Origin of the sequence: Arthrobacter sp. OAP107, assembly GCF_040546765.1 — a bacterium.
Classification (GTDB): domain Bacteria; phylum Actinomycetota; class Actinomycetes; order Actinomycetales; family Micrococcaceae; genus Arthrobacter.
This window is the reverse complement of the sequence record NZ_JBEPOK010000001.1, coordinates 2,959,837-3,075,179: the sequence shown is the minus strand read 5'-3', so window position 1 is coordinate 3,075,179 and position 115,343 is coordinate 2,959,837. Positions and strand designations below refer to the sequence as shown.

Here is a 115,343-nt window from a genome sequence, read left to right as displayed (position 1 = left end):
GCCTGGACCTCGGTCGTATTAGGCGGAGCTCGTACTCGTATCCTCAGCCGCTATGTCGCCTCTCAGCTCGGTCTCCGTCGCCACCGACATGTGGCGGCTAAGTCCGACTCGTATGCTTGACGCCTCAACTAAGCAAAATCCCCCACTAGATGGCCCTCCTTCGATCTGAATGTCTGGGACGCGATATTGGTCACTTAGTTATTGAGGGATGGTGGTGAACTCGCGACAGGTGCCCACGTTGACAAGTAGCCGTGATCCACGAGACCAGTAATCGGCGCGACATCCTGAAGATGACCGCAATTTGCTGCCGCGACCCTATCTGTGGTCGGTGTCCGCGAAGTTTTGCCGGAGCTGGCGTCCAGGACATGCACAAGGCCGGCGATGCCTTGGGACAATCAAGCAATGCGCGGATAGCACCAAGCAGAACAGTCAAAAGTATACGGCCAGGGCGTCTGCAAGGAGAGAGCCGCATAGCGTTGCCTCAGTCAAAGTTCGCAGTCTCCGTCGACGACGCGGTGCCGTTGAGTGAGGAACCATACAACTTTTGGTCTTCGCGCAGGGCCTAGATGTTACAAATCTTGGAGGTTTCCAACAGGAAACTGCGTTGAAATCGACTTCTGACTCGCATTCCTTTTACGCTCCGGGAGGCAGGTGATATGCAGTTTACTCTGGTGCGAGTTCTGGGACGGCAGTATGCTATTCCCCACGGTCGCCGCACCGGCCCCAAGGGCATTTGCGGGATTCCGATTGATGGTAATCGGGGAATTACGTTTGGCCGCCGCCATAGAGATTTTGTCGGGACATTCAAGGAATCCTTATGGAACTTCCACTTGTTCTTGCCGGGCCCATAGTGCGCCGCGTTGAGCCGACCAGAGCGACATTCTGGATAGCCTTGTCCGAACAGGCAGTGGTGGAAGCTTGGGTCTGGCCGGGAGTGCAGGTCAGCATCGGCGGCGGGCAAGTGCAGTCCAATGACGGATTCGCGGCCCACAGCACCGCCACGGGCACCAGAACTTTCGGCGCCCATTTGCATATTGCGACGGTGACTGCTGACGTCACACTCGGAGGCGCTTTGGCCCCGGGGTCATTGTTTTCTTACGACATCACCGTCGCAGGACACGGCGGGCTAAAGGAGCTGGGTCTGCTATCCGATTCAACGGGGCCCGGGGGTTCAATCGATGCAGCTGCGCCGCCGCGGCTGGCTTTGGGCTATTTGAAAGACTTCTTGCCTAGCTTCGTCACGGCGTCTCCGACGCTGGCGGACCTAAAGTTGGTTCACTCTTCCTGCCGGAAGCCGCACGGGGGCGGGCCCGACGCGTTGGCGTGGCTTGACGACGTGATTGAGGCGGAGAGGCTCAACGTGGCCACTCGGCCGCAACAGCTCTTTCTCACCGGGGACCAAATCTACGCTGACGATGTCGCGGGGCCCCTACTGCCTATGCTCACCGCTTTGAGCAAGGACTTACTTGGGTATGACGAAACGGTCCCGATGGCCGGAGGATCCGCGGGGGCAGGCGACATGCGTGTCCCGGTGAAGGACCTGCCTGCTCTACGCCGGGCGCGTCTGGTTATAGAAGTGGCCAAACTTTCCACCACCGATGGCGCGAGCCATTTGCTGGGCTTCGGTGAATATGCAGCCATGTATTTGGCCGTTTGGAGCCCGCGTGTCTGGCGGGAGCTCCCGATGCCTGAAAGTCTAATGACCGAAATCAGCAAAGCGACCCGGGATGCAAATCACCTGACGGACTATGAGGCGACGCCACTCGGGATCGACGGTTGGAAGGAGCATGAGGCTGCCGCTAAGGCCCGTGGCGCTTCCACGATTGAGTCGGACCGTGCGGCGGTGCTCGCCTTCGCGCAATCGGTGGGGAAGGTGGCACGAGCGTTGGCCAACTGTTCCACCTACATGATCTTTGATGATCATGAGATCACCGATGACTGGTACATTTCCGCACCGTGGCGGACCAGGGTGCTTACATCGCCATTGGGCCGGGCCATTGTCCGCAACGGCTTGCTTGCGTATGCCATCATGCAGGCACAGGGAAACACCCCGGAGAAATGGGCTGACCCACCGGTGGTGGCTGTGCAGCCCCCTCCCACGCCCGAATTCACGCTCCACGGAAAGCTGGAGGCTCTGGTTGGCGATGGCTCCGCTCCCACGACACCGCACGAGAACGAGGTCGACGGATTGCTGGGACTGACGTCGCCAACGGCGGTTCCAGCAGTGAATTTTCACTACACAGTTGATGGTCCGCGCCACAGGGTTAATGTGCTGGACAGCCGCACGCGCCGCACTTATGACTCCACCACACGCCACAGCCCACCGAAACTGGTTGGCACGGCCCTGGATGCGATGTTGCCCGCTGGTCCCATGACAGACGGCAGGGAATTGCTGGTTGTCGTCTCGCCCGTGCCCGTACTCTTTCCTCGGCTATTCGAGGCATTAGCCCAACCCGCATCGGCTGCGGTGTTTGACCTGAAAACCCACATGGTCAGGACAGAGGCCTTCGACCCCGCCAATCCTTCACCGGCGCTGACGGGAACCGAAGCTTACGACATTGAAGGCTGGGGTGCTCATGAAGGCACCTTCAACACGTTCCTGAGGCGGTTGGCCACCTACCCGCGCGTGGTAGTCCTCAGTGGCGATGTCCACTTTGCCTCCAGTTTGGTTGCGGATGTATGGACCAAGGGCGACGACGCTTGCGACAGCCGCATACTTCAGTGCACGTCCAGCGCAGCCAAGAACGAATGGCCCGCGAAAATGCGGGCGGTCCTGCGCGGGACGCGGTCGGCCCAACGCCTGTTGCAGGGCGTCCCGTTTGAGCGTTTGGGCTGGGAGAAGAACCATGGGATTCTCTTGGCACCGGGGGCCAGCATGCGGCCCGGACGAAGGGCCAGGCTGCGGCGTGAGCCGATATACGTGCCCGCAGGCGGTTGGCCGGCGGGCACGACCCTGGACGGGGCAAAACCTCCGGATGTGCGGTACCGAATTTCAGTAATCCGCGACGAAAGACCTGCCGTGGAGAGAGGAGTGGGTGCGCCTGTACCGGCCACGCTTCCCGGTTGGGACCCCGCCGACCCGATCGGTGTGTATGCGCAGGTGGCGGCAGCGCACCAGCAGCTGCTTATCTCAAACACCGAAGCTGTCCGCCTCATGGTCTTTGGCAGCAATATCGGGATCGTCTCCTTTGCTGATTCGGGCAATGGGGAACACCGGGCCACACACGCAATATTCTCCCCGGTGGGTGATGGAACGACCGGCTCCCCGTTCACTAACCACAGTCTGGAATTTTCCCGTCCCGCTGCCGGTGCACCGCCGGTTTTAACTGCAGGGGAGTGACAGTCGTGGCCGAGGATAAAAAGCCGAATCTTTTCCAAAAAATCGCGAATCTCGTTAAAGAACTGATCGATTGGCTTGAGGAGACTTTCAGCGATCCGGCACTGTCGGCTCAAATTCTTGCCGATCTGGGACTTGATTCTTCTGCGCCGCCGACGCCAAAAAAGGTGGATCCTGCCACGACTGCAAAGATTCAGGAATTTGTCGCCAAACAGGATGTGGACAAGGCGGCTTTGGCCGCCACGATCGCCGAGGTAAAAGCTCTGGTGGACACGGGTCTTACCTTCGCGGACGCCGTCAAAACCGACGGCGTGACAGGCATAGATGTGTTATGGCTGATGTTCAAGACCTTTGCCATCGACTCGCTGCAAGCCCGCAATCCGGCGGGCTACGGGCTGGTCAGTCTGGTGGGCTTGGCCACGGAGGATGAGGAAGCCCTTAATCAACTGGATCTGGGACCCCTGGTGCGGTTGTTCGAAGGAAAGGTGCCCGCCGATTCCACGGATGTGATCGATCGGCTGTCCTTTCTGGCAGGCACCACGGTAGTGGGCTTGGACAGTGCCGTCACCACAGTCGGCGGGCGGATAGACGCCGCTTATGGCTGGGATCCTGAGCCGGGCGATTCACCGGACACAGTGTCTATTGCTGCCCGGTCCTTAAGCATCAAGTTCATCATCCCAGATCTGCCTGCCCAACCCGTGCTGACACTGATCGGCGTGCCTGCCGAGCATGGCGGCCCCGGTGTGGTGGTCTCACTGGGGGCGGCGTTGCAACTTGTATACGAGGGGAAAAAAACCGTCTATACCTTTGACGGCGGGGCCCGTGGCGCGTTTACCGTCTACGTCGGTGCCGGATCGCCGCGTGCGCTGGGCGGATTCTCCCCGTCACTATCCCTGCGGGCCGAACCGAAGCCAAACGACGGGGGACTGCCGGCCTTTGTGCTGGGCACCAGCAACGGAACGCGCCTTGAAGTTGGGTCCGTGGTGTGGGGGCTGGAGATTGGCCCGGACCACGCCGGATTTCGCATTGGGGCACGCAAGGGCAAACTTGTGGTGTCCCTCGGGGAGGGCGATGGATTCCTGCAGAATTTGCCTGGCGGTAACATCGAGGTGCCTTTCGACCTGGGTCTCATCATGGACACTAAGGGTGGCGTCCGTTTCGAGGGCGGTTCCGGACTGAAAGTCAATCTTCCCGTTGCAGCCACACTCTATGGTGTCTTCACTGTCCAGTATTTCCAGCTCGAGGTGGTCCTGTCTGACCGGGTTAGACTGGAGCTACGCGGCGGCTTCGGTGTCAAACTGGGCCCCTTTCAGGCCTCAGTTGACCAGTTGGGACTGGGGGCGGACATCACTTCATTCAAAGATGGGGCCGACTTCGGTGAGACAGTCCGTTTCCTTCCGCCCAAGGGGATTGGGCTGCGGCTCGACGCCGGCGCGGTCAAGGGCGGTGGATACCTATTTATTGATGCGCAACGCGGGGAATATGCCGGGGCGCTGGAGCTGACGATTGTCGGCGTCTTCAGCGTCAAAGCTATCTGCCTGATCAGCACAAGGCGCGCCGATGGCAGCGAGGGCTACTCCCTCCTGCTAATGATTTACGGCCAGTTTTCCGTGCACATTGCATTTGGCATCTTCCTCACGGGCATCGGCGGCCTCATTGGGCTGCACCACCGGGTGGATCTGGAAGCCCTCACGGCCGGCATGAAATCGGGTGTTCTGGACGATGTCCTCTTCCCGAATAATCCCGTTGCTGATGCGCCGCGAATCATAAACCGGTATAAGCAGCTGTTCCCGGTTGAACCGGACTCGCTGTTGATCGGCCCGATGCTTGAACTGTCGTTCAGCGAGCCGCCTATTGTCTACGTGCGGCTGGGACTGATCTTCGAGGTGCGGAATGCCCTAGCCGGAGACAAACCGTTGGCAGTGAGCAAGGTGGTTCTTGTCGGTCAGCTGCTGGCCCAACTGCCTCCCAAGGCCACCGGCGCGCCGGCGATTCTGAAGCTGTTGATCGACGTTGTCGGCTTCTACGACGTCGAAGAAAAGTTTCTTATGATCCGGGCCCGGCTGCGGGATTCCTTTGTCGGGATTGAGGGGTTCGCCACGTTGAACCTATCCGGAGAACTGCTCCTGGCCATGCATTTTGGCGACGATCCGTCGTTTGTTTTATCGGCCGGAGGATTCCACCCGGCTTTCAAAGAATTCCCCCCCGGCGTGCCTCACGAGCTGGAGAGGCTCGCTGTGTCCTTTGGCATCGGCCCTATCCATCTGCGCTGCGAAAACTACTTTGCCATCACCAGCAATTCCGTGCAGGCGGGATTCAAGATCAGCCTCAAGGCAGACTTCGACGTTGCAGCCATCGAGGGATGGCTGGCATTTGATGCGATGCTCTATCTGGCCCCCAGATTCCGCTTTATGGTGGGGGTTGACTTTAAAGTCAGCGTGGAGGCCTTTGGTGAGTCCCTCTGCTCCGTTACGGTGAAGATGCAGCTCGAGGGCCCCGGCGAGTGGCGGGCAAAGGGCGAGTTCGGCTTCTCCATCCTTTTCTGGGATGTTAGCGTCCCGTTCGATGAGAAATGGGGCAGCGCACCTGCGGTTGACTCAGGCAGCATCAGTGCCTCTGCGTTGATGCTCCAGGAGCTGCGTGATCCGCAACGGTTGTTGCCCGAAGCGCCAGTGGGCGGAGACGCCCTGGTTACCTTGGCCGCCGTGGAAGGGATCACACTACCACTCGCTCACCCGCTCGGGCGGCTAACCGTGCGCCAGCGGGTTGTTCCCTTTGAGGTGCCCATTGACAGGATAGGCACAAAGAAGCTGACTGAAGGAACGGTGGCCTTCGCCGTCGCCGCCGTTTTGGTGGGCGACGTACCGACGGCGGCCCGTGAACCTGTGCTGGATCATTTTGCACGCGGCCAATACATGGACCTGAGCGAGGACGAGCGCTTGGGCGGCCACTCCTTCGAGAGATTCCCGTGCGGTGTCAGCGTGGGCACCTCCGCTTATGCCGTCGCAGGAACTAGCAGGACAGTGGCAGCTACGTATGAGGAAAAGATCCTGGAGCCGGAAAGCACTATTTCTCGCTTTCCATGGACGCTGTATGCACTGGCCACCCCGGTGCTCACCTTGGACAGCAGACTCCTTCAGGTCCATGTCGCCTTGGGCGCTGCATCCCAATCCCCTAGAGCACATGAGGCGTCGCTCGCCGCCGGAGGGCCGGTCGGGGGCGCTACGGTGCTCCACGATGCTCCGTTGATGCTGGTCCATCCAAAGACTTTGGAGCACGTGGCGTCGCTGCTGCCGTCCGTGGCAGGATCGACAGCCGTAGCGGAGTTCCGCGCGGCCGCTGCGGGCGCCGTCGTCGTCGAGGCTTTTGAACTGGGAGGTCTCTGAGATGGCCGATACGGTTTACCGCTTCCTGCCATGGGCGCGCCGCGGGCTGTCTGCGGCAATCCCCGCGGAGCCGGACAATCCACAGGGTGCCCGCTCCCAGCGGGTAAAGGTGGCGGTCACGGTGTCAGTGGCCGGCGCCGGAGATGCCCGGACCAATGCCATGTTGCACGGCCCCGGAGATGTGATCGGTCTAGATCCCAACCAGATTGTGAGGGTTTCGCCCCGTGCGCACACCACCAATGCCGAGCCCAACTATTTGGCGGCCGTGGATCTGGATGCCCCGGAGCTTCCGTGGCTGTTCACGCCCTACGGGGTGCCCTCGACCAATCAATTGGCGCCATGGTTGGTTCTAGTGGTTGTGGAGGACCGGGCCGGCGTGGGCATCACCTTGCCTACGGGGGCGCCGCTGCCGCAGCTGCGAATTGAATCAGGAGCTAAGGCGGAACTACCAAATCTGGCAGATTCCTGGGCCTGGTCGCATGTTCAGTTGGTAGAACCGGACGGTGGATCGATCGATGTGGCGACGACTTTGGGCCAGCAGCCGGACCGCAACGTTGCGCGGTTAGTCTGCCCCCGCCGACTGGCCCCAAACCGCCGTTGGATTGCCGCTTTGGTGCCCGCATTTGATGCAGGTGTTGCCCGCGGCCTCGGCGGAAAGCCTGCCGCAGACGCTCCCTTGGGCCCTGCATGGACAGACCAGGACACAGTTACCTTGCCCGTGTATTTCCACTGGGAGTTTCAGACCGGCCTCGAGGGTGACTTCGAATCGCTCGCCCAACGGATCAAGCCATACAGGGTTGCCAATACGGTGGGGTATGTACCGATGCACGTTGGAGAGGCGTCCCCCGCAGTGCGGGTGCCGCCGGAGCAGCCGCGGCACATGGCTATGGACGGTGCCCTGCGGGCATTGGCTGGGGCGGATGGAACGCTGGCGCAGGTGCCCTCGGCATTGGCCGACGGATTGGCTCAGCTGAGTCGTACCCTGGTTGATGCTGCCGACGGGGTGATCGATGGCCAGCAGCTGGTAGATGCTTCACACCAACCCGTCGGGCCTCCAATTTATGGCTCCAGCCACATCCGCCGCTGGCAGGTCAAGCCGGAGGATCCTCCCTGGTTCCGGGAGCTTAACCTGGACCCGCGGCCGCGGGTTGCCGCCGGGCTCGCAGCCGAATGTGTGCGGGCAAACCAGGAGGAGATTGCCCATGCCGCTTGGCGCCAGGTAGGGGACGTATTGACGGCCGAGGCAGCCCTTCAGCGGGCCGCTCTGGCACAGATGGTGGCCCTCTCCTTCCACAAACGCCATCTGGAGCCCATGGGAGCAGACCGGTTGCTGGAGCTGGTGGCCCCAATGGCGCCGCGCACCCCTGTCGCTGGCAAGAGCCTGGCATTGCAAGTGGCGGAATCCTCGCTGCCTGATGCTGTGCTCGACGCCGGTCTCCGGCGCGCACTGGCACCGTCAGGCCGTGCCGCATCCAGGGCGGCACGGAGGCTCGGAACTCCTGTGTCGCAATTGCGCATGGGACTGGTGGCGTCGCTAGCGAAGGGGCGGACTGACGTCGATCCCACCCGTTTTGCCCGACCCGCGTTGACGGGGGTGCCGGCAGAGGCATTCGTCGGCGTGTCCGACCTTGCGCCGATTGGGTTGGCTGCCGTCGTCGGACAAGCGGCCACAACACAATTGGCGGCCTCTGCTTCGGCTTTAGCGACCACAGCGGTTCCACAGGGCGCGGAGCGGCTTGGTCCTCGGCCGGGGCTGGCCGAAACGGGACTGTTGGGCCAGTCCCATATAGATGCCCTGCGTGAGCTGTCCGCCGCAGGCCAGCGGGAGGTTCTAACTGCTATGTCCGCCGGCGCAACCGTGGACGTGACGACCGTCTCCGCAATCTCCACCGGCAGCATGATCGATGCGTTGTTTGTCGCGTCCGAGGCTCACGTGGGACAGCCGAACGGCGGTGCCGGCGTGGGGCTGGTGCTGGAGGGACCGCAGTTGGCGGCACACACGGCTGCGTTGGTGCGCCCCGGTTCGCCGGTCTCGGTGGGCGTGCTGGATCTCGACCACGGAGGGATATTGGTCGTCCGCACCCCAAGCGGGCAGCGGAACACCCCCGTTGCCAGAGTCGACTCGAACCTTGCAGGCGCTGACCTGGGCGCGGTGTTGGCGCGGCTGCCAGCCGGGGTGTTGCGGATGTCAGCCATGCCCGCGGCCCCCAACCTCGACAACTTGCCGCTGGTCTCCGGCCCGGGCAGCGTGGATCCGGCATCAGCGAATGTTCGCACCTCCGGGGCTGGCGTGCGTGTGGCACCGGGCCTAGCAGTTAATCCGGCAGGCTTGGTGCTGCCAACGGGCCGGGACAGTACCGACAGAGTGAGGGGCTCGGTCGGTGTGCCTGGGCCCATTCCGGGACCAGTGGCGACGCCAGCACCGATTGTCGCAACACCGGAAGGTGCGGCCGCAGGCGGGCAGGAGGGGCCACGGGTTGTTGTCGCTCCACCGCTGCTCACCAGTGTCGAAGTCATCAACCGTTTCAGCCTTGCCGCCGAAGCCGCGCTTCTGAATACGGTGCTGGGCCTGCCGTCACCGACCGCCACATTGGTTCCCTTCGATCTGACCGGAACCGCTGCTGCCGTGCGGCACCGGCTGGATCCGTCGATCTCACAGCCCCTACGCCGGGATGCCTTGGTGTCGCTGGGGGGCGTCGCCGTCGGGGACCTGACAGACTTGGACCTGGCTCGTACCGTTCTGAAGGAAAGACTCGGATGGTGGGTAACTCCGTCCGTTGACCGCATCATGGCCTATCCCACATTCCCCGTGCCGGCCTACCGGTACCTGACAAAATACGACAGGACAAGGTTCTGCCCCGGCATCGATGAAATCCCGCCGGACTCAGTCAGTCTGTTGGAAACTAACCCGCGTTTCATAAGCGCCTTTATGGCCGGGCTCAACCATGAAACCAACCGGGAACTACTCTGGCGCCGCTATCCCACTGACTGCCGCGGCACTCCCTTCCGCCAGTTCTGGGCGCGATTGGACGGAAAAGAGGATATTCCCCCGATCCATGGCTGGCGCGGCGGGTCTTTGGCGCAGCAAAGCGTCGATAAACGTGGAAATCTAGTGCTCATATTGCGCGGAGAACTGCTCCGCCGCTACCCCAACACGATTGTTGTCGCAGTGCGGGCAAAGGGACAGCGTGAACCAAGTCGTGATCCAGCGGACGTCCTCCATCCGGTGTTTGCTGGCGGAATTATGCCCGATGTTTCCTTCTTCGGATTCGAACTGGTGGACACCGATCTCGCCGCGGGTTCCGGTTGGTTCTTCGCCCTGATGGAGCCGGTAACAGAGCCGCGCTTTGGTCTGGACGAGACGAAAAGTCGTGGAACAGCTCCCGCAGCAAAGGCTTGGGCGGACACGGGTGTTGATCCGGGCGGATACCTCGGCCGGGACAAGTTCAGCACGCTTGCCCTCAACCCGTCCGCCATTGCGGCCGACCGCATGGCAGAGACCCTCTTCCAAAAACCCTTTGCCCTGTTCGTCCATGCAAAGCACCTCGTCAAGCCTCTGCCCGCCCAACGATAATTCGGGAGAACACCATGCCTGAGTTGGACCTCACAAGCATCACGGCCGCGCGGGCAATCGTAAGAGTGCAAGCGGAGCGTGTTCGCGCCACGGCCGTGGAACTGTCCGAGGCCCGTACAGATCTCGTCCTTGCCCAGAACCGTGGCGATCTGGGTGCCATCATGGCCGCAGAAGACCTCATCGCTCGTCTATCGAGCGAAAAGATGGCAGCACAGGAGGCCCGGCATCGGGCAATAGCAGAGGTCGGCAGGCTCTCGGAGGAATTGCTGGGGTTGGTGTCCCCGGAAACCGCGGTGGGCTCTCTTTCCGGGGAGCACCCGGTACTCATGCTGCCTGTGCGTCTCGAGACCCGGTTCTTTGATTCCAACAAGACGCTCAAAGTACGCATCTTTCCAGACCAGGCGCACATAACTGCCCATGACTTGGCGTTAACGGCGGACGAGGAGGCCGGGCTGCGCTGGTACTGGACCCACCGGTGGCCGGAACGTGCCACGTCGGCGGAGCCCGGCGGCAGTGAGGCTGGTGACCGGCTGGCCGATGAAGCCTGGTCGGAGCTATGCCGCCGTTTCCGTCCGGGCCGGGCCGCATTTCTTGTGCGGACCTACCCGCCCAAAAATCTCGGTGAACCAGCCGATGACAACAGCCCACTACCTCAGTGGGATGGACTGCCACGCAGGGCACAGGAATTTAGCGAGGCGGCCCGGGCCACGCTCCTGCCGGACCGCTGGTGCGTTCTGGGTTTCCGACGCAATCCCAAAGGTGTCCACAAGGAGATCTTCCGGGTCTGGGGATCCGCAGTTCCGGACAGCTTGGCCGCTGGCCCCTCTCCGGATCCGGGTAAGCCTGGCGAAACCGGAGGCATCCCGGATGAACCGGGCCTTCGGTGGCTCCACGATCCAACAAAGGCCGAAGAGGACGGCATGTTGGTAACGGTCACACAAAATAACGTTGTGGCGGGTGTCCGACTTGCCGATGGAGTAGACCGGTTAATTGCCCTTGGCGTGGACTGGACGTTGGATCCGGCACAGGCGGCGGAAGCCGTCCAAGACCATCTGGCTTCGCTAGCTGACGAAGGGCAACTGGCATTCATCCCCCAAGGCGTCCCAACGAACTCCAGCAGTACGGACCGCAGTGGATTTTCGACTTCGGTGGGGACCGCGGCACGGGCCTACGCACCGCACAAGGTACCGGCTCAGCTGCCGCCCGGTTCAGCGGCGGCAGTCACGGCAGCAGCCCTTGGTCTGCCGGAACAGGCCCTGTCCGCCATCCCGGGTGCGGCGCTACGGGAGCAGGCATGGCACAGCGCACTCGTGGATGCACTATGGCCGGCCACTGCGGGGTACTACCTCACGGAGATGCTGGACCCGGTGGCCAAGGACCCGGAGTTGAATGCCGCATTGCGTAACCACGCGCGTAGCTACCTCCGGGCCTCGGGACCCATTCCAACCCTTCGCATAGGAGCACAGCCCTACGGTGTGCTGCCGGTGGTAGCTCGCGCCAGATACAATCCTGGCCAAGGCCGACGGGCTGCCGCAGGCATCCATCGGGTCAGTGAGGCGTTCCGTACCCTCGCCGAACCGCTCGTGACACAGGTTCCCCGGCTGGCACACATTTCCAGTCGAGAGGACGTTGATAACACCTTCTTGGCTCTTCTGCAGCGAACACCGGTGCCCTGGTCGCTGACGTTTCGGCAGCTTATTGGGCCGGTCCACCGGCGGTACATGAGCGTCTATTGGGATCGCTTGGCTGCCTTTCAGCGGGATATCACAGCCACAATCCTTGCGCAGCTGCAGTGCTATGAGCTCACGCTCTTGTCTGAGCTGACCCATGATGACCGCGACCATCCGCTAGACGTCCCTATGGTCCTGCGCCCCGAACCCACGCCCGAAGATCCAAAAGCCGTCGGCACCGGCTACTTGGCGGAACTACTGGCGTTGATTTCGCGCGATGATGGCCGAACGCTGTTGGACGGCCGCACCAACTCCGTGGCGTTGTTGGAGGCGTTCCTGGCCTATGCTGCAGTCCGTGAACTAGATGCGGCGGGAGCATCAGTCATCAGGGACGGCTCGCAGGGGTTGGGCCTTTCAAAAGAGTTTTTGAACTATATCAATCGGACTTCCGACAAGATCCCCTACACGCTTCGGGTCGAATCCACAGCTGTTGCACCGGCCGCGCCAGGGTCAAGCGTTCCAGTCCCGACCACGCCTGCGGAATTCGCAGCCACGGTAATTCCGGCCCTGACGGGGCAGCAGAGCATTTCCGGTTTGGTGGCGGCAAGACTTCGCAGTCAACTAGGCAAACTGGACGTAGTAGGGGCGGCCCCTGCCGACCCCCTGCATACACTTGCACGCTTTGCCACCGACGTCACGAACCTGCAGGAGGCTCCCGCCGACCAGTTGGAGTGGGCCTTCCGAGGGACACTTGACCTGTACTCGACCCGGCTCGATGCCTGGATCACGTCGCTGGCCGCTGACCGGCTCGCAACCAACAGGGAGGGGAAGCCCGCTGGCCTGCACGTGGGTGGATGGGGCGTAGTGGAGGACCTGCACCCCGATGGCACCACGCCCGAAAGCATGGGCTTTGTCCATGCCCCCTCACTAGCGCAGGCGGCTTCCCTGGCGGTGATGCGCAGCGCCAGGCAGTCGCACCGCGGAGAGGACGGAAAGGTGTTCGATCTCGACTTGTCTTCGAAGCGGGTTCGTCAAGCCTTGGCTGTCATCGACGGCATCGCCGCGGGGCAGCGTCTGGCCGCCCTGCTAGGCTACCGTTTTGAGCGGTCATTGCAGGACCGAGATGTGCGGCTTGCACAGTGGATTCTGCCCTTGCGGTTGGCCTGCCCGCTCCGCAGCGATGCACCGGACGGCCCGGGGGAGCAGGAGCCCGTGGAAAAAATTGCTGCCCGGGACGTGGTCGACGGTGTAGCCTTGCTCGCGCGGTGGTCCACCGACGGTGCAGGCCTTTTGGCTGATGCCCAGGTAACAGCGGCGGACCGCACTGCCGTGGGCGCCGTCCTTGATGACCTTGCGGCGCTTGCAGATGCGATAAGCGATGTGTTGGTGGCCGAGTCTGTGCACCAGGCAACCGCCGGAAACCTGGATCGTTCGGCGGCGGCCTTGGCCGCCCATGACCGGCAGGGGCGCCCACCCCAACCCGAGTTCGTATCGACGGACCGGAGCGGTCCGCAGGTTCTCCACCGCACAGGTGTTTGGCTTCCCACCGATGGCACCACACCCGGGTCAGGTTGGCCCGAAGATCTGGTGTCGATCGCGGAGCCTCGCCTAGACCGCTGGCTGGGTAGGGTGCTGGGACGACCCTCCCAATGGCGGATCCAGGCCCAACTGATCCGTCCCCCGGCGGAAGCGGTCGGCTTACCCCTGTCCATCCCACTTCAGGCCGTAGGCTTGGACGAGCTGGGCTTGAGTGCCTTGGCGACGGTGTTGGCAGCCCGCCGCCCGGGAGTGGGCCAGCCGAGCGAGCTGGAACTCAGGTTTAGTGCAGCGTTCCGTGCCCAGGTGAAGGCAGGGCAGCTTGAGCCCTTGGCTACTGACCGGCTGGAGATCCTTGCCCCCAGCATGGCCCTTTTGCTTGATCTGGCAGGCTGGGCGGCCGACGTTGTTGACGCGGCACCCCTCAAACCCGCCGACCTGACCTCGGCCTCAGACGTTTCTGCCGGAGCACAGACCTCGGCGGCCGCCGTGGACGGCGACGAGGCGGCCGACCGGGCAGACCGGGTCAGGGAAGCCGCCAGCGGTTTGATCCACACGTTGGCCGATGCGCTGGCTGCGCTGCGGGCCGTTGTCCCCGCGGAGATTCCGGTGGGGGGCACACCGGATTCCACCGAATATCGCGCAGTAGCAGCCGCGCTGACGGATGTCATGGTCATGGCCGGCCCGGATGCACTCCCGCAGCCGGAGGACGGTCCTGATTCCGCTCAGTTGAACTTAGCGGCGCGTGCCCAAATTATCTTGGAGCGCATGACGGCGGCCCTAGCCGCCGCGGACGCGATCCTTGGGGCATCGGACGAAGAAATCCTGGCGAGCAGCGCGCAAAGCGGTGTGGCTGGAAGCACCCCCTCGGCCCCCTATGGCGCTGCGTCCCTGGGGGCGCCGCCGGCTGCGGGTTCCGCGTCACCTGCGTCCCCACAGCCAGAGACGGAACCGGCCCAGTTGCTGCGGGCTAGAGGCGTGGTCAGGATGCTACTGGGCAATGGACAGCCCTTCTTGCCGGTGCTCCGGTTTATTGACCCCTTGCCATTGGCGGCGTCCCTGTCCGATCGGTCGGCCCTCACCGGATCGGAACCAACAGCGCTCCTGACGTGGCTGCATCGCGCGGCCCTGGTCCGTCCAGCTCTGGACCCACTCGCCGCACTGTTGGTCCACGCAGAGGCCGGCGGCTCCAATGTGACAGCCCAATTGTCTCTAGTGCAGCTTCCCCACAGGCAGGGTTCACGATGGATCGGACTGCCATTCGACGCAGGCCCGGCGCCTGCGCATGGAGCGGTGGGAGTGGTGCTCCATGCACCAGACGGCATGGACGCTGCCGCTGGCGGTGCCGGCCTGATGGTTGATGCGTGGACAGAGTCCATCCCGGCGGAGAAGGAGATCACATCCGTGGCCTTCCATTACGATGCACCGGGGGCGAGGGCGCCACAAGCCATGCTGTTGGCGGTTCATCCAGAGCCCTTGCCCGGACCCTGGGATCTGGGAATGCTGGCCGATTCCATTCATGAGGCGATGGACCTGGCCCAGTTGAGGACCTTGGGGAGTAAGGAGCTGGCCTCTTTTGCCACCTTCCTTCCCGCACTCTTTCTCCCCGACAATTACACCCGCGATGTACCAGGCATCCGGCTGCGCGAACTGTTGGAGCAAGTTGCCAAGATGAAAGCCGGCGGCCTAGTGCGCGACCATATTCTTGGGAAGATGGTGAAATAGCATGCCAGTGAACATGCCGGACTGGAACGACGTACGGGCCACCGTTGATGCCAATCTCCTGAAGTGGCGGGCCGAGCCTGCGATTCCCAGCTGGTCCCGGCTGGAGCCCCTAACCCTCACCAGCGGAGACCTGCTGCCCGGGGCACAGGCGCACGTCGCCGATCCACTATGGATGCTCGGGCGCCAATGGCAGTTCGACGAGCTGCACGGTGAGGATGCGGGATCACCCGTCCGGGCCACTGTCGAAGCGGAATCCGCCCCGCTAAGCCAGTTCCGCTCCGGCACCGAGCGGGACTCGCCCGGCACTGTCACAGTCCGGCTACCGGCTCAAGGGGAGCCATCAATGCCTTTGGAGGTGTGCGCCGAGGCAGAAGTCCCGCCAGTGCTGGCCCTCCGGCTTAGAACCCAATGGGGATTGCACCTCACGCGGCTGCTGCGCGGCGCTGGTCTGCATGAGGCTGCTGACGCCTTCATCGAAGAATTTCCTCCACCTGCGACACCAGACGGCGCGCCCGAGGATCCGGCTGGAGATGCCCGCCTGCGCCTTGCCGCCGGACGGGTCCCCGATGGTGCCGCGGTGCTGTCCGCCTTGGATTCGTTCGACGACGGTTCGGGCGGCCTGTCCGGGCTGCCCCCAGCCGTCAATGCAACAGCAGCTGCCCTGCCCCTTGTAGCGGATTGGCGGAATTGGGCAATTTCGATGTTCGCTGCCGGGACGGGGTCGTCCTGGAATCCGCACCGCCTAGAGTACAGCTTCGGCGTCCAAGCTGATTTCAGCGACGGGCCAGTGGTGCTTGCCATGGATGAGTACACAGGCGGCGCCTTGGATTGGTTTCATGGTGACCTGCGTGAAGGAAACTTGTCAGATTCGGTACCCGGTCAGCCCGATCTGCCTGGAGCCCCTCCTGCACCCGTACAGATCCGGGACACGACCCTGCCAGCGCCCGTACAGTTTGCTGGCATGCCCAGCAACCGGCTCTTTGGGTTTGAGGACTCTGCGGTCTACTTAGGAGGTGTCCAAGCGGGCCGAACTGACCTGGTACGGCTTGCCGTCGCCGAATTTGCGCTGGCCTTCAGCGTCGACTGGTTCCAAGTGCCGCTCAAGCTGGCCTACGGCACTGTGACTCGGGTGGACCGTCTCTCCGTATACGACACCTTTGCCGTCCAAGTGGAAGTAGATCCGGCCGCCGAGTCGACCAACCCGGGGTGGGCAGCCTTCCGGTCGACCCCCCTCACAGACAACTCCCGCCTGTCCAGAATGTTTGTGCTGCAACCAACGGCCCCGAAGGTTCTGGAAGGACAGCCCTTAGAAGAAGTAGCACTGTTTCGGGACGAGATGGCAAATATCGTCTGGGCAGTGGAACGGATCGTACCGGGGTGGGGCTCTGGGGAACCGGTGTCGCGTTCTAGACAGGCAGCAAGAGTGTCGTTGCCCCAGCCGGAACCTGAAGATTTGGGCGACGCGAGGATCGTCTACCGCCTGATGACCCCTGTGCCCGAAAACTGGATCCCCTTGGTGCCAGTGCGCAGTGAACCGCAAAATCCAACCTCGAACCATGTGTTGGAGCGAAGGCCCATGCTGCAGTTCCCACCCGACGGATCTGTTCGGCTGGTCCATCCAATGGGAACGGTACTGTTATCTGATCCGGCGGTGAACCGTGCCACAGACCGTCTCCAGATTGCAGAGGCGGAGGTGCCGCGCGAGGGTGCGGTCGTAACCAAGACATTTCAGCTGGCCCGTACTGCGGGCGGCGGGACAGTATTGTGGATGGGCCGCCGTGTCCGAATTGGACAAGGGGAAGGATCTAGTGGATTGCGCTTCGACACCGCGTTGCCGCCCGGAGGCATATAGACCTACGCAGGTCGAAGGTTGGCAACCAGTGCTGACGCCCAGAATCAGTGCGTTTTCGGCCACTCGCCGCCCGTATCAAACGCCGACCTGCGGGTGCACAGGTAAAAGGGCTTGTATCTCGTGTTAATGCTGGCAAGTGGCGTAACAGAACACGGTGCTCAGCGGCTCAATAAGATTGCTAGGACAAGCTGCAAAGCCGGAGCGGAGCTATGAGATCTCGGCTTAATTTCAAGTTGTTTCCCTTTCCAGGGCGCACAGGGCTGCACCGGTCTCCCCGAGTAGCCCGACGAGCCTCCCGGTTGTACGACTCCTTCGTGGAGAGGCCGGTTCTTGGGGTCAGCGAAAAGCACAGGGGCCTCCACGAGGGCGATGCGCCGGCGGGGCGTCAGGGCGGCCGCCGACTCCTCGATTAAGCCGAGGGTTACTCGTCCCGGGGGCGTATCATCTGTCGGTGACGGTCGCGGGACGTGTTGATGTGGGACGAGTAGATTCCGCCTGCGGCCATGGTTTCAGGGAAGAATGGCATTATGCCGGCAATTGAAAAGGATGACGTGCTCGTGCGTCAAGATCCCTAGTCTCGAGCGACTGGGATTGGCCCGTGCACGGGCTTCGTCACCTACCCGCTGATGGCACAAGTGGTTGGTACGTCTGGACGGGCGAACTTTTGGCAGATGATGACTTTTTCCAGCCATGGCACGCGTCTCATCTCTTGGAGCAATGCCCGGAGATTGTCCACCTGATGCATCTACCACCGGGAACCCGATTCCTCGTGGCGCCCGGATACGAGGACATGTAGGAGGATCCTTCGCTACTCGATATCTAGTGGCCCACGGGTAAATTCTGAGCGGGGAGTGATTGTGTCAGAGCCGACACGTATCCAGGTAGTTTGCCGATGCCGCCAGTGCGTGGCGATCAATTGTGGCTGGGGAGTAGCCAAGGGCTTCGGCGATGATTGCCACGGGGGCGAATTTGGTGAGTTCGTGGAGGGTTCCGAGTCTCGCCGCCCTGCTGCTGAACGAAGCGCTGAGCTGCTCCGTGAGGGTTGACGCCTGGAGGTGCTGGCCTGGTAAGCCTCCTCGGAATACCCAGTTGCTGTTGGGGTGGGCTGCTGTCTGCTGATGGGTTGGCGTGGCTGCGAGTTCGCGCCAGGGCTCATCAAGCGGTGCCGTAAGTGCGATTTCGACGGTTCCGAGGGTGATGCTGACGAGGTCCTTTGTCACGGTGACGTTGCCCCAAGTTAGTTGGACGATGTCGGCGACTTGTTGGCCGAAGACCAGGATGAGGATGGCTGCGGCGCGGTGTCTAGGGTTCGTGTCGGCCGTGGCTGAGATTGGTGACGAGTTCGGTTTGGCTGGCGGCATCGAGCCGCGGGCTGGTGCCGCGGCGGTGGGGCTGCAGTTTCAGGGACGGGTCGATGAGGTTGGTCCTGATTGCCCAGTCCAGGAAGCCTGACGCGATGCCTCGTGTCGTGGGGCCTTCAGCCTGTCATCGGCCCAGGTGTGCTTGATTCACTCCGGCCAGTTCGATGCCTTGTTCGGTCAGCCAGTTTCGCGGTTAGATGGCGACAGTGACTGCTTGTTTGGTCCGCAGGAACGTTCCTCGGGTGACTTCGTCCATCTGGTTCATGCGGCGCTGGTGGTGCCAGCGGATGTATCCGCGGGTGGTGTCGCGGTGGCTCGGGCTGGTGATCCGGTCGAGGGCCTGCTCGGCCCAGGCGCTGAACTAGTGCTGAGTTCATCGCGTCGCGGCAGTGCATTGTGTTCGACCAGTAGGCCGCGGACGTATTCGGGGGTGCGCGATGCCGGCAGTTCGTCGGGGCCGGCATGGGTGATCACAGGCTCGATCGCGAGTTGTTGGAGGAACTCGGTGACGTGTGGCTGCTGGATGCAGGTGAGTCCGCTGTTGGCGCGTTTCATGGACTTCAGAGCGGTGCCAACTGTCTGGAGTCCGGGGAAGGCGGCTGGTTGTCCGGTGGGCTAAGAATCCGGTCGACGGTCATGGCAGGGATGCATGACCAGCGGCGGTTGCCGGAGTGGAGTTCGTCTTCTTTGCCGGATCCGATGCAGTCGACGTTGAGGCGGACCCTGGAGCATTTGCGGCAGGCTGGTAGGGTGTCGACGCGGCCACGGAGCACGCCTTCGTGGCCGCAGGCGCAGGTGCCGCGGGTTCTTTTTGCTTGCTGGTAGCAGTAGCCGCAGATTCCGCCGTCGGGCCAACGGACAGCGATCTTGTGGTGTTGGGCGCAGCGGGCGTAGGTTTCCGGCCACTGTGCGGTGTCGCCGGCTTTACGGGGCCTAGTCATCTTCGTCCGGTGGCAGAACGCGGAGCCGGCGGGGGAGCGGCGCGCCAGGTGTAACTCCCGGGTCTTCTGGCCGTTTTGAGGCGTTGGCGGTCTTGGCGGCGCGCATCTGTACGAAGGGTTCAAACAGGTCGTTGGGCGTGCATTCGAGGATCTCGCAGACTGCTGCGAAGGTCTGGGCGGGAATGCGCTCGGGTGTTCCGGTCACGAGGCGGTGGACTTGGGCGTGGAAAGGTTGATGCTCCGGGCTTTGAGCAGGGGGAGAAGTTCGGTGGTCTTCCAGAGGTTGCGTTGGGCCGTTAGCTGCCGGAGGTTCCAGCGGTGGCCGATCCGTCGTTGCTCAGCCACGACTGTTCCCCTCACCGTCGCCCGTGCCCGGCCGCTGGGCGATCATTTTCTGGATGGTCTTCTGCTTGAAGTCCGCCGACACGGAAGTGTAGAGGGCCGTGGTGGTATGACACAAGGCTCAGACGCCGTCTTCGCTGGCCTACCCCAGGCCGGTCTGCGGCTTGAAATTTTGCGTCTTGACCTTGTAGATAAGTGGCGGGCACAATGCAGGAACTGGGGGAGTGGAAGTTTCCTTCCCCATGGGAGCCGACATGATTCAAGTGTCGAGGAGTCAAGACCGTAGCGTCCAGATAGCTGCGAGGATGCTAGCAATTGGGCTGCTTATCGCGTTTCTTGCCTTTCATTCACTCTTCGTATTCAGCCTCGAATCCATAGCAGGATCATTGGATGGTACCGAGATCACGTCCGGCACTTCACCTTCGCAAGTCGCGCAAACGCCAACAGGCCGCCCCGACTTTCCTGCAACGAATACAGCTCCGACGAACGCCGGGGTAGTGGCTGCGAGTTTTGAGCCCTCCTGCACCTATTTGAGCTGCACTTTTAGGGTGAAAAACACTGATAGAGCAAATGAAGTATGCAGGTGGGATCCTGGCGATGGAAGCCCGTCCCAGGAGCTGCCATGTGGAAGTCCTTTCGCCTACGAGTTTAAGGACGCTGGTTGGCACTCTGTGAGGCTGACCCATGCCAATGGAGAGAGCGTCACGGTGCCTGTGTTGGTCGAGGACCTGCCAGGTTCCACCACGAGCGCCCTACCAGGGTCCAGTACAGCGAGCGTGACGAGTTCACCTGTCCCAACGGGGAGCGGTTCCGTGCTGCCAAGTACAAGGGAACCGTCACCATCCAGCGGCTCAGCTGTGCCCACGGCCAGTGGGTCGTCTGGATCAACAAATCCTGAGCCGACTTCGACAGGCAGCGTCGGGGATGAAACCAGTGCTTACCTAAAGAAATGCCTCAAAGGAACAATCGCCTATCAGCCGCCTTCACCAATGTGGCAAGGTGAGGAACGCGAATTTGTTCTTCGCGTCGCATTACAAGGCTCGCCAAAGAACCCTAGTTCAGGTCTCCCCTCGGGAGGGCCAGCGGTAACAGAACACCCTCAGCTCTGCAGTCAAATGCGGGCAGATCTGACAGGCTTAGGTTTTGATATCAGGCGGCGTGGTGATACCACAGGACTGATGTCCCTGCCAAGTGACGGAGTAGGGGAGTGGGGATGGTTCATCACGCCACGGGAATCAGGGCGACGGACCCTGACCCTGCATCTGATCGCACCTCTGCCTAGGGGCGGAGAGTACGAAGTGGAGACTTATAGGAAGGACATTGAGGTAAATGTCGGCGTTCTCTACGTTGTAGGCGTGGCAGTTCGCGAATGGGCAGTGCCGTTAGGAATAACGTTGCCCGTAGTCGTGGGCGCAGTGAGCGCTTTGTATCTGCGATCCAGAAGCAACAGATACCAAGCAAAACATGCGTCGAAGACGGGCTTTGAGTAAGCGCCGCCCAAGGCTGGCGGGTGTCTTGCATTCCAGACCGGAGGAGCGGGCACCTCAAGCGGCGATGTAATCGGTCTCGGCGCCGTTGCCTAGTGCTCCAAGGCTCAAAAAGAGGTGTGCACAACATGCACACCCTGGGCTTCGGATTCGGTTGTATCGCCGTCGGACTGGTTCGGATTGGGGATGTTTTCGGGGGAGCGGCGGATTTACGGGGGGAGCGGCTGGTTCGAGTCCCACCTTGGGCACGTGTTATCCCTGGTCAGGGGCTTTTTAGCCTCTGAGTGTGGACAAGTTGTGTTGTGAAGGGCCCCTTCGGGGGCCTTTTTCATTGCTGGCCGGGTGCCTCCTTGCCTGCCTGAATCGACGGTGCGTTCTTCGTTACCTGTTCATGGACGTTCAGCGCTTGGGCGGCACGACTTGAGAAAAATCTGGCCCGGTTTTCTGTTTCGGGTTTTTGGTACTTCACTGGGTTTGCTCCTGTCCGGTTCGTGCTGTCTTCCTGTTTCTTCATCGTTACCTCCGGCGTCTACTGCATGACTCTGTGCACCTTGGGCGGTGTCCGTGGTGAGGTGCCGGCTGCACTGTGTATTCTTCATGCCTGTTCATTGCCTCCGTGCTGGACAACAGCATGACGCTCGGGGTTTGGAGGCGCGCCATCCCGAGCGGTAGTGCCTGCTGCCTGGCTGGTTGCTCATGTCCCTTCATTGCCCATGCCGTGGACAGCAGCATGACCGAAGTCGATGAGAGCTCGTGTGTCTGCAGAGGGCTTCGCTGATGGCCGATGAGGTGCGGGCGTGCCGTGGTGGGCATGGCCGCGCTTTTCGCGGGCACGATAGCCGGGGTACCGCAAGTCGGTGAAGCCGGACAGTGCGCCCGTGCATTGATGGACGTCCTGGCGTACGAGTGAGGGCCGAGTAGGCTCGCCGGAGTAGCCCTAATGGCACACTTAGCGGGTTGTAAGTGGGGCAGGGCATATGGCTATCGAGAGGGCCGTATTCACGCGGATTTTTCCAGCAGGGGAGTTGCTGTGAGGTGTTGCACCAGGGGACCGGCTTACGCGACTGAAACTGCGCCAGTACCGAGCTCGGCGCGCCTACGTCTCCACAATGAGCTGTTATGGGTTTGGTTTGTCCGAACGTCCTCAGGTGCCGGCGGCCACGGTTTTCATTTGTGCGGCTGCCGGCACCGATTCGATGGTTACGAGGCGACCAGGGTGCCGTCCACGACGGCTTCGAGTTCGTGCAGACGGGGCAGCGCCCGCGTGGTTAGCAGCTGCTCACGGGTCTCGGATGAGACTGCGAGGCTGTCCTTCCACAGCGAGCGGCCGGCCATGGCGCCGCCTGCTCCGTTCGCGACTGCGATCTCTACCTGCTTGATGAACGTCTCGTGGTCGACTCCGGCTGATAGCACTGCCCAGGGAACCCCTGCGGCGGCTTCGGTGACTGCGGCGCTGGCTTCGGCGGATCCTGGGTACTGGAGCTTGAGGACTTTCGCGCCGCATTCAACGGAGAGCCGTGCTGCGTCTGCAACGAGGCGCATAGAAGCGCCGATAATGGAGATTTCGTCGATCTAGGGGAGTGGTCCGACACCAGCGGACTGTTGTAGGGTGTAGCGCGCTTGGAATGTGCCGTCGTCGGCGTTTGTCAGTCTTCAAGGACTGCACGAGCTGTTGCCGCGTCGTGCAGGTCTGACAGGTACTTTTCCTGTTTTTCGATTTTGCGGCGGTAGAAGTCATGGGCGGCTTGTTTCGTGATCCCGAGCGCTTCACCGATTTGGGCCCAGGTCGCGCCACCTTCGCGGCGGATTTTCATGACGTACCAGCGCCTTCCCGTGAGCTGCTCGACGGCTTTCGCGTTGGCACGCAGCCCTTCCAGCGCTGCGACTTCTGATACCTGCGCAAGGAACTGTGCCGCGGCCTCCCGCGCCTGGTCGCTGCCGGTCGCTGAGATTTCGCGCCAGGTCTCGCCGCGGTTGAAGTCTTCCCACACTTTGAGCAATTCGCGGACATCACCGCTGTTAAGAGCTTGCTCGACGGACACTGCATTATCATCCATTTCGTCAAATCAGCTTGACGTGTTCCGAGGGTCAAGAGCTAAAGGCTCGTGCCGGCGAGATCGTCTTTGAGGCCTGCCGAATGGACGAGGGGCATCGCTCGGGGTGAACCAAGCCGAGCAAGTAGATGCATGCCTCTCCCGTGTAATGACGGCTCGGGGAGAACGCCGATAACGGGGACTTCGCGGCTAGCGGGGCGCCGGCTTCTACCGTGCAAGTCTGACGATTTCGGCGGAAGCCGCTTGCCGTGCCCAATGCCGCGACCAGATCTCGTCTCTCATGCTCGTGACAGTAGGACGTAATCCTCACCCACTTCATTGACCCAGTAATCAATTGGCGAAAGGATAGACCTCCTATAGGCACTCTTGCCTCAATGCGAGCGAAAAGGGGATGACAATGACGTCAAAGGAGCATGAACCGGATGGTTTCGTGGGTTTGGCAGATGCCATTGAATCGCTACGTAATGAGCTATACACGGCGATGCTCACTAGCTCCCACCGTGACATGCGCTTCCGGGTGCCCGCCATTGAGCTGAACCTTGAGGTCGCAGTGACAAATAAGGCCGGTTTAGGCGGCGGCATTAAATGGTGGGTAGTGGAGGCGAATGCAGAATATTCGCGGGAAAGCATAACAACGCAATCGCTAAAATTGGAACTAGAACCAATATTTGTTGATGCTGACGGAAATGAAATAGATGCCCTGATTGAGGGTGAGAGAAATCCTGACGAAGGCGACCGTCGTTCTCAAGACATGGTTGAGGGTGGCCACAGATAGTGGCGCACGCCTCACCAATAGGTGCCGACAGAATCGCGTTAATTACATACTGGATGTCGGGGACGGAACATATTGGTTCTGGGCTATACGTAGGCACAGGTTCAGACGGCAGCGCTCGTATTCTGACCGCCAATCATGTCGCTCGGTCTTCGGCACTTTCTGTAGAGCTCCGGGGACAGAAACTCAGGGCATCCGTGCTGGTGACTAGCGGGACAGATCTCATAGATCTAGCCGTGCTTAGCGTTAGCGGGCTACCACCGCTGGGTATGTTGCCCGTTGCGCTCCTCGGTCAGGACCGAAATAGCGTCATTCGTTCCTGCACCGCGGTGGGTTTTCCCGAGTTTAAGGTGGGTGCCGGCCGGATGCGCCGCTCCGCACATGTTGAGGGCGAGATTCCAATGTTGGACGGCTTGCTAGAAACCGGTTCGGAGGGGCTTCAACCAGGACATGCGGCCTTCAAGATGGTGGTTTACCCTTCGGACGAATTGACCAAAAAGCCATGGAGCGGCATGTCGGGCGCCGTTATCGCTGACGAGCATGGACAAGTAATTGGCGTCATACGGCACCACAACGAACTCGAGGGGGCCGCGACACTGGGGTTCACTCCCTTGTCTGCCATTGACCAGCTTTCCACTGACCGGCAAGCTCGATTCTGGGACGCCCTTGGTGTCAGCGATCCGAAGGCACTTGCCGTCATACCGCAGACAGAACCCTATAAATCCTCGCAGGAGGTGATGCTAGAACACCGGCTTGCGACTTACAGGAACAGGAATCGGGGCCGAGAAGCGTTTATCAATTCTGAGGCATCTTCTATCAGTGAGGCTTACTTTGCAAACAATTGGCGCACGGACCAGCAATCGAAAATCGAGAAGCTGAGGCACTATTCCTCGTCGATTAATGAACTGGAAAGTTTCGTCCAGAAGGCCGGTGAGATCCCTTGGAACGGTACATATGAAACTATACGTGACGCCTTTACCCGGTTTGATTTTCAAAAGATGGCGTCTACATTCGGAAGGCTACTACAGGAGGCGTCCCGTAAGGACGGTACGGACCGCACGCGGATGGATTTGTACGCTAACGCCAGGCGTATTGCGAGATTACTCCACTCTGAGTGTTACGATCCAAAATACGGGGCGCTCTTGGCGATTATGGGGAGCTGGGGTGCGGGGAAGTCCCGGTTGATCCACGAGATCGAGGCGTCCTCTAGCCTGGACCAGGAAAGACTGATTCTCAACTTGACGCCGACTCACTCGACGGAACTTGAAGTCGATGTTCTGACTAAGGCCAATGCGATGCTGGACGTCGACTTTGGAAGAATCGCGGATTTGGCAGAGCACCTGGAGACGCGGCTCCATAAATACCTAGTCATCATCCTAGATGACTTTCATACTGCAGCCGAGGCCAACAGCAACTTGCTACAAGCCTTCGAGCAGGTAGTAGCCGAATGCACGCTTTTTCCCTCCATTCGATGGATTGTTACCGCCGATGTTTCTCACTTTGATAGCATCGTGCATCGTCATCAAGAGAAGTTCTGGCTGCAGTACGCCTACCAGCCATCAGAGAACGCAGGAGTCGGTTGGCTCGATTTGGATGCCAACAATCTCCGCCATCGGGTCGGATTTGGAGTACTGCATTCGGTTCACGACGACCACCTTGACGCGCAGCTACGGGAAGTCGAGCGAGACTCGTCGCTCTTCGATCAAGGCTTGCAGCTGCTGTGTAATCCGTTGCCGGCGTGGCTATGCCTTGAAAGGACTGGACCGAGGTCGCGAAGTCTGGACGTCGGGTTAAATCACCAGGACTTCGTTCGCGCATACTGGGATGCTTGCATGGCAAGCCTAACGCGACTCCCGACAGAACAAGATGCGATTCGACGCGTATTTGGCCTGCTCGTGCGGAGAACGGCTGAGCAGCCGTCACAATTGCGTGTGTCCGAGGAAGAAATATTCACCTATGTCCGTGAGCATGCACGCTTGCCGGAGCTGAGCCAGCCCTCTGATGTAAAGCACTTCCTTGGCCTTCTGGTGGATGCGGGGCTCTTATCCAGGCTGAGTAAGGGCGTGGATGAGGATGGCATCGAACAATTTGACATGCATCCATCCATTGCGCCTGTATGGGCAGACCATATTTCGCGCACACTTACAAAGAGAGAAAGCACAACTGCAGCCCCAGGCGCGCTGGGAACCATTCTGCTGCAATGGGGGCAATTGGCGAGTGATGGGGATTGGCTCGCAGAGGCAGTCTGTGAGTTTTATCTGGAGTTCCTGCCCTGGGATAATGACGCTGAAGCGAAAAGTAGGCGCATCTGGACAGAGTGGGCAGGAAGTCCAAATCTTGCCAAACCACCGCTCCTTCTGGCAGCGATTTGGGCGCCTGCTGCTGCACAAAGTGCTCTTGCAGCGTTGATGAGGTCCGGCCAACTTCGATTGGCTTCCAAGCGTGAGGTCTTTGCGCTCCTGAGGCTTGTTGGTTTGGCCTCATCTGAACAGTGGCGCTGTCATCAGCGACTCTACGCTCTCGCCCCCTACTACTCGGTCTTAGGTGAAGAGGGGTTGGGAGACTACTTTGCCTACATGGCGGCACAAGTAATATCCGCTCCGCAACTTGTCACCCGCCGAGAATACGCTTCGGTCTTGCTATCTCTCTTCGACGTTGACCATGTCGGGGACACAAGACCGATTGTCAGAAGTCTCGTAGAAACTGGTGACAGGCTCTTCAATGAATCTGTGATCATCTGGCTACTTGAGCTTCTAAAATTCTTCCGAAAGGAAGGAGAAGCTGGTACCCGACGTGTCCTCAAGCATTCTGATGAGGGCGACTTGGGAAATCAGACCCGCATCGGACGCGAGCACCGTCGAGTTGAGAGTTTTTCCAAGCAGCTGGGCCATGCTGTAGTAGCAAAAATTGTCACTGATCATGGGCTCTTGGCCGTCGATATGTTTCTTGACGCAGGTTGGTATGCGGCGGACAGGAAGTCAAACCTGAGGCCAGCCATCGCCTTGCGATTGCAGACCGATGCGAATGTTGAAGTTGGCAAGCTCTTTAAGCCCCATAGCACGGAGTTGGCGAAAGCCTACATTTCGGTCATCAAGGATTTGGTTGACGGTAAGAAGAAAGGACGTCGAGGAGAAGTTAGGTACAGCCGGGGTGAGCAGCGGCTAATAGCCTTTTTCTTGATTCGGCATTCCCGCCCCACGAACGGGGATCAAGCCGTATCGGTGGATGAGCGACTAAGGCCTATGCTCGCAACGGTCGCCGACGATCCAGACGTGCAGAAATACGCCAGCAAGTGGTTGCCTGGTATGTGCAGGGCAAATGGCATCCGTTTCGCTCCGCACGGAAACTGGAGACTCGAGTCGCCAGACCGCGGTGACGGGTCCAGTTCAAGGGGTGGCCGGCGACGTCGGAACTGAACCTTCTTGGAGAGCACACCGATGTCCGTCATGGTCTCGCGGCTACTTCTACTCCCGTTAGTTGAACGCCTGTGAGGATTGGGGTGGCTGGTCTGTGACTGGCTGGCAGAGTAAGTGCAGGCCGTTCCACCCGGTGGTCGTGACTCATCTGAACGCTTGGCCCCGTCCGGGGGTGTCCTGCTATCGACATGTCCGTGTGCTGGGTGGGCGGCCGGCACCTGCCCGGCCCACCTCGGTGACTTGATCAGAAGATTGTCCGCCTCCGTGCGGGGCGTGGCTCGTCACAGTGCTGTTCCGAAGTGACCTCTACCCGGACTGGTACCGGCCCGTAACGGCTCCGATCATTTCCGCTGAATGAGGAAGGTGCCAGAACCGTTATGACTATCGTTGCGTATACCCACCCGTTTGTCGTGGGTTTCGATACCCGCGCCCGGAAGCATGTCTTCGCCATCATCGCCGTGCCCAGCGGGGAACGGATCGATAGCCGGGATTTCCCGGCGACCGGTGCAGGCATCAGTCGCGCTATTGCTTGGGTCGCCCGTCGGACCGAAGCGGATCTGGCGACTCTGTGGGTGATCGAGGGCGCCGCTTCCTACGGTGCTGTGCTGGCCGGGGCTGTCGCTGCTGCCGGTTACCAGGTGGCCGAGGCTGCGCGTATGGATGCTTTGCCGCGTCGTGGGGTTGGTAAGTCGGATCCGCTGGACGCGCACCGGATCGCTTCTGCGGTCCTTTCGTTGGAAGAGGATATGTTGCGCCGGCCACGGTTGAACGAAGGGGTCCGCGCAGCGTTGCGTGTCCTGATCAGTGCGCGGCATTCGATGACAACCGACCGGACCAGGACCGTGAACGCGTTAACTGCGTTGCTGCGGACCAATGATTTGGGTTTCGATGCGCGCAGCTCGTCGACCAGAAGCCAGATCCTGGAGGTGTCCCGATGGCGGGCCCGTGAAGATCCTCTTGCGGTGTCGGTGGCCCGCTCTGAAGCCGTCAGGCTGGCCAAGCGCATCGGCGACCTTGACGCGGAGATCAAGGCAAACGGCTCCCGGATCACCGAACTGGTTGAGGTAAGCGAAGCCGCGCCGCTGCTGCAGGAAGCCGGCTTCGGACCTGTCACGGCAGCTATTTGTCTCACCGCCTGGTCGCATCAAGGCCGGGTACGCTCCGAGGCGGCTTTCGCTTCTCTGGCCGGGGTCAACCCCATTCCCGCTTCATCCGGCAATACCGTTCGTCATCGGCTCAACCGCGGAGGCGACAGGACTCTGAATAAAGCCCTTCACATGGTTGCTCTGACCAGGATGGCGTTCGATCCGGAAACCATCGCATATGCAGCAAAACGGCAGGCCGAAGGGCGGACCAAGAAAGAGATCAGACAGTGCGTGAAACGCTACCTCGCCCGGCGGATCTACCGCACACTCAATGCCAACAGCCTCCAGCCATTACTGCCTTGACAACCATAGAAGCGCCGATAATGAAGATTCCGTAAATCTTTGGGGAACTACCGCAGGGCTCTCTGCTTCCGATGCGCTTATCCAATGCCGCCTGATCGGTGCAGGCACGAACTAGCCGGTCGGCATGTGGCCGCAGCACTGCATGCGCTGGGCGGAACCGGGCTAGTGGGGCGGTTTGATGCTGTTGCCTTCTTCCCAGGCGATGCCGGTGCTGGCGCGAAGGTTGAATTCCCGCAGCGGATGTCGTTCAGGTGGGAGCGTCCGACTGGAACTGTGTGCCACGGCTAGGGATCCCGAGTGCCAATAACGGACCCGGAGTGCCCTGCTCTTGCCTACCGTGCGTATTGCCCGTTACCGGCGGTAACAGCCGTGTGGAGAAAGGGCCACAAACGTCTTTCGACGGCCCCGAAATGCGCCCCGGAATCACGGTCCCGTGATTGGACTCCCGGTCGCCTAACGGTTGCACCAAGAACCGGAAACATCCCTCGTCGCGGGCTGTTGGCGCTCCTACGCTGGAGTCATCCCGTCACTCACACCCACAAGGGGTACGCACATGAAAATACTAAGCGCCTGGCTCACCGCCATCATCATCGCACTCGGGCTGGGCCTCCTGGCTTCGGGGCCAGCCTCCGCGGCCACTTCCTACTGCGGACTGGTCTGGAGCTCACTGGCCAAGTCCAACCAGGCCATGAGCGCCGCATCAGTAACCAACATACGCTCAGGACAGCACACCTGCTTCGACCGGTTAGTGATCGACATCAAGGGAAAGGCAGCCGGCTACAACGTCCGCTACGTCTCAAGGGTCGTACAGGACGGGTCCGGACTGCCCATCAAGCTGAGGGGCGGCGCATTCCTGCAGGTCACGGCCCACTAACCCAGCTATGACAGCGCCACGGGCAAGGCCACCTTCGCACCGGCGAACCGCTCCGAGGTGAGCAACGTTTCGAAGTACAAGACGTTCAGGCAGGTGGCCTGGGCAGGCAGCTTTGAGGGCCACACCACCCTGGGCCTCGGCGTCCGCGCCCGGCTACCCTTCAAGGTCTACACCCTTGCAGGTCCCGGCAGCGGATCAAAGCTCGTGATCGACGTCGCCCACCAGTGGTGACGCCAGATGTGACGACCGACAAGATCGGGTAAACGAGACAGGTATAGCGAAGCCCCGCTCCCAGGGGGAGGCGGGGCACCGCTTTGCTGCACCATGCGGCAGAGCCCAGTCGGGGAATTCTTCCCATGTCCTGTACGTTGCGGGGCCGGTAAACCCCCAACAGAAAGAGATGCCTCCCGTGGCAACCGATTACGACGAACTGCGCACCGACTTCAAGGAGTCCCAGGAAAACTCACTCGAAGCCCTGAAGTCCGCCAAAGCACCGGACGCGCAGTCTGTGGTTCAAGAGCGGACGCCCTCGACGGCCCGACCTTTGGCGGCGAGTTATTGCCGAAGAACTCGTCGTGCAGGTCATCCCGCAGGCTGACGACAAGTTCACCTGCTAATCGTGCTTCCTGGTCCGCCACCGTTCGCAGAAGGCGCGCGAGAAGGACAACCATGCCTACTGTGTTGAATGTGAGGGCTGAGCCCCACTATTGACCGGCTGTCCCGGAGCACATCCGGGACAGCATCCGCGCAGACTTCACCCCGCTGTCCAGGACCTCGCGGGGCAACCGTTATTCGTCGCGCCGCGCCCACGTATAGGGGTTTGGCTCGTGGCTGCCACGCCTGCCTTGCTCAAACCCCTGCTGCCACGCCTTTCCGACCGCGGACACCAGGGCCGCGAGCAAGGGGTAGTAGGGATGGCTCGGACCGATATAGATCATTTCGTCGGTGGCCCGGTCCACGGCGGCCCGGACTTCATTCTCGGTAGCGGGACTGCTCATGGTGCCGCCCTTCCTCCCTGGAACTTCTGCGTCCGCCTCGACGGTAACGCCTGCCTGCGGAAGCGTCCATGGGTGCAACGGCCGGCACCTGGGGGAGAAAGCGGCCCTGATAGATGCCCGCAATCAGCCCTTTTTGCGGGCACTCCGCGCCTATTTTTCAAGCACCGATATCGAGACTCCGTCAGCCTGCCTCGGTTGGGAAAACCGTGGGTGCTGATCCCGCGGAGCAAGAAGAGCGGTGCGAAGGGCATGGGCGAGCTCCTCGACCGGGCTCTGGTCAGCGCGTTCTACCGAATAGCTGGGCGCGGAGTGCCCTTACAACGGTCCTCTGTGAAGGACACCCCGCGGGGTCCGCTACTGCTGGTTCAGCCATTCTTCGAAGCGGGTGTTATAAATGGTCGCGTCGATTCCTGGAAGTAGTTCGCCGTCCTGGAGTATGGCGTTGAAGTAGCGTGCGGTGGGGTCGGTGACGACCTCGCGGGGGTCCCCATGGAAGCTGAGGCCTTTGCGGATGAGGTCGTCGAGACCGAACTGCTCGGGGCCGGCGACCTCAACGGTAGCGTTTAGTGGACGTCCGAGTGCGGTGCGTGCAACAGCGCTGGCTACGTCTTCGGCGGCCATGGGCTGGATCAGGGCGGGTGACAGCCGAACGGTGTTTCCCTCGGTCGCTGCCTGGGCGATGCTCTTGACGAACTCGAAAAACTGCGTTGCATGAACGATCGAATACGGGACGCCCGCTTCCTTGATGAGCTTCTCCTGAGCGATTTTCGCCCGGAAGTAGCCGCTCTCGGCCAGGCGCTCGGTGCCCACGACCGACAGGGCGACGTGGTGCCCGACACCGGCCTGTTTCTCGGCGGCGAGCTGGTTGCGGGTGGAGGTGGTAAAGAAATCCAGCACGGCCGCATCTTCAAACGAGGGTGAGTTCGACACATCGACTACGGTGTCGGCTCCCTGCAGCACATCTGAGAGGCCCTCGCCGGTGAGCGTGTTCACCCCCGAGTCAGGGGAGGCGGCCACTGCTTCGTGTCCGTGTTCGCGGAGCCTGCCGACCAGTTTCGAGCCGATCAGGCCAGTACCGCCGATAACTACGATCTTCATGATCTTCCTTTCAATAACTTCTTGTAACGAGCTACAGGCCGGGCTGGGAGGTCGCATTCAGCCACTCCTTGAGGGTGATGTCCCCGATGCGGGATTCACCCACGGGAACGATGCTGGTCTCTTCGATTGGTATGCCGAAGTAGCCGGCCTGGGGATCAGTGACCACTGGGCGGGAGTCGTTGCGGGCAGCGAGAACACGACCCACGAATTCATTAAGTCCTGCGCGCCCAGGGCCCGCCATTTCAAGGACGCCGTCAATCGCGGGCGAGAGGGCCGTCTCCGCCACAATGCGGGCAACGTCGGCAGCAGCCATCGGCTGCATCAGGTGACTTGTCACGTAAACCGACCCGTCGCGGGTTCCTGCATCGGCGATCATCGGGAGGAACTCGAAGAATTGAGTGGCCCGCAGGATGGTGTATGGCACTCCGCCTTCCCTAATTGCCTTCTCCTGCGCGGTTTTTCCGGCGAAGTAGCCGACGCCGATGCGGTCGGTTCCCACGACTGACAGGGCCACGTGATGCCGTACGCCGGCCCTTTTCCCGGCAGCGAGGAGGTTGCGGGATGACGTGGAGAAGAAGGGAACGACCACCTTCTCATCGAAATCGGCGGTGTTCGTCAAGTCGACGACTACGTCCGCCCCCACCATCGCCTCATCCAATCCCTGGCCGGTCACGGAATTGACCCCGGTGGAAGGGGACGCCGCTTTAGCCTCATGGCCCTGACTGCTGAGGATCTCCACAACCTGCTTGCCGATCAGCCCAGTGCCGCCGATTACAACGATCTTCATGATGATCTTCCCTCCGATAAAGGCTTAGCGGAATGCAGTGGCATTCCGTCCACCAGCTATGACCGGAGATCACACCAATCTGTGACAGGCTTTGGAAAATTGCGTCAGCCGCCAACCCTTGTCACGCCGGAGAGTTTGTCTGGATTCATCGTCCACAACAGCCGGTCGATACCATCGGCAGACGCAGTGAGAGTCACCACCGCAAACACCACACTGTCCTGGGCCAGCCGCGCGGAAGGCCGGCCGTTGGCCATAAAGGGCTGGGTATCGACACCAAGCCAGAAACGCGACGCGAACGCCTGGTAGTACTTCGCGACCCGTTCCCGTCCGACAACAGGGAATTTGGAAGCCCGGACCTTACCGCCGCCGTCGGAGTAACTGACGACGTCGGCGGCGAACAGTGCCTCCAGCGCTGCCAGGTTTCCGGTCCGGGCAGCAGCAAGGAATGCCTCCAGCAGCTGCCGTTGCTCACTGACGCTCACCTCGGCGCGTTTCTCCTCAGCAAGGCGTTTGCGCGCCCGGCTGACCAATTGGCGGGCATTCCCTTCTGTCTGCTGGATGACCTCAGCGATCTGCTCATACGGGTAGTCGAACGCTTGCCGCAGCACGTAGGCCGCCCGTTCGGTCGGCGACAACTTTTCCAGTATCAGCAACACCGCAAACTCGAGCGCTTCACCGTGCAAGGCGCCCAGTTCGGGGTCGGCGCTTGTGTCCACAGGCTCGGGCAGCCAGGGACCGACGTACGTCTCACGACGGACACGTGCCGACTGCCCGGCGTTGATGGCAAGACGGGTGGCGGTGGTCGCCAGGAACGCCGGGGCGTGCCGAACCAGGCTGCGGTCGCATGTCTGCCATCGGACCCACGTCTCCTGGACGATGTCCTCCGCCTCGCTGACACTGCCGAGCATGCGGTAGGCGATCCCGAACAATCGAGGACGGACCTCAGCGAAAATTGTCGATGCCGTTTCCAGTTCGGCCGTTGACCCTGTGTCGGCATCCATGCGCCCAATGTTACTGCTCACGGGTTGGAGCCTGGGCCGGCTGTGAACGCTGGATTCGTTCTCCCAGGCAATTCAAGGGCCGATAGTTGATATTCCGTCGACCCTGCATGTTCCTGCCGAAGCTTCACACGAGTAGGGCCCGAACACGCCGACCTTTCCTGGCGGTCCAAGTAGCGAAACCTTGGCCAAGAGCTGCAGACCGGAGTTCCGTGTCTAAAAGCTACGTCCCGCCCCTTGAAGTTGGCTAGGGATGTCACCGACAACTGAAGCGAGCCAAGGAAACAGGGGGGGAGCAAGTGGCGTTGACGACCCCTTCCAGCAGGCCAAGTCAAAGAGCCGATAATTGCGATTCGTCATGCTGCAAACGCGCTGGGCCTCTTGGCTGTTCGGTACCCCTGTTGCGGCGAGGTCCGGATCATGCCGTCTTCCATTGTCGCGCCCATGAGCGACTGTTCGAAGGAGGCTGCGACGCTATGGCATTCATTGAATCCCATCCCCCGGCTTGCTGGGGACAGAAGCGCCGGGCCAGTCGTGCGTCGGATTCCGGCTCAGCCACGGAATGTGGGCGGTGTGGCGGCCGGCGGTGGAGAGGGATTCTCCACGTCCGGAGGGACCGTCGCACGCGGATGGGTCGTGGCTCAGAACGCTCACAAAAGAGGGTGTGGACAGTGATGCTCCTATTGTCGTCAAGGGGCTCGGCGCCCCGAGCGTCGTTGAGGTTACCGGGGCTGAAAGCTCCGGCGTCAAGGGTCTGTCGATCGCTGCGCGACGGCCTGCGGCCGCTCTTGACCCCAGAGCTTCCCCGGTCATGACGGCAGGGATGGCGGGGGCGCCGAGCCTGTCGCCTGTTCCCCGACGCCAGATTGTCTGCGGGTCAGATCCGCAAGGCAGAGGCCCGTCCCGGCGGTTTCTGCCGATGGAGAGCTGAGCCACTGCTTGTAGCGTTGGTAGAACTCGTCGTGGCGGGTTAGTCCGCGTTCGAGCCGGGATAGTGATGTGGGCCAGACATGGAGGCGATCTGCGGCGGCTTGGAGGGTGATGTTCTTGCTCTTTCGCAATATGCGGAGGGCTCCGGCGTCTGGTGCCGGTTGTGGGTGGATGAGCTGGTCGTAGATTTCGCGGGCGATGTAGCGTTTGAGGCAGCGGATTGCTTCCTTGGTGCTTTTGCCTTCGGCCCGGCGTCTGGCGACGTAGTTCCTGGTGCGGGTGTCGGTTTTCATCCGGACCAGGGCAACGTGGTGGATGGCTTTGTTGGCCTGCCTGTCGCCGCCGCGGCTGAGCCGGTGCCGTCTCGTTTTCCCCGATGATGCCGGTATCGGCGCGACCCCGACGAGGGCGGCGAATTTCGCTTCCGTGGTGACCCGTTCGGGGTTGTCGCCGACGGTGACCAGCAGTTGGCTGGCGACGTCCGTTCCTACGCCCCTGACGTCGCGGAGCATCGGGGCATGGATTGTGATGATCGCGTCGAGTTCGGCGTCGATCACGGCCACTTCCTGGTTCAAGGCGCGGTAACGGATGGCGAGGCGTTTGAGCACGGCCGCGGTGGCGTTCACCGGTTCTGTCAGGTCCCCTGCGGGGCGGGTTTTCTCCAGCGCGGTCATCATCGCGGCGCGGGTCAGGTGCCGGTATTTGGCCCGGAGCGCCTCGGGGGCTGCGGTGAGGATGCTTTTGATCTGGGTCATGACCGCTACCCGGGCGCGCATGGCCGTGGCCCGTTCGGCGCGCAGGACCCGCAGGGATTCCACGGCGCCGTTCCGGGATTTTGGTGTTGCGACGTTCCGGCCGGCCAGCGCGGCTTCTGCCGCCTGGTAGGCATCCAGAGGATCGGATTTGCCCCTGAGCCGGCGGCCCTGCCGGTTCGGGCGCATGACTTCCAGGACCCGGATGCCTTCCCCGGTCAGGACGCGGGCGAGTTCGGCGCCATAACTGCCGGTGCCTTCCACTCCGGCGGCAATGACCGGGCCGAATCCGGTGATGAAGGCCGCGATGTTCCGGTAGCCGGCACCCACGGCGAGAAACTCTTTGTCGGTGATGTGTCTGCCGGTCTCGTCGATGATTGCGACGTGGTGGGTGTCGGCGTGTGTGTCGATCCCGGCGATGACTTTCAGATGTTGGTTTGTCATGATGAAACTGGCCCTGCCTTCCGTTGCGTGCGGTGGGACATTAGGGGCACGCCGGCCGGGTGGGCAGACAAGACAGTAATGGGATTCTTCGAGCAGGCTCCTATGAGGTCATGTCCACCTGGCCGCCGCGTTTAGTGCAGCCTGCGCCGCGGCGGACAGATCATTGTCAAGACAAACCCTTCGCAGGGCGTCAGTCACACCCAGAGTCACACCGCAACACAAGCCAATTCCATCATTACTGTCCACACCCTGGGCTTCGTATTCGGTTGTATCAGCATCGGACTTGGCTGCCGGATGGGGGAGGTTTTCGAAAGAGGGGGTGATTTTCAGGGGGAGCGGCCGGTTCGAGTCCCACCCCGGGCACGTGTTTCCCTGCCCAGGGGCCTCTTAGTCTCTGAGTGCGCGCAAATTGTTAACTTTTGGGCCCCTTCGGGGCCTTGTTCTAATAGTTGACCTTTGTCCGTTGGTACCTGTTCATGGTCGCGGTTGGCCTGGGCAACATGAGCCGAGGGCAATCGGGGATAAATTTCTGTTCTGCTCGACGTTGGTTGCTCATCCCGCTCCTCCTCCTGAGCTTTTGATGACGTTCTTCTTCTTGTCTTCATGGTGAGTTCGGGTTGAAATTGCATGACCTTGGGAGTTGGGGAGCCATCCCGTGGGATTGCCTGTTTTGCTCCACACCTGTTAATATCAGGGCCCCCCGGGTATCTGCATGATTGTCAGGGTTCTTTGGGGGCTTCCTGACGGGCGTGCTCGGAGGCGGCCGGCTCTCCCACCCGGATAACGAGCCATGGGTAGGCTGCGGGGGAGTGGCGGCCCCACCTGCTCCCGCAGGTTTTTCAACAGGCGAGTTGAAAGACGTTCACCCGAGACAGGGGCGACCGAATCACTGGGGATTGGCAGTGGATGTCCCTCCGTAAACTCGTGGTTTTCCAAGGTCAAATTGTCGCCACACCACGGAGCTAACTAGCCTTGCGGGCGGCCGTGAGAGGATGGTAACGATCCCAATTTATGGAGAGCGTTGTTACGGCGGCCTCGTATGCAGCGCCGAAACATCGTGAGGAGAGGAACCACGTGAGCCGTCCACCGCTTCCTCCGGCCACCATCATTGATGTGGCCCTGCGGGCAGGTGTGTCGAAATCAACGGCTGCCCGGGCGCTGGCCCAGTATGGGTCCGTCAGTCCCAAGACGAGGGAACTGGTCCAGAAAGCGGCGGATGAACTGGGGTACCAGCCCAATGCTCTTGCCCGCAGCATGATTACCGGGCGAACGCGCACCATTGGCGTGGTGATACCTGATGTCGGAAACCACTTTTTCGCCGTTGCGATGCGGGGTATTTCCACCGCAGCACGCGAAGCAGGCTATGAGGTTCTGCTGAGCAGCACCGAGGGTGATCTGGCGTTGGAGCGCCGTGCCGTTGAACTTCTGGCCGGTAAGCGCGTCGACGGGATTGTTGTGGCACCGGTTTCGACAGAGGAAACGGACCATCTGGAAAGGCTCGAGGGCCAGGGCATAGCCGTGACGCTGCTGGACAGGCCAGCGCCGAACGTAAAGGCCGCTTCCTACATCTCCGTGGATCACGTGGAGGCTTCCAGCCTTGCCGTCAACCACCTCATCGATCTAGGACACCGGGACATCGGGATTGTCACGGAGGCACTGATGCCGGCCGGGTGGGAGCCCGGCAGCGGCCAGGATGGTAAGCACCTGCGGCCCAGCGGAGCCCGTCTGGTCGGTTATGTGAATGCGCTCCGCGGCGCCGGGATTCGCTACCGCGACGAGTACGTCGCACGTAGCGCCTATGCAAAGGCCGCGGCGTACGAGGCGACCAAGAGGCTGGTGAGGACTAACCCGGGGTTGACGGCGATTTACTGTACCGACAGCGAGCTGAGCGCCGGGGCGTTTGCCGCTTTGCAGGACATGGAGATCTCGTGCCCGAAAGATATGTCGCTGATCGGGTTTGATGATCAGGAGTGGGCGACTTTGGTCCGTCCCAGGCTGACAGTCGTGGACCAGCCCAGCTATCAGCTCGGGATGGCGGCCACCGAGGAGCTGCTGTTGACTATCGGTGCGGCGCAGGACCGCCGGGGAGACCGGACGCTGAGTGGCCGTTTGATCGTGCGGGATTCCACCGCCAGGCCACCCAAACACTCTTGACCGCTGAGTGATAACTGCTTACTGGGCTGGACAGGCTAAGGGCCGGGACGCGTGCGCGCCCCGGCCCGGTTACTGATCAGGCTGTGACTGTTACCGCCGTTTTGGCAGGCTGCGTCCGGCGGAGTGCCGCGGGCAGGGCGAAGACCGTGACGCAGATCGACACAATGCAGGCAGCGGTGGTGTACCAGCCGAAGGAGACGTTGGACCCGGTGATGGAGAAGAGCCAGACGGCGACGAGTCCTGCGGTGGCACCGATCACTGAGGTGCCGATGTTGAAGTTCAGGGCTGCTGCCGTCGCCCTGACTTCGGGCGGGAAGCTGAGCACGTAGGCGACGCTCAGGGGTGCCGCGATGAGGTTGTTGATGAGGGTGAAGACGATGACGGCGGCGGTGGCCAGCAGGATGGATTTGTTGCCGATGGCGTAGAACGCCGGAACGGTCAGGGCGACGAAGAGCCCGTATCCGGTCAGCAGTACACGCCGGGCGCCGTACTTGTCCGAGAGCTGGCCGCCCCAGATGCTGGTGATCGGGCCGACGAGGTAGGTCAGCATGGAGGCCAGGAGGGCCTGGGAAGCCGGGAATCCCGCGGTGATCAGAGCAGTGACGAAGTAGGCCTGGATGGTGTAGGAACCGATTCTCTGCCCAGCGCCCAGCCCGATGGCCTTGAGCATGTCTGACCAGTAGAGGCGGATCGCGGTGCGCAGCGGAGTTTGCTTGACCTTCTCGGCTGCAACTGTGCGGACGACTTCCTGGAATTCCGGGGTCTCGCTCAGGTGGTTGCGCATGTACACGCCGATGAGGGCGATGGGGATCGACAGCAGGAACGGGATGCGCCATCCCCAGGAGGTGAAGGCGTCTGCCGGCATGGCGATGCTGAGAACGTAGGCCAGCCCTGCTGCGAGGAAGGAACCCACTGAGGCCGTGGAGTTCAGCACTCCGGCGATGAAGTTGGGACGGCGGCCGCGTTCATGTTCGAAGAGGAAGTTTGCTGCCGTTGTGTATTCGACGCTGGCTCCGATGCCCTGAAGGAGTCGGGAGAGCAGCAGCAGTACGGGTGCGGCAGCGCCTATGGCCGCGTAGGTGGGCAGGAAGCCAATCCCTGCCGTGCCGATGCTCATCAGGGCGATGGTGAGAATCAGAACGAATTTCCGCCCCTTGATGTCAGCCAGGGGGCCCAGGATGATGCCTCCGATGGGGCGGATGGCGTAGGAGAGAACGACGCCGACGTACACGGCCAGGAGGGCGACGGTGGGGTCGTCGGAGGGGAAGAACTGGGTGGCGATGATTGCTGCCAGGGTTCCGTAGAGCGTGAAGTCGTAGTATTCGACCACGTTTCCGAGCATGGTGGAGGCAAAGATTCGCCGCCGTGCTGCCGGTGCCGCCAGGAGGTCGGTTTCCGGTGTCCTGCTATCAGACATGTCTTTTTTTCCTTTGGGATGAAGGCTGAGCCTCGCGGCGTCAGCGGAAGGATTCCTGCGCGCGGCGTCTTTGCCGGGCCGGCATCTGGCCATCACGGGAGGTGAAGAGTGGGTGCGCCTTGGTGCAATGTGATGCTGGGCGGGCCGGTGGGCAGCCCGTGGTGCTGCCCACCGGCCGGTCCCGGTCAGGAACCGTCGGGCTTCGTGAGGTCCCGCATCTGGTCGGGGTATGCCTGGCGGGCGTAGGCCTCGGAGATTTTCTGTTCGGCCAGGTCACGGGCGACTTGCTCCGCCTCCCGGAGCGCGGGTGAACCGTAACCGCCGGCACCGGCTGTCTCAATGGCGACGCGGTCCCCGGGTTGGAGCACGGTGTAGCCGTGGTCGATGGGCTGCGCTTCCGGGTTGAGCACGGCTTTCGCACTGGCTCCCGGGAGTCCTCCGTCCAGGCCCCAGGGCTGGGACTTCTGCCGGCTGGTGTCGAGCCAGAAGTGAATATTGGGGTCTTCGACCCGTACCGCCCGCCGGATGCCGAGCCCTCCGCGGTTGCGGCCCGCCCCGCCGGAGTCCTGGATCAGTTCGTAGGCCTCAATGACGAGTGGGTATTCGGCTTCGAGGCTCTCCACGGGAAGGTTGGAGGTGTTGGTCATGTGGACCTGGACGCCGTCGAGTCCGTCCTTGGTGGCCCGTGCTCCGCAGCCGCCGCCGATGGTTTCGAGGTAGACGAACTCCTTGCCTGTGCGGGAGCTTTTCCCGGAAAAGTGCACACCGGTGTTGGCTCCGTTACTGGCTGCGGTGACGCGTTCGGGGACGGCCTCGGCCAGGGCGCCGTGGACCAGGTCGACGATGCGCTGGCAGGTCTCGCTGCGTCCGTTGACGGCCGCGGGTTCCTGGCAGTTGATGATCGATCCCGCCGGTGCCTGGATGCGGACCGGGCGGTACAGTCCCGCGTTGGGTACGATGTCGGCGTCGATGAGGCTCTTGAGGGAGTAGTAGACGGACGCATACAGCGCGGTCCATACAACGTTGACGCTGGCCCTCACCTGTGGAGGATTGCCGTCGAAGTCGAACAGGATCTCATCCCCGGAAACGGTGATCCGGATCTGCAGTTCGAGTTCGTTGTCCAGCTCGGGGCAGTCGAACTTGTCGGTGAAGGAGTAGACGCCGTCCGGCATGTTGCTGATCGCCGCGCGGGTTCTGCGTTCGGTGTAGTCCAGCAGTTCGGCGGCGGCTGCGACCATGACTTCCCGGCCGTAACGGTCGCAGAGGTCCTTGTACCGCTGGCAGGCGAGCCGGTTGGCTGCCTGTTGGGCCCGGAGGTCGGCCTGGCGTTCGTGGGGGACCTGGCAGTTGAGCAGGATCAGGTTGAGCATTTCCTGCTGCAGTACCCCGGCGCGGATCAGGCGAACGGGCGGGATCCGCAGGCCCTCCTGGAAGATGTGGGCGTGGCCGCGGTCACCGAAGTCGGCATGGTGGGCGAGGTTGGCGGCCCAGGCGGTAAGCACACCGTCGATGAAGATGGGAGTGGCCAGGACGATATCGGGCAGGTGCGACCCGCCACCGCTGTAGGGGTCGTTGCCGATGAAGGTGTCCCCGTCGGTGATCTCTTCGAGGGGGTAGCGGGACAGGATCCCGTCCACGATGCCCATCAGTGAACCGAGGTGCAGGGGGGACCCGCCTTCATCTTGGGCGATCCCGTGTCCGGCGGCATCGAAGAGCCCGGCGGTGCAGTCCCTGCGTTCCTTGATGTTGGTGGAGTAGGCGGCGCGGACGAGTGTGCCGCCCATTTCCTCGACGATGGTTGACAGTGCGGAGCCGATGACCTCAACCAGAACGGTGTCCAGGCGGTCGGGATCGGCTGTGAGCGGCTTATTCACTGGTGCTCCTTCGGATTTCGATGACAAGGTTGCGCAGGTCGTCCACGACGCAGACGTCCGAAGGCAAGAGAAGGGTGGTGGTGTCCATCTGTTCGACGACGGCCGGTCCGGCGATGCGGTGGCCGACGTCCAGGAGGGAACGGTTATAGACGGGGCACGGGACGTAGTCGCCCTTTTCCGGCAGGAAGACGTCCCGGTACCCGATGACGGCGTCTTCGGGCTTCCGTCCTTCCACGGTTGAACGCCGCAGGTCGGCACGCGGAACGGTCGCAATGGCCTGGACGCGGAAGGTCACGGCTTCGACGATTTCGTTGCGGGCACTGTAGCCGTACATCCGGTCGTGGGCCCTCTGGAAGCCTTCGATCAGCGAGTTGATCGACTCCCCATCCAGAACACCGTCGGGGACATCGACGGGAAGTTCGTAGTTCTGTCCGGCGTAGCGCATTTCGATGCGGCACAACAGGCTTCGACGGTCCTCTTCGATGTTCTCCTCCGTGAACCAGGCCGTAGCCTGCTCCGTGAGTTCGGCGAAGACCTGGCTGAAGCCGGCGGCTGCTTCCGGCGTGACGGGGATGATCTTGGTCCGCATGAAATCGCTGCGGATGTCGGTCATCAGCAGTCCCAGGGCGGACTGGGCGCCGGGTGTCTCGGGAACGATAATTCTGTTGATTCCCAGTTCGGTGGCCAGGCGGGACGCGTGCAGTGGACCTGCGCCGCCGAACGGGACAAGGACATAGTCGCGGGGGTCGTATCCGCGCTGTACCGAGATGACGCGGATGGCCCGCGCCATGTTGGCGGTGACAACCCGGATGATGCCCTGTGCAGCCTCGGCCACCGTGAGGCCCAGCGGATCGGCAATGGCCTTGATGGCGCGGTGCGAGGCCTGGGCATCAATTTTCAGCTGGCCGTTGAGCAGGTAGTCAGGGTTCAGGACCTGCAGGACGACGTTGGCATCGGTCACCGTCGGTTCCTGGCCATTGCCGTAGCAGGCAGGTCCGGGGAAAGCCCCGGCACTGGCCGGGCCGACGCGCAGATGGTTTCCACTGTCGATCCAGGCGATTGAACCGCCACCTGCCCCGACCGTGTGGATATCGAGCATGGGAGAGCGGATGGGACGGCCGTCCAGTTCCATGCTGGATGTGACTTTCGGGGTGCCGTTCTGGACGAGGGAAACATCCGAGGACGTGCCGCCCATGTCGAAGGTGATGATGTCCGGGCTGCCGGCGGCCGTCATGATGGCCGCCGCTCCGACGACGCCGGTGCTCGGGCCGGACAGGACAAGCCGGACCGGGAGTTCTTCCGCCGTCGGGAACGGGATGATGCCGCCGTTGGACTGGGTTACATGCGGCAGGCACCGCAGACCGGCGTCCGCGAGGTTCCGCCGGAGCCGTGCCAGGTACTTCGCGACGACCGGTCCCACGTAGGCGTTGGTCACAACGGTTGAGAGCCGCTCGAACTCCCGGAACTCGGGCAGGACGTCACTGGAAAGCGAGACGTAGGCTTCCGGGAACTCCTCGGCGACGATCCGTCCGATTTCACGCTCGTGCTCCGGGCGCACGTAACTGTAGAGAAGGCAGACGGCAATCGATTCGACGCCCTGGGCCTTCAGCTCCCGAACTGCGGCCCGGACCTCATCGTGATCCAGGGGAATCTCCACCCGGCCGTCGTGCCGCACGCGTTCATTGACCTCCATGCGCAGATCGCGCGGGATGAACGGTTCGGGCTTGTCCGCCTGGAGATCGTACATGTGCGGCCGGCGTCCGCGGCCCAGCTCCAGCAGATCCCTGAAGCCCTTGGTTGTGATCAGGCCAGTGCGCACGCCGCGGCCGGTCAGGAGGGCGTTGGTACCCACGGTCGTCCCATGGGCGAAGTAGCTGATCTCCCCGATGTTCCGTCCGCCAATCTGTCCCAGCAATTCATGAACACCCTGGATGATGGCGCGCCCCGGGTCATCCGGCGTCGAGGAAACCTTACGGACATGTACCTGTCCCGTGGATTCGTCGAACGCGCAGAGATCGGTAAACGTACCTCCGGTGTCGACACCGATTCGTAAGCTCATTGGTTTGGTCCTGCCTGTCTGCATGCCAGTGATTGCGGCTGCTGATGTAGAGGTCTTTAGTCGCCCGGGTGCTCCGATTGGGAAGGTTCCCATCGGGCGATCTGCATTCGAGTGTGACATGAGCTGGATCACACGTCAAGAGTTTTTGGGATCGTTCTCAAACCTCCGCTCTAAAGATCGTCGATGCGGATTCTCACCTACTGCTCGGCCACCACAAAAGGTTATTGACGCCCGCGTCAGTCAAGCTGTACCTTCAAACAAGCAGCTATTGGGAACGTTCCCCATACGGGCGGCTCCAGTTACTATTCAGAAGGCTCTGATCCTTGAAAAGACGAAACCGATCCTCCGTCGCCACGCCTACGGACGACGTGCGCCCGGTCCAGGTAAGTGAACGGCACGGGTGCGGACACTTCGACCAGTCCGCGCCCTGTCCTGCTTGTGTACGTCCGGAGACGGACTGATGGGGGCGCCCGCCCCCTGCCCGGGAGACTGCCAGTGAATGAACCGCCGGACGGCCGCTTGCTGGTTCAGCCTCGGCACAAGGCGCCCACCCGGCTCATGGCCACGACCGGAAGTCATTGCCCGCTTTCGGGAACCTGGGCCGCCAAGGCGGGCGGACAGAACGTCACCGTCTGGCTGGGTGAAGGCCAGATTATCCCTCCTGCCGCCGGGTCAGTAGCCGTCTGGATCTACGAAGTCGGCGACGGCGGCAACGGCATGGCCGGAACAAAGACGGGGCGCGGCGCCGACACATAAGCATCTATTCGAACTCACGAAAGCGAAGGAAAGAATATGACTTCTCCACAGAGCGAAACCCATGTCGCAGTGCTGGGCGGAGGCATCCTGGGCGTTTCCACGGCCGTGCATCTCCTGCGCCGCGGGGCCTCCGTAGTCCTCATCACCGAAGGCGAGCTCGCCAGCGGCGCAACGGGACGCTCCCTGTCCTGGTTGAACTCGGCCGGAAAGCGGTCCGATGCATATCATCACCTCCGCATGGCCGGGATCGACCGCTACCGAACGCTGTTCGCAGCAGATCCCGCAAGGGAATGGCTGCAGTTCAACGGTGGTCTGTTCTGGGCACCGGCAGGGGAGGCAACCAAGGCAGAAGCCCGGCATGAGTACGAGCAATCCCACGGCTACGACTCTGTCCTGGTGAAACCCGAACAGGTATCCGCTCTCACACCGGCGATCGACGAGACCGCCGTTTCCGACGTCGCCGTCTTCAACCCGGGTGAAGGATGGGTCAGCCTGCCGCATCTGGTGGACTACCTCATGGACGAATTCGTGGCCCGCGGCGGCGAACTGATCACCAACGCCGGCACGTCACGGGTACTTGCAGCGGAAGGAAAGGCGGGGGGCATTCTCACGCAGGACGGGACCGCATACGCCGCCGACAAGATTGTTGTCGCCTGTGGTGCGGCCACACCCTCCGTTGTTGAAGAGCACGACGTCTACATCGCGGACGGATCGCCCGTCTCCGCCCTCGTCATCACCGAACCTGCCGACGCAGGCCCCAAAGCCGTCCTCAACACCCCCCGCGCCGCGGTCCGACCGAACCCCGGCGGCAGCCTCGCCATCGATCACGGGTGGTACGAGGAACAGATCGTGGAAGCAGCCGACGGCACCTTCTCGCTTGCGGAAGACATTATTCAGGAACTGACAGAGGAAGCTTCCCGGCTCCTCGTCGGAAACCCGCAGCTGACCCCCGCCAGCTGGAAAATCGGCCGAAAGCCGATCCCGGGAGACGGCGAACCGGTTTTCGGAGAGCTGGAAAAGCTGCCGGGCTGTTTCGTGGCCTTCTCCCATTCCGGCGCAACCGTCGGACTCATCGCCGGAGAACTGCTCTCATTCGAAATTCTCACGGGCCAAAAGCACCCGATGCTGGAGACTTTCCGGCCAGAACGCTTCAGTCGTTGCTGACTCCCGGCCACTGACGTCTGGTGCTGTCCGTCCCTGGTCCATCGGCCTCAGCTCTAGCCGAAGAGGACCGCGGCCTCGTCGTAGCGGTGCTGCGGGACCGTCTTGAGCTTGCCCAGCGCGGCTTCGAAGCCCACATGGTCGATGTCCGTGCCGCTCAGCGACACCATGGTGCCCCAGCGGCCCTCCACCACAGAGTCGACGGCGGCCATGCCCAACCGGGTGGCAAGCACGCGGTCGAAAGCGGAGGGGACGCCGCCGCGCTGGATGTGGCCCAGGATGGTGGCGCGGGTCTCGATGCCTGTCCGGGTTTCGATTTCCGGGGCCAGCTGGTCGGCGATGCCGCCCAGCCGGGGACGGCCGAAGGTGTCCAGCCCGCGCTCGGAGTGCGGTGATTCCATGTGCTCCGGCACGAACCCTTCGGCCACAACGATGAGCGGGGCACGGCCACGGTCATGGGCCTCGGTCACCCATTTGGTGATCTGTTCGATGCTGACCTTCTGCTCCGGGATGAGGATGGCGTGGGCGCCGGAGGCCATGCCCGCGTGCAGTGCGATCCAGCCGACGTGCCGGCCCATGACCTCGGCGATCATGCAGCGGTGGTGGGATTCGCCGGTGGTCCGCAGCCGGTCGATGGCCTCGGTGGCGATCTGCACCGCGGTGTCGAAACCGAAGGTGTAGTCGGTGGCGTCGAGATCGTTGTCCACGGTCTTGGGAACACCCACGATTTTCAGCCCTGCATCCGTCAGCCGCTGGGCGGCGGCGAGGGTTCCCTCGCCGCCGATGGCGATGATGGCGTCGATCCCCAGCCTGTCCATGTGGGCCTTGATGACGTCGGGCCCACCGCCGTTCTCGAACGGGTTGGTCCGGGAGGTGCCCAGGATGGTGCCGCCCTGCTTGGCGATCCCCCGGACCCTGGTCCGGGGGAGGTCGATGATGTCACCCTCCACCACGCCGCGCCAACCGTCGCGGAATCCGACGAATTCGTGGCTATGAATGGCGATGCCCTTGAGGACGGCGCCACGGATTACCGCGTTCAGCCCGGGGCAGTCGCCGCCGCTGGTGAGGATTCCAGTTCTCATCTGTTCGACCTGTTTCTGCGTGAAAGTGCGGGGCGCCGCAGGACGCGCCCGCGTAGTGCAGGGCGCCCCCTGGCGTCTGTTTATTCAGGGACGAAGGCCTGTGCGGCCGTTCCGGAGCCTTTGATGGTGAGGGGGCCGTCGGCGGCGGGGACGAAGATTGATTCGCCGCGGTTCAGCGTCAGTCCTTGGGGTTCCCCGTCGGTCATTACGTGTACAGTTCCATCCACGCAGATGAGGATTCGGGGTCCGTCACCGGGCAAGGTGTGCGGGACGTCCATATGCTCAGGCTGGCTGATGGAGAGCGCGTATTCGGGGACCGGCGGGGCGAACACGTGCGTGACGGCGCCCTTGGGAGCGGATTCCACGTCGTAGCCGGATGAAGTGAAGTCCAGCGCTTCGAGCATGGCATCGCCGTCTATGTGTTTGGAGGTCAGTCCGAGGCGAAGCACGTTGTCGGAGTTTGCCATGAGCTCCAGCCCGAATCCGCTGAGATAGGCGTGCGGGGTGCCGTCGCCGAGAAAGACCAGTTGTCCGGGCTCCAGGACGATTCGGTTCAGGAGCAGGGAAACGACCGCCCCCACGTCTCCAGGGTAAAAGCGGGCCAGCTCGTCAACTGTGCCATATGCCGTGCGTTCTTCGGGGTCGGAGCTCGTGGCGGCCAGTTCCCGGCACCCTGCAACCACGTGCTCAACGTCCGTGGTGTTCAGCTGCAGGAGTTGGCGGAGCGTGTTCTGGAGGCCAGGGGCCGAGTCGTCGTCGGAGGTCAGTGTGTCGAGAGCGGCCGTGGCGGGTCCGTTCAGGCGCGACAAGAGGTTCTGGACCTGGGTTTTGGTCCGGAAACCGACGAGTCCTTCGAAGCGGCTGAGGGCGTACACCATTTCGGGTTTGTGGTGTTCGTCCTTGAAGCTGCGCGCCGGGTCTGCCAGTGGCACACCGCGGGATTCCTCATCGTGGAAGCCTGCCTTCGCCATCTCGGGGGAGGGATGGACCTGCATTGACAGGGGGCGTACCGGGGCCAGCAGTTTGAGCAGGTAGGGGAGGCGCCCGAACTTGGCTTGGACTTCGTGGCCCAGGTGGGTGGTGGCGTCTGCCTCGATGATTTCGTCGAGTCGGGCGGTGCCGGTGGGTGTGTCAACGGTGGCGGGGCCGGTCGGGTGGGCACCGAGCCACAGTTCGGCGAAGGGTGTCCCGTCGGGTTCGCCTCCCAGAAATTCGGGCATGGAGGTTGTGGATCCCCAGTCGTAGGAACGTCTGGAGCCTGTCAGGCGGTACATGGTCAGTCCTTGTCTTCGGTGTGGAAGTAGATCGCCTCACCGGGTGGGCGCGCGGCTGCAGGGGCGCGGCGAGATTAGTGTTCGGTGGTTCCCTTGGGCATAAGCCGGACCACGGCTTCGGTGAGGATGCCGGGCTTCCTGTCCCGTATTTCTGCGGCGTTCTTCCGTATCAGGGCTGCCCGGACGATCGTGGCGCCGATGAATCTGATCGGTTCCGGGGGAAGGCTTTTCGCAGTGGCCTGGTTGATCAGCTTGCTGTGCGCCCATTGGTCATCCAAACCGAGAACCATGCTGGAGAGGACGCGGGAGCAGGCGGGGATTTGGGCCAGGCCGGTGCCGTTCCAGCCCACGGCGTAGAAGATGTTGTTGTGACCGGTGAGATTGCCGAACATCGGCACGTGGGCGGGGACGCAATCGATGGGTCCGAGCCAGTCGTAGTCGATTTTGACATCTTTGAGGCTGGGGTAGACACGGCCGAGTTCCCTGATGCTGTCCTTGACCCATCGCGGGTGGCGGTTCATCTTGGCCCCGAGGCGGTCACCGACGATGGTGCCGCCGCTTCCCCGGCCGAACACCACGCGCCCGTCAGGGGTTCGCTGGTAGTAGAGGACCTGGTTCTGGGCGTCGCAGATTGCTTCCCCGGCTTTCCAGCCCAGTGCGTCAAGCTGGTCGGGGATGGGTTCGGTCACGACGACCTGGCTGTCGACGACGTACATTTTCCGGCGGAGCTCGGGGATGGAGGATGCCCAGGCGTTGGTGGCGATCAGGACCCTGGGGGCGGAGAGTTCGCCCCCGGGGGTCTGGATGCGTGCGCGGCTGCCGGGGGTGATGCTCAGTGCCGGGGTGTGCTCATGGATGGTGATGCCTTTGCGGATCGCGTACTTCTTGAGATTGCGCATGAGTTTGCCGGGGTTCAGTGATCCGGCCATTTCTTCGACCACGCCGGTGTACGGGACGCTGGAGCCGGTCCTGCGGTTGAGTTCGGCGGCGTCCAGCCGACGGTACGGTGCGGCACCGTTCTCCTCGCACCGTGTGAGGGCGGGTTCCCAGGCCTGTTCCTGGGCCCGAGAGCTGGCACTCCAGATCCATCCGTCGAGCCTGAGGTCCATGTCGATTTCGCCAGCGTCCTGGAGTGCTTTCAGTTCCTGGATGGCCTCCCTGGTTGCGTGGGCCAGGCGCAGGGCTTCCTCCGGCCCGGTGACGGAGGTCAGCCGGTCCAGGCTTTCGAACCAGGAATGGATCTGGCCGCCGTTGCGTCCGGAGGCTCCGGAGCCGCAGATGTCGGCTTCGAGGACCGTCACTTTTTGATCTGGGTCGGCTTCGAGGATCCGGATCGCTGTCCAGAGTCCGGTGAGGCCGCCGCCGATGATCGCGACGTCGGCGTTGCTGGGCCCGTGCAGTGCAGGGGCCGGGCTGTCGTCCAGGTCCCGGGTGGACTGCAGCCAGTAGGACTGGTCAGCGTCCGCGGCGATGACGGGTGGGCGGAGTTGGAACTGCTTGTGGTTGGACATGGTGCCTCATTTCGGGTGCAAGCAAGTGTCGCCCGGGCGCGCGGGAGTGCGGCGGGACGGCAGAGACGGTTCGGCCATGTGGGCGCTGCATGGAGCTGGCCGACGGGGTGGAGCGGTGGGGGACCGTCAGCGGCGGAGGACGTTAAAGCTGAACGTATCCCCGCGGTGATAGTCCTGGGCGTACAGCACGGGTTCACCACTGGCGGTGACGGCTGTTTCGGTAATCAGGAACCACGGGTCGTGGCCTTCGAGTGAGTACCGCTGCTTCAGGTCTGCGGGCATGTTGACGGCCTGAAGCCGGGCCGCGGAGAACGAGAGCGGATATCCCTGGTCGCGGAGGAAGGTGGAGACGGAACCGCTCCAGTCCACGTATTTGATCGGGCCAGGGATCCTGGATCTGCTGATGGTGTCGATGCTGAAGATCAGCGGTTCCTCCCCTTCGGAACGGAGCCGGACCAACCGCACGACGGTCTCGCCTTCGGCGAGTTGCAGGGCTTCACGCTCGACGGCATCAGGCTGGTGTTCTTCAACGGAGAGCACCAGCGTCTGCGCGTCGTATCCGAGGCTTTTAAGCAGTTCGGTCACTGATTCGAACCGGGTGACAGGACGGTCGACGGTCGCGGTCGCCAACGACGTCAAGAACCGGCCAAGTCCCGGTCGGACCTCGACCAGTCCTTCATGTTCGAGCAGTTTTACCGCCTCGCGGGCAGTGCTCCGGCCGACCTTGAACAACTCCACTATCTCGGGTTCGCTCAGGATCTGGTCACCGGGTTTGGTGCCGTTCTCACGGAAGTGCGCGATGAGCCGGTCCCGGACCTGGACCGACATCAGGCCGCGGCCCCCGACCGGGACCGTCTGCGGGTCGGCCGCTGGTTGGTTCAGGGACGTCGTCATCGTGAAAACCTCAAGTCTGCTGTCGTTGTGTCTGGAATTGTTGGTCCGTGCATGGACTCGGGCCGGTCTTGCTTCAGCCGGGTCGGAGCTTTTCCATTATTGCCCTTTCTGGGGCCAGCCGCCCCAGTGCATGCAGGTCCGGGCTGCCTGGGCTGCTCCGGCCTTCATGCATGACTGGAGGTCCTGGCCGCTGGCGAGGGCGGCGATGAATCCGGCGATGAAGCTGTCGCCGGCTCCCGTGGTGTCCACCGGGTCGATCGGGGCAGCGTGCTGTCGGGTCCACGTCGTCCCGTCGTAAGCGATGCTTCCCGCCGGCCCGCAGGTGACAACGGCCAGGCGTGCGCCGCCGTCGATCGCGGACTCGGCCATCGACCTGGCGCCGTCCAGGTTATCGCCGGCTGAGCAGAAGGCAACGTCCAGGAGGTCGTACCCGGTGCTGACGGCGCAGTCCTGGCTGATCCGCACGCCCCTGCGGCTGAGTTCTTTGCGGATTTCGTCGGCGAAAGGGCTCATTCCGATGTGGACGAAGGCGCATTCGGCGAGGGCGTCCAGTTCCTGGCTGTCGGGTTTGTAGTCGGCGCAGACCGCGAAGTCCTCGAATTCTATGAGCCGTTCACCGTCCGGCATGACCCGGATTTTGGAGATTGAGGTGACGCCGTCAAGGACGACGAGACCGTCGGTGATGACATTGTTTTCTTCCAGGGCTTGGCGGATCCGGTGCCCGTCCTGGTCGGGACCGATGGCTCCGGCGTAGCGGGTGGTGTGCCCGAGCTGGCTGAACTGCATGGCGACGTTGAGCGCGTTGCCGCCAACGAAGCTTTGGTTTCGGGATCCGAAGTACTGGTCGATGGTGTTGTCGCCGATCGCCCCGAGCATGGGGAGTGCTGGTGTCATTTCGGGTTCCTTTCTCTGGTCATGGTGTGTGCCTGCTGGCCGACGGGGCCGCTATCGGCCGACGCCTTCGGCGAGTCCCCGGACAAAGTAGCGCTGTCCGAGGATGAAGAGCACAATCATCGGCACGGCTGCGATGGTCATTCCGGCGAAGACGGAGGGGAAGTCCGTCACGGCGCGCGAGGAGAGCGTGGCGAGGCCTACGGGGAGCGTCTTGACTGTGTCGGATCCGATGAAGATCAGTGCGAACAGGAACTCGTTCCAGGCGAAGAGAACCTGGAGGATGACGGCGGAGACGATGATGGGGGTGCACATGGGCATGGTCACGCGCCAGAAGGTCTGGCGCCGGGTGGCGCCGTCCAGGACTGCTGCCTCGTCGACGTCGATCGGAAGGTCGATCATGTAGGAGCGGATGAGGAAGGTGGTGAACGGGACGCGGAAGGCCGTGTAGAGGATGATCAAGGCCCAGTAGGTGTCATACAGCCCCCATGACTGCATGAGTTTCACCAAGGGGACAAGGGCGACCGTCGGGGCCAGCATGAGCCCGCCGACAATGATCATCAGGATGGGTTTGCTGAAGGGGATGTTGATCCTGGTCAGCCCGAAGGCCGCCCAGGCACTGAGCAGCGTCGTGGAGACCACGCTGAGGGCTGTCACCAGGACGCTGTTGAACAGATACGTACCGACGCCCTTGTCTATGGCGCGGCCGTAGCTGCTGAGGTCAAGGCTGGTCGGCCAGGCGAACGGGTTCCCGAGTATCTCTGAGTTGGATTTCATCGAGCTGATGACCATCCACAGCAGGGGGTAGAGGACAACGATGACCAGTCCGAGCAGGAAACCTGTCAGGACGAGCCGGCCGATGATGGGCCACAAGCGTGTTGGGCTGGTCATCAGACTCTCCTCTTGTTCGTGTAACGGACCTGGATGAGGGCCAGGGCCAGGGTGATGACGAAGATGACGGTGGCGATGGCGGCGGCGTAGCCGAAGTCGTTCTTGATGAAGCCGCTGCGGTAAAGCCATGTGCCGAGCACCTGGGTTGAATTGTCGGGGCCGCCGGAGGTGGTGACCATGACTTCGTTGAAGACCTGGAACGCGCCGGAGATCGTGACGATCATCATGAGCCCGGTCATTTCGCGGACCAGGGGAATGGTGATCGAGAAGATCTGGCGGACCGGGCCAATCCCGTCCAGCGCTGACGCTTCGTAATATTCGCGTGGGATCCGCTGGATGGCCACGGCGAAGAGGAGCGTGCAGTATCCGAAGCCCTGCCATTGGCTCATCATGATGACCCCGAGCATCGCTGTGTCGGGGTTGCCGAGCCAGGCTTGCTGCAGGGACTCGAGGCCGACGGCGTTCAGCAGGCCGTTGAGCAGGCCTCCCTGGGGCTGGTAGATGAAGGCGAACAGCAGTCCCGTCACGGTCAGTGAAATCGCCGACGGCAGGAAGTAAATGGACCGCAGGATCGTCCTGAAGCGTTCGTTGCGCAGGTTCTCGATCAGCGAGGCAAGGACGAGGGCGAAGAACACCTGGAAAACAATGGAGATCCCGGCGTAGAGGCAGTTGTTCCCCAGCGCCTTCCAGAAGACCGGGTCAGCGGCGAGCCGGGCGTAGTTGTCCAGGCCGACGAACCGCTGTTGCCCGGTGAAGATGTTCGATGTCTCCAGGCTGTAGCGGAAGTTCAGCACCAGCGGGTAGTAGACGAATAGAAACAGGGTGACCAGGCCTGGAAGCACCCAGATCAGACCGGGCCAGGCGTTTTTCTTACGGGCAGGCTTCCGGCGGCGGGGGAGGGCCGTCCCCGCCGCCGGGGTGTTGAGCCCGGGCGGCGGGAACGTCTTCTGTTGGGTGGTGGACACGTTACTTGGCCTGATCCGACGCGGCCTTCACGGCAGTCATGACGTCCTCGGACGTCTTCGTGCCGCTGATCATGCCTTCGACGCCGGAGAGATAGGCCTCAGCGACACCGGGCACGGTGACCGTGTCGAGCCAGACCGAGAGGCGGCTGGCTTTCCGCAGGTCCTCGATGCTCGCACGGAGCTGGGGCGTGGAGTTCTGCTCATTGAGGGAACCGGTGACCGGGCTTGGGAAGCCGATCGTGGATGCGAGGACTTCGGCGTTCTGCTTGCTCGTGACGAATTTCATGAAGTCCACAGCGAGGGCGGGGTTCTTGGCCTTGGAGTTGATCAGGAATCCGTCCGGGGCCCCGGTGAGGGCCTTGGTGTCGCCCTTAGCCTGCGCGGGCGCGGGCAACCGGAAGAGGTCGTAGCCGTCCGCCTCGGCCTTGCTGCCCTTGGGCGCCGCGGCGGCGAACTCCAGGTTCTCGACGTAGAACATGGCTGCTTTGCCCTGGCCGAACGCGTCGCGTTCGGAGTAGTAGTCGGCACCGTTGGCCGTCTTGCCGGTCGTGGTGCACCGGTCAACGATCTGGGCGAACTGGTCCAGGGACTGCTTGTAGCCGGGATCCTCGAAAGAGGCAGTGGCCGGTTTGTAGTCCTTGTTCAGCGTCCCGGCCGGGACGTTGTAGCTGTTGAGCTGGGTGATGTAGTGGATCGCTGGCCAGCCATCCTTGTTGCCGAAGGACATCGGAGTGATGTTCTTGGATTTCAAAGCCGTGCAGGCGGCCAGGAGGCCGTCCAGGTCGGTCGGCACTTTCACGCCGGCCTGGGAGAAGAGCTTCTTGTTGTACAGCATGTACTTGGCGTCCAGGCCAAGGGGAACACCGTAGGTCTTGCCGTCCTTGGTGAAGGCCTCCAGTGCCTGCGGGGCCATGGTGGAGCCCCATTCCGTCTGGGGGGCGATGACGTTGGTAAGGTCCAGGGCCAGGCCGTTGTCGTAGAACTGTTCCGCGTAATTCCCGGCCCAGGAGAAGTAGACATCGGGCACGCTCTGGGAGGCGGTGAGGGTCTTGATCTTGTCCTTGTAGCCCTGGTCCGATTCCTGCTGGAGGTTGACCTTGACCCCGGGGTGTGCCGCTTCGTAGTCCTTGGCCATTTTTTCGAAGAAGGCCGCGTTTCCTCCGGCGTAGCGGGTGATGACGCTGACGCTTCCCTCGTACTTGACGTTGGACAGGTCGGCAGCCGGTGCCGCGGCCGGCTGGGCAGTGCCGCTGGAGCCACAGCCGGTGAGCGCAACGGCCACGATGCCGGCGGCTGCGACCGCCTTGAAAAGTGCTTTCATAATTGGGCCTTTCCTTGATACCCGGCGCGCTTTCGCAGGCCTAGTACTCCAGCTTCTTGTAGTAGCGGCGGGTGGTCAGCGGGTGATCACGCAGGACCTCGAGGTGTGCGCTGATGCGTTCGAATGCCGTTGCGAGCAGGACCGGGGAAATCAGTGCCCGGGTCTCGGGGGAAATGCCCGGCAGGTCGAAGTCCTTGGTGTCGAAGACATGCACCTTGTCCGTGAAACGTGGCGCGAACTGCTGGACGCGTTCGGTCAGCGGACGGCTCTCGTCCTCGCCGTTGAAGACGATGATACTGACGCCCTCTTCCACAAGTTCCAGGGTGCCGTGGAAGAAATCAGAGGCGTGGACCGGACGGGTGCGGATCCACTGCATCTCCTCGAGGATGCACATGCCGTAGTAGTAGGCTTCCGGCCAGGTTGACCCCGCGCCGGTGATGATGTGGTACTTCTCGTCTTTTATGGTCGCGGCAAACGCGGCGGCCCGTTCCTCGAAGGACTCCTTGACATCGACCAGGAGCCGGGGGAGGGTCTGCAGCTCTGCAACGGTTTCCTCGTACCGGTCGAATTCTCCGCGGTGCCGCATTACCGACAGTGCGACCAGGAGGGTCTGGAGATAGAACATTTCCGAGGAGGTGTCGTCCTCGGCGAAGTTCGTGAAGTTGTAGTCGGCCTTCTGCGCGATCGGCGTGTCTGAGTGGCCGGTGAACGAGATGACGGTGGCACCCTTGTTCTTCGCGAACTCCAGGGCCGCGATGGCCTCCTTCGTGGTCCCGGACAGGGACGGCATGATCACCAGGGATTTGGGGCCGAGGTGTACGGAGTCCGTTTCCACCAGTTCGGCGCCCATCTCGTAGTGGACGGGGAAGGTGGACCTGGTCTGCAGCAGTCGCAACGCCGGCTGGGTCAGGAACATCACGCCGCCGGCTCCCAGGAAGAAGAGGTTTTCGGCTCCATCGTCAAGGCACTGCCGGACCGTGGCGTCTAGCTTCTCGGCTACGGCAACGGAGCCCTTCTGGATGGCAACGAAGCGGTCCTGATCAAAATTAAGCATTTCTGGATTCTCTCTTGGTAGGCTGTCAGACATCCTATGGCACCTGACTGATGTCTTATTCGAGGTAAGCATCACATGCGTCAGGTGTCAACAGAAAGAGCGACAGATTTTTTACGGGTCCGGAAGGATCCGTCCGCTCAGTGCCGAGGGAGGGTTGACTCTCGGAGAGGAGTAATAGTGATAAATGACCGCGTTGACTTGGTCGTCTTTGATTGCGACGAAACCCTCGTAGACGGCGAGGTGCTCAGCATGAAGGTGTACCAGAGGGTGCTCGCCGACCACGTCTGGAACCTCAGCCAAGAGGAAATGTCAGCCGCTTCATGGGGCGCCCATCGCCCCATTTCAACAATGAACTGGTGTCTTTTCTCGGACGCGTTCTTCCCCCGGCTGGGAGCTCAAGTACCAGCAGTGGTGCGCGACGCCTTTGGGCGGGAACTGGCAACCGTGGCCGGAGTTGAGAAGGCCTTTCGCGCATACTCCTGGCGACCTGCGTTGCCTCCAACAGCAGTCATGCCTGGCTCGAGAAAACCTTGGGCATAGCGGGCCTGCTGCCGGGGTTTTCCGGCAGTATTTTCAGCGCGAGGACGTCCGGGAGGGCAAACCCGCTCCGGACCCCTTTCTCCACGCGGCATAAGCCATGTGCGTTCACCGGAGAGATGCCTGGTCGTTGAAGACAGTCGATTTGGTGTTCAGGCCGCATACTGCGGGCATGCGTGCCCTCGGCTATGCCGCCCGCCTGACTCCACCGGAGTGGCTGGAAGGAGCGCAAACGACCGTGTTCAAAGACATGAACGACCTTCCCGGCCTTGTCCCTGCCGCCCATGCCTGGCCAGCCGCGCCAACAACCCTAAAGGGACGGGGCGCAGCCCCCGCCCCTCCCAAGAAGGAGGTCACGTTTCGGGTCAGGGGCGGGGGACCAGGCAGCCGATTCCAACACCACCGCCATGGGCCTGACGTAAAAGGGGCTCATGCGCCGCTGGCAGCAAGGCACGGCGAGGCAAAGCAGGCGGCAGGGCCGATTCTTGGGGTCCTGCCGCCTGCAGACCGTCTAGGAGAAGCGCCCCGGACGGAAGGTGGCCAGCATGGGGTGCTTCTTGCCGGTCATGATCTCTCCGGAGAGAAGCTCGCCGGCGATGAGCCCGAGGGTGGCCCCGGAGTGGGTGAAGGCGACGAAGCAGCCGGGGACCTGGCCGAGCTCGCCGAGGACGGGTTCGCCGTCGCCGGGAATGGGCTTGTAGCCAATTTTCCAGGAGGCGGGCTTGAGTTCGGGGTTGCCGGCGATGAGCTTGGATGCTTCGTCGGCCAGTTCCTGGACGACACCATCGGGGATGCTGAACGAGCCGTCGGCATGCTCGGTGATGTGTTCCTCGTACCAGTCGTGGTCCAGGGCAAAGGTACTGCCGGGGTTGGGTCGCACGGCGGCCCGCGGCGTGTTCATCACGGCCTTCACGTCGTGCTCCACCGGCTTGGTCAGCACCAGCATTGAGACGGGGGAGCCGTTGGGGATGTCCACGCCAAGTGGGGACACGACGGAGGGTGTTGCGGCTCCGCAGGCCACCAGCACGGCGTCCGCCTCGTAGGTCCCGCCTGCGGCCGTCTCGACGCCGGTGGCACGTCCGCCGTGAACCATGACGGACGCTTTGCCGGCGTTGAGGACGAGCTCACCGCCGCGCGCGTGGAATTCCTCCATGAGGAAGTCCACCAGGGCCGGAAGGCTGACCCAGCCTTCACCGGGGTTGAAGATGGCGCTCTCCGGTACGGCGTTTGCATCTATGCCGGGAGTGGCGGATTCGATGTCGGCCGGCTCGAGCAGCTTGGAGTCGTAGCCGATGGATTTCTCGTAGGCGTGGCGTGCCTCGGTGGCCTCCCGCTGTCCTGCGGGGTTCCACATGAGCCCGCCGCCGAACTGCAGCCACTCCCTGCTGGGGTCGGCCGCGAAGAGGGTGCGGTACCGGTCCACACCGGCGAGGCGGAGCTGGTGGTAGGGCGTGGAGCGTTCGCCGGCGGAGTTGAGCCAGGAGAGGGAACGGCCGGTGGCTTCGCTGGCGAGGCCGCGTTCGGTCAGCAGGATCACGGATGCGCCTTCGCGGAGCAGGTGAACGGCGGTGGAGACGCCGAGGATGCCGCCGCCGATGACGGCGACGCGCTTGGCTTCAGCTGTGGAGGACATGAGTTCTCCCTTTCTTAAGTGTTTGTGGCTGCGTTTGCTGCTTGTTTGCTTGGAAGGATGCGTGCCGGCTAGGCGAAGGTGTGGATGTTTTCGATGATCCTGAGGACCTGCAGCGACTGGACCGGGTCAACAGGAACGGGTCCCTGCCCGTGGAGGGCTGCAGCGAGTTCCGTATAGAACCGGGGATAGGCTCCCTGAGCGGCAGGAACGGGGGCGCTGGCGCCGTCGACTCCCAGAAGCCCCCAAGACTCCTGGGTGTCGATGCCGTAGGCGGGATCCGATGGTGTCATGCCGGCGGCGAGGGCGGGTTCCTGGCTGTCCAGGCCCCACTTCGTGTACCCAGCGTCCGAGCCCAGGACGTGGAAGCGGGGGCCCACCTGGGCTGCCATGCCGTTCATCCACAGTCTGCTGCGGACTCCGGTCCCGTGAAGCAGGGACACGAAGGCCTCTGTGTCTGCGGTCTCCGGGTCGTGGCCACGGTTGGCCGTCTCGCCGTAGCTCCGTTCGACGGGGCCGAACAGCTGAATGGCCTGGTCGATAAGGTGCGCGCCGAGGTCGTGGAGGATCCCGCCGCCCTGGGCGGGGGAGACGGTGTCGCGCCAGTTGCCGAAGCCCTCCGGCCGCCACCATTCGAACCGTGATTCGAAGGTGCGCACCTCACCCAGGGCCCGCTGCCGAAGCAGCTTCTGCAAAGTCAGGAAGTCGGCGTCCCACCGGCGGTTCTGGAACACAGTGAGCTGCACCCCGGCCTCGGACGCCAGTGCGATCAGTTCCTCCCCCTGGGCTGAGGTCGGAACGAAGGGCTTGTCCACCACCACATGGAGGCCGTGTGCAATGGCTGCTGCCGCAAGGTCGAAGTGGGTGTGTGGCGGGGTGCCCAGGATGACCAGGTCCAGGTCCCCGGCCTGCGCGAACATCGCCTCCGGCGTGGGAACGATGCGCGCCTGCGGGTGGAGCCTGGCCGCCTCGGCGGCCCGGGCGGGATCCGCCGTCACGATCACATCCAGCGAGTAGCGCGGATCCGCCGCGATCAGCGGCGTGTGGAAGACCTTGCCGGAGATTCCGAAGCCGACGACGGCGGTCCGGATGGGTGCCGCAGTGCCGTTCAGCATCACAGCACCTCCGAGAGGAAGCGCTGCAGGCGTTCGCTGCGTGGGTTGTCGAACAGTTGTGCCGGGGTGCCGGCTTCCACCACTTCGCCCTCGTCCATGAAGACCACCTGGTCCGCGACCTTGCGGGCGAAGCCCATCTCGTGCGTGACCACCAGCATGGTCATGCCGCGTTTGCCGAGTCCTGCCATGAGGTTCAGGACGCCCTTGACCAGTTCCGGGTCCAGGGCGCTGGTGGCTTCGTCGAACAGCATGACTTCCGGTTCCATGGCCAGGGCGCGGGCGATGGCCACGCGCTGCTGCTGGCCGCCGGACAGGTCGCGGGGCCGGTGGTCGGCCCGCTCGGCCAGTCCTACTTCGGCGAGGCCGCGGCGGGCACGTTCCCTGGCCTCGGCCTTGGGCATGCCCTTGACGCTCCAGAGCGCAAGCGCCACGTTTTCCAGGGCTGTGTGGTCCGGGAAGAGGTTGAAGTGCTGGAAGACCATGCCGATCCTGGCGCGCAGGATGTCGGGCTTGACCTGGAGGGCGCTTTCGCCGGCCAGCAGCACGTCGCCGCTCTTGGGTTCATGGAGCCGGTTGATGCCGCGCAGCAGGGTGGACTTGCCCGAGCCTGAGGGCCCGATGATGCAGGTGGTGGTGCCCGGGGCGACGGTGAGGCTGACGTTGCGCAGGACCTCGATGTCCCCGTAGGCCATGGTCAGGTTCTTCAGTTCCAGGCTGGATCCGTGGAACGTATGGTTTTCCGCGGCGGTATTGGCGGTGTTGCTTGCGAGGCTCATGTGTTGCTCCCGGTGATCAGCGGCGAGGCCGCGTCGAGTTCGGTGACTTCCTTCAGACCGGACGTGGGCGGGGTGGGCCGGCGGCGGCCGGTGCGGAAGCGGCTGTCGAAGTAGTTGACCAGGTGGGTCAGGGGCACGGTGATGACGAGGTAGAAGATGCCTGCCATGACCAGGGGCGAGAGGTTTCCGGAGAGCACGGCGGCGTCCTGGCCTACGCGGAAGAGTTCGCGTTCGCTGACCAGCAGGCCCAGGAAGTAGACCAGGGAGGAGTCCTTGACGATGGCGATGAACTGATTGACCAGGGCAGGCAGGACGCGGCGGACGCCCTGCGGGACCACCACGAGCCGCATGGATTTGGCGTAGCTCATGCCCAGGGCCCGGCACGCTTCGCCCTGGCCCTTGTCGACGCTTTGGATGCCGGCGCGGAAGATTTCGCCGATATAGGCGCTGGCGATCAGGCTCAGCGCAATGATCCCCAGCGGGTACGGGGAGGGTCCGAAGATTGACTGGCTGAACCGGGCGAAGCCCTGCCCGATCAGCAGGATGGTGAGGATGGCCGGAAGGCCGCGGAACAGGTCGGTGTAGATCCGGGCCGGAACCCGCAGCCACTTGGATGGGGAGATGCCCATGACCGCCACCACCATGCCCAGCGCGACGCCGATGATGGTGGCGGCAACGGAAATGATCAGGGTGTTGAGAAGGCCAACCCCAAGGAGTTGGGGCAGGACTTCGGCCATAGCGCCGAAATCGAAAAAGGTACGGATGATGGTGTTGAGCCAGTCCATGGTTGCTCTCAGACGTAGTTAGCTGGTGGACGGCCGAACGGACCGCCGGTGGGTGGTCCGCCCGGCCGCAGGCCGGGTGGCTTTACTTGCTCGGCGTCGGGCTTGCCGTCTGCTCGGCCTTGGGAAGGTACTGCTTGGGCATCGGGGAGCCTGGGAACCACTTCTGGTAGAGCTTCTTCCAGGTTCCGTCCGCCATCGCTGCGGCCAGGCCCTTGTTCAGGGCCTCCTTGAAGGCTGTCTTGCCCTTGGCTACTGCGAAGCCAGCCGGGGCATCGAAGGACGGAATGTCCGCGGCGCTGACCAGGCCGTGCTGCTTCTCATAGGCCTTGGCCGCCTCATAGTCCAGGAAGTGCGCATCCACCGCGCCACTGTTCACCGCGGCGATGGCGGTGTTATTGTCCGGGAAGCGCACCAGGTTCGCCGAGGTGAAGTTCTTCACTGCATAGGCTTCCTGCAGAGTTCCCTGGACCACGCCCAGTCGCTTTCCGTTGAGGCCGGCGACGTCCCTGATGCCCGAGGTTTTGGTGGTAATGACTGTCAGGTAGCCTGCGAGGTAGCCGTCGGAGAAGTCAACAGTTTCCTTGCGCTTGTCCGTGATGCCAATGGCGGCCACGCCCACGTCGAACTGGCCGTTGGCCACGGCGGAGAGCAGCCCGGAGAAGTCCTGGCCGGTGAAGACCACGTTGTCCACGCCGGCGCGGTGGGCAACGTCCTTGAACAGTTCGACGTCGAAGCCGGTGAAATTGCCCTGCGCATCGGCGAAGGTGTACGGCTTGGCATCCCCCAGGCTCGCAACCCGGATGGTGCCCGGCTGGATCAGCCCATAGGGGTTGTCCTGCGTGGACGAGGACGCGGGAGCGCCGCCACAGCCCGACAATGCCACGAGTGCTGCAACAGCCGCCGCGACGGCCACCCCGGGGCGCATGTTCTTTCGTTTGATCACTTCATCATTCCAATCGTTGAGCAGGCCGCCTCTGGCCCGGGGTCCGAAATCCCTTGTTGAGTCCGGTCTCAGCCTGTACGATTGAGACCGGACTCACATTGGGGTTGCTAAAAATGTAACCCAGGCCACAAAGGCCGTCAAGGCCCTTCTGAAAGGCAGCGCATGAGCAGCACCAGTTCGAGGCGGCGGGACGTCACGGTCGCAGATGTCGCCAAGGCCGCGCAGGTCTCCAAGGCCCAGGCCGCCCGCGCGCTGGGCAATTACGGCGCCGTCAGCGACGACGTCCGCGAGCGTGTCCTGGCCGCCGCCGAGGAGCTGTCCTACCGCCCGAACGAACTGGCCCGCAGTATGAACACCGGAAAATCACACACCATTGGCGTTGTGGTGGGGGACATCGAAAACCCGCATTTTGGCCTCGCCACCAGGGGAATCACGGACACCGCCAAGAAGAGCGGGTTCAACGTCATTCTGGTCAACACGGACGAGAACACAGCGGCTGAAGTGGATGCTGTCCGCGTACTGCTCGATAAGAGGGTCGACGGCCTGATCGTCGCGCCGGCGTCGTCGGTGGAGACGGAGCATTTGCAACGCGTTCAGGATTCCGGCCGACCCCTGGTGCTGCTGGACCGGAAGGCCGGACAGATGGACGTGCAAACGATGGCAGTCAACATGGCCGACATCTCCCACGAGTCCACGCGGTACCTGCTCCAGGCCGGACACCGCAGAATCGCCTTCATCTCTACCATCAGGACCGAATCCCCCTACCGGCTCGGCATGCTGCTGGATTCGTCGCAGATCGCCGACCGCCTCGACGGCATGCAGCAGGCATTCCAGGAGGGCGGCTTTCCCTTCCCGGAAGACCTCGTTCGCCTGAACGCCGGCGATGAAGAGTCCATCCGCCGCGTTACCCGTGAGGTGCTCCGCGCGGCGGACCCTGCCACCGCCATCATCGCTTCCGACGGGCTCATCGCCCTCAGCATCGTCGAAGTGATCCAGGAACTGGGCCTCACCATCCCGGCAGACGTCTCGTTCCTCATGTACGACGACCTCGCCTGGACGCGCCTGACCACTCCACCGCTGACAGTCATCGCCCAGCCCGTGTATAACATGGGCGTGGCCGCGGCAAAGGCGTTGATCCGCAAGATCGAAGGCCTGCCTCCCTTGGCCCCCACCCCCAGGTTCACCGCGACACTGGTCCGGCGGGGCTCGGTGGGGACGCGCCGTGCGGCCGAGGCCCACAGCTGATCCGACTGCTATGTGCCCTGGTCGATGGGCTCGCCGTGCTGTGGTGCCGCGCGCGTTAGCTCTTAGGCGGAGCCACCGAACCGCGGACTTGGAGTCTGGCTTCCAGGACGTTGTGTTTCGGGACGGAAGTGTCGCCTGCGATCCGGGCAAGGAGAAGTTCTGCGGCCATGGAGCCGATCCGGTGTACGGGTTGGTGGATTGTAGTTATGCCCGGCCGGGTGAACGTCATCCAGTCGAGGTCGTCGAAGCAGATGAGGGAGAGCTGGTCCGGAATCTGGACGTTTGAGTCGGCTATTGCCTGCATTGCTCCAACGGACATGGTGCCATCGCCGGTGAATAGTGCGGTTGGTCGTTCCGGGGACTGGAGCAGGAGTGTGGCTTCTTGGCGTGCGGCCTCGGAGGAGTAGGATCCCGCGCGCCGAATAAGGTTTGGGTCGACGGGTATGCCGAAATCTCTGTGGGCGTCAAGGTATCCCTGCAGCCGTTGCCAGCTCGGATAGAGCGTTTCGCCACTGACTGAGAAGTGGGAAGCCTGCCGCACAAATTCCTCCAGGCTCCCACTGTGACGTTGTTCGAGCTCGGCGATGATCGCTATTCGGCGATGGCCTGCCTTCAGCAGGTGGTTGACCGCCTCCCGGGCGGATCCCCTGTTGTCGACGGTTACCGAGTCGGCTGCCAGGTCGTATGCCGCCCGGTCAATCTGGACTGCGGGGCATCCCCCGGCTATGAGGCTGTGGAGGTGCGCGGAGCCTTGAACATCACAGGGGGCCACGATGAGCCCATCTACGCGTTTTTCGAGCAGGAGTTGTACTGCTTCTCTTTCGCGCTCAAGGTCTTCATCGCTATTGGTCAGGATCACGCCGAATCCGCGTGATCTTGCAACGTCGCCGATGCCACGCAGGACTCTGGCGTAGAAGGCGTTGTCGATGTCGGCAGCCACTACTCCTATGGTGTGGCTCTTGCCGGTCGCCAGACTGCGGGCAAGCGAGTTGGGTTTGTAGCCGAGTTTCCGGGCTGCAGCTCGTACCTTCGCCGCCACGTCGTCGCTGGTGTAACCATAGTTGCCGAGAACCCGCCCCGCAGTGGCTGTGCTGACCCCGGCTTCAGCTGCGACCTGGGTGATGGTGATTTTCGGGGAAGTGGGCATTGTTTCTTTCCGTGGCTGGTTTTGCGGCCGGGCCAGGAAGTCCTCGGCCCAGACCGCACGTCAGTAGCTTACCGGCCACTAGTAGCGGCGCCATTCTCATTTTATGAGAACGCTCTCAGATTGTCCAGCCTCCTGTCACGCTCCTCGCCAGCGCTTTGGAACCAGTAATTGCGTCTGCAAATCGCGTACGCACCGTTGGAATCACGCGCCAACTGGCTTTGCGGAAGTGGGAAAAGACCTCTTGACGCATTCCAAGAAAGAGATGTACGTTACACAGGACCTGATAACGCTCTCAGCTCAATGGTGAGCTAGTAACCCCTTTACAGATTGGAACGGAATGCGTATCCCTTTTTCCCGGACGTTTCGCTTTGGTGCGGTGGCGGCCTCTGCCGCATTGGCTGTGGGCCTGCTGTCGGCGTGCGGCGGTGCTCCTGCGTCTTCCTCGTCGGTGCAGGAGAATCCCTACGGCCTGATAGAAAAGGGCACAGTACGTGTTGCCAGTGTGGGGGACCTTAAGCCCTATACGTTCGCGGACGCGCAGGGCAATTTCACCGGTTTCGATGTCGAACTGTTCAAGGATGTGGCCCACCGCGCCGGCGTAGACAAAATAGTCTTCACCGGCCAGGACTTCTCCGCCATTCTTCCCGCCGTCGCCAACGGCCAGTTCGACGTCGGCGTGGCCGCGATCGGGATTACGGACAAGCGCAAGGAAACCGTGGACTTCTCCGACGGCTACCTCGCCGGCTACCTGACAGTCATCACCACCAAGACCTCGGGCATCAAGAACGTCGACGGTCTGGCAGGCAAGCGCCTGGGCGTAGTGCAGGGGACGCTCCAAGAAGCGTATGCCATGAAGAACTTCCCCTCGGCCAACCTGGTGCGCTTCCCGGACAACAACTCCGCGATCGCCGCGGTAAACAGTGGCACCGCCGACGCCCACTTCCTGGACTACGAATCAGCCAAGGCCTACGAGAAGCAGCACGGCCTGGTCAGTGCCGCTGACATCCCTTCCTTTGACGCCCCCGCGGGGTTCGCCGTCGCCAAGGACAAGCCCGCCTTCAAGGAAGCCCTGAACAAGGGCCTGGCCGAGGCAATGGAGGACGGCACCTGGAAGAAGCTCTACCAGAAGTGGTTCCCCGGTTCGCCGATGCCTGAGCAGTACCTGCCCAAGGCCGAGCAGACCGCAACCCCGGCCCCGACCGCAAGCAAGTAAGCGGCAGCCGGACCCGGTTCAGTACCGGATAACTGCCGGGAGGGCCGCGTACATGCCGCGGCCCGCCCGGCATCACAAATCCACCCGGCCGGGCTTCCTACCAGCTAACTACGTCTGAGAGCAACCATGGACTGGCTCAACACCATCATCCGTACCTTCTTTGATTTCGGCGCTATGGCCGAAGTCCTGCCCCAACTCCTCGGGGTTGGCCTTCTCAACACCCTGATCATTTCCGTTGCCGCCACCATCATCGGCGTCGCGCTGGGCATGGTGGTGGCGGTCATGGGCATCTCCCCATCCAAGTGGCTGCGGGTTCCGGCCCGGATCTACACCGACCTGTTCCGCGGCCTTCCGGCCATCCTGACCATCCTGCTGATCGGGCAGGGCTTCGCCCGGTTCAGCCAGTCAATCTTCGGACCCTCCCCGTACCCGCTGGGGATCATTGCGCTGAGCCTGATCGCCAGCGCCTATATCGGCGAAATCTTCCGCGCCGGCATCCAAAGCGTCGACAAGGGCCAGGGTGAAGCCTGCCGGGCCCTGGGCATGAGCTACGCCAAATCCATGCGGCTCGTGGTCGTGCCGCAGGGCGTCCGCCGCGTCCTGCCTGCCCTGGTGAACCAGTTCATCGCCATCGTCAAGGACTCCTCCCTGGTCTACTTCCTGGGCCTGCTGGTCAGCGAACGCGAACTCTTCCGCGTAGGCCAGGACGCCGCCGTGCTCTCCGGAAACCTCTCGCCCCTGGTCATGGCAGGCATCTTCTACCTCGTCATCACCGTGCCCCTGACCCACCTGGTCAACTACTTCGACAGCCGCTTCCGCACCGGCCGCCGCCGGCCCACCCCGCCCACCAGCGGTCTGAGGGAAGTCACCGAACTCGACGCGGCCTCGCCGCTGATCACCGGGAGCAACACATGAGCCTCGCAAGCAACACCGCCAATACCGCCGCGGAAAACCACACGTTCCACGGCTCCAGCCTGGAACTTAAGAACCTGACCATGGCCTACGGGGACATCGAGGTCCTGCGCAACGTCAGCCTCACCGTCGCCCCGGGCACCACCACCTGCATCATCGGGCCCTCAGGCTCGGGCAAGTCCACGCTGCTGCGCGGCGTCAACCGGCTCCATGAACCCAAGAGCGGCGACGTGATGCTGGCCGGTGAAAGCGCCCTCCAGGTCAAGCCCGACATCCTGCGCGCCAGGATCGGCATGGTCTTCCAGCACTTCAACCTCTTCCCGGACCACACAGCCCTGGAAAACGTGGCGCTGGCCCTGTGGAGCGTCAAGGGCATGCCCAAGGCCGAGGCCAGGGAACGTGCCCGCCGCGGCCTCGCCGAAGTAGGACTGGCCGAGCGGGCCGACCACCGGCCCCGCGACCTGTCCGGCGGCCAGCAGCAGCGCGTGGCCATCGCCCGCGCCCTGGCCATGGAACCGGAAGTCATGCTGTTCGACGAAGCCACCAGCGCCCTGGACCCGGAACTGGTCAAGGGCGTCCTGAACCTCATGGCCGGACTCGGCAAACGCGGCATGACCATGCTGGTGGTCACGCACGAGATGGGCTTCGCCCGCAAGGTCGCGGACCAGGTGGTCTTCATGGACGAGGGCGAAGTCGTCGAAACCGGCACCCCGGCACAACTGTTCGACAACCCACGCAGCGAACGCCTGCAGCGCTTCCTCTCCGAGGTGCTCTGATGACCCAGCCTCACATCGCGACCGCCGGCGACAATGTAGTCGATTGCTATCGGGAAATGGGCACGATGTTCCCGGGGGGGAACACTCTCAATGTTTCCGTCTTCGCCGCCCGCTTCGGAGCGTCCTCGGCCTACCTGGGTCAAATAGCGGCTGACGCCGCGGGAGACGCCATTAGTGCAGCTCTCCACGATGAGGGAGTGGACACGTCCGGTCTGCGGCGCGTCCCGGGTTCCACGGCACACTGTGTCATTGCCCATGATGCCCACGGCGACAGGGTCTTTGTCTCCTCCGACTTGGGAGTGTCCGTGTTCACCCCGTCCTCGGAGGACCTGGCACGACTCAAAGGGTTCGACGCCATCCATGTGGGAGCCAGCAGTCAGCTCGACGCGTGGATCCCAGCGTTTGCGGCAGAAACCCGGCTCTCGTACGACTTCGGAACCCGCCATAACGCAGAGCACATCCGCCATGTCGGCCGTTTGTGCTATCTTATCGTCCTGTCCGCCGGCGGGCTGGACGACGCCGCATTCGAATCTCTCCTTGAGCAGGGCGAAGGGTCCGGCGCGACCTGGACACTGGTCACCCGCGGAACCGAGGGAGCGGTACTCAGCAATGGCGGACGACGCCGTTGGAAGAGCCGGGCGCACCGCGCGGACGGCGTTATCGATACCCTCGGCGCCGGTGACACGTTCTGTGCGCGGGTCCTGGTCGGCCTACTCCGGGATGAAGACCCGAGCCAGTTCCTGGCCGAAGCGGCAACTGCAGCCGCACAGACTTGCACCCAATTTGGCGCCTTCGGCCACGGCGTACCCATCGCCTCCGGAATCGGCGCAAGCACAACCTGCTGACGACTCAGCGCGCCTGGGCGAATGCCCATTCATCGAATCAGGAAAAGTAAGGAATCACATGACCGACGGCACCTTTATCGGAGTACAACCTGTCCAGGAAATCCCCGGCAACCTAAGCGGCTCCCGGGAACATGCCCTCACCCTCTGGCCCGAAATCGAATCCTATGTAGCGGGGATCCCCGAACTCAACCGCGTGTATCTCGTCGGAGCCGGAGGCTCCCTCTCCGGATTGAACGCTGCGCAGTACCTCCTCGACAGGCGGGGGAGAACCCCTGTGACCTCCGTAAACTCCGACGAGTTCTACTACCGGGCGTCTCCGGGCGTTGGACCGGGCGCACTCGTCGTCGCCCTGTCCGCGGCTGGCACGACACCGGAAACTGTTCGGGCAGCCTCTTGGGCTCAGGAGCGGGGCGCGGCTGTGGCAGCAGTGACACTGAATGCCGAAGGCGACCTGGCCAACGCTGTCAGCACCGCCTTCGTCGCAGAGACCGGGGACGGCAACCAGCTCCTGCTGCAGCTCGTGGTTCTTGCCATTTTGCAGCGTGAGGGCCAAGACGTGAGCGAAGAACTTTCGGCACTTGCCGCTCTTCCTGCCGCCGCCGAGACGGCCGTCCGGGCATTTGAACCCTTCGCGGCCAAGATCGCGGAAAACATGAAGGACGTTCCCGTCACCTACCTCATTGCTTCAGGTTCTCTGCAAGGCATGGGAAGCACGTTTACGAGCTGCTTCCTTCAGGAAATGCAGTGGATGCATGCTGCGACCATCAATGCGAACGAGTTCTTCCAGGGTCCGTTCGAGGTCTTCGACAAGGAAACGAGGAGCATCCTGTACCTAAGTGAGGACGAAACGCGGCCCATGGGTGAGCGTGCTGAGCGCTTCCTCCAGAAGTACAGCGGGGAGACCTTTGTCATCGATAGCCGCGACCTGGAGCTTCCAGGGATCCCCCAAAACCAACGCTCTTTCATTGCCCCGCTGGTCTTCTACACCATCGCGTTCCGCCTGGCCGCCCACTATGCCGCAGTGCGCGGATACTCATTGGACGGCCGCCGCTACATGTGGCAGTTCGCCTACTAGCGGCCTCGCGGGGCCTCCGAAGAAACGCCCTCTCAACCGTGTACGGGGCGGCAGTCGACGAGGACGGCACGCATACGGCGTCGATGCGCCACATCAATTCCTCCTGCCAAGACGTCGCTAGGACCGGCCGAGAGCTGATCAGAGGATTCAACACGATCCAAGCAGTCAGTGGATGGTCGCTCACGTTGTCGATTCCGGAAAGCCACCGGAGCGTCCGTGGCCGCCGGTAGGACTGCCTGACGGCGGGGACCGGGCACCACCGGTCCGGTCCCCGCTGCCCGGCAGCTCATCGAACGCCTAGTCAGGTCGGTGGCTTACGACGCACCGAACGTCGGCTGCTGCGGACTAGATCCTTTGAAGCCCGCCCGGCCTTGTATGAGAACTGTTTGAGGCCATTTTTGACTTGTCCGGCATCCGCGACGAATGGCACTAATCGGCGCGCCTTTGAACGGCTCTCCCCGCCTCGTCAAAGAGCCGATAACCGTGATTCCGTCAACTGTCGTGTTGAGGACGTGGCCCGGCAGGTTGCAAGTCACTGGTGTAAAACGCCGGCTTTGCTTGAACTGCCGCTCGTTCTGGTCGGACCCTGGTCGGCCCCGATCCGCTGGGTCGGGAGGCCATGGGGGAGTTTCAGGATGATGGTGTGACGTCGATGAGCACCTTTCCGATGGTGCCCTGCTCCACGGCGTCGTGTGCCGCGGCGGTTTCTTCGAGCGGGAAGCGGGTCAGTGGCAGGCCGTGTTCTTCGCCAACCCGGAGCGCGCCGTCCTTCAGCGCCTCGGAGACGGCGGCCACGGCGTGCTGTTTCTGTTCGTCGGTGACCGTGTAGGTGAGGATGAACTGGTACCGGACGTTCTTGGTCATGCTTTCACGGATGGGAACCGTCACTGATTCACCGGGATTCGCCGCATAGATGGCGATGGTTCCGTTTGGCTTGAGGACGTGCACGTCGGTCTCGATGTTGGCAGGGGCGTTGACGTCGACGACGGTGTCCACTCCGCCGGGGGCCGCCTGGCGGACGGCGGTGACGACGTCGTCGGTGCGGTAGTTGATGACTGTATGGGCTCCGGCGAGGCGTGCGAGTTCGGCTTTCCGATCTCCGCTGACTGTGGTGATGACGGTCGCTCCGGCCCAGTCCGCGAGCTGAATGGCAGCGTGTCCCACTGCGCCTGCGCCGCCGGTGACCAGTACCGTTCGTCCCGCCAGGGCGCCGGGGGAGAGCCTGGCAGGGCCGTCCTCGTTCGACGTCAGCGCCCGGTGCGCGGTCAAAGCGGGGATGCCGATGGATGCGGCCGTGTCGAAGGACTCGGCGTCCGGAAGCGGGACGGCTTGGGCCGCCGGTACAACGGCATATTCCTGTGCGGTGCCCTCATTGCTGCCCCAGGCGACGTCCCAGAGCCAGACGCGGTCTCCGATGCTGAGTCCTGTCACTCCGGGGCCGATTTCGTCGATCACGCCGGCGCCGTCCTGGTTAGGGACCTTTGGTGCTTCCAGCGTGGTGCTTCCTCCTCCGCCTGCCCGGGACTTCCAGTCGGTGGGGTTCACCCCGGAGACGACAACCCGGACCCGGACCCCACCCGTGCCGGGATCAGCCAGCGGCTTGTCCTGGAGCTTCAGCACCGAGGACGGACCTGTCTCTTCGTACACAATCGCTTTCACGTCTTCTCCAATGAGTCGGTTACCCGTGGCCGGCTTACCGAACCAACCTACCGAAGGACGGCGGCCACCGTCCTGAGATGGGTAGTCCAAAAGCCCGTCGCGATCGCGGTCCGCATGAATGTGTCCCTCGGGCGGATGATCACCAGCAAGGGTTCCCTGGAAACGGGAGCCCAGACGGGGCATGCCTATGATCCTCTCGCCGTCTGGCACATGGTTGAGGAGGCGAAGAGGGAGTCGATGAGACCGTGCGTTCAAGCAGCCTGGTGTACCGTGCGTCGGTGAGCTCAGCAACGTCACCTCTGCACGTCTGTTGCCGCTTCTCGAGCACACTGAGACTATCGGGGAAACCGCCCTCGCTTAGGCAAAAATCTCCGGTTCTGCCCGCGCAGCCCAGCTCGTTCTGCACGCCGCCAGGGCCACCGAGATCAGCAACGACTGGCTGTCCGACGGGCCACACCCGGCCCCAAAACTCCTCCCAGGGGCCACGGGATATGACGCCCCACCCGCTTTTGCGGAACTGTCTGAATAGCGGGGGATTCACCGCTGTTCAGACAGTCCCTAAGAACGGGCTATTCGTTGGGTTCGGGAGGGGTTTCGAGTGTTGTGGCTGCGTCGAGGGCGTCGTCGACGACGATGAGGTAGTTGTCGCGTCCGGTGGCGAGTGGGATGGAGTGTTCGCCGTATTTGTCGTATGCGAGGTTGACGGCGTTGGCGGCGCTGGTGATGTTGAGTCGGCGCAGGAGACGGGCGATGTCGAGGGTGTCTTTGTCGCGTTCGGCGGCGATTTTCATGGCCAGGAGCGTTTCGGTGTCTGCGGCCTGAATGGTGAGTCCGTCGAGCTGTTCGATGTCGACCCAGGTGGCGTTCTCGGGGACGAAGGCTGAGGCGTTGGTGTTGAGCCGGTCGGGCGCGAGGTCGTAGTCCGCTGCCATGTCGGCGACAACGGTGTGGATGGTGTGTGGGTCGGCGTAGCTGGCGTCGATGTCGGCGGTGGGGCGGTTGCCGATGCCCTGGAGGATGAGTGCAGCACCGCCGACGAGTTTAACGTCGCCGTGAGCGCCGGCGGCCTGCAGACGTCGGCCGAGTTCGTGGAGGAGGGCGCGGATTTGTGCGGCGGTGAGTTCTCCGCCGGTCATGCGGTGGCCAGGCTACGTTCGCGGATGAAGACGTTCAACGCGGCGAGTTCCGGCGGGGTCTCGGTGCGGGTGAGTTCCTTCATGGGTGTGCGGATTGTGCGGTAGGACTCTGCTGGCATCCATGCCTTCTCGAGGGGCTTGATCCGTCGTGTCCAGGATGGCGCTGGTTGTCCGAGGCGGTGTGCGGTGTAGTTGGTGATTCCGGCGAGGGCCGCTGACCAGTGCGGGTCTTTGAGGCGGGGGCTGCGCTGGAGCAGCGGGGTGCCGGCGGTGAGGGATGCGTTGGCGTAGTCGGCGAGCATTTTGATGGCGAACTCAAAATCCCGTTCGGCGATGAGGCGGGTGAAGGTTGCCGCGTAATCCCGCCGTGCCGGGTCGTGGTCGCTTCCGTGCGGGATGGGATCTGTGGCGGCCAGGGACAGGCCGAGGGCGGCCATGACGGCCAGGGTTTTGCCGAGTTCGGCGCGGTCGTGGCCGGCTTCCAGATCGATGAGGAACTTCCGTGACACTCCGGCCATGTCGGCAAGGGTTTGCTGGGACAGCCCCTTGGCTGTGCGGCGGGCGCGGATGATGGCGCCCGCTGCTGCTGGCGAGTCGATGCTGGTTTCCAACGTCATGGCATCCTCCTGTGTTGTCTCCAGTATGTCACCGAATGGTGACATAAACATCATGGCTGGGAGGCTTCGTGTTGGGTTGGGGGCGGTCATGTCCTGTGTCGTCCAAATGCCCCATGAGCGACTGTGTCTTTCGGACTAGACGCCCGTTCCGGTTTGAAAATGTCCTTGTGGTCGCCTGCCGACGCCGTACATCTTTGGTTCGTTGAGACCGTCCATGAGCCGGGCGTTGGGGATCACGCCATGGGCCCTTCACTGTTTCTCTTGCCAAGAACGAGGACTAGATTCCGTTTCCCCGGTGTTCCCCACGGGCGGCCGTCCAGCAATTAGCCGTGCGTTTGGTGAGGAGATGATGAAGGCCATGTTGGCCGAATCTCAGGACGAGGAACAGATCATCCCCAGGGTTGCCGCGATCGACATCGGCAAGGCCGAGCTGGTGTGCTGCGTGAGGATTCCCGGCCCGGGGAACGCACGAAGACGCTTGCAGGAGGTGTCCACTCATTCGACCATGAGCCGGTCACTGGCGGAGCTGGCCAACAGGCTGGTCGACCTCCGCATCGAGCGGGTGGTGATGGAAGCGACCTCGGACTACTGGAAGCCGGTGTTCTATCTCCTTGAGGCGCACGGTCTCGATCCGTGGCTGGTCAATGCCCGCGACGTCAAACACCTGCCGGGCCGGCCCAAGACCGACGTGCTCGACGCTGTCTGGCTGTGCAAGGTCGCCGAACGGCAGATGCTGCGCCCCAGTTTCGTCCCACCCGCCCCGATCCGCTGGCTGCGGGACCTGACCCGGTACCGGATCGATCTCGTTGGAACGCGGACAGCGGAGAAGAACCGGGTCGAAAAACTCCTCGAGGACGCCTGCATCAAACTCTCCGTCGTCGCCTCGGACATTTTTGGTGTGTCCGGGCGGGAGATGATGGCAGCTCTCATCGCCGGCGAACGGAACCCGGCAGTGCTCGCTCAGATGGCGCGGTCCCGCATGCGAGCGAAGATCAGCGAGCTTGAGGAGGCCTTCACCGGCCACTTTGATGACCACCACAGCTTCCTGCTGGCACGAATGCTGACCAAGATCGACGGTATCGACGCCGATATCGCCGCGGTCGACGAACGGATCGAGGCGCAGCTGGCCCCTTTCGCCGCGGCGGCGGAGCGCCTGGATGACATCCCGGGCATCGGCCCCGTCGCTGCCGCGGTCATCCTGGCCGAAACCGGAGCCGACACAAGCCGGTTCCCCACCTCCGGCCACCTGTGTTCCTGGGCAAAGTTCTCCCCAGGCATCAACTCCTCCGCCGGAAAGAACAAGGGCAACGGCTCCACCGGGCACGGCAACCCCTACTTGGCCAGGGTCCTTGGAGAAGCCGCGGTGAACGCCGGCAGAACCAGTACTTTCCTTGGCGAACGCTACCGGCGGCTCGCCAGACGGCGAGGCAAGAAACGCGCCATCGTCGCCATCGGGCGTTCCATCCTCGTCATTGTGTGGCACCTCCTGCATGACCCCGAGGCCAGGTTCCACGACCTCGGCCCCGACCACTTCAGCCGCCGCATCAACCCCGACACCGGCAAACGCAACCATATCCGCCAACTCGAGGCCCTCGGCTACACCGTCACCCTGACCCCGGTCGCATAACCCAGCAACGATGCTCATTCCCGGTGGCGCAGACCGGTCACTCAACCCCGCCCACCATCCAGACCAGCCCCACCTCATTTTCGGACTAGATGGTCGAAGGGAGGTGGCAACGCTATGACGTTCATTGAATCCCATTCCTCGGGTTGCCCCATACATCAATGCCCGGCCAAGGTCGTGCGTCGCGTTCCGGCTCAAAATCTGTTCCACACGTCGGAGCGACGGCACGTGGTGAAGCGGGGACTCTTACTCTGCGAAGGGCGGCTGCACATCGTTTTTGGCAGAGCAGTAGAAATGCTCACAAAAGAGGTGTGGACAGTGTCCACACCTAGGGCTTCGGATTCGGTTGTATCGGCATCGGACTGGGCCGAATTGGGGAGGTTTTTGGGGGAGCGGCGGATTTTCAGGGGGAGCGGCTGGTTCGAGTCCCACCTTGGGCACGTGTTTTCCCTGTTCAGGGGCTTATAGGCCTCTGAGTGTGGACATTTTGTGTTGTGAAGGGCCCCTTCGGGGGCCTTTTTCATTGCTGGCCGGCTGTCTCCTCGCTTGCTTCGCTGATCGACCTGTTGTCGTTCGTTGCCCCTTCATGGACGGCCGGTCCCAGTGCGACATGACGCGAGAAGCATGGGACTTGGTCTTCTTTTATGAGTCGTTGGTACTTCACCGCGCTCCTCCTTTTTGGTTCCTGGTGCTTGCCTACTTCTTCATGGTGGCCCCGGGCCATATGCGACATGATTTGTGCACAATCTGAAGGGATATGTTCCTGCCAGATGCTAATAAGCGATCTGACACGGACTACTGTGCCCGACGGGGAGGTATCGCCGTCGTACATGTAGCCCACGAAGTTCACCGCCTTCTTCCCTGGCTCGAGGGATTTCCATCGATGCCTTTTCATGGCTGCCTGCAACGTCGCCTACATGACGCTGTGGATTTTCACCGCGATGTCCCGGAGTAAGGTACCTGCCGCCAGGCCAATCTTTCATATCTGTTCATGCCATCCCTGCTGGATGAGGACATGACGGAATGGTGAGACGTCGAAGCACCCGTTGGCGAATAAAAACCCTTTGGTCAGCTAAACATCCCGACCAGGATGTCGTGATTGGCAGGTGATCATGTGGCGACACAAAGGGAACCATTCCGTTCAAGGGCGGCGGCTCGCCAAGGAAGCCTCAGAGGAAACATGACAGCGAACGGAGCTACCGCAGACCGTCGGCGGACGTTCAGATGCTGTTGAGGAGTGTCAGCGGAGAGCAAACGAAGAACTTCGGCTGCTCTACCTGGGCAAACGGAACTACGAGCCACCGGCCGCCGTAGAACTCGACATACGAATCGGAGGTGCATCTTGCGAAGGCTTCCTCGCGTGTCATGGCCTTTCCTTTCCCTTCAGGTCCTCTTCTTGTCTAATTCTTCGGCTGATCCGTGTGGCTCACATCGGCCGGATGGAGCTCCGATGGGATGGTCTTTTCCTGACCAAAAGGATGACGGCGACACGACGTGTCTAAACCGATCCAGGTTTGGCCGACTATAGCCGCGACCACTTACGAAGCGTTGGCGGTTACACGCCCTAGAAAAGCCCGCTGGAGGTGGGCCACGTGCGACACGGTCTCGCATGCCTGGGCTTCCCCAGCCATGCGATGTCGGCCATCGATTCGGGCTTTACTGACCTGGGAACGCGCGCTCAGAGCGCGCGGGGTGGCTGTTGACGCCCAGATCCAGGGAAACCTTGGCTGCCTGTGGGCTCAAGAACCTCACCCGGAGCGAGTTGACGACCATGATCGTCTATCCACCGCTCTCAAGTTTCGCCCGGTGACAGGGGAGTGGCCGCGAGTGTCGCGTTGGAGGACCGTCATACGCGACTAATTTGGGTCCAGCAGCTAGGCCGTCCTCAAAGAACTCATATGTCACTAGGAAAAGAGCCCCTGCGGGTATCAGATTCCCACCCCGGTAAGGCAGTGCCGCGCTCCTCTCAGTCCGTTTCCGGGCCCGTGCAGTAGTGGCAATCGTCCTCGCAACTATCTTGGGCGCTAAGGGTGACTTGGCTCTGGCGGGCGGATCTTGAGCCCAGACGACGGTATTCGGGGTGCAACGAACGGAGGATGTCGAAGGCAGCACCGGCAGTGTCCCGGGAACCGATGGCGAACCGGAGCCGGCGTGGCTGAAGCGTAACCGCCGACCTCCGGCCTGAGGGGGTCTCCCCTCGGAGGAGCGGCAGGCTGGACGCGCTATATGCGCCGTTGCGCGGGCGCGTGGGAACGCAATCAGCCGTCCTCACTCGGCCTGCTTTGGAACGTTCCCGTCGCATTGCCAGATGAGGAGTAGTTTTCATCATGATTCCTTTGCGGTATTGCGATCGGAGAACAGATGTCTCGGGCAGGACTGACTCCGTAGCGCCGGCTTCAGGCCGGAACGGTCGGGCAGGATGCTGGCCTTCGCTTTACTTAGCGGAACGATCCTCTTCCGATTCCCCGGCCGCTGCCGCCTGATTTGCGTAGGGGTCGGTGATGCCGATGTATTGGGTGGTGGTGTATTCGGCGATGCCTTCGGTGCCGCCTTCGCGGCCGAGTCCTGATTGTTTGGCGCCGCCGAAGGGTGCCGCGGCGTTGGAGATGACCCCGGCGTTGAAGCCGACCATCCCGAATTCGATCTGCTCGGCCACGCGCAGGAGCCGGTTGAAATCCTTGCTGTAGAGGTAGGAGGCGAGGCCGTATTCGCTGGCGTTGGCCAGGCGGATGGCGTCCTCTTCCGTGCTGAAGGTGATGACCGGGGCGACGGGGCCAAAGATTTCCTGGCCGAGGATAGCGGCGTCGTTGGGGACGTTGCCGAGCACGGTGGGCGGGTAGAAGTACCCGGGACCGTCAACCGGTGCGCCGCCGGTGACCGCGGTGGCTCCGGCGTCGACGGCGGCAGCCACCAGGGCGTGCACGTCATCGCGCGCCCCGGCGTCGATGAGAGGACCGACCTGGGTTTCGGGTTCGGTGCCGCGGCCGGTGGTCAGGGCGCCCATCGCGGCGGCGAACTTGGCGGTGAACTCCTGCGCCACGGATTCGTGGACGAGGAACCGGTTGGCGGCGGTGCAGGCTTCGCCCATGTTACGCATTTTGGCGGCCATGGCCCCATCGACGGCCTCGTCCAGGTTTGCGTCCTCGAACACGATGAAGGGTGCGTTCCCGCCCAGTTCCATGGAGGTGCGCAGCACGTTCTGGGCGGCGTCGGCCATGAGCCGCTTGCCGACCGGGGTGGAGCCGGTGAAGGAGACCTTCCGCAGGCGCGGGTCGGCCAGCAGCGGCCCGGAGATCCCCGAAGCGGACGAGGAGGACACCACGTTGAGCACTCCGGCGGGCAGGCCGGCGTCGAGCATTGTCTGGGCGAAGTACTGGGCGGTGAGCGGGGTGAGTTTGGCGGGTTTGAGGACCATGGTGCAGCCTGCGGCGATGGCGGGGGCGACCTTGCGGGTGGCCATGGCGAGGGGGAAGTTCCACGGGGTGATGAGCAGGCACGGCCCGACGGGTTTGTGCTGGACGAGGATCTTGTTTTTGCCCTCGGGCGTGGTGAGGTAGCGGCCGTAGTCGCGGACGGTTTCCTCGGAGAACCAGCGCAGGAACTCGGCCCCGTAGGTGACTTCGCCGCGGGCTTCGGCCAGCGGCTTGCCCATTTCCAAGGTCATGAGCAGGGCGAAGTCCTCGGCGCGTTCGGTGACCAGATCGAAAGCCCGGCGCAGGATTTCGGCCCTTTCCCGCGGTGCCGTCCGGGCCCAGGAGGCCTGGGCGGCGTCGGCCGCGTCGAGCGCGGCGATCGCGTCGTCGCTGCTGGCTGAGGCCAGGGTGGCGACCACCTCCCCGGTGGCGGGGTCGTGAACGTCGAACGTGCCGCCGTCGGACGCGTCCCGCCACTGGCTCCCGATCAACAAGCCGGTGGGCACGGAGGAAAGGAGGTCCGCTTCACGCTGTGGTGAGATGGCGGGTGAGCCTACAAGAGCAGTAGTCATTAGATTTTCCTTAAGAACGTGAGGATGGTGACAACCGCCGTGGAAATTGACGGCCATCACCATCCTTCAGACCGGCACGGCTCGGCTGGCCGCGACGTGTGGTGAGGGAGAGGTCTTCTCCTTCACCTTCACCTTCAGGCGGTGGTGCGGTGCTTGATGAAACCGGCTATGTCGTTGATGGCTTTCTCCCCCTGCGGGATGCGTCCTGCGGAGGTGAACAGTCCGTGCGCGTACCCGGGGAGGTGCCGGTAGAGCACTTCCGTCCCTGCCCGGGCCATGGCTCCGGCAAAGCCTGCTCCCTCGTCAACGAGCGGATCATTATCGACCGTGATGACATAGGCGGGTGGAAGCCCGGCAGGCAGCTCCGCCAGCGCAGGACTGACGTCGGGCGTTGTCCGGTCCGTGCCCGCCGGCAGGTAATGGTCAGCGAACCAGGCAATGGTGTCCGCTACCAAGGGGAAGCCTTCAGTGACGCGAGCATACGAGGGCGTGGACATGGTCAGATCCACCATGGGATAGATGAGGACCTGAGCAGCAATCGGCAGTGAATCGGCTGCGCTGGCGTTTTCGATTGCCAGGACTGCGGCCAGCTGGCCGCCTGCACTGTCACCGACAAGCACGGCCTGGGTTATGTCCAAACCGTGGTCATCGCCGGAAGTGAACAGCCAGCGTAGTGCTGCCCGGCTGTCTTCGATCGCCGCCGGATAGGGATGCTCCGGGGCGAGCCTGTAATCCACGGCCACGACTGGCAGCCCCGTCAGGGCGGCCAGCCTGCGGCAAAGACCGTCATGGGTGGAAAGGCTTCCCATAACCCACCCGCCGCCGTGGAAGAACAACACGACGGGGGTGGGTCCGCTGACAACCTGAGGGTCGTAGATCCGGACACGGAAGTTATCCACCACGACGTCCGAAACCGCTGATATCTCGTCACCGCTCAGGCCGTTTGCGGCGCACCCGCTCTCATACAAGTCACGCACCTGCCCGACAGGGTAGGTGTGGAACGACCGTCCACCGGAGGCCCGAAACTTTTCCAGGACCGCTGCTGCGTCCACGGCTATGGGCCTTCCACTGAACGGGTCAGGCTGGGTGATCACTTACCCTGACCGCTCTCGGCCAGCTGGAGGTAGTCATCGAGCTGGAGATCCTGCGTGTGCGCCCGGTATTCGTTGACTGTCCCGGACCAGTTGTTGATAACGCGGCCGTCCTCGTTCTTGTACCAGGATGAGCACTCGGAGGAGAAGGCAGACTTGTCGAGCTCTTCCTGAACATGCGCGTTGAACTTCTCGAGCACATTGCGGTCAACTTCCAGCATCCGGCTTGCGTCGGCCGCGATGTATTCAACAGCCTGCGAAATGTAGCGGTGCTGGGCCTCAAGCATGGACACAACGGAGTTGTGGTTGAGGTTCGTGTTCGGTCCATAGACCAGGAACAGGTTGGGGAAGTTGTCAACGGTGATGCCCAGGTATGCCTCGGGGGCGTTGCCCCACCTCTCGTCGAGGCGGAGTCCGTCGCGTCCCACGACGCGCATCGAGCCCTGGAAGGCGTGGCTCTTGAAGCCGGTGGCGTAGATGATGACGTCAAACTCGTGTTCGACACCGTCCGCGGTACGAATGCCATTGGGGGTAAATTCGGTGATCTTCTCGGTTACGAGTTCCACGTTGTCGCGGGTCAGTGCAGGGTAGAAATCATCGCTTCGGAGGATGCGCTTGCAGCCGAAATCGTAGTCGGGCGTGAGCTTGGTGCGGAGTTCAGGGTCCGCCACTTGGGCCTCCAGGTGTGCGCGGGCCTGCTGGACACCTTCCTCGGATGCGGTGGTGTGGCGGCGGGTACGTTCGAATCCCGCCTCACGGAACTCGTGGATCTCCTGGCGCTTTTTCCGGTACAGCTCCGGGTCCGCCAGAAACGCTGCGGTCTCTTCTTCGCTGAAGACGTACTGGTCCCGCGGGAGGATGTAGTTGGCCGAACGCTGGAACACGGTGAGGTCCGAGGCGATCTTGGCTACCTCCGGAACGTACTGGACGGCGGTTGCGGCCGCGCCAATGGAGGCGACCCGCTTGCCCGTCAGGTCCAGGTCGTGGCGCCAGGTGGAGGAGTGGAACGCCACTCCTTCGAAGGACTCGATGCCAGGGAAGTCCGGAATGTTTGGCTCATTCAACTGGCCCCAGGCTGCCACAACGGAACGGGTCAGGTATCGGGAGCCCTCCGCGGTATGCACGGTCCAGAGGAGGCGGTCCTGGTCCCATTCGGTTGCGGTGATGTTCTGGCCGAAGTGGATGTGCTTTCCGAGGCCAAACTCCTCAACCATGGAACGCAGGTAACCCTGGAGTTCTTCCTGGCCGGCGAACATCCGGGAGACCTTCAGGTGCAGGAAGTAGCTGTAGCAGTAGACCAGCGCCTGGGTGTCGCAAGCGGCTCCGGGGTAGGTGTTCTCCCGCCATACGCCGCCAACGTCGTTGCCGCGCTCAAGAATCAGGAAGTCGTCGACGCCTTCCTGCACGAACTGGGCACCCTGGCCCAGGCCGCCGAAGCCGGCACCGATAACGATGGCGCTGTAAATGTGGTCATTGGTGGTTGACATGATGTTCTCTCCTGAGGGGTGGAATGTCTGGTGGTTTAGGAAAAAGTGATGATCTGGCGCAGAGCGTGGCCGCCGTCAAGGGTGTCCATTGCCCGGTTGATTTCGTCGAGCGGGATGGTGTCCGAGACGAGACCCTCTACGGCCAATTGCCCGGAGCGCCACAGTTCTTCGTAAATCGGGATGTCGTGTGCCGGTACGGCTGAGCCGAGGTAACTGCCGACGATGGACCGTGCCTCTGCGGTTAGGGCAAGGGGGTCGATTGAGGCTGGCTGTCCGGGGGCCGGCAGGCCGACGGTCACTGTGATGCCGCCAGGCTTGGTGAGGGCGATGGCAGCTTCCAGCGCGCGGGGGTGCCCTGCGGCTTCGATGACGGCATCAAACTTCGCACCGCGTTCCAGGGCTGTCTCAGAGGTCATGGCGTCTGCTGCGCCGAGCTCGCGTGCCGCCTCCAGTTTCGCCGGCATCGTGTCGATGCCCACAACATGATCGACTCCGACGGCTTTGGCTGTGATCAGCGCGGCCATGCCAACGCCGCCCAGTCCGACGATGGCCACGCGGCTGGTGGGGCCCGGCTTCGCGACGTTGAGGATCGCTCCGCCGCCGGTCAGCAGGGCACAGCCGAGCAGCGCGGCAATGTGCGCTGGGACGTCAGATCCCACAGGCACGACGGAGCGGCGGGAGACCACGGCGTGAGTGGCGAAAGCGGACACTCCGAGGTGGTGCTGCACCGGCTCTCCGTTTCTGGTGAGCCTGCGGGTACCGCCAAGCAGCGAACCTTCGGTGTTGGAGGCGGTGCCTTTTTCACAGGGCGTTTTGCCGTTGGACCGGCATCCGGCACACTCGCCGCAGCGGGGGAGGAATGTCATCACCACGCGCTGGCCCAGGGAGATGTCATCGACGCCTTCGCCCAGTTCCTCCACGATTCCGGCAGCTTCATGGCCCAGCAGCATCGGTACCGGCCGCGGACGGTTTCCGTTGACGACCGAAAGATCGGAGTGGCACACTCCGGCGGCCTCGATGCGGACCAGAATCTCGCCGGGCCCCGGACCTTCAAGCTCCAGCTCCCCGACCTTGATGGGCTGCGTGCCTGTGTAGGGCCGGTCGGTTCCTATGGATTCAAGGACTGCACCGCGGATAGTCCTTGTGCGGTGTGCTGTCTCTACTGTGGCGTTTGTATCTTCGATCGTCACGATCGTCCTCTCAGTGATGCAGTGGAGCCGTGCTGGGAGCGGGCTCAAGGGAGGAACAATGGAGCGCATTAAGCACCCGGCAGGGTGCGTCGTGCTGCTACCACCGTGTCCCGGGGGACAGGTCATCCCGTTGGACGGTCTTCCAACAAAGGACTGTTCATCGAGCGTAGGCATCGGCGCAGCAGGCGTCATGATGCAGAACGTCAATACAAGGCACCCCACTTGTACGGTTCATCCAAAGGGCTTGCCATGGATAGGTGGGGCGCTTCCGGAGCCGCACGGCCGCTGGCAGCGGTGGGGTCATCCAGTGCTAGTGACGCAAAGCAAGTGCGGGCGGCGGAGGGCCCGTCCGCCCGGCGCGTCCGCTGGGCGGAGGCTCAGTCAGGTTTCTGATCGGGTTGGCGTGAGCCCGGCGGTGCCGGGTTGTGGGGTTCCGGCGGCTGGAACTGTCTCAGCCGCGGCATAGGCACGGAGCCTGTATCGGTGCCTGGATTTCAGCCTTTGTCCGTTTTGCCTCTGAGGGCAAGCCAGAGCTGGGCTGCCACATCGGGATCGTCCAGGTCCACGCCGAGGAGTTCGCTCGCTTGGCCGATTCGGTATCGCACTGAGTTTCGGTGTACGCCCAAGTCACGCCCGGCGGCCTCCCATTGCCCGCGGCGAGCGAGATAGGCGCGGACGGTCTCAAGCAGGTGTCCCGGATGCGCTGTCAGCTTGTCCACCCATGCGTCTGCCGGGAGATCGAGTCCGTGGCCCACTCGGATGAGATGTCCGGGGGGCGCTGTGGCTGCGGCCTGCGCGACTTGAGAGGCAATTTCGTGCAGCCGCCGCAGCGGCATAGGTCCTCCCCACGCACCTCGAGCATTGTCGGGGAGCTTCGGGCGCGGGCTGGAGGCCGCCTGGAGCACGAAGAGCTCCCCTGGCCGTTCGAGCACGAGGCCGTCAGGGTGGGACTGTGCCGGCAGCTCTTCAGGAGTCGAGAGTACGGCGAGGAATGCTGTTTCAGGCAACGGATCGGAGTCCATCTTCCTGGCCAGGAGCCGTGCGGCATCATCATGGCCTTCGAGAACAAGAGCTGCGAGCATACCTTCTGCACGCCGGCGTTCCGCCGCCGCCCGGCGCTGGCCTGCTGCCCTCGCGGCAAGCAGTGTCGATGCGGTCAGGAACAGGTGGCGCTCGGCCGCGGCAAGCTGTCCACTGCGGCCCAGCACGAGGTACCCGGAGGCCGCCGGACCACTGGATACCGGATACAGGGCGGCGGCCGTCCCGGATGAGAGTTGAATGTTGCCGGTCGCTCCTTGCCGGGCCGTGCGCAGATTGGCTGATTCGCGGGCCAGTTCCTCCAGCAGCTCGAGCGGAAGCTCCCCGCCGCTGTCGGCTGACGCCGGCGTCCCTCCGCCTTCAGGTATGTACGCAACCCAGGTGCCGAGGGCGCGGGAGAGCTCACGGACGATCTCCGGCTCGGCGTCCTCCTCGGCAGCGGCGCGCGTCAACGCCACCTGCAGCCCCAGCAGTGCGGTCAGCTCCGCCTCCCCGCCTTGTCGAACGAGCTCCCAGTAGGCGCGGGAGACGGCAAGGAAGGGTGATTCGCGAGGCACCGTCAGCAGCGGAAGGTTGGCCTCCACACATGCCGCGCGGAGTTCATCGGGCACCATGGCATGCCCTGACCCCAGGCCCAGACCCAACGCGGCGACGCCCCCGTCGACCAACCGCCGCACGTAAGTCCTGGAAGCTTCCGCCCGGGCCGGTCCATCGAGGCCCCCCAGCTGGAGCCCAACGGTGAGAAGTAGTTCACCGCCGTAGAGGAACACTGTTGGATCTTCGAGCTCGGAGACATGAACGCCCGTAAGCTCAACGCGGGGGAGCGGGACCGGCCAGTAGGGCACCAGGTCACGCTGTGCTGCGGCGACGAGCCGCGCAAGGGTGATCATGAATTGATCATAGGACACTCCGCTTTGTACGGATCGTCGAGATCGCCCTATATCTCGGATAGATCATCCAAAGACACTTGTGAAGTGCGTCCTTATCGTGGAATTCACTACACGAGGAGGACCAATGACCGTCACACCAGATATTGCGACCGGCACCGCCGACCCGGCCAACGTCAAAGCAACCGCCCGCCGTCTGCTCACGGAGCTCCCCGGGCCGCGCTCCCGCGAACTGGAGACCGAACGCCGCCGCCACGTCACGGACGCTTTCGGCATCACCCAGCCGGTGTTCATCGACCGGGCGCTCCACGCTCTGCTCGTCGACGTTGACGGCAATCACCTCATCGATTTCGCCTCCGGCATCGCCGTGACAAGCGTCGGCGCCGCTAACCCGCGGGTCGCCAAGCGTGCCGCAGCCCAGCTCGAGCGGTTCACCCACACATGCTTCATGGTCACGGAATATTCTTCATTCGTGGAGGTGTGCCGCTGGCTCAACGAGAACACCCCTGGTGACTTCGAAAAGCGCACAGCACTCTTCTCCACCGGCGCCGAGGCTGTCGAGAACGCCATCAAGATTGCTCGCGCCGCAACACGACGTCCGAACATCATCGTCTTTGACGAGGCCTACCACGGACGCACTCAGCTCACCATGGCCATGACGGCCAAGGAAAACCCGTACCGGCTGAACTTCGGTCCGTTCCCCGGCTCCGTGTTCCGGGCACCCACTGCACCCGCGCACAGCTCTCCCGAAGGTCCGGGCGAAGCGCTCGGACGCATCGAGGCGATCCTTGCCGAGAACGGCCCGGAAACCTTCGCTGCAATGGTTATTGAGCCGCTTCAGGGCGAAGGCGGCTTCATTGTCCACGCGCCCGGCTTCCTGGCCGGACTACGCGAGATCGCAACCCGCCACGGAATCGTCCTCGTCATCGACGAGATCCAGGCCGGCATGGGACGCACCGGGAAGCTGTTCGCATCCGAGCACGACGGCATTGCCGGCGACATCACCCTCACGGCGAAAGCCCTCGGCGCCGGACTGCCTCTCTCCGCCGCGACAGGCCGGGCTGAGCTGATGAATGCCGTACATCCGGGCGGCCTCGGTGGAACCTACGCCGGTAACCCTGTGGCCTGCGAAGCTGCACTGGCGGTGTTCGAACTACTCGAAGAGGGCACCCTCATTGACAACGCGGTCCGGGTCGAGGCGGCGGTTCGAGGGCGCCTGGAGCCACTCCTGGCATTGGACGGTGTCGCCGATGTCCGCGGCCGAGGCGCAATGATGGCTATCGAGTTCAGCGACGGCTCAGGACCCCGCGGAGACCTTGCCGTCGCCGTGGCCAAGAAAGCCAACGCCCACGGCGTCCTGACCCTGAGGTGCGGGACAAACGGCAACGTTATCCGCCTGCTTCCGCCCCTGGGTATCGAAGCTGACGTCCTTGACGAAGGCCTCGCAGTGCTGGAGGCATGCATCCGCTCGGTGCTCTCATGACTCAGCCGGCAAGGCCAACCCTGCGAGGTCAACAATGACCTCGCAGGCCCAGCCCGGGGCACCCCTCGCTGGGATCCTTGTGGCCGACTTTTCCCGAGTACTCGCTGGCCCCCTGGCCACCATGACCCTCGCGGATCTTGGGGCCAGGGTCATCAAGGTCGAGCGGCCCGGAACCGGCGATGACACACGCCAGTGGGTTCCGCCAACCTCCAAGACGGGGGCGACCTACTTCGAAAGCGTCAACCGGAACAAGGAATCGATTGTTCTTGACCTGACCCAGCCCGGCGATCGGGAGATTGCAAAGGAGCTCGCCCGCCGCGCCGACGTGCTGGTGGAAAACTTCAAACCTGGCGGCTTGGAGAAACTGGGGCTCGGCTATGACTCTCTGGCAGAGGAGAACCCGGGACTCGTCTACGCGTCGATCTCCGGCTTCGGCTCCACCGGCGGCCGGGATCTTCCAGGGTATGACTTCATCGTCCAGGCACTCGGCGGGCTAATGAGCATCACCGGCGACCAGCAGGGCGACCCGTACAAAGTAGGGGTCGCCCTGGTCGATGTCCTGACGGCAAAGGACGCCACGATCGGCATACTCGCCGCGCTCTCCGAGAGGGCCGGCTCCGGACGGGGCCGCCGCGTCGAAGTCAACCTGCTTTCCAGCCTCCAGGGGGCACTCGCCAATCAGGGCCAGGCGTACCTGGGAGCCGGCGTGGTACCGAAGAGGCTGGGTAACGACCACCCTTCGATCGTCCCGTACCAGCTCCTCGCCACAGCTGATGACCCGCTGGCCGTGGCCGCGGGCAACGACGCGCAGTTCGCGCGGCTGTGTGAGGCCATCGGCTCGCCGGAACTGTCGGCCGACCCGCGGTTCGCTACAAACTCAGCGCGGGTCAGGCACCGCCGCGAGCTCGTCCCGTTACTTGAAGCCGGGCTCTCGGGTGCCGGCGCTAAGGCCTGGCAGGACAAGCTGGTTGCCGTGGGCGTGCCTGCGGGCCGTGTTGCCAGCATCGGCGAAGGCCTCGACTTTGCGGAGTCTCTGGGTCTCGCGCCGACCATCGAAGTGCACGACGCGGGCGGGGATATCATCGGACGCCAAATCCGCCACCCCATCACATGGACGCCGGCGCTGCCGCCTCGGACCCAGGCTCCGCCTGCTCTCGGGGAGCACACGCAGGACGTTGTGGCCTGGCTGCGGGGAGTCCGGCACCCTGCGCGCTTCCAATAATCCTCAAAGCCCCGACCATACTCCTTGTCATTCAGGCCCAGGAGGGACCACATCATGACCCTTGCCCCCAGCTCCACCGACGTCGCAGAGGCCACAACCGTGGATCCATCCGACCTTGTTTCGTTCGACTCCCTCCTCAGCGCCGCAGAACTCGCCCTGCGCGACAGGGTCCGTTCTTTCGTGCGGGAGGAAATCAGGCCGAACATCGCCAAGTGGTACGAGGAGGCCACCTTTCCCCTCGAAATCGTGCCCGAGTTCGCCAAGCTGGGCCTGCTCGGCATGCACCTTAAGGGCTACGGCTGCGCCGGCCGAACGGCGGTGGACTACGGTCTCGCCGCCGCTGAACTTGAAGCCGGCGACTCCGGTCTGCGGACGTTCGTCTCAGTACAGGGATCACTCGCGATGACAGCCATCGCCAAGCATGGCTCCGAGGAACAGAAACTGGAGTGGCTGCCTCGGATGGCTGCAGGAGAAGCCATTGGCTGCTTCGGGCTCACCGAGCCCAGCGCCGGATCCGACCCTTCCTCCATGACCACCTTTGCCCGCCGGGACGGCCAAGACTGGATCCTGAACGGCACCAAGCGCTGGATCGGACTCGCCAACGTCGCCCACGTCGCGGTGATTTGGGCGCAGACGGAGGCTGGCGTGCGTGGCTTCGTCGTCCCCACCCACACCCCGGGCTACACTGCGACGCCGATTGAGCCCAAACTTTCGATGCGGGCCTCGACCCAGTGCGAAATCAAACTGGTGGACGTTCGTTTGCCCGCCGACGCGGCCCTTCCCGAGGTCACTGGCCTCAAAGGCCCCTTCGCGTGCCTCAACGAGGCACGCTATGGCATTGTCTGGGGCACCATGGGTGCGGCACGCGATGCGTTCGAAGACGCGCTCAGCTACTCCAAGGAGCGCCTCCAGTTCGGCCGCCCGCTGTCGGGGTATCAGCTCACCCAGCAGAAACTCGTGGATATGGCCTTGGAGATCAACAAAGGATTTCTGCTGGCCCTTCAGCTCGGCCGGCTCAAGGACGCAGGCCGTTTGCAGCCCCACCAGATCAGCGCGGGCAAGCTCAATAACTGCCGCGAGGCGATCAAGATTTGCCGTGAAGCCCGAACGATCCTGGGTGGCAACGGGATCACCCTCGAACACTCGCCGCTGCGGCACGCCAACAACCTCGAATCAGTACGTACCTACGAAGGCACTGACGAAGTCCATACCCTGATCCTCGGCCAGAAGCTCACTGGCACAGGGGCCTTCCGATGAGCACAACCGCCGTTCGAGGAGCTGCGGACTCGTCGGCTGCCGCTCCCGCCGGATCATTGCCCTTTCATTCCGCAGCGACAAAAAGGATTGAGTCCTTTGGCGTCGTGGGCGCCGGACTCATGGCGAGCCAACTCGTCCTGCTAGTCGCCGAGAAGCTCCGCGTCCCGGTGGTCATAAGTGACATCTCAGCCAACCGCGTCGCCGATGCCATCAAAGGGATACGGGAGCGCCTCAGCCGCCAGGAAGCCAGGGGCAGGCTCGCGTCCGGAGAAGCAGCCGAGATTTCCGCTCTCATCCGCGGCTCCACGAACCCTGCGGAATTCAGCGCCTGCGACGCGGCCATCGAAGCGGTCTTCGAAGATCTCAGGGTCAAGCGGACCGTGTTCCGGCAACTCGAGGAGTCCGTCGCCCCTGACGCCCTCCTGCTTACCAACACCTCATCGCTCTCCGTTGAATCGATGGCCCGCGGCCTGGCCCACCCCGAGCGTGTTCTGGGGTTCCACTTCTTCAATCCGGTGGCTGTCCTGCCACTGCTCGAACTCGTCCGAACCCCGTTCGCGTCCGATGACGCCGTCCTGGCCGCATCAGTTCTCGCCGCACGGTTAGGCAAGACCGCAGTTCAGGTCGCGGACACCCCTGGATTCGTAGTTAACCGCATCCTCACCCGTATTTTCTCCGAAATTCTCGCCGAGATTGACAGGGGAAGCGACCCCGACGCCGTCGATCGCGCTCTCGAGCCCTGGGGCCTTCCAATGACGCCCCTGAACCTGATCGGCTACATCGGACCCTCGGTTCAGCGCCACATCTGCGACACGCTCCACCGCGCCTATCCCAACCGGTTTCGCCGATCATCATCACTGGATGCCGTGGTCAAAGCCGGACTGCCCGGATTCTTCGATGAAAACGGCGAGGTTCGGCCCGTGGCAAGGGTTCTCCCGTCCGAACCGCACGGAACAAATTTGGAACACGTCCGCCGCCGCGTCCGCGAAGGCCTAGCCGAAGAAGTCCAATTGATGCTTGATGAAGGCGTAGTCGCAACCTCCGCCGATATTGACCGCTGCATGACCCTTGGCGCGAACTTCCCGCCAGGAGGTCTCTCGCACCTGACCTGAACGACGCATTCCTACCGGCTTCAGCAACCCACGCACTCACCCAAGCACGGCTGAGCCGCACCTTGAACACGAATCTTCGGAGTTTCCAAATGAAAACAGGCCATTATCAACCCGATCCGTCCGAGGTCGTCATCGTCGGTGCGGCCCGCACCGCCCAAGGGCGGCTGTTAGGCCAGCTCTCAACCCTTTCCGCTATCGAACTCGGCGGAACTGCCATCTCCGGGGCGTTGGCGCGAGCACGCGTGGTCCCGGCGACAGTGGATGCCGTCATCATGGGACAGGTGCTGCAGTCCGGTACCGGTCAAAACCCGGCCCGGCAAAGCGCCGCAGCCGCGGGGATCCCGCTAAACGCTCCAGCAGTGACGGTGAATAAGGTATGCCTCTCGGGACTGTCCGCAATCATCGACGCTGCCCGGATGCTGCGGGTCGGCGACGCATCACTGGTTGTCGCCGGCGGACAGGAGTCGATGAGTCAAACCCCTCGCCTAGTGGCCGGGACGCGGGCCGGTAACGCATACGGCGGGCTTGAACTCATGGACGCAGCAGCCCGCGACGGGCTGACAGACGCGTTTACCCATGAGGCTATGGGGCTGGCAACGGACCGGGACAACGAGGCCCTGCGTATCTCGCGTGAGGAACAGGATGCTACTGCGGTCTCCTCCCACCTCCGCGCCGCGTCCGCCCTCAAGGCGGGAGTCTGGGCAGAGGAAATTGTCCCTGTTAAGGTGCACTCCCGTAAAGGCCCCGTCGTCGAGATCGCAGCGGACGAAGGAATCCGGCCTGACGCAACGGCCGAGGCTCTTGCCCGGTTGAGGCCGGCCTTCGCGCGAGAGGGGACGGTAACGGCAGGGAACGCATCACCACTGACAGATGGCGCGGCGGCCGTCGTACTCGCCAGGCGAGAGACAGCCGAACGCTTGGGGCTGCCAATCCTCGCGGTCCTTCAGTCCTACGCGCAGATCGCAGGCCCTGACACGTCCCTTCCGGACAAACCGGCCAGGGCCATCCGGACTGCCTTGAAAAACGAAGCATGGACCGTCGGAGACCTAGATCTAGTCGAGATCAACGAAGCCTTCGCATCGGTGGCGATACATTCCGCCGCGCTGCTTGGGCTCACGCCGGAGCGGGTCAACGTCAACGGTGGCGCACTCGCGCTCGGGCACCCTATTGGTGCCTCCGGCGCCCGCCTTGTCGTCACTGCTGTGCACGAACTCGTCCGCCGTCAGACAGGCAAAGCCGCAGTAGCACTCTGCGGAGGCGGCGGACAGGGCGACGCCCTGCTTTTGGAGCGCTGATGTTCTGTCAGACCGACATCCCGTGCGAGTTTCGCCTCTCGGGAGACTGGCAGTGCCAGGTCGGTGAAATCGTAGAGGTCCGTCGCGCCGGCGTCGTTGCCAGGCGAGGCCTTGTGGAGGCCGTGATGCCAGACGGCTCCGGATTTTGGCTGGCCGCGCACGGCACAGACCAGAGATCGTACTTCCATAAGGAAATAGGACTCGAGCTGTGGGTCCGCCACTAGCAATGGCTTGCTTCCTGCCCACTTTCCGGTTTGCTGGCACGCGCCTTCTACGAACCCCTGCTTGGGGCAATCCCCGCACTGGACGACACCTATCGCCTTGAGCGGCGAAAGGATGTGTACCGGCGAGGCCCCAAGTACACCCCGTTAGCCGGGGGCGTGTCGCACTTCGCAGCCAAGCAGTAGTTGGGGGCTGAAAACCAGAACCAGGAAAGGTATTTCTTGTTGCGAATTCGGGCGCTTCGGGTCGGGTTCCGTCGCACGCGTCTCCGAAACCGTCAGCAGTAGATCTAGGTTGCGCTTTTGGGCGGCTTCGGCTTTGCGACACCCAGATGAGGAAACGTATAGAGCTTGGACGTCCTAGCGCATCAGAATGGTCAACAGCATGTTCAGGGCCGTACCTTGGTGCGCTGCCGGTGGCGCCGGACGGCATCGGCCTTTGGCGCAGGCGTGGCAGCAGTAGCGTTGGGTTCCCGGCCGGCTGAAGTCCGCGAACGCACGCAGTAGCGCAATCCTGGCGTTCACAACGCCGCAGACGACGAATGCCCCGGTGCACGAAGTGCAGAGCGGTGCCGGCGGTGATGAACGCAGTCATGATCCGGTGCGCAGGCAGAACATCGCTGCGGAAGTGCATATGCCAGCCGTCCCCGGCGTGGATCGTCACGCTGACCGGCTGGGTATGGACAGCCAGCAAGACGTTCAAATAGGCATCCCGCGCGTTCTCCTCTTCGAGATCGACCAGTCGTGCCCAGCGCGCGAGAAAGTCCTGCAACTCCGGCAAACCACGTTCCTGGACGTCCTTGTCGTCCAAGAACAACAACCCGCGTTCCCGGCCCATGTCGGCCGCAACGCGCATCGAGCCGGGAGGTTCTCGGAGAAGGTCAAGACCAAGGCGCACGCCATCGGACCCGTAAGGGTTTACATGCATACCGTCGCGAAGAAGACCGTGCTGAAGCTGATGTGCGTCCTGGGACTGGCCTGCAGGGGCCGGCGGAGGAAGCGCCACAACTCCTACCAGGACGAGCAGGGCAGGAGTTGCCCGGAACCTGCTAGACCGGGAGTTCGACGTCACCGCCTAGAACCAGAAGTGTGTTGCGCTGTGTTGCAGGATCTCTCAGACCACCAGGGCCTCTCATTTTCGCAACATGAGAGGCCCTGGTTTTATCGGTGCGGTCATTCGTAATTTTCGGTTGAGACGATCACACTGCGTTCAGCTCCGAGCCGATAATGATTCCCGAAGCCGGAAGTGCACCACGGTTCAACTTCGGGGGAACCAGTACTTACATGGCTCCCGCTGAATCGTGTCCGGGATTCGGCCTACGACAGGGCTTCAATTATTGGTGTCTATTTCCGGACGTGTTGAGGAGCCTCGTCGGACGAAAGGGTATACGAGCAACAGGGTTGCCAGGGCACCGAGACTGAGCCACACTTGGGCCGCATTGTCCGGGGTTAGGGCCATGAGGATCACGATGAGGGTGACCCCTGCAAGCACGACGATGTTGAGCCAGGGATGTAGCCACATCTTAAGCTTGAGCGCCTTTCGCTCGGTTTCGCTCATGCGGTTGCGCAGTCGCCACTGCGTTACAGCCACAAAGGCGTACACGAAGAGCGCCACGCAGCCTGCGGAATTCATAATGAAGTCGAAAATCATTTTGGGCGCGACGTAGTTCGCACCGATGGCCATGTAACCAACAACGGTGGACAGCAAGATTGCTTTCCACGGTACGCCGGCCCGGTTACGGTCCTCGACCCAGCGGGGTGCGTGGCCACGTTTTGAGAGAGCGAAAAGCATCCTGGATCCGGAGTAGAGGCCCGAGTTGAGGACTGACATCGCAGCGGTGAGTACTACAGCATTCATTACTTGGTCGGCTGCTGGCAGGCCAAAGCGACCGAATGCAAACGCAAATGGGCTTGTCTGTGAGGGAAGCTGGTCCCAGGGAACCATCATCAACAGGAGAGCGACCGAGCCGAGTAGAAGAAGAGGATACGCCAAACGATGGTGTTCGTTGCTTTCGCGACTGACCTAGCTGGTTGTTCTGACTCCGCCGCGGCCATCGTGACTATTTCCGTCCCGAAGTAACTGAAGATTACGACGGTTACTCCGCTGAAGACGGCCGTCCATCCGTGTGGCATGAAGCCGTGCGCTGTCAAGTTACTGATCGAGCCGGTCGAGTTTGGCAGCAGGCCCAGAACGTAGAGCGTTGCAAAGATAAGGAAGACAATAATGGTTGAAACTTTGATTGAGGCCAGCCAGAACTCTGTCTCGCCAAAAGATCGTAACGACAGGAGATTGCTAATCGTCAGCAGCAACATCCCGGCCAGCGCGAAGGTCCAGTCCGGCACTGTTGGGATCCATTCGTGCAGGATCCGCCCAACAATGACCGCCTCAAAGGCGACGACCCCGACCCAGAAATACCAATAGAGCCAACCGATGGTAAAACCGGCCCACTCGCCCAGTCCTTCCCGGGCATATTCCATAAAGGAGCCAACGACGGGACTGTGCGTAGACATCTCGCCCAGCATCCTCATAACGAGAATGACCAGTACGCCCCCGATGGCGTATGAGAGTAGCGCTGCAGGGCCCACCGCACGTATCACGGTTCCGGACCCGACGAATAGGCTGGCCCCGATTATTCCACCGAGGGCGATCATGGTGAGGTGCCGGGGTCGGAGGCTGCCATGGGCCGGGGACGACGGTGTCCCTTCGCCGGGCACTCCCTGGGCCTGGGCAGGTCTTGTAAATAGCTCAGAATTTTGCATCATGCGCATCTCTCATTTGTGGACGGTTCGCATATGGCGTGATGCCAACACGTTTCGTGACAGTGTGCATGACGACTTGGTTGAGACCTATGGATGGTCTGCATGCCTCCCCGGCGTGATTTTGTGCAGAGCGCACAGAAGGGCGTCTGACCGCAAAGGCCTTGACGCTTCCGGCCCGTTCGGCCGAACTCCACCGCACTACGTTGTACGGTGGAGTTCGCGTGCCCGTGACAGCAACGTTTCCGCTGAAGGGTTTACTGTCTGATGGCGGGATCCAAGTCCTCATCGACTGGATTGAGGGTTTCGCCTGAGCTGCTCATTTGTGGTGGAGACAGCTTATAGGCTCCGTAATAGACGCCCGCTGCCAAAGCCATGGTTATCAAAGGCGCGAGTTGGGCCACGAGGGGCCATATCGTTTGTTCCGTGAGGGCAATTCCGGCTGCTGAGGCGAGGACCCAGGCGGCTGCTCCGGGGCTGATTACTTTGAGGTTGGCAGGCCGAATGTCTGGGACGAGGTCCCGTTTTTTCCAGTTGAGGCCGATGAATACCAGTGCAATGGCCACCCAGGCTGTTACGAAAACGCCTTGCCACGCCAGTGCCTTGAGAAGGTAGCTCAGAACGTCGGTGAGCATCAGCAAGAACGCAAGTGCGCCGCACACGATGACCCAGACAGAGCGTGGCAGGTTGAGCCCGAAGACGCGGCTGGCGAAGGCTGAGAGGTTTTCTGACGCCAGAAAGTAGTTTGCCGTGTTTATGCGGGTCTGTGAGATGAGGATGACGAGCAGCCCGGCAAACCCAAGTGAAGAGATGAAGGCCTGGACCACGCCTGTTTCTGAGGCTTCGAGTTTCCAGGCGCTCATGATGTAGATGCCCACCAGGCCGTTGAGACCGAACGTGAAAGCGTAGAAGACCCAGCCGAATGTCACTGTCCCCAGGAACTTCTCGTCGCGTTGACGTCCTAATCTGGCGTAGTCGAAGGTGTACATCATCATGATGTAGACACCCATGTAGATAAGGTATGAGGTCAGCCAGCCGGGCAGTGCTGAGGAAGCGGCAGCAGCACCGATCCAGTCGGTGGGGACACCCTGGATCGTGGTGGAGGCCACCACGACGGCGATCAGCCCGGCAAGGTAGAGGGGCAGCAGCAGGCCGTTGAGCTTGTCCAGCCAGTTCTGAACGCCTCCCAGTGCTAAGGGAATCGCGTAGATGACCACGACGGCGTACCAGATGACGATGCTGCCGCCGACGTACTGCTGGAAGGCGACGGCGATGATGGAGCCTTCAAACACGGCGTAGTAGAGGGCCGTTGCCGCGAAGATCAATGACGCCAGCGCGGAGCCCACCAGACCGAAGAGCGTCCGTGAGAAGAGGCTGACGGTCAGTCCGGTGCGTGCGGCAAAACGGGAGAGCACCAGGTTGATGGCGCCGTACGTCATGATGGTCAGCACCATGCCGATGATGGTGTTGGCCACTCCGACCGCGCCGGCGGAGGCCACCGCGACGTAAATCCAGAACATGGCGGAGAACACTGCCCACCAGGCCATGGTCAACGACCATTTACCGGCCCGTTCAGTGGCAGGTAGAACGTAGTTTGAATAGGACAATTTCGTGCCTTTCAGGTCAGTTCAAGGGGATGTGGATACAACAGGGCCCGCCGACGCGATCAGCGCCGGCGGGCCCGGTGTTGGTCGGACTGCGTTTAGTGCCAGTAGGACGAGGAACGCTTTTCCATGCTCTTGCGGAACTCTGAAGTGGTCTCGGGGAACAGTTCCCCGGTGCCCCAGTCGAGAATGACGCCGTGGCGGCGGATGACATCGAGCATGTCGACCTCTCCGGCCCGGTACTTCTGCGCGACGACGGCCGGGTCGGCGGTCAGCCATGCGGGGCGGTCGGCGCGGATCTGCTGGCGCAGCTGGATGCTGGCCGCTTCGTCGACCTCGTACTGGTCCAGTTCGCGGTCGATTTCCCGGATGATGACGCCGTAGTCTTTGGCGGCCCGTTCGATGGATACGTACTCGTCGATGACATCTTCGAGGACTTCGTCGAAGGGGCGTTCGAGGGGATCACCGTAACCGCCACCGCCCGCGGACGGGCGTGTGAATGAGTCCCCGGAGTGCAGTGGAACCGCCGAAAAGTTGGAGCCGAGGAACGTCTCCTGGTGGGTGCCCTTGTTCATCCAGACGCCGTGCGGGATGGACGGGAGACCGCCTTCGATGCCCCAGGTAATGGAGCGCGCCCGGTCGCAGCAGTAGCTCACCACGGTGTTTGTCGCGTCAACCAGGGTGCCGCCTTTTTCGATGCCGAGGCCGCCGCGGAACCTGCCTGGACCGCCGGAGTCAGTGCCGATCTGGTGCACGGTGGTCAGGACCGGCGACAGCCGCTCCTGGCCTTCGATGGGCTGGACCGCCAGCCCAGGGCCAAAGACCGGGGCCGTGGCGCTGGACCCGTCTTTGGAGGCCCTGCCGCCCCATCCGCCGGCCATCCAGTCGTACCACATGAAGTAGGGGCTATCGTCGGTGCGCCCGTCACGGCCGCCCACCAGGAGGTACTCGAGGTTGAAGGCGCACGCCATGGCCCGCTCGGGCATGATCTGGGACCACAGCTCGAAGATCCCGTTCATCAGTTTTTCGTAGGGACCGGAGCAGAAACCGGTGACCGCGTACGGCCAACCCGCGTTGACCACCGTGCCCTCCGGCCCGATTTCGGCGTCGACGGCTGCGTAGAACCCGGAGTTCAGCGGAACGTCGGGGAAGAACGTCTTGGTGCCGGCGTAAATGGCTGAGTGGGTGGTGCCGTAGCCGGAGTTAAGAAAAGTTTCGACGGCAGGCGCGGAACCGGTCAGGTCATAATGGACGCCCTTGCCGTCCAGCGTCAGCTTGATCCTGATGGGAACCAGTCCCTCGCCCTTGCCCGGGTCGAAATCGATGTAATCGGTGGTCTCCCACACTCCCTGGGGCAGGGATTGCAGGCGCCGGAGGACGATCCGTTCGACGTAGTCCTGGGTTTCCTGCATGGCGGCGACCACGGTCGACTTGGAGTATTTGTCCACCAGCCGGAGGACTTCACGCTCGCACACGGCTGTCGCTTCCGATTGGGCATGGAGGTCCCCCATTGCCTGGCCCGGTGCCCGGGTGTTGGAGACCAGGAGCTGGGCGACGTCGTGAAGGAAGACACCCTTGCTCCAAATTCGGACGGGGGTGATCCGCAGACCTTCGCCGAAGTGCTCCTTGGCGTTGACGTCGAACGAACCGGGGACATTGCCGCCGATGTCAGCCCAGTGGCCCTTGTTTTGCGCGAAGGCGATGATTTCTCCCCCGGCGAAAATCGGCCGGATGAAGCTGACGTCGTTAAAGTGTGTACCGCCCCGGTACGGGTCGTTGATGGCGAACACATCGCCGGGGTGGATGTCGTCTTTGAATTCGTCGATGACGGCCTTGCACTGGAAGTGCAGGGTACCAACGTGGACGGCGATGTCACCGCTGCCCTGCATAACGGTGTTTCCGTTCGCATCGCAGAGGGCCGAGGAGAAGTCCCGGGAGTAGATGACGAAGGAGTAGCAGGTCCGGAGAATTTGCTCGCTCATCAGGTCGACGCTGGTGACGAAGGCGTTCTTGAGTACCTCGAAGGTCACGGGGTCAAGGCCTGATGCCTGTCGTGCACCGGTGTGCGCGACGTGGAGTTCTGGCATGGTGATCACGTCGGTCATGGTTGGGCTTCCTGCTCGTCTTTGAACTCTGTGAGGTGGATTCGGATGTTAAGCCATTCGTCGATTTCGGCGGTGGTCCGCGGAGGCACGACGGTCGTGGAGTCAAGCTGGTCGATGATGGCCGGGCCATTGAATGTTGCGCCGGCACCGAGCTTGGTGCGGTCATAGACGGGAGTGTCGATCCAGCCGTCCGTGCCGAAGTACACCGGCCGGACCGACTCAGGTTCGCCTGGCTCCGAGACCCGTTCCGTCGCGGGTGCGAAGGATGGCTTGGGCGTTTTGCCGATCGCGGACAGCTGAAGCTGGTAGATCTCCACGGGCTGGTCATCCTGGCGGAACGCGAATTCGCGCTCGTGTTGCTGGTGGAAGCTCTGAATGGCTTCTTCCAAGGCGCCGGGGCCGGTTCCCATATTCACGGCCAGCGAACGCCACTGTCCCTGGTAGCGCATGGAGATGATCCGCTGCAGGACAGAGTTCTCCTCGGCTACGCCTTCGTGGCGGAGCCGGGCGGTGGCTTCAGTTTCCAGAGCCCTGTATTTGCTCTCCAGGTCTTCAGGATCTGCATCGGCGGCGACCGCGGTGTACATCGCGGACAGGTCATGCCTGATGTCCACCAAAAGGCAGCCCAGTGCGGAGGTGACGCCGGGATTGGGTGGCACCACGACCGTGGGAATGTTCAGTTCCCGTGCGACCTCTGCTCCGTGCAGGGCGCCAGCGCCGCCAAAGGCGATCAGCGCGAAGTCGCGGGGGTCGTAGCCGCGGCGGATTGAGATGAGGCGAACGGCATCGGCCATGTTGGCGTTTGCCACCTGGAGGATAGCGTGGGCGGCCTCCGCCTCGCTCATCTCGAGCGGTTCGGCAATGGCACGCTTAATCGCTGCCTGGGAAAGTCCGCGATCAAGCGTCTTGGCGCCGCCGGCCAAGGTGGATCCGAGCCTGTTCAGGACCACGTTGGCGTCGCAGTTGGTCGGCTCCTGACCACCCATGTTGTAGCAGGCAGGCCCGGGGTCGGCGCCCGCGGACTGCGGACCGTTCCGCAGTGAACCGGCAATGTCAATGTGCGCAATCGACCCGCCGCCGGCGCCGATGGTCAGGACCTCGATGCTGGGGAAGACGATGGGGTGGCCATATTCGACCTGCCATTCCTTGGTGATGCGGAGTTCACCATCGGAGACCAGGGCAATGTCGGTAGAGGTGCCACCCATGTCCAGGCCCACCGCGTTTTCAAAGCCACACTGCTGGGCGACGTGCTTCGCCGCAATGGCACCAGCCGCAATGCCTGACGCTGCCAGACGAACCGGGTAACGCTTAACCATGCGCGGGGTCATAGATCCGCCACCGGAATGCAGGAGCAGCAGGTCTCCCTCGTAACCGCCGTCTTTGAGCTCATCGGCCAGTCGGCTGACGTAGCCGGAGACCAGGGGTCCCAGGACGGCGTTGGAGACGGCAGTGTTGAACCGGTCGTGCTCGAAAATTTCAGGCAGGATCTCGGCGGACGTGGAAACAGTGGCTTCCGGAAGCTCCTCTTCCAGAATTTTCCGCATCCGGATCTCGTGCTCGGCATTCGCGTAGGAGTTGATGAAACAGACCGCGACGGTCGTGACACCTCGTTTGCGGAGCACCGCGGCAAGGCGGCGGGCTTCTTCTTCGTCCAGGGGAGTGACGATGTTGCCCGCGTAATCGATCCGCTCGGCCACCTCGAACCTGTCGCGGCGGCGGATGTAGGGGCCGCTTACGTCGTTGTATGCGTCCCAAAGGTCATCTTTCGTACCGTCTCGAATCTCGATGACATCCCGGAACCCCCTTGTCGTGACCATGGCTGCCGGGGGAAAGTTTCGCGTAATGAGGGCGTTCGTTGCTACCGTGGTGCCGTGTGAGAACAGCGACACGTCTGCAAGGTTGACCTCGGCGCGTTCCACGCCGCTCAGGATCGCCAGCATGGGGTCAGCCGGAGTTGATGGGACTTTGGTGACACGCATGCGTTGTGTTTCTTCGTCGAAAATGCAGACGTCAGTAAATGTGCCCCCGACGTCGACGGCGACTCTAACATTGGACATCTTTGTCCCTCCAGGATGCTTCAGAAGTAGTGACTGGTTGACCCGCCCCTCCAGGTCTTGTCATTCCTAATTCTTTAGCTGATCCATATGACACACATCGGCCGGTTGGAGCCCCAAAGGAATGATCTTTTTCTGACCAAAAGGATGATGCGGTTGAGGCCGCGTCTTAATTCCGGTCTGACATGCCCGCGTCGTTGCGGGCACCTCGTATCGCTGGAACTGATTGCCTCCGCACAGGTAGTTGCGGCGCAGGGGCTTCCGTCCAGTCGTGCCCAATCATGCACTCGTGACATTCAGGCCCGCCCCGCTGCGCCGCGCCTGCTCATGCCCGATGCCGTTGTGAAAGACTATTGCCGTGAGTTCCGCAGAAGCCCTCAAGCGACTGAAACATGGCGCCTTCGACGCGGCGCCGCTGGCGACTGCCATCTTCCGCAGGGAGACCTCCGAACGGCTTGTGTTTCTCGGGGGCAACAGCGAATTTGGTGCGCTCGTCCAGGGCAACGCTGATCCCAACCAAGGCACGGAGGGGGAGCTCGGGCCGGCCCTTACCCGGCGGCTAGCCGCCGCACTTTCCACTACGTCCGACCCTGCCACCGTGGCCGTCCACCAAGGTGATCATCTTGAAGCCTTCCGTCCGCGGGTCAAGCCGTTCCGTGTGGCAGGGGACCCGGCTGAATACTTGGTAGTCCAATTGACGGCGCTTACCGAGCAAAACTCTGCGGAAGGTGATCTGCACTCAACGATCCGGCAACTCAAAGATCTTCTGGATAACTCGACTGCACTGATGTACATCAAGGACCTTGACGGGCGGTACCTCATCGCCAACCACTACTACGCACAACGCTTTGGCGTCAGCGCAGAATCAATCATTGGTCTTACCGATTACGATCTGTTCGCCAAACCGGTCGCAGACAACTACACCAAGAACGACGATCTGGTGATCAGAACCTCCACCTCTATCGAAGTCGAGGAACCTCTTGCGACCATCGGCGACCTGACTGCCCCGGACGAAGACAGCCGCTGGCTCTCCATCAAATTCCCTCTCCTCGACGATGCGGGCAACCCCTACGCTCTCGGCGGGATCTCCACTGACATCACCGACCGCAAGGTCGCCGAGAGGGCAGCCCGCGATGCAATGCATGAGGCAGAACGTGCCAACCGGTCAAAGAACGAATTTTTGTCCAGAATGAGCCATGAGCTGCGGACGCCGTTGAACGCCATCCTTGGTTTCGCCCAGCTGCTTCAAAACCTTCCACTCAGCCCTACGGCAGCCGAAAGTGCCGGTCATATTCTCGACGCCGGCAACCATCTGCTGTCACTGGTAAACGACGTACTGGACATCACCTGGATCGAAGCCGGGGCTCCCGGCATCGCCACCGCACCTGTGCCTGCCATTGAATCCATACACCAAGCCCTCCAGCTCATGCGCCCGATTGCGGCTGCGGAGGACATCGAAATCGCTAGCGATCTCCATGGCGCCCTCCACCGCCACGTTCTAGCTGACACACAGAGGCTCCGGCAAGTCTTCCTCAATCTGCTCGGAAATGCCGTGAAGTTCAACAGCGCGCAGGGTGTAGTCCGGGTCTGGTGCGAACTCGGAGAGGATTCCCTTCGTTTCTTTATCATGGACACAGGTCCCGGGATGACCGAAGCCGACGTCCAGCGACTGTTCACACCCTTCGTGCGACTACCCCAGTCCGCCCAGGTCGAAGGGTCTGGCTTGGGGCTTGCACTGTCCAGGAAGCTTGTCGAAGAAATGGGAGGTGTTCTGGGCATCGAACACACCGCTCCCGGCGAGGGCTCGACGTTTTTTGTTGAGATGCCACTTGCGTCGGCTCCAGAAGATGATGCCATAGCGCCCATGATGGGTGCAGGAATCTCAACCAACCCCAGTGGAGGCGATGCTGCTATCCTCCACATTGAAGACACGCACGCAAACATTCGCTTGGTGGAAAACATCATTGCGGGGATGGGTGGGCTAAGTCTCACCTCCGTAACCAGCGGCAAATCGGGAATTGCTCTGGCACAAACAGTGTCGCCCCAACTCATCCTGCTCGACCTGAACCTCTCCGACATGTCTGGGGTCGACGTCGTGAAACAGCTGCAGCAGGACGAGCGCACAAGGCAGATCCCGGTCATCATTATCTCGGCAGATGCCACTCCTGCCCGCATCGCAGAGCTGCGCGGTCTAGGCATCTTGGATTACCTCACCAAGCCTTTCGAAATCGACCATTTCGCGCGCACGATACGCAACGCATTGGCGCTGCCGTGAAGATCATCAACGTATTCATTGCTGACGACCACCCCGTCTACCGGGAAGGCCTCGCCCAGAATTGGGAGGGCGTGCCGCAGATCAACGTCATAGGCTCGGCTGGGGATGGCAAAAGTGCCCTCGCGGCCATCCGGCAGTTGAAACCCGACGTGGCCGTCATGGACCTGAAACTGCCCGAACTCGATGGCATGCAGGTCCTGGAGTTGCTGTTCGCGGAGGACTCGCCCACCAGTATCCTCGTGCTAACCGCCTACATGGACAGCACAACGGTCTACAGGGCATTGACTCATGGGGCTAGAGGATTCCTCGAGAAGGCAGCATCGCTTAGTGAGATCACGGAAGCCGTCCTGCAGGTTGGCGCCGGCGGAACCATCATCGCCCCCTTCGCTCAGGAAGTTCTTGCCCGGGAACTCCGTACTCGCCGGGAGACGACCGAAAAACCAATCCTCACCTCCCGCGAAGTCGAAATCCTCCGCCTAGCGGCCGATGGGTACTCCGGCCAAAAGATCGCCAGCGAACTTCGTATCTCCCTAACGACTGTCAAAACTCATTTACAGCACATCTATGACAAACTCGACGTTTCTGACCGGGCCTCCGCCGTCGCGCAAGCCATACGCCGCGGCTTCCTTCGCTGATAGTTACAAGTTGGGGGAGCAAGTCCGGTGCTGGCAACGTCTGTGCCTGGCACTCGAGCACTCAAATGCCGATATTCGGCGTTCGTCATTCTGACCGAAGCCCCATGCAATCTCGGGTTCTCTCGTAGGGGATCAAGTTTTCGGGTTTAGGCGTCGATAGCACCTCTGGAAGCCAAGACCGGTCGGCGGCCGCTGCACCGCGGAGCCAGCGTCAAGTCATGCGTGCTTCCGTTCGTACGTTCATGAATGTCTGAAGGAGGTGAAACGCCATGATTCCTGCTGGATCCGGGCCTGAGACGTACCCCGAGCGTCCGTGCTGGATCAGGCTGTTTGCAGAGCCCGGGCCATCCGGCAGGGGCGTGGAGACAGTGGGCGGTCTGAGGCCCGGCAGCGCGCGCCTCAATCGACGGTCCTCAGACTGGCAAAAAAGAGGGTGTGGACACTGTCCACACCTTGGGCTTCGGTTTCGGTTGTACCGGCTTCGGACTGGGCCGGATTGGGGATGTTTTCGAAAGAGTGGCGGATTACAAGGGGGAGGGGCTGGTTCGAGTCCCACCTCGGGCACGTGTTTTCCCTGTTCAGGGGCTTTTTAGCCTCTGACTGTGGACAAATTGTGTTGTGAAGGGCCCCTTCGGGGGCCTTTTTCATTGGTGGCCGGGTGCCTCCTTACTTGCCTCGCTGAGCGGTCCCCTGTCGTTCGTTACCTGTTCATGGACAGCCGTGGCCTGGGCAACATGACCTGAGAAAAATCTGGCCCGATCTTCTTTTCCGCGTTCTTGGTGGTTCACTGGGTTCCTCCTCTCCGGTTCGTGGTGTCTTCCTGCTTCTTCATCGTTACCTCCGGCGTCGACTGCATGACGTTTGTGAATTTTGGCGAAATTTCCTGAAGCGACGTGCCGGCTGCGCTGTTTGTTCTTCATACCTGTTCATTTCCTCCGCACGGGACAACAGCATGACGCCCGGGGTTGAAGCGCCCCATCCCGAGCGGTGGTGCCTGCTGCCCGGCTGGTTGTTCATATCCCTTCATTGCCCATGCCGTGCACAGCAGCATGACCGAAGTCGACGAGAGCTCATGTGTCTGCAGAGGGCTCCGGTGATGGCCGATGAGGTGCGGGCGTACCGTGATGGGCACGCCCCGCTCTACGCGGGCACGGTAGTCCGGGTGTCGCAAGTCGGTGAAGCCGGACAGCGCGCCCGTGGATTGATGGACGTCCTGGCGTACGAGTGGGGGCCGAGTATGCCCGCCAGTGTGTAGCCCTCAGGGCACCCCTAGCGGGCCTTAAACAGGGCAGGGCATGTCGCTGTCGAGAGGGCAGTATTCGCGCCGATTTTTAGCAGGGGAGTAGCTGTGAGGTGTCGCATTCAAGGACCGCATATGCAACGCGTTCGCGACACGATGCGGCTTCGGCACAGTCCGTGCCCCGGTACGGGCTCCTTCCAGCGAGGGTTACGACCGGTGGAGTTCGGTCTTCCGGGGTCCTCGATGGCCGGCGTTGAGGCCTCGAGACTCCTCGGAGAAGCCGGCGAGGGCCGCCATCATGGCGGCCCTTGCCTTGTCTTCGAGTTCGTAAACGGACTTTCTGCCTTCTCTGTGGGATTTCACTAGGCGATGGCTTTTTAGGGCGGCCAGATGGTTGGAGATATAAGGCTGGGACAAGCCGAGCATGGATGCAATCTCTGTTGGGCCCTGAGGGGCGGAGTACAGGAGAGCAATTATCCGTTGCCGGGTCTCGCTTTCCATCACCGGCGCAACCACCTGTCTCATCCCGCTAGCCCGCGGCTTCGATTGCGGCGCGGCCTCTGAGCTCGTAGAGCTCGACTATTCGTCCAAAGGCCAGTACACCGACCCTGCCGGCCCATTGGGCCCAGTCCGTGAGCAGTGACTCGGCAACGTCCCGGTTTTCTGCAAGGACGTCGCCCAGTTCTGTGGAGTCCTTGCCGAGGTTGTACAGCTCCCACGGGCCCGAGAAGGTGCGGACCAGTTTCCAGTTGTTCGGGGCTCCGTCGGCGCTGGTCATCGCCACAGCGCCGGCGATGCCTTCGATGGCAGCCCGCGCGCGGGCGAGGTCGACGTCGACGACGGCGGCCACTTCGGCGCCGTGGACGCGCGTGTTGGGCCGCTTGACACCCATGCCGCCTGCACCGATGGCGGCGACACAAAGTTTTCTGGTCATTGTTGTGTCCTTTGGTCTGGTTGAAACGTGTGTCGGGGTTGCGGGAACCAGCGGCAATCTCCTTGTCCTTGTGGTTATCGGTGCCGGAGCAATTAACTGGACATCAGAGAGAAACGCACAGGCGACCCCTCCTCGTGCCACAGGACAAACCCGTACAGTTGCGCTGGAATCAGATGCGAGCCGGAGCCCAGTCTGGCTGGTCACGGAGAATGACGTTCTTCAGCAGGGCAGCGGATCTCGCCACGCCTTCACGTGAGCCAACAAGGATGTCCTCGTGCTCGATGTTGAGTGGACCGTCGTATCCAACTGAGCGCAGTTGGTAAACGAAGTCGGCCCAGAAGTTGGCACCGCCCGGGTGACCCAAACCCAACGTGACATAGTTCCACGAGCGGTCCCGGGCGTCCGCAGGGGAAAGCGTATCCAAGACGCCGTTAACCCCTGATTTGCTGCGATTGATGACAGCGTCCTTGGCATGTACATGGAATATCGATGACCCCAGAGCATGGATGACTTCGGAAATGTCAGCGCCCATCCACATCAGATGAGACGGATCCAGGTTGCAGCCCACAACTTCGTTGTCGACAGCTTCACGCAGACGGAGCATCGTTGCGACATTGAACACGAGCTGGCTGCCAATCATTTCGACTGCGAGCCGAACGCCCCGTTTTTTTGAAAATTCCGCGAGATCTTCCCAGTATGGGATTGCTACCTCGTTCCACTGGTAATCGAGGATCTGAAGGGTTTCGGGCGGCCAGGAGGTCGTGATCCAGTTGGGGCTGAAGTCGCCTCGTGCCCCGGGAAGCCCGGATGTCAGGACGACTGTGGGCACCCCCAGTTCGCCGGCGACGGTGATCGTATCCCGGACAACCTGATCGTGTTTGGGGCCAGAGACGGGATGCAGTTGATTTCCGTTCGCATTCAGCGCGCTCAGGCTCAGCCCTCGGGAAGTTACTGCCTTAAGGAGGTGTCCTCTGGCACTCGCGCTCGACAGGAGGTCGGCCAGATCGGCGTGGGGTGACTCAGACCAGTTTCCTGTCGCAATTTCGACTGTCTCGACCTCCAGCTCTGCTGCGAGGTCGAGCGCTTTCTCAAGGGGGAGGCTTCCGAGTGAATCGGTGATAAGCCCGAGTTGCATGTTTAGTCCAATCATGTGTGGGGTGATGGATTGGCCGGAAACGAGGAGCGGGATGTCCCGGCCAATCCGCCACGACAGGGGAGAATCCCCGGGAATCAGAGTGTCTTGATGAGACCGCCGTCAATCAGGAAGTCGGAACCGTTCACGTTGGAGATCAGTGCACCGGACAGAATCGCAGCAAGTGCGGCGACTTCGCTGGCTTCGGTGAACCTTCCTGTAGTGAAGCCACCCTGGGCGTCAACGACACTCTTCTTTGCGACATCGGCTTCCAGTCCTGTGGCGGAGGAGATGGTGTGGACGATTCCTTCGTCGCCAAACCACATGTCCGTGGCGACGGGCCCTGGGCTGATCGTATTGAAGCGAATGCCACGGGGTCCGAATTCCTTGGACAAGGCCTTGGACAAGTTGGTCAGTGCGGCCTTCGCCACCGAATAGTCCGCGACACCGGGATCGGGAAGAAACGCGTTTACGGAGCTGATGGAGATCACGCTTCCTGCCCCGCGTTCAAGCAGAAGCGGCAAAGCGGCGCGAATAGTCCGCAGGGCTGTCTTGAAGTTGACTGAGTAGGTCTCGTCGAACTCGGCTTCGGATATTGCCAGGAAGCCGTCCATCCGGGGAGTCACTGCACCCACGTTGTTGACCAGGATGTCGAGGCCACCCAGTTCAGCTGCGCGGTCGATAAGCCTCTGCACAGCACCCTCTTCAAGGAGGTCGCCGGCAACGGTGACGATTCGGCCCTTTCCTGCGGCTTCCAGATAGTCCGAGGGGAAACTGCGGGCCCCCGCGACAACGGTGGCACCTTCATTCGCCAAAGCGGACACAATCTCGCGGCCAATGCCCCGGCTCGCGCCCGTTACGACGGCAATCTTGCCGGTCAAGTTCAAATCCATTGGTTCCCTTTTTTCTGGTACTTGCTTACTTTTGGTTCTGCTCCACGACCGCTGCGGAGGCCACGCGTTCCGCCCTGGAGCTGTGCCTCTGCTGTGATCAGAAGGGGGCTGCTCTGGGAACAATAATTTTCTGTATCAGGCTGCCCAAAACTTAAGAATCTGCTCTACGAACTCTTCCGGTGCTTCCTCCGGAATGTGGTGACCGATGCCCTCAAAAATGTGATTCGTCACGTCGCTGCTGAACTGCTGCATGGTGTTGAAGAGGTTGTCGCGGTCGGCGTAGCCACCTCCCAGAGTCAACACCGGCATGGGCAGCTTCTTCTTGCTGCGTTCCAGGCTGGCAGCACGCCCAGCGGGGCTGAAGATTTCGCGGTAATACATCAGACCTGCCCTGGCTGCCCCTACTTTGCTGAAAACCCTCAGGTATTCTTCGAAGGCGTCGTCGTCGATGGCCCAGGTTCGAGCGAGTTTGGACGGTCCAAAAAACCAGCCAAGGAATTCCCGTTCACGTCCATGGATCAGGGCCTCGGGGAGCCCATCGAGTCGGTTGAAGTAGAAGTGCCACTGCCTGTTGACGCCCTCCATGGCCGGGTAGTCGCCGACGGGAAGCGGCGAAATGCCTGGTATGTGAGCATCCGAGGCAACAAAGCGCTTCACGTCCGCCGGGTACTCGATTGCGTGAGTGAAGCCGATCCATGTACCCACATCGTGGGAGACGATGTCGATGCCTTCCGCGCCAACCAGCCCAAGTTGATGCAGGAAAACATGTACGTCCCGTGCGGTCGTCGCCATGTCATAACCTTCAGAAGGGATATCGCTGTCGCCGAAACCGCGGGGATCGATGGCGTAAACCTTGCGTCCCCGCTCGACCAGCAGCGGGATAACATGTCGCCAGGCGTACCAGCTCTGCGGCCAGCCTGGGATGAGAACTACGGGCTCTCCTTCACCCGCCACTACGTAGTGGATGCGCACGCCTTCGTCAACGGGGACCAGACCGTGCTGCAGACCCTGGATCTGAGAACCGCGGCTGCCTGCTGGGGCAGGTGACGGGGGAGTAGGCGCTCCATACCTCTTGGCATATACCGAACGGAGATCGAGTTGAGACGTCATGGTGTTCCTTCCTGGCTGCGGACGCGGTGCTCATAAGCGATTGCTATTTGCTCCCGGCCGCGCCGGCTTTGAATGATCTTGTGGGGACGGGGCTTGGCGAACTATTTGAGAACGCCGTAGAGAGTTACTGCTCCAAGGAGGAGGAGCCCGAAAAGCGGCGCTGATTTCAGGACGCGTTGGCGGCGGGTGTCACCGTCAGCAGGACGGTTTACCGACACGACGATGACGATGATCAGGCCCGTGACCATCAGGTTCGTCCACTGATTGACGTTGAGAAGGTTCAGCAGATTAGACACCAGGGCCATGATCACAACACCGATGAGTGTGCCGAAGATGTTGCCGCGTCCACCGGCCAGCAGAGTCCCGCCGACAACGACAGCTGCAATGGCACTGAGCTCATAACCGCTCGCGAAGTTGGGGTCGGCGGTATTAAGCTGGGCCATGCCTAGCACACCCGCAAGAGCCGCAAGCACGCTGCTGATCACATAAACCCCGATACGGTAGCCGCGTACATTAATGCCTGCACCGTATGCGGCCTCCTCATTACCACCCACGGCGTAGAGACTGCGCCCGAACGTAGTGCCACTAAGACCCAGTTGCCCCACGATGACCACGACGGCCAAGATCACGATTGGCACGGGGATGCCCAGAACGAGGCCGGTGGAAAACCACGAGAGCCCCGGGGCAGTGACAGGTAGCGGCGATGCATTAGTCAGTTCAAAAGCCACTCCCTTTGCCATGGTCATTGTCGCCAGCGTGACAATGAAGGGCTGCAGGTTTGAAAAGGAAACCCCAATTCCGTTCACGACGCCGAAAAACACCCCGGTAAGCAATGCGGCCACAAGGACAGCCGGCAGTCCCCACGCCTGATACAGCGAACCGACTACGGCAGAGGCCGAAGCGACTTGCGCAACCGAGAGATCGATGCCACCCCTGCCCGACAGAACTACCAGCGTCTGTCCGACTGCCAGCAGTCCGATCACGGCGCCGAGGCGCAGGACATTCGAGAAGTTCGTCGCGGTGAGAAAAGCGGGCGACAGGATTGAACCTACGATGATGAGCAGAACCAATACCGGCAGCATTCCGCTTACGGAGAGGACGCGGCGGAGCCGGTCATTGGTGTGGTTGCCGGCCTTTGAGGTGTCCTTGGGCCGGGACTTGCCCGACGTGGTCGGGGTTATTGTCTGTGTCATTTTGATGCTCCAATTGCGAGCTGAAGGATTGTTTGTTCGCTGGCTTCAGCGGTGGCGATTTCACCTACGAGACGACCTGCCCGCATCACCAGAACTCGGTCGCAGATGCCCAGCAGCTCTGGGAGTTCGGATGAAATCACCAGCGCAGCGGCTCCATTTGCGGTGAAGCGGCCAATGTTCTGATAGATCTCTGCTTTCGCGCCGACATCAATTCCTCGGGTCGGTTCGTCCAGGATGTAGACCCGGGGATTCGAACAGAACCAGCGTCCGAGCACGACCTTCTGTTGGTTGCCGCCACTTAGGGATCCCACGGCGGTGTCCACACTGGGTGCCTTGATGTTCACCTGCTGGGCAATTGACTCGCAAAGTTTGCGGATCCTGCGTCGTGATAGCCAGGACATCTTGCTCATTTGCTTCAGATGCGGAAGGACGATGTTGTGGGAGACGGGGAAGTTGAGTACCAGGGCTTGGCTCTTGCGTTCCTCGGGAACGAGGGCGAGCCCAGCTTTTATGGCGTCCTTGGGTCTGCGGATCCTGACTTCTTTTCCGTCGATTCGGACAGACCCCTTATCGATCCTGTCCAGGCCGAACAGGGAACGCGCCACTTCCGTTCGGCCGGCCCCTACGAGTCCGGCCAGTCCCACGATTTCCCCCGCCCGCAGGCTGAGGCTTATATCCTGGAAGCTGCCCTTCCTGGACAGTCCCTCGACTTCGAGGACCTTCTTTTCTCCAATGACCCGCTCTTGTCGCGTGTCAAAGAACCTCTCAACAGACCTGCCGACCATTGCTTGAACGAGATCGTCTTCTGTGGTGCCGGCCAATGGCATGCGTGCCACAGACTGGCCATCACGCATGACGGTGATGCTGTCGGCGACGTGCTCCAGTTCGGGGAGACGGTGGCTGACGTACAGGACAGCGGCTCCTTCGGCCTCAAGCTGCTGCACTACGGCGATCAGTCGTTCGACTTCTGGCTCTGTCAGTGTTGCGGTGGGTTCATCCAGGATGAAAATCCGGCCGCCTGTGGAGATTCCACGGGCGATCATCGCCATCTGTTTCACGGCAGGGCGAAGGTCTCGGAGCAAGGAGCGCGGGTCGACGTTTTCCAGGCCCAGGCGCGCAAGGAGTGCTTCGGAACGCGTCAGGAGATCTCGCTGTTGAACAAACGGGCCGGTGTGGGGCAGTTTGCCAAGGAAGATGTTCTCCGCGACGTTCCGGTCCTCGGCAAGGGAGATTTCCTGCGGCACGAGGTGGATCCCGTGGCGGAGGGCGTCCGCTGGGCTGCGTAGGATAACGGGTTGTCCATCGATTAGCACTTCGCCGGCATCCGGCCGGACGAGGCCTGCTATGACTTTGATGAGCGTTGACTTACCTGCCCCGTTTTCACCAACCAGGGCGTGGCCGCGGCCGCGATGAATGTCCAGATCCACGTCGGCCAGGGCTTTGACTCCGGGGTAGCTCTTGCTGATGCCCCTTAGTGACAGGATGGGCTTTTGGGTCTCAAGGGTAACCGCGAGGTCGGTTTGATCCTCAGGCATTGCTAGCCCTCCCAGGTGCTCTTCAGCACCTCGGTCGCATTCTCTTTAGTAATGACTGGGGGCTGCTCAAGGAGATAGTCCTTCTCCACCGGCTTGCCCAGCACGTGGTAAAGGGCAACGCGGATACCAACATCGCCGTGAACAGGATTCCAAGGGGAGAGTGCGTGGAAGACGCCGTCCTGGACGGCTCTAACCGCAGTTTTTCCGTCAACAATCGAGAATTGCGGGACTGAGCCGGTGCGGTTGTAGTCCTTCAGTGCCTGGTTCACCCCGTAGCCAATCTCCGTGTATTGGGAATACCAGGCGCCGATTTTCTGGTCCTGATGTGCCTGAAGATAATCCAGAGCAACCTTGTACCCCTGGCCGCGGCTGTAGTCTGTGGGGGCCGTGTACTCAATCCTGATGTTCGGGTACAGCTCGTTGAGGGCCTTCTTAAACCCTTCGTTACGGAGGATCTGGGGGGATGATCCAAGGGCTCCGTCTGTTTCTACGACTACGCCTTCCCCGTTCATCGACTTGCCGACTTGCTCAGCCAGGCTCCTGGCGGAGGCCTCGGTGTCGAGGTAGATCCACGAATCGTAGTTCCTCGTGGCGACCGTGCGTTCCATGCCGACTATGGGAGTTCCCGACTCCTTGATCTTTTCGATTTCAGGGGTCAGCGGTTTCACGGAGTGAGGCCAGACGACTGCGGCGTCCACTTTCTGCGCGAGGCAGGAATCGAGGTCTTGAACCTGCTTCAAAGGGTCATTGTTGGTGTTGTAGAAGAGGACCTTCACGTTGGGGTGGCGCGCGGCCTCGATGGCTGCGCTTTCGCGTTGGGCTACGGCCCATGAGCCGATCGAGTCGGCCTGCGAAAAGCAGATGGTGTATGTCTTTGTGGGGTCCCCAACCGGGCCGTCAGGAAGGGGTGCTACATCTGCATAGGGCATGCTGAATTCTTTGCCACTGGGGGACGTGACCGTTGTCCCCTGTTTTGACTTGACTTTGACGGCTGTGCTTGGCGCTACCAGGAAGTTTTCACCTGAACCGTCGCCGTTTGCCCCACCTCCGGCCGTCTGAGTTGGCAGCGGAGGCGGGCTACAGGCTGCCAAGGCTGCCGTAAGCGCTAAGGCCGCGATTGTTGCTGAAATTCGAGTGGTGTTAGTGGGGTTCTGCATAGGTGCCTGTCTCCTTTGACGGGGCAGTCGGCTGAAGGGTTCAGCTGGGGGAGAAGAACTTGATCAGGGTTTCGGCGAGTTCGAGGGGCCGCTCGAGAGCTAGGCTGTGGCCGCAGTCGAACTCGACGTACTCGACGCGGTCGGTGAAGTGTTCCATCTGGTTGCGGGCCTCTTCGGCAATGAAGTACTTCGCCCCGATCGCGAGTACAGGCATGGGCAGGCCCTGTTCCTGAATCGCCTTGGTGAACGCGATGTTCTCCCAGGTGGCCCGGTAAACGGAGAATATGGCGCGCAGGCCACCGGGTGCCGAGGATGTCCGGGCCCATTCCTCCACGCAGTCATCAGTGATGGCAGCCGGGTCGTAAGTTTCGTTCTTCATCCAGGTGGACCAGAACGCTCCTTCTCTTCCGGAAATGAGCATCTCGGGGAAGTCAGGGACGTGGAAGAAGCTCACGTGCCAGAGGAAGCGCCCCAGGGCGTGATTCTCGGGGCTCAGGTGGGACCAGCTTTCCAGTCCGAAGCCGGGAAGGAGTGATTCTCCAAAGGAAAGCTTGGTAACGCGGTCCGGATACCTCGCCGCAACAGCGAAAGCGAAGCAGGCGCCCCAGTCTTCACCGACGATCCCAAACTTGTCATACCCCAGGTAATCAACCAGCTGCACGATGTCTTCGGAAACGGTTTCCATGTCATACCCACTTTGAGGGCGGAAGGAGTCCCCGAACCCACGAATGTCTGGTGCTATGACTGTGAAATGCTCACTCAGGATCGGGATGATGCGGTGCCAGTAGTACCAGCTTTTCGGCACACCGTGCAGTAGCACCAAAGGCTCCCCCTGGCCGGCCACGACATAGTGGATGCGGGTTCCGTTCAGGCTGACGCGCCCATGAGTGACAGGTGCTCCTGCGAAATCTTTGACTTCAAGCATTGCGAACCTTCTCCTTACTTCGCTGTAAATCAGAAAAATCTCAACAAGTGGATGGCGAGCATGTCCTCGACACAATGCGGTAGCAGGTCCTACGTAAACGCTCGTTCTCAAACAGTGTAAACGGACGTTCTCATACAATGCAAACGATCGGTTTAAAACCCTGAGTGTCCGTGAAAGGTTGCGTGTTCACAGGAACGCCAAGAGGGACCGCATGTCGCGACCGCGGACATTTGAAGCCTCTGCAGCCCTGAAAGCTGCCTTGCAGAGCTTCTGGCGGCAGGGCTACGAGGGCGCCTCAGTGGAGCTGTTGGCAGAAGCAATGCGGATCAACTAGGGGAGCATTAGCGTTCGGCTCAAAACAGGCCGCTCTTCGAGCGTGTGCGCAGGGTTTACCATCGCGAGTACCTTGGACTTGGGACTTGACGCGCTGACCAAGCGACGACAAGGATGATCGCCTCCCGCCCCTCCAGTGAATGGTTAGCCTCCATGCGGCAGGAGGGCTCCGGCAGGCTGCTTAGAAACGGACGCCGCCTTGGCGAACTACCACTGCCCTAGTGGAGACTGGCGGACACTCCATGGGCAAGGCCGCCAGGGCCGCACTGGATGTGGTTGGAAGTGAATCGGAATGAAGCGGAGCCATCCGGTACCCGAAACGCAATTGGGACGACCCGTAGTGGCAGGAGGGCGGGAGGAGCTGCCACTTGCACAAAAGTCCCCTGCGAACGGATTCGAGGGCGCTTTATGTTCGGGGGGACTGAGGCGACAGCATGCCTTCCCAAAAGGGAAGGGAGGGGCTTTGGCCGGCGATCAGGCGGCGGCGGATGAGTCGGGCCAGGCCGACAAGAAGGCATTAACAACCTCAGAAAGCTCCTCCCGGGAGCGTCCTGATTTGGCCTGGACTGCAAGTCCCTGAACGAGCGTGCTAATGACGCCGGCTGCGCCCTCTGCGGACATGCCCGGCGGGAGGGAGTCTTCCATCCCCCCATCCTCGAACCTCTTTATCAGCATGCCGCGCAAGGCGTCTCGGCTCTCGGCCAGATCAGCCCGGATCTTTTCATTGTCCGGACCAACCGCAAGGGCGGCATTCGTCTCCAGGCACCCGGGGGGAGTCTCTCCCTCGGCATGAAGCTCGACCATACCGTGGAGGAGGTCCCCCACGATCTTCCTGGGCGATTTCTGTTCCAGTGCTCCTATGCGGAATCCCAGGTAATCCTGATGGTAGAGCTGGCGAACCCGCTGGAAGAGATCCTGTTTCGATCCAAAAACCCGATAGATACTGGCTTTGTTCATCGCCATCGCTTCTGAGAGCAGCTCGATAGAGGTCCCCTCGTAACCGTAGCGCCAGAAGGTGCCCAGGGCAGCTTTAAGTGCCGCGGACTCATCGAAGCTTCTCGGCCGCGCCATGTACATACCTCCTCGCGCGTATCGATCCCAATTCATCCTCTCATGCATCACCAGTTTTGAGAATGAGCGTTGACAAACTTCGAGAACGTTCGTTTACTTTATTTGAGACCGAGCGTTTACAAACGCCACGGATGATCACACTGCCGGGTGCGTCCAGCGCTCCTCGGGTGGATCTCTCTACATCAATGAACAGCGCTGGCATCCGGACCTGCCAATCCCGGCTACAGGTCCATTTGAAAGGAACTTGGCATGACCCTCACACCCGACCTCCGAGATTGCCTGTGGGTGCGCGTCACGCATCGCGCCGATATGGACCGGCAGCTCAACGACGCCGTCGAACGCCTCCGTGAAGGCGCGCTATCGCAGTCACATTGCGGAATTCTGGTGATCCGCCGCTCGGACTCGGACTTCTCCCTTGAACTCCACTCCAGCGTTCCTTTCGGCCTAACGCATGAAGTCGACGCCCGCTAACCTTGCCGGGAAACAATCCTCGGGGGTGTTGATTCTTCGTTCCAGTACGTCGGGTCGACACGCAAGCCGGTTAGGCCCCAGGCCGGTGGGTAAAGGTACCGTCCCGTTTCCTCAAGTGGGTTCCTTTCGCAGCAGGGTCGCTGCTCGACTACGTTCAGGTGCTATTCGAGAATATTCTCCGGGACTTCATCGCAGGCAACGATGCATGCCTTTGACGGGGAGGCATCAGGCGAATCAGCATCTAGGCCCGAGCTCGGGCCGGCTACAAAATGTCTTTGGTGGCCGGGTTGGGAGCAGCGGCTGTTGTTGATCGGACAATCAAAGTTGGCTGTAGTACGTGATCGACCGCGCTGAGAGCAGGCTCTTGCATCCTGGCAATCGCCCGGGCTACTGCGCTGCCGGCTACACTCTTGGTGTCTTGTCGAATGGTAGTCATCCCGACCGAAATCAGGCGGGAGATACGGCTGTCGTCGTAACCGATGACAGAGAGCTCGTCAGGTACTCGAATACCGGCTCGAACTGCCGTATAGAGCACGCCCAGAGCACAGCGATCGTTGTACGCGAAAATTCCTGTCGGGCGATCGTCTGAGGGCATGGCGAGCACCTCTCTCATCGCCCGTGCACCATCGTCCTCGCTCTCACCCCCCGGCAGGACTGTCGCGAATTCGGCCAAGCCCTTTCCTGCCACCGTTTCCATGAAGCCCGCCAACCTGTCGTCTGATCCTGCCTTGCCTGAACCGTCTATGTAGAGCACCCGGCGGTGCCCATGGCTCAGGAGATGTTCTGTTGCCATGCGTCCTCCATCGACGTCGTCCACGCGCACCGTATCGATCGTGCCCTCTGAAAGCCGCCGGTGGAGCATGATGGACGGAAGTTCCTTGTCAAAGGCCATCAGCTGCTCATCAGTGGCCACAACGCCCAAAAAAAGGAGAACGTCACAGCGTTCGTTGATGAGGCCTGCCACCGCCTCCTCCAACTTCCGACCAGGGGTTACCGCGCTGATAGCCAATTCATAGCGAGAGCCGATCTCGGCGTAGAGAGCCTCGATCATGTCGGCATGGAACGGATGCTCGAAATTGACAACAACCCCTATCGTGCCGGTCTGCTTCTTGCGTAGCCGCTGAGCTCGCGAATCCGGCCTATAGCCGAGGCGTTCTGCCGCTTCCGAGACGCGCTTTCGGTTCGCCGGACTCGCGCCTGGCAGATTGCGCATGACAAGCGAGACCAAGGACGTCGAAACGCCAGCCTCCGCGGCTACGTCGGTGATCGTGGGTCGGCCAGTCGTCTCCGCCTTTGGTACCACAAGGCTCCCCTTTCAAACGAGGGACCGGGCTAGTCCCACACCTACTCTAGAACGTTGCAGCCAAAACCCTTGTCACCCTAGAACGTTGCAGGTTACACTCAACCCTAGAACGTTCTAGCCCGACGCGAAAAGCTCTATGCAACCCATGCGCGCGGTTCCGATAATCACAATCCCTTTCTTAAAAAGGATCGTTATGAACGAAGTCATTTCCTCTACAGCAAACGGAAAAAAGGGATCAGGACGCCCTTTGGAAGGGGTGCGGATAAATCCCGAACAAACCACGAATTACGAGAGCTTCGGTCCGCTCACCGCCCCTTACAAAGCTCCCGCCGGCAGTGCCTCATGCACGATTCCTGTCGAAATCCAGCATGGGCTGGTACCTGTGGCCGAAGGTGTACGCCTTCACTATGCAGTAGCAGGCGAGGGTGATCCGGTGCTTCTCCTGCACGGCTGGCCGCAAACCTGGTACACCTGGAGGTTCCTGATACCGATGCTCGTGGCTGCGGGCCGCCAGGTCTACGCGGTGGACACCCGCGGCTTTGGTGATAGCGATGCCCCGCCGCAGGGCTATGACCTCGAAACCCTGGCCCAGGATGTCCATGTCCTTATCAACCGGCTCGGGTTGGATCACGGCCGGGGCGTCGACGTGGTCAGCCATGACACCGGCAGTTGGATAGCGCATGCTCACGCTGCCGCCTACCCGGGAGAAGTGCGTCGCCTTGTGCTTTCCGACGCCTTCATACCTGGAGTTTCTCCTGCCCCTCCGGCCGGCTACCCGGGCATGGGCATGGTTCACCGGCAGTGGCATTTCTACTTCAACAGGCTAGATGGCCTGCCAGAGGCCCTGATCGAAGGGCGGGAACGAACGCTATTGTCCTGGTTCTTCGGCCCGGCCAAATTGGCCCGCACGTGGACAATCGAGCCGAGGGCATTCGATGAGTACCTGCGCGTGTTCTCCAAACCAGGGGCCGTCCGAGCCGGCCTTGCCTATTACAGGCACGTCTTCAGCCCGGAGGGTAGATCAGCCAGCGCAGCTAGAAGCGGCCGTATTATCGAGGCTCCGACGTTGGCGCTGGGAGGAGAGCTGGCAGACGCGGACAATCTTTATCAAACAATGAAAGGCGTCGCCCCAAACCTCAGGGGCCATGTTTTTGCCGGAATTGGCCACCATCTGCCAGAAGAATGTCCGGAAGAGATGTTTGAACAAATCATTGAATTCTGGAACCA

Annotated in this window: 83 protein-coding genes and 4 pseudogenes (1 of these 87 running past the window's edge); 32 read left to right on the top strand and 55 right to left on the bottom strand. The window is 62.1% G+C overall.

The window, feature by feature from the left end; genetic code table 11:
- The first annotated feature begins 817 nt into the window (after positions 1-817).
- The 6 genes from ABIE00_RS14140 (at position 818) to ABIE00_RS25975 (ending at position 17,876) form a co-directional block, all read left to right on the top strand.
- On the top strand, positions 818-3,340 hold the full coding sequence (locus tag ABIE00_RS14140) for a metallophosphoesterase family protein (RefSeq protein WP_354261247.1): 2,523 nt from the start codon (positions 818-820) through the stop codon (positions 3,338-3,340).
- A 5-nt stretch (positions 3,341-3,345) separates the two neighbouring features.
- Positions 3,346-6,723: a DUF6603 domain-containing protein gene (locus tag ABIE00_RS14135; RefSeq protein WP_354261245.1), complete on the top strand. Its 3,378-nt coding sequence runs from the start codon at positions 3,346-3,348 to the stop codon at positions 6,721-6,723.
- 160 nt (positions 6,724-6,883) lie between these two features.
- Positions 6,884-10,297, top strand: a complete 3,414-nt coding sequence (locus ABIE00_RS14130) for a hypothetical protein (RefSeq protein ID WP_354261243.1) — start codon at positions 6,884-6,886, stop codon at positions 10,295-10,297.
- Positions 10,298-10,311: 14 nt separating this feature from the next.
- Positions 10,312-15,228 (top strand): hypothetical protein, encoded by a 4,917-nt coding sequence (locus ABIE00_RS14125; RefSeq protein WP_354261241.1) that lies wholly within the window; start codon positions 10,312-10,314, stop codon positions 15,226-15,228.
- Position 15,229: 1 nt separating this feature from the next.
- Entirely contained in the window at positions 15,230-17,080 is a 1,851-nt protein-coding gene (locus tag ABIE00_RS14120; RefSeq protein ID WP_354261239.1) for a hypothetical protein, read from the top strand.
- A gap of 598 nt (positions 17,081-17,678) precedes the next feature.
- Positions 17,679-17,876: an immunity protein Imm33 domain-containing protein gene (locus ABIE00_RS25975; protein ID WP_502914217.1), complete on the top strand. Its 198-nt coding sequence runs from the start codon at positions 17,679-17,681 to the stop codon at positions 17,874-17,876.
- A 64-nt stretch (positions 17,877-17,940) separates the two neighbouring features.
- On the opposite strand, the gene ABIE00_RS14115 is transcribed toward ABIE00_RS25975, so the two are convergent.
- A complete protein-coding gene (locus tag ABIE00_RS14115; protein ID WP_354261237.1) occupies positions 17,941-18,441 on the bottom strand; it encodes a hypothetical protein in 501 nt (166 codons plus the stop codon).
- A 242-nt stretch (positions 18,442-18,683) separates the two neighbouring features.
- Between ABIE00_RS14115 and ABIE00_RS14110 the strand changes: the two genes are divergently transcribed.
- Positions 18,684-18,806 carry a hypothetical protein gene (locus ABIE00_RS14110; RefSeq protein ID WP_354261235.1) on the top strand — a complete coding sequence of 41 codons (123 nt, stop codon included), beginning with the start codon at positions 18,684-18,686 and terminating at the stop codon, positions 18,804-18,806.
- A 195-nt stretch (positions 18,807-19,001) separates the two neighbouring features.
- On the opposite strand, the gene ABIE00_RS14105 is transcribed toward ABIE00_RS14110, so the two are convergent.
- The 6 genes from ABIE00_RS14105 to ABIE00_RS14080 all read right to left on the bottom strand — a co-directional run bounded on the left by ABIE00_RS14105 (position 19,002) and on the right by ABIE00_RS14080 (position 23,268).
- Entirely contained in the window at positions 19,002-19,382 is a 381-nt protein-coding gene (locus tag ABIE00_RS14105; RefSeq protein WP_354261233.1) for a hypothetical protein, read from the bottom strand.
- On the bottom strand, positions 19,375-19,587 hold the full coding sequence (locus ABIE00_RS14100) for a helix-turn-helix domain-containing protein (protein WP_354261231.1): 213 nt from the start codon (positions 19,585-19,587) through the stop codon (positions 19,375-19,377). The genes ABIE00_RS14105 and ABIE00_RS14100 overlap by 8 nt, the downstream gene beginning before the upstream one ends.
- Complete coding sequence (locus ABIE00_RS14095; RefSeq protein WP_354261229.1) at positions 19,584-19,727, bottom strand: hypothetical protein; 144 nt, start codon at positions 19,725-19,727, stop codon at positions 19,584-19,586. The genes ABIE00_RS14100 and ABIE00_RS14095 overlap by 4 nt, the downstream gene beginning before the upstream one ends.
- Before the next feature lie 1,812 nt (positions 19,728-21,539).
- Positions 21,540-21,725 (bottom strand): hypothetical protein, encoded by a 186-nt coding sequence (locus ABIE00_RS14090; protein ID WP_354261227.1) that lies wholly within the window; start codon positions 21,723-21,725, stop codon positions 21,540-21,542.
- Between the two features lie 686 nt (positions 21,726-22,411).
- Positions 22,412-22,753: a hypothetical protein gene (locus ABIE00_RS14085; protein WP_354261225.1), complete on the bottom strand. Its 342-nt coding sequence runs from the start codon at positions 22,751-22,753 to the stop codon at positions 22,412-22,414.
- Positions 22,754-22,857: 104 nt separating this feature from the next.
- On the bottom strand, positions 22,858-23,268 hold the full coding sequence (locus ABIE00_RS14080) for a hypothetical protein (protein WP_354261223.1): 411 nt from the start codon (positions 23,266-23,268) through the stop codon (positions 22,858-22,860).
- A gap of 394 nt (positions 23,269-23,662) precedes the next feature.
- Between ABIE00_RS14080 and ABIE00_RS14075 the strand changes: the two genes are divergently transcribed.
- The 5 genes and pseudogenes from ABIE00_RS14075 to ABIE00_RS14050 all read left to right on the top strand — a co-directional run bounded on the left by ABIE00_RS14075 (position 23,663) and on the right by ABIE00_RS14050 (position 30,473).
- A complete protein-coding gene (locus tag ABIE00_RS14075; RefSeq protein ID WP_354261221.1) occupies positions 23,663-24,040 on the top strand; it encodes a trypco2 family protein in 378 nt (125 codons plus the stop codon).
- 53 nt (positions 24,041-24,093) lie between these two features.
- Positions 24,094-27,453 (top strand): S1 family peptidase, encoded by a 3,360-nt coding sequence (locus ABIE00_RS14070; RefSeq protein WP_354263363.1) that lies wholly within the window; start codon positions 24,094-24,096, stop codon positions 27,451-27,453.
- Positions 27,454-27,830: 377 nt separating this feature from the next.
- A complete protein-coding gene (locus tag ABIE00_RS14065; protein WP_354261219.1) occupies positions 27,831-28,901 on the top strand; it encodes an IS110 family RNA-guided transposase in 1,071 nt (356 codons plus the stop codon).
- Positions 28,902-29,454: 553 nt separating this feature from the next.
- A pseudogene (locus ABIE00_RS25970) lies at positions 29,455-30,006 on the top strand (AMIN-like domain-containing (lipo)protein).
- Positions 30,007-30,184: 178 nt separating this feature from the next.
- Positions 30,185-30,473, top strand: a pseudogene (locus ABIE00_RS14050) (DUF4193 domain-containing protein).
- 90 nt (positions 30,474-30,563) lie between these two features.
- Here the strand turns inward: ABIE00_RS14050 and ABIE00_RS14045 are convergent.
- The 5 genes from ABIE00_RS14045 to ABIE00_RS14025 all read right to left on the bottom strand — a co-directional run bounded on the left by ABIE00_RS14045 (position 30,564) and on the right by ABIE00_RS14025 (position 35,782).
- On the bottom strand, positions 30,564-30,773 hold the full coding sequence (locus ABIE00_RS14045; RefSeq protein WP_354261213.1) for a hypothetical protein: 210 nt from the start codon (positions 30,771-30,773) through the stop codon (positions 30,564-30,566).
- Positions 30,774-31,127: 354 nt separating this feature from the next.
- On the bottom strand, positions 31,128-31,871 hold the full coding sequence (locus tag ABIE00_RS14040) for an SDR family oxidoreductase (RefSeq protein WP_354261211.1): 744 nt from the start codon (positions 31,869-31,871) through the stop codon (positions 31,128-31,130).
- Positions 31,872-31,902: 31 nt separating this feature from the next.
- A complete protein-coding gene (locus ABIE00_RS14035; RefSeq protein WP_354261209.1) occupies positions 31,903-32,658 on the bottom strand; it encodes an SDR family oxidoreductase in 756 nt (251 codons plus the stop codon).
- Positions 32,659-32,762: 104 nt separating this feature from the next.
- Entirely contained in the window at positions 32,763-33,680 is a 918-nt protein-coding gene (locus ABIE00_RS14030; protein ID WP_354261207.1) for an RNA polymerase sigma-70 factor, read from the bottom strand.
- 785 nt (positions 33,681-34,465) lie between these two features.
- A complete protein-coding gene (locus ABIE00_RS14025; protein ID WP_354260771.1) occupies positions 34,466-35,782 on the bottom strand; it encodes an IS110 family RNA-guided transposase in 1,317 nt (438 codons plus the stop codon).
- Positions 35,783-36,856: 1,074 nt separating this feature from the next.
- On the opposite strand from ABIE00_RS14025, the gene ABIE00_RS14020 reads away from it, so the two are divergent.
- Positions 36,857-37,936 carry a LacI family DNA-binding transcriptional regulator gene (locus ABIE00_RS14020; RefSeq protein ID WP_354261205.1) on the top strand — a complete coding sequence of 360 codons (1,080 nt, stop codon included), beginning with the start codon at positions 36,857-36,859 and terminating at the stop codon, positions 37,934-37,936.
- Between the two features lie 76 nt (positions 37,937-38,012).
- On the opposite strand, the gene ABIE00_RS14015 is transcribed toward ABIE00_RS14020, so the two are convergent.
- The 3 genes from ABIE00_RS14015 to ABIE00_RS14005 all read right to left on the bottom strand — a co-directional run bounded on the left by ABIE00_RS14015 (position 38,013) and on the right by ABIE00_RS14005 (position 43,286).
- Positions 38,013-39,353 carry an MFS transporter gene (locus tag ABIE00_RS14015; RefSeq protein ID WP_354261203.1) on the bottom strand — a complete coding sequence of 447 codons (1,341 nt, stop codon included), beginning with the start codon at positions 39,351-39,353 and terminating at the stop codon, positions 38,013-38,015.
- A gap of 185 nt (positions 39,354-39,538) precedes the next feature.
- The gene (locus ABIE00_RS14010) at positions 39,539-41,227 is read right to left on the bottom strand and encodes a hydantoinase B/oxoprolinase family protein (RefSeq protein ID WP_354261201.1); all 1,689 of its coding nucleotides are present in this window, start codon (positions 41,225-41,227) and stop codon (positions 39,539-39,541) included.
- On the bottom strand, positions 41,220-43,286 hold the full coding sequence (locus ABIE00_RS14005) for a hydantoinase/oxoprolinase family protein (RefSeq protein WP_354261199.1): 2,067 nt from the start codon (positions 43,284-43,286) through the stop codon (positions 41,220-41,222). Before ABIE00_RS14005 ends, ABIE00_RS14010 begins: the two co-directional genes overlap by 8 nt.
- A gap of 495 nt (positions 43,287-43,781) precedes the next feature.
- Between ABIE00_RS14005 and ABIE00_RS14000 the strand changes: the two genes are divergently transcribed.
- Entirely contained in the window at positions 43,782-44,042 is a 261-nt protein-coding gene (locus tag ABIE00_RS14000) for a hypothetical protein (RefSeq protein WP_354261197.1), read from the top strand.
- 36 nt (positions 44,043-44,078) lie between these two features.
- Positions 44,079-45,206 (top strand): NAD(P)/FAD-dependent oxidoreductase, encoded by a 1,128-nt coding sequence (locus ABIE00_RS13995; protein WP_354261195.1) that lies wholly within the window; start codon positions 44,079-44,081, stop codon positions 45,204-45,206.
- A 53-nt stretch (positions 45,207-45,259) separates the two neighbouring features.
- Here the strand turns inward: ABIE00_RS13995 and ABIE00_RS13990 are convergent, their stop codons facing one another.
- The 14 genes from ABIE00_RS13990 to ABIE00_RS13925 form a co-directional block, all read right to left on the bottom strand.
- Positions 45,260-46,285 (bottom strand): 6-phosphofructokinase, encoded by a 1,026-nt coding sequence (locus ABIE00_RS13990; RefSeq protein WP_354261193.1) that lies wholly within the window; start codon positions 46,283-46,285, stop codon positions 45,260-45,262.
- Positions 46,286-46,365: 80 nt separating this feature from the next.
- Entirely contained in the window at positions 46,366-47,559 is a 1,194-nt protein-coding gene (gene manA / locus ABIE00_RS13985) for a mannose-6-phosphate isomerase, class I (protein WP_354261191.1), read from the bottom strand.
- Positions 47,560-47,633: 74 nt separating this feature from the next.
- Positions 47,634-49,070: an NAD(P)/FAD-dependent oxidoreductase gene (locus ABIE00_RS13980; RefSeq protein WP_354261189.1), complete on the bottom strand. Its 1,437-nt coding sequence runs from the start codon at positions 49,068-49,070 to the stop codon at positions 47,634-47,636.
- Positions 49,071-49,196: 126 nt separating this feature from the next.
- Entirely contained in the window at positions 49,197-49,964 is a 768-nt protein-coding gene (locus ABIE00_RS13975) for a GntR family transcriptional regulator (RefSeq protein ID WP_354261188.1), read from the bottom strand.
- Between the two features lie 96 nt (positions 49,965-50,060).
- The gene (locus ABIE00_RS13970) at positions 50,061-50,858 is read right to left on the bottom strand and encodes a PfkB family carbohydrate kinase (RefSeq protein WP_354261186.1); all 798 of its coding nucleotides are present in this window, start codon (positions 50,856-50,858) and stop codon (positions 50,061-50,063) included.
- A 51-nt stretch (positions 50,859-50,909) separates the two neighbouring features.
- Positions 50,910-51,746, bottom strand: a complete 837-nt coding sequence (locus ABIE00_RS13965; protein ID WP_354261184.1) for a carbohydrate ABC transporter permease — start codon at positions 51,744-51,746, stop codon at positions 50,910-50,912.
- Entirely contained in the window at positions 51,746-52,711 is a 966-nt protein-coding gene (locus tag ABIE00_RS13960; RefSeq protein WP_354261182.1) for a carbohydrate ABC transporter permease, read from the bottom strand. Before ABIE00_RS13960 ends, ABIE00_RS13965 begins: the two co-directional genes overlap by 1 nt.
- A 1-nt stretch (position 52,712) precedes the next feature.
- On the bottom strand, positions 52,713-54,032 hold the full coding sequence (locus tag ABIE00_RS13955; protein WP_354261180.1) for an ABC transporter substrate-binding protein: 1,320 nt from the start codon (positions 54,030-54,032) through the stop codon (positions 52,713-52,715).
- A 40-nt stretch (positions 54,033-54,072) separates the two neighbouring features.
- Positions 54,073-55,086 (bottom strand): SIS domain-containing protein, encoded by a 1,014-nt coding sequence (locus tag ABIE00_RS13950; RefSeq protein WP_354261178.1) that lies wholly within the window; start codon positions 55,084-55,086, stop codon positions 54,073-54,075.
- Between the two features lie 1,048 nt (positions 55,087-56,134).
- On the bottom strand, positions 56,135-57,256 hold the full coding sequence (locus tag ABIE00_RS13945) for an NAD(P)/FAD-dependent oxidoreductase (RefSeq protein WP_354261176.1): 1,122 nt from the start codon (positions 57,254-57,256) through the stop codon (positions 56,135-56,137).
- Positions 57,257-57,324: 68 nt separating this feature from the next.
- Positions 57,325-58,368: a Gfo/Idh/MocA family protein gene (locus tag ABIE00_RS13940; protein WP_354261174.1), complete on the bottom strand. Its 1,044-nt coding sequence runs from the start codon at positions 58,366-58,368 to the stop codon at positions 57,325-57,327.
- Positions 58,368-59,144 (bottom strand): amino acid ABC transporter ATP-binding protein, encoded by a 777-nt coding sequence (locus tag ABIE00_RS13935; RefSeq protein ID WP_354261172.1) that lies wholly within the window; start codon positions 59,142-59,144, stop codon positions 58,368-58,370. The genes ABIE00_RS13940 and ABIE00_RS13935 overlap by 1 nt, the downstream gene beginning before the upstream one ends.
- On the bottom strand, positions 59,141-59,929 hold the full coding sequence (locus ABIE00_RS13930) for an amino acid ABC transporter permease (protein ID WP_354261170.1): 789 nt from the start codon (positions 59,927-59,929) through the stop codon (positions 59,141-59,143). Before ABIE00_RS13930 ends, ABIE00_RS13935 begins: the two co-directional genes overlap by 4 nt.
- Before the next feature lie 82 nt (positions 59,930-60,011).
- On the bottom strand, positions 60,012-60,854 hold the full coding sequence (locus tag ABIE00_RS13925; RefSeq protein WP_354263361.1) for an ABC transporter substrate-binding protein: 843 nt from the start codon (positions 60,852-60,854) through the stop codon (positions 60,012-60,014).
- A gap of 180 nt (positions 60,855-61,034) precedes the next feature.
- Between ABIE00_RS13925 and ABIE00_RS13920 the strand changes: the two genes are divergently transcribed.
- Positions 61,035-62,117: a LacI family DNA-binding transcriptional regulator gene (locus ABIE00_RS13920; RefSeq protein ID WP_354261168.1), complete on the top strand. Its 1,083-nt coding sequence runs from the start codon at positions 61,035-61,037 to the stop codon at positions 62,115-62,117.
- 55 nt (positions 62,118-62,172) lie between these two features.
- Here ABIE00_RS13920 and ABIE00_RS13915 read toward each other — a convergent pair whose 3' ends face one another.
- Entirely contained in the window at positions 62,173-63,264 is a 1,092-nt protein-coding gene (locus tag ABIE00_RS13915) for a LacI family DNA-binding transcriptional regulator (RefSeq protein ID WP_354261166.1), read from the bottom strand.
- A gap of 337 nt (positions 63,265-63,601) precedes the next feature.
- Between ABIE00_RS13915 and ABIE00_RS13910 the strand changes: the two genes are divergently transcribed.
- The 5 genes from ABIE00_RS13910 to ABIE00_RS13890 all read left to right on the top strand — a co-directional run bounded on the left by ABIE00_RS13910 (position 63,602) and on the right by ABIE00_RS13890 (position 68,085).
- The gene (locus ABIE00_RS13910) at positions 63,602-64,477 is read left to right on the top strand and encodes an ABC transporter substrate-binding protein (protein WP_354261164.1); all 876 of its coding nucleotides are present in this window, start codon (positions 63,602-63,604) and stop codon (positions 64,475-64,477) included.
- A 126-nt stretch (positions 64,478-64,603) separates the two neighbouring features.
- Complete coding sequence (locus ABIE00_RS13905; protein ID WP_354261162.1) at positions 64,604-65,392, top strand: amino acid ABC transporter permease; 789 nt, start codon at positions 64,604-64,606, stop codon at positions 65,390-65,392.
- Entirely contained in the window at positions 65,389-66,165 is a 777-nt protein-coding gene (locus ABIE00_RS13900) for an amino acid ABC transporter ATP-binding protein (RefSeq protein WP_354261160.1), read from the top strand. Before ABIE00_RS13905 ends, ABIE00_RS13900 begins: the two co-directional genes overlap by 4 nt.
- Entirely contained in the window at positions 66,165-67,010 is an 846-nt protein-coding gene (locus ABIE00_RS13895; RefSeq protein WP_354261158.1) for a PfkB family carbohydrate kinase, read from the top strand. The genes ABIE00_RS13900 and ABIE00_RS13895 overlap by 1 nt, the downstream gene beginning before the upstream one ends.
- 58 nt (positions 67,011-67,068) lie before the next feature.
- Positions 67,069-68,085 carry an SIS domain-containing protein gene (locus ABIE00_RS13890; RefSeq protein WP_354261156.1) on the top strand — a complete coding sequence of 339 codons (1,017 nt, stop codon included), beginning with the start codon at positions 67,069-67,071 and terminating at the stop codon, positions 68,083-68,085.
- Between the two features lie 630 nt (positions 68,086-68,715).
- On the opposite strand, the gene ABIE00_RS13885 is transcribed toward ABIE00_RS13890, so the two are convergent.
- The 3 genes from ABIE00_RS13885 to ABIE00_RS13875 all read right to left on the bottom strand — a co-directional run bounded on the left by ABIE00_RS13885 (position 68,716) and on the right by ABIE00_RS13875 (position 71,497).
- Positions 68,716-69,744 (bottom strand): NADPH:quinone reductase, encoded by a 1,029-nt coding sequence (locus ABIE00_RS13885; protein ID WP_354261154.1) that lies wholly within the window; start codon positions 69,742-69,744, stop codon positions 68,716-68,718.
- A gap of 569 nt (positions 69,745-70,313) precedes the next feature.
- On the bottom strand, positions 70,314-70,880 hold the full coding sequence (locus tag ABIE00_RS13880; RefSeq protein ID WP_354261153.1) for a DUF6036 family nucleotidyltransferase: 567 nt from the start codon (positions 70,878-70,880) through the stop codon (positions 70,314-70,316).
- Positions 70,877-71,497 (bottom strand): helix-turn-helix domain-containing protein, encoded by a 621-nt coding sequence (locus ABIE00_RS13875; protein WP_354261151.1) that lies wholly within the window; start codon positions 71,495-71,497, stop codon positions 70,877-70,879. The genes ABIE00_RS13880 and ABIE00_RS13875 overlap by 4 nt, the downstream gene beginning before the upstream one ends.
- A 358-nt stretch (positions 71,498-71,855) precedes the next feature.
- Between ABIE00_RS13875 and ABIE00_RS13870 the strand changes: the two genes are divergently transcribed.
- Positions 71,856-73,124 (top strand): IS110 family RNA-guided transposase, encoded by a 1,269-nt coding sequence (locus ABIE00_RS13870; protein ID WP_354261149.1) that lies wholly within the window; start codon positions 71,856-71,858, stop codon positions 73,122-73,124.
- Positions 73,125-74,341: 1,217 nt separating this feature from the next.
- Here ABIE00_RS13870 and ABIE00_RS13865 read toward each other — a convergent pair.
- From ABIE00_RS13865 to ABIE00_RS13840, 6 genes are all read right to left on the bottom strand, one after another.
- Positions 74,342-74,488, bottom strand: coding sequence for a hypothetical protein (locus tag ABIE00_RS13865; protein ID WP_354261147.1), 147 nt, complete (start codon positions 74,486-74,488; stop codon positions 74,342-74,344).
- A gap of 1,067 nt (positions 74,489-75,555) precedes the next feature.
- Positions 75,556-77,106 carry an NAD-dependent succinate-semialdehyde dehydrogenase gene (locus ABIE00_RS13860; RefSeq protein WP_354261145.1) on the bottom strand — a complete coding sequence of 517 codons (1,551 nt, stop codon included), beginning with the start codon at positions 77,104-77,106 and terminating at the stop codon, positions 75,556-75,558.
- A 134-nt stretch (positions 77,107-77,240) separates the two neighbouring features.
- Positions 77,241-78,158 carry an alpha/beta hydrolase gene (locus ABIE00_RS13855; RefSeq protein ID WP_354261143.1) on the bottom strand — a complete coding sequence of 306 codons (918 nt, stop codon included), beginning with the start codon at positions 78,156-78,158 and terminating at the stop codon, positions 77,241-77,243.
- Between the two features lie 38 nt (positions 78,159-78,196).
- The gene (locus tag ABIE00_RS13850; RefSeq protein WP_354261141.1) at positions 78,197-79,684 is read right to left on the bottom strand and encodes a flavin-containing monooxygenase; all 1,488 of its coding nucleotides are present in this window, start codon (positions 79,682-79,684) and stop codon (positions 78,197-78,199) included.
- 35 nt (positions 79,685-79,719) lie between these two features.
- A complete protein-coding gene (locus ABIE00_RS13845) occupies positions 79,720-80,874 on the bottom strand; it encodes an alcohol dehydrogenase catalytic domain-containing protein (RefSeq protein WP_502914216.1) in 1,155 nt (384 codons plus the stop codon).
- 494 nt (positions 80,875-81,368) lie between these two features.
- Positions 81,369-82,802 carry a helix-turn-helix domain-containing protein gene (locus ABIE00_RS13840; RefSeq protein ID WP_354261139.1) on the bottom strand — a complete coding sequence of 478 codons (1,434 nt, stop codon included), beginning with the start codon at positions 82,800-82,802 and terminating at the stop codon, positions 81,369-81,371.
- 124 nt (positions 82,803-82,926) lie between these two features.
- On the opposite strand from ABIE00_RS13840, the gene ABIE00_RS13835 reads away from it, so the two are divergent.
- The 6 genes from ABIE00_RS13835 to ABIE00_RS13810 all read left to right on the top strand — a co-directional run bounded on the left by ABIE00_RS13835 (position 82,927) and on the right by ABIE00_RS13810 (position 90,572).
- Positions 82,927-84,282: an aminotransferase class III-fold pyridoxal phosphate-dependent enzyme gene (locus ABIE00_RS13835; RefSeq protein WP_354261137.1), complete on the top strand. Its 1,356-nt coding sequence runs from the start codon at positions 82,927-82,929 to the stop codon at positions 84,280-84,282.
- Between the two features lie 34 nt (positions 84,283-84,316).
- Positions 84,317-85,504, top strand: a complete 1,188-nt coding sequence (locus ABIE00_RS13830; RefSeq protein ID WP_354261135.1) for a CaiB/BaiF CoA transferase family protein — start codon at positions 84,317-84,319, stop codon at positions 85,502-85,504.
- 54 nt (positions 85,505-85,558) lie between these two features.
- Positions 85,559-86,761, top strand: a complete 1,203-nt coding sequence (locus ABIE00_RS13825) for an acyl-CoA dehydrogenase family protein (RefSeq protein ID WP_354261133.1) — start codon at positions 85,559-85,561, stop codon at positions 86,759-86,761.
- Positions 86,758-87,873: a 3-hydroxyacyl-CoA dehydrogenase family protein gene (locus ABIE00_RS13820; protein ID WP_354261131.1), complete on the top strand. Its 1,116-nt coding sequence runs from the start codon at positions 86,758-86,760 to the stop codon at positions 87,871-87,873. The genes ABIE00_RS13825 and ABIE00_RS13820 overlap by 4 nt, the downstream gene beginning before the upstream one ends.
- An 89-nt stretch (positions 87,874-87,962) precedes the next feature.
- Complete coding sequence (locus ABIE00_RS13815) at positions 87,963-89,168, top strand: acetyl-CoA C-acetyltransferase (protein WP_354261129.1); 1,206 nt, start codon at positions 87,963-87,965, stop codon at positions 89,166-89,168.
- A 771-nt stretch (positions 89,169-89,939) separates the two neighbouring features.
- Complete coding sequence (locus ABIE00_RS13810) at positions 89,940-90,572, top strand: hypothetical protein (protein WP_354261127.1); 633 nt, start codon at positions 89,940-89,942, stop codon at positions 90,570-90,572.
- Between the two features lie 309 nt (positions 90,573-90,881).
- On the opposite strand, the pseudogene ABIE00_RS13805 reads toward ABIE00_RS13810, so the two are convergent.
- From ABIE00_RS13805 to ABIE00_RS13790, 4 genes and pseudogenes are all read right to left on the bottom strand, one after another.
- A pseudogene (locus tag ABIE00_RS13805) lies at positions 90,882-92,041 on the bottom strand (amino acid permease); the annotation flags it as partial.
- Positions 92,042-92,403: 362 nt separating this feature from the next.
- Positions 92,404-93,693: a purine-cytosine permease family protein gene (locus tag ABIE00_RS13800; RefSeq protein WP_354261125.1), complete on the bottom strand. Its 1,290-nt coding sequence runs from the start codon at positions 93,691-93,693 to the stop codon at positions 92,404-92,406.
- 155 nt (positions 93,694-93,848) lie between these two features.
- Positions 93,849-95,855, bottom strand: coding sequence for a hydantoinase B/oxoprolinase family protein (locus tag ABIE00_RS13795; RefSeq protein ID WP_354261123.1), 2,007 nt, complete (start codon positions 95,853-95,855; stop codon positions 93,849-93,851).
- Entirely contained in the window at positions 95,852-97,912 is a 2,061-nt protein-coding gene (locus ABIE00_RS13790) for a hydantoinase/oxoprolinase family protein (RefSeq protein ID WP_354261121.1), read from the bottom strand. The genes ABIE00_RS13795 and ABIE00_RS13790 overlap by 4 nt, the downstream gene beginning before the upstream one ends.
- 355 nt (positions 97,913-98,267) lie before the next feature.
- On the opposite strand from ABIE00_RS13790, the gene ABIE00_RS13785 reads away from it, so the two are divergent.
- Positions 98,268-100,184 (top strand): hybrid sensor histidine kinase/response regulator, encoded by a 1,917-nt coding sequence (locus tag ABIE00_RS13785; protein ID WP_354261119.1) that lies wholly within the window; start codon positions 98,268-98,270, stop codon positions 100,182-100,184.
- Positions 100,181-100,819 carry a response regulator gene (locus ABIE00_RS13780; RefSeq protein ID WP_354261117.1) on the top strand — a complete coding sequence of 213 codons (639 nt, stop codon included), beginning with the start codon at positions 100,181-100,183 and terminating at the stop codon, positions 100,817-100,819. The genes ABIE00_RS13785 and ABIE00_RS13780 overlap by 4 nt, the downstream gene beginning before the upstream one ends.
- Before the next feature lie 644 nt (positions 100,820-101,463).
- On the opposite strand, the gene ABIE00_RS13775 is transcribed toward ABIE00_RS13780, so the two are convergent.
- The 11 genes and pseudogenes from ABIE00_RS13775 to ABIE00_RS13725 all read right to left on the bottom strand — a co-directional run bounded on the left by ABIE00_RS13775 (position 101,464) and on the right by ABIE00_RS13725 (position 112,342).
- On the bottom strand, positions 101,464-101,739 hold the full coding sequence (locus tag ABIE00_RS13775; protein WP_354261115.1) for a hypothetical protein: 276 nt from the start codon (positions 101,737-101,739) through the stop codon (positions 101,464-101,466).
- A gap of 527 nt (positions 101,740-102,266) precedes the next feature.
- Positions 102,267-102,560, bottom strand: a complete 294-nt coding sequence (locus ABIE00_RS13770) for an ArsR/SmtB family transcription factor (protein WP_354263358.1) — start codon at positions 102,558-102,560, stop codon at positions 102,267-102,269.
- A gap of 247 nt (positions 102,561-102,807) precedes the next feature.
- Positions 102,808-102,993: pseudogene (locus ABIE00_RS13765) on the bottom strand (inositol 2-dehydrogenase); the annotation flags it as partial.
- A gap of 169 nt (positions 102,994-103,162) precedes the next feature.
- The gene (locus ABIE00_RS13760; protein WP_354261113.1) at positions 103,163-104,128 is read right to left on the bottom strand and encodes a sugar phosphate isomerase/epimerase family protein; all 966 of its coding nucleotides are present in this window, start codon (positions 104,126-104,128) and stop codon (positions 103,163-103,165) included.
- 95 nt (positions 104,129-104,223) lie between these two features.
- Complete coding sequence (locus tag ABIE00_RS13755; RefSeq protein WP_354261111.1) at positions 104,224-105,018, bottom strand: SDR family NAD(P)-dependent oxidoreductase; 795 nt, start codon at positions 105,016-105,018, stop codon at positions 104,224-104,226.
- A 135-nt stretch (positions 105,019-105,153) separates the two neighbouring features.
- Positions 105,154-106,128, bottom strand: a complete 975-nt coding sequence (locus tag ABIE00_RS13750; protein ID WP_354261109.1) for an alpha/beta fold hydrolase — start codon at positions 106,126-106,128, stop codon at positions 105,154-105,156.
- Between the two features lie 101 nt (positions 106,129-106,229).
- On the bottom strand, positions 106,230-107,321 hold the full coding sequence (locus ABIE00_RS13745) for an ABC transporter permease (protein ID WP_354261107.1): 1,092 nt from the start codon (positions 107,319-107,321) through the stop codon (positions 106,230-106,232).
- Positions 107,318-108,748, bottom strand: a complete 1,431-nt coding sequence (locus ABIE00_RS13740) for a sugar ABC transporter ATP-binding protein (protein ID WP_354261105.1) — start codon at positions 108,746-108,748, stop codon at positions 107,318-107,320. The genes ABIE00_RS13745 and ABIE00_RS13740 overlap by 4 nt, the downstream gene beginning before the upstream one ends.
- A 110-nt stretch (positions 108,749-108,858) precedes the next feature.
- Entirely contained in the window at positions 108,859-110,013 is a 1,155-nt protein-coding gene (locus tag ABIE00_RS13735) for a sugar ABC transporter substrate-binding protein (protein WP_354261103.1), read from the bottom strand.
- A gap of 40 nt (positions 110,014-110,053) precedes the next feature.
- Positions 110,054-110,938: an alpha/beta fold hydrolase gene (locus tag ABIE00_RS13730; protein ID WP_354261101.1), complete on the bottom strand. Its 885-nt coding sequence runs from the start codon at positions 110,936-110,938 to the stop codon at positions 110,054-110,056.
- A gap of 807 nt (positions 110,939-111,745) precedes the next feature.
- Entirely contained in the window at positions 111,746-112,342 is a 597-nt protein-coding gene (locus ABIE00_RS13725) for a TetR/AcrR family transcriptional regulator (RefSeq protein WP_354261099.1), read from the bottom strand.
- Between the two features lie 249 nt (positions 112,343-112,591).
- On the opposite strand from ABIE00_RS13725, the gene ABIE00_RS13720 reads away from it, so the two are divergent.
- Complete coding sequence (locus ABIE00_RS13720) at positions 112,592-112,813, top strand: hypothetical protein (protein WP_354261097.1); 222 nt, start codon at positions 112,592-112,594, stop codon at positions 112,811-112,813.
- A 262-nt stretch (positions 112,814-113,075) separates the two neighbouring features.
- On the opposite strand, the gene ABIE00_RS13715 is transcribed toward ABIE00_RS13720, so the two are convergent.
- Positions 113,076-114,116, bottom strand: coding sequence for a LacI family DNA-binding transcriptional regulator (locus ABIE00_RS13715; RefSeq protein WP_354261095.1), 1,041 nt, complete (start codon positions 114,114-114,116; stop codon positions 113,076-113,078).
- Between the two features lie 193 nt (positions 114,117-114,309).
- On the opposite strand from ABIE00_RS13715, the gene ABIE00_RS13710 reads away from it, so the two are divergent.
- A protein-coding gene (locus ABIE00_RS13710; protein WP_354261093.1) for an alpha/beta fold hydrolase crosses the window boundary here: on the top strand, positions 114,310-115,343 show its 5' portion. It continues 55 nt past the right edge of the window; 1,034 of the gene's 1,089 nt are visible here — the first part of the coding sequence; the start codon lies at positions 114,310-114,312; the stop codon falls past the right edge of the window.

Bases quoted from the DNA above. Each gene is read 5' to 3' on its own strand.
- ABIE00_RS14140 (WP_354261247.1), top strand. From the start codon at position 818: ATGGAACTTCCACTTGTTCTTGCCGGGCCCATAGTGCGCCGCGTTGAG.
- ABIE00_RS14130 (WP_354261243.1), top strand. From the start codon at position 6,884: ATGTTGCACGGCCCCGGAGATGTGATCGGTCTAGATCCCAACCAGATT.
- ABIE00_RS14125 (WP_354261241.1), top strand. From the start codon at position 10,312: ATGCCTGAGTTGGACCTCACAAGCATCACGGCCGCGCGGGCAATCGTA.
- ABIE00_RS14120 (WP_354261239.1), top strand. From the start codon at position 15,230: ATGCCAGTGAACATGCCGGACTGGAACGACGTACGGGCCACCGTTGAT.
- ABIE00_RS14115 (WP_354261237.1), bottom strand. From the start codon at position 18,441: ATGCCGCCAGCCAAACCGAACTCGTCACCAATCTCAGCCACGGCCGAC.
- ABIE00_RS14105 (WP_354261233.1), bottom strand. From the start codon at position 19,382: ATGACTAGGCCCCGTAAAGCCGGCGACACCGCACAGTGGCCGGAAACC.
- ABIE00_RS14090 (WP_354261227.1), bottom strand. From the start codon at position 21,725: ATGAAGAAACAGGAAGACAGCACGAACCGGACAGGAGCAAACCCAGTG.
- ABIE00_RS14085 (WP_354261225.1), bottom strand. From the start codon at position 22,753: ATGCGCCTCGTTGCAGACGCAGCACGGCTCTCCGTTGAATGCGGCGCG.
- ABIE00_RS14080 (WP_354261223.1), bottom strand. From the start codon at position 23,268: ATGGATGATAATGCAGTGTCCGTCGAGCAAGCTCTTAACAGCGGTGAT.
- ABIE00_RS14075 (WP_354261221.1), top strand. From the start codon at position 23,663: ATGACGTCAAAGGAGCATGAACCGGATGGTTTCGTGGGTTTGGCAGAT.
- ABIE00_RS14070 (WP_354263363.1), top strand. From the start codon at position 24,094: ATGTCGGGGACGGAACATATTGGTTCTGGGCTATACGTAGGCACAGGT.
- ABIE00_RS14065 (WP_354261219.1), top strand. From the start codon at position 27,831: ATGACTATCGTTGCGTATACCCACCCGTTTGTCGTGGGTTTCGATACC.
- ABIE00_RS14045 (WP_354261213.1), bottom strand. From the start codon at position 30,773: ATGAGCAGTCCCGCTACCGAGAATGAAGTCCGGGCCGCCGTGGACCGG.
- ABIE00_RS14040 (WP_354261211.1), bottom strand. From the start codon at position 31,871: ATGAAGATCGTAGTTATCGGCGGTACTGGCCTGATCGGCTCGAAACTG.
- ABIE00_RS14035 (WP_354261209.1), bottom strand. From the start codon at position 32,658: ATGAAGATCGTTGTAATCGGCGGCACTGGGCTGATCGGCAAGCAGGTT.
- ABIE00_RS14025 (WP_354260771.1), bottom strand. From the start codon at position 35,782: ATGACAAACCAACATCTGAAAGTCATCGCCGGGATCGACACACACGCC.
- ABIE00_RS14015 (WP_354261203.1), bottom strand. From the start codon at position 39,353: ATGTCTGATAGCAGGACACCGGAAACCGACCTCCTGGCGGCACCGGCA.
- ABIE00_RS14005 (WP_354261199.1), bottom strand. From the start codon at position 43,286: ATGAGCTTACGAATCGGTGTCGACACCGGAGGTACGTTTACCGATCTC.
- ABIE00_RS13995 (WP_354261195.1), top strand. From the start codon at position 44,079: ATGACTTCTCCACAGAGCGAAACCCATGTCGCAGTGCTGGGCGGAGGC.
- ABIE00_RS13990 (WP_354261193.1), bottom strand. From the start codon at position 46,285: ATGAGAACTGGAATCCTCACCAGCGGCGGCGACTGCCCCGGGCTGAAC.
- manA (WP_354261191.1), bottom strand. From the start codon at position 47,559: ATGTACCGCCTGACAGGCTCCAGACGTTCCTACGACTGGGGATCCACA.
- ABIE00_RS13980 (WP_354261189.1), bottom strand. From the start codon at position 49,070: ATGTCCAACCACAAGCAGTTCCAACTCCGCCCACCCGTCATCGCCGCG.
- ABIE00_RS13975 (WP_354261188.1), bottom strand. From the start codon at position 49,964: ATGACGACGTCCCTGAACCAACCAGCGGCCGACCCGCAGACGGTCCCG.
- ABIE00_RS13970 (WP_354261186.1), bottom strand. From the start codon at position 50,858: ATGACACCAGCACTCCCCATGCTCGGGGCGATCGGCGACAACACCATC.
- ABIE00_RS13965 (WP_354261184.1), bottom strand. From the start codon at position 51,746: ATGACCAGCCCAACACGCTTGTGGCCCATCATCGGCCGGCTCGTCCTG.
- ABIE00_RS13955 (WP_354261180.1), bottom strand. From the start codon at position 54,032: ATGAAAGCACTTTTCAAGGCGGTCGCAGCCGCCGGCATCGTGGCCGTT.
- ABIE00_RS13950 (WP_354261178.1), bottom strand. From the start codon at position 55,086: ATGCTTAATTTTGATCAGGACCGCTTCGTTGCCATCCAGAAGGGCTCC.
- ABIE00_RS13945 (WP_354261176.1), bottom strand. From the start codon at position 57,256: ATGTCCTCCACAGCTGAAGCCAAGCGCGTCGCCGTCATCGGCGGCGGC.
- ABIE00_RS13940 (WP_354261174.1), bottom strand. From the start codon at position 58,368: ATGCTGAACGGCACTGCGGCACCCATCCGGACCGCCGTCGTCGGCTTC.
- ABIE00_RS13935 (WP_354261172.1), bottom strand. From the start codon at position 59,144: ATGAGCCTCGCAAGCAACACCGCCAATACCGCCGCGGAAAACCATACG.
- ABIE00_RS13930 (WP_354261170.1), bottom strand. From the start codon at position 59,929: ATGGACTGGCTCAACACCATCATCCGTACCTTTTTCGATTTCGGCGCT.
- ABIE00_RS13925 (WP_354263361.1), bottom strand. From the start codon at position 60,854: ATGCGCCCCGGGGTGGCCGTCGCGGCGGCTGTTGCAGCACTCGTGGCA.
- ABIE00_RS13920 (WP_354261168.1), top strand. From the start codon at position 61,035: ATGAGCAGCACCAGTTCGAGGCGGCGGGACGTCACGGTCGCAGATGTC.
- ABIE00_RS13915 (WP_354261166.1), bottom strand. From the start codon at position 63,264: ATGCCCACTTCCCCGAAAATCACCATCACCCAGGTCGCAGCTGAAGCC.
- ABIE00_RS13910 (WP_354261164.1), top strand. From the start codon at position 63,602: ATGCGTATCCCTTTTTCCCGGACGTTTCGCTTTGGTGCGGTGGCGGCC.
- ABIE00_RS13905 (WP_354261162.1), top strand. From the start codon at position 64,604: ATGGACTGGCTCAACACCATCATCCGTACCTTCTTTGATTTCGGCGCT.
- ABIE00_RS13900 (WP_354261160.1), top strand. From the start codon at position 65,389: ATGAGCCTCGCAAGCAACACCGCCAATACCGCCGCGGAAAACCACACG.
- ABIE00_RS13895 (WP_354261158.1), top strand. From the start codon at position 66,165: ATGACCCAGCCTCACATCGCGACCGCCGGCGACAATGTAGTCGATTGC.
- ABIE00_RS13890 (WP_354261156.1), top strand. From the start codon at position 67,069: ATGACCGACGGCACCTTTATCGGAGTACAACCTGTCCAGGAAATCCCC.
- ABIE00_RS13880 (WP_354261153.1), bottom strand. From the start codon at position 70,880: ATGACCGGCGGAGAACTCACCGCCGCACAAATCCGCGCCCTCCTCCAC.
- ABIE00_RS13875 (WP_354261151.1), bottom strand. From the start codon at position 71,497: ATGACGTTGGAAACCAGCATCGACTCGCCAGCAGCAGCGGGCGCCATC.
- ABIE00_RS13870 (WP_354261149.1), top strand. From the start codon at position 71,856: ATGTTGGCCGAATCTCAGGACGAGGAACAGATCATCCCCAGGGTTGCC.
- ABIE00_RS13865 (WP_354261147.1), bottom strand. From the start codon at position 74,488: ATGACACGCGAGGAAGCCTTCGCAAGATGCACCTCCGATTCGTATGTC.
- ABIE00_RS13860 (WP_354261145.1), bottom strand. From the start codon at position 77,106: ATGACTACTGCTCTTGTAGGCTCACCCGCCATCTCACCACAGCGTGAA.
- ABIE00_RS13850 (WP_354261141.1), bottom strand. From the start codon at position 79,684: ATGTCAACCACCAATGACCACATTTACAGCGCCATCGTTATCGGTGCC.
- ABIE00_RS13840 (WP_354261139.1), bottom strand. From the start codon at position 82,802: ATGATCACCCTTGCGCGGCTCGTCGCCGCAGCACAGCGTGACCTGGTG.
- ABIE00_RS13835 (WP_354261137.1), top strand. From the start codon at position 82,927: ATGACCGTCACACCAGATATTGCGACCGGCACCGCCGACCCGGCCAAC.
- ABIE00_RS13830 (WP_354261135.1), top strand. From the start codon at position 84,317: ATGACCTCGCAGGCCCAGCCCGGGGCACCCCTCGCTGGGATCCTTGTG.
- ABIE00_RS13825 (WP_354261133.1), top strand. From the start codon at position 85,559: ATGACCCTTGCCCCCAGCTCCACCGACGTCGCAGAGGCCACAACCGTG.
- ABIE00_RS13820 (WP_354261131.1), top strand. From the start codon at position 86,758: ATGAGCACAACCGCCGTTCGAGGAGCTGCGGACTCGTCGGCTGCCGCT.
- ABIE00_RS13815 (WP_354261129.1), top strand. From the start codon at position 87,963: ATGAAAACAGGCCATTATCAACCCGATCCGTCCGAGGTCGTCATCGTC.
- ABIE00_RS13800 (WP_354261125.1), bottom strand. From the start codon at position 93,693: ATGGCCTGGTGGGCAGTGTTCTCCGCCATGTTCTGGATTTACGTCGCG.
- ABIE00_RS13795 (WP_354261123.1), bottom strand. From the start codon at position 95,855: ATGACCGACGTGATCACCATGCCAGAACTCCACGTCGCGCACACCGGT.
- ABIE00_RS13790 (WP_354261121.1), bottom strand. From the start codon at position 97,912: ATGTCCAATGTTAGAGTCGCCGTCGACGTCGGGGGCACATTTACTGAC.
- ABIE00_RS13775 (WP_354261115.1), bottom strand. From the start codon at position 101,739: ATGAAGAACAAACAGCGCAGCCGGCACGTCGCTTCAGGAAATTTCGCC.
- ABIE00_RS13770 (WP_354263358.1), bottom strand. From the start codon at position 102,560: ATGGAAAGCGAGACCCGGCAACGGATAATTGCTCTCCTGTACTCCGCC.
- ABIE00_RS13760 (WP_354261113.1), bottom strand. From the start codon at position 104,128: ATGCAACTCGGGCTTATCACCGATTCACTCGGAAGCCTCCCCCTTGAG.
- ABIE00_RS13755 (WP_354261111.1), bottom strand. From the start codon at position 105,018: ATGGATTTGAACTTGACCGGCAAGATTGCCGTCGTAACGGGCGCGAGC.
- ABIE00_RS13750 (WP_354261109.1), bottom strand. From the start codon at position 106,128: ATGACGTCTCAACTCGATCTCCGTTCGGTATATGCCAAGAGGTATGGA.
- ABIE00_RS13745 (WP_354261107.1), bottom strand. From the start codon at position 107,321: ATGACACAGACAATAACCCCGACCACGTCGGGCAAGTCCCGGCCCAAG.
- ABIE00_RS13735 (WP_354261103.1), bottom strand. From the start codon at position 110,013: ATGCAGAACCCCACTAACACCACTCGAATTTCAGCAACAATCGCGGCC.
- ABIE00_RS13730 (WP_354261101.1), bottom strand. From the start codon at position 110,938: ATGCTTGAAGTCAAAGATTTCGCAGGAGCACCTGTCACTCATGGGCGC.
- ABIE00_RS13725 (WP_354261099.1), bottom strand. From the start codon at position 112,342: ATGGCGCGGCCGAGAAGCTTCGATGAGTCCGCGGCACTTAAAGCTGCC.
- ABIE00_RS13720 (WP_354261097.1), top strand. From the start codon at position 112,592: ATGACCCTCACACCCGACCTCCGAGATTGCCTGTGGGTGCGCGTCACG.